This is a genomic window from Pseudomonas sp. SIMBA_041, from assembly GCF_046535095.1.
Lineage (GTDB): Bacteria > Pseudomonadota > Gammaproteobacteria > Pseudomonadales > Pseudomonadaceae > Aquipseudomonas > Aquipseudomonas mucoides.
In genome coordinates this window covers 171,353-286,695 of record NZ_JAWRXJ010000008.1, presented here as the reverse complement: position 1 = coordinate 286,695, position 115,343 = coordinate 171,353, and the positions used below count along the sequence as shown (strand labels likewise).

99 protein-coding genes and 2 pseudogenes (2 of these 101 running past the window's edge) are annotated in these 115,343 nt (G+C 56.9%); 42 read left to right on the top strand and 59 right to left on the bottom strand.

What is annotated here, in order from left to right; translation table 11 throughout:
- The 4 genes from lspA to murJ form a co-directional block, all read right to left on the bottom strand.
- On the bottom strand, positions 1–397 hold the 5' portion of the coding sequence (gene lspA, locus SB725_RS21045; protein ID WP_027924195.1) for a signal peptidase II. The gene continues 116 nt to the left of window position 1, outside the view; only the first 397 of its 513 coding nucleotides appear in the window; the start codon lies at positions 395–397; the stop codon falls past the left edge of the window.
- A complete protein-coding gene (gene ileS / locus SB725_RS21040; protein WP_410922554.1) occupies positions 390–3,221 on the bottom strand; it encodes an isoleucine--tRNA ligase in 2,832 nt (943 codons plus the stop codon). The genes lspA and ileS overlap by 8 nt, the downstream gene beginning before the upstream one ends.
- Positions 3,222–4,172 (bottom strand): bifunctional riboflavin kinase/FAD synthetase, encoded by a 951-nt coding sequence (ribF, locus tag SB725_RS21035; RefSeq protein WP_027924197.1) that lies wholly within the window; start codon positions 4,170–4,172, stop codon positions 3,222–3,224.
- Between the two features lie 128 nt (positions 4,173–4,300).
- Complete coding sequence (gene murJ, locus SB725_RS21030) at positions 4,301–5,839, bottom strand: murein biosynthesis integral membrane protein MurJ (RefSeq protein ID WP_027924198.1); 1,539 nt, start codon at positions 5,837–5,839, stop codon at positions 4,301–4,303.
- Between the two features lie 252 nt (positions 5,840–6,091).
- Between murJ and rpsT the strand changes: the two genes are divergently transcribed.
- Complete coding sequence (gene rpsT, locus SB725_RS21025) at positions 6,092–6,370, top strand: 30S ribosomal protein S20 (protein ID WP_007942340.1); 279 nt, start codon at positions 6,092–6,094, stop codon at positions 6,368–6,370.
- Between the two features lie 184 nt (positions 6,371–6,554).
- On the opposite strand, the gene SB725_RS21020 is transcribed toward rpsT, so the two are convergent.
- From SB725_RS21020 to rplU, 5 genes are all read right to left on the bottom strand, one after another.
- A complete protein-coding gene (locus tag SB725_RS21020) occupies positions 6,555–7,019 on the bottom strand; it encodes a CreA family protein (protein ID WP_008022496.1) in 465 nt (154 codons plus the stop codon).
- 12 nt (positions 7,020–7,031) lie between these two features.
- The gene (gene proB, locus SB725_RS21015; RefSeq protein ID WP_027924199.1) at positions 7,032–8,150 is read right to left on the bottom strand and encodes a glutamate 5-kinase; all 1,119 of its coding nucleotides are present in this window, start codon (positions 8,148–8,150) and stop codon (positions 7,032–7,034) included.
- Between the two features lie 137 nt (positions 8,151–8,287).
- On the bottom strand, positions 8,288–9,511 hold the full coding sequence (gene cgtA, locus SB725_RS21010) for an Obg family GTPase CgtA (RefSeq protein ID WP_027924200.1): 1,224 nt from the start codon (positions 9,509–9,511) through the stop codon (positions 8,288–8,290).
- 194 nt (positions 9,512–9,705) lie between these two features.
- On the bottom strand, positions 9,706–9,981 hold the full coding sequence (rpmA, locus tag SB725_RS21005; protein WP_007943982.1) for a 50S ribosomal protein L27: 276 nt from the start codon (positions 9,979–9,981) through the stop codon (positions 9,706–9,708).
- 34 nt (positions 9,982–10,015) lie between these two features.
- Positions 10,016–10,330, bottom strand: coding sequence for a 50S ribosomal protein L21 (gene rplU, locus SB725_RS21000; RefSeq protein ID WP_003176051.1), 315 nt, complete (start codon positions 10,328–10,330; stop codon positions 10,016–10,018).
- A 240-nt stretch (positions 10,331–10,570) separates the two neighbouring features.
- On the opposite strand from rplU, the gene SB725_RS20995 reads away from it, so the two are divergent.
- From SB725_RS20995 to SB725_RS20985, 3 genes are all read left to right on the top strand, one after another.
- Positions 10,571–11,539: a polyprenyl synthetase family protein gene (locus SB725_RS20995; protein ID WP_027924201.1), complete on the top strand. Its 969-nt coding sequence runs from the start codon at positions 10,571–10,573 to the stop codon at positions 11,537–11,539.
- Positions 11,540–11,661: 122 nt separating this feature from the next.
- Positions 11,662–12,003 (top strand): zinc ribbon domain-containing protein YjdM, encoded by a 342-nt coding sequence (locus SB725_RS20990; RefSeq protein ID WP_027924202.1) that lies wholly within the window; start codon positions 11,662–11,664, stop codon positions 12,001–12,003.
- Positions 12,004–12,209: 206 nt separating this feature from the next.
- Positions 12,210–12,467 carry a hypothetical protein gene (locus SB725_RS20985; RefSeq protein ID WP_027924203.1) on the top strand — a complete coding sequence of 86 codons (258 nt, stop codon included), beginning with the start codon at positions 12,210–12,212 and terminating at the stop codon, positions 12,465–12,467.
- 113 nt (positions 12,468–12,580) lie between these two features.
- Here SB725_RS20985 and SB725_RS20980 read toward each other — a convergent pair whose 3' ends face one another.
- From SB725_RS20980 to SB725_RS20970, 3 genes are all read right to left on the bottom strand, one after another.
- The gene (locus SB725_RS20980; RefSeq protein ID WP_027924204.1) at positions 12,581–13,198 is read right to left on the bottom strand and encodes an FKBP-type peptidyl-prolyl cis-trans isomerase; all 618 of its coding nucleotides are present in this window, start codon (positions 13,196–13,198) and stop codon (positions 12,581–12,583) included.
- Positions 13,199–13,319: 121 nt separating this feature from the next.
- Positions 13,320–13,631, bottom strand: coding sequence for a DUF6482 family protein (locus SB725_RS20975; protein ID WP_027924205.1), 312 nt, complete (start codon positions 13,629–13,631; stop codon positions 13,320–13,322).
- Between the two features lie 212 nt (positions 13,632–13,843).
- Entirely contained in the window at positions 13,844–14,332 is a 489-nt protein-coding gene (locus SB725_RS20970) for a TIGR00645 family protein (protein ID WP_027924206.1), read from the bottom strand.
- A 171-nt stretch (positions 14,333–14,503) separates the two neighbouring features.
- Here SB725_RS20970 and SB725_RS20965 point away from each other — a divergent pair, with 171 nt between their 5' ends.
- Positions 14,504–16,333 carry a hypothetical protein gene (locus tag SB725_RS20965; protein ID WP_027924207.1) on the top strand — a complete coding sequence of 610 codons (1,830 nt, stop codon included), beginning with the start codon at positions 14,504–14,506 and terminating at the stop codon, positions 16,331–16,333.
- Positions 16,334–16,337: 4 nt separating this feature from the next.
- On the opposite strand, the gene SB725_RS20960 is transcribed toward SB725_RS20965, so the two are convergent.
- Both SB725_RS20960 and SB725_RS20955 read right to left on the bottom strand, forming a co-directional pair.
- Positions 16,338–16,667, bottom strand: a complete 330-nt coding sequence (locus SB725_RS20960) for a hypothetical protein (protein WP_027924208.1) — start codon at positions 16,665–16,667, stop codon at positions 16,338–16,340.
- A gap of 324 nt (positions 16,668–16,991) precedes the next feature.
- The gene (locus tag SB725_RS20955) at positions 16,992–19,430 is read right to left on the bottom strand and encodes a Lon protease family protein (protein WP_027924209.1); all 2,439 of its coding nucleotides are present in this window, start codon (positions 19,428–19,430) and stop codon (positions 16,992–16,994) included.
- Positions 19,431–19,708: 278 nt separating this feature from the next.
- Here SB725_RS20955 and SB725_RS20950 point away from each other — a divergent pair, with 278 nt between their 5' ends.
- The 4 genes from SB725_RS20950 to SB725_RS20935 all read left to right on the top strand — a co-directional run bounded on the left by SB725_RS20950 (position 19,709) and on the right by SB725_RS20935 (position 23,282).
- Entirely contained in the window at positions 19,709–20,197 is a 489-nt protein-coding gene (locus SB725_RS20950) for a DUF3015 domain-containing protein (RefSeq protein WP_027924210.1), read from the top strand.
- A 92-nt stretch (positions 20,198–20,289) separates the two neighbouring features.
- Positions 20,290–22,143: a DUF4105 domain-containing protein gene (locus tag SB725_RS20945; RefSeq protein WP_410922553.1), complete on the top strand. Its 1,854-nt coding sequence runs from the start codon at positions 20,290–20,292 to the stop codon at positions 22,141–22,143.
- Between the two features lie 217 nt (positions 22,144–22,360).
- Positions 22,361–22,717, top strand: coding sequence for a hypothetical protein (locus SB725_RS20940; RefSeq protein WP_059182130.1), 357 nt, complete (start codon positions 22,361–22,363; stop codon positions 22,715–22,717).
- Positions 22,718–22,787: 70 nt separating this feature from the next.
- Complete coding sequence (locus SB725_RS20935; protein WP_027924213.1) at positions 22,788–23,282, top strand: GreA/GreB family elongation factor; 495 nt, start codon at positions 22,788–22,790, stop codon at positions 23,280–23,282.
- A gap of 91 nt (positions 23,283–23,373) precedes the next feature.
- On the opposite strand, the gene ettA is transcribed toward SB725_RS20935, so the two are convergent.
- On the bottom strand, positions 23,374–25,038 hold the full coding sequence (gene ettA, locus SB725_RS20930) for an energy-dependent translational throttle protein EttA (protein WP_027924214.1): 1,665 nt from the start codon (positions 25,036–25,038) through the stop codon (positions 23,374–23,376).
- A 285-nt stretch (positions 25,039–25,323) separates the two neighbouring features.
- Here ettA and SB725_RS20925 point away from each other — a divergent pair, with 285 nt between their 5' ends.
- From SB725_RS20925 to SB725_RS20905, 5 genes are all read left to right on the top strand, one after another.
- The gene (locus SB725_RS20925) at positions 25,324–29,172 is read left to right on the top strand and encodes an EAL domain-containing protein (protein WP_410922552.1); all 3,849 of its coding nucleotides are present in this window, start codon (positions 25,324–25,326) and stop codon (positions 29,170–29,172) included.
- A gap of 249 nt (positions 29,173–29,421) precedes the next feature.
- Entirely contained in the window at positions 29,422–30,675 is a 1,254-nt protein-coding gene (gene glyA / locus SB725_RS20920) for a serine hydroxymethyltransferase (protein ID WP_059182128.1), read from the top strand.
- Positions 30,676–30,950: 275 nt separating this feature from the next.
- Positions 30,951–32,264 carry a C4-dicarboxylate transporter DctA gene (locus SB725_RS20915; RefSeq protein WP_027924217.1) on the top strand — a complete coding sequence of 438 codons (1,314 nt, stop codon included), beginning with the start codon at positions 30,951–30,953 and terminating at the stop codon, positions 32,262–32,264.
- 57 nt (positions 32,265–32,321) lie between these two features.
- On the top strand, positions 32,322–33,026 hold the full coding sequence (locus SB725_RS20910) for a FadR/GntR family transcriptional regulator (protein WP_410922551.1): 705 nt from the start codon (positions 32,322–32,324) through the stop codon (positions 33,024–33,026).
- 24 nt (positions 33,027–33,050) lie between these two features.
- Positions 33,051–33,740, top strand: coding sequence for a GntR family transcriptional regulator (locus SB725_RS20905; protein ID WP_027924219.1), 690 nt, complete (start codon positions 33,051–33,053; stop codon positions 33,738–33,740).
- A gap of 96 nt (positions 33,741–33,836) precedes the next feature.
- On the opposite strand, the gene yjiA is transcribed toward SB725_RS20905, so the two are convergent.
- From yjiA to SB725_RS20890, 3 genes are all read right to left on the bottom strand, one after another.
- Positions 33,837–34,811 carry a GTPase gene (gene yjiA / locus SB725_RS20900; protein WP_410922550.1) on the bottom strand — a complete coding sequence of 325 codons (975 nt, stop codon included), beginning with the start codon at positions 34,809–34,811 and terminating at the stop codon, positions 33,837–33,839.
- Positions 34,812–34,974: 163 nt separating this feature from the next.
- Positions 34,975–35,172 carry a YbdD/YjiX family protein gene (locus SB725_RS20895; RefSeq protein ID WP_007895266.1) on the bottom strand — a complete coding sequence of 66 codons (198 nt, stop codon included), beginning with the start codon at positions 35,170–35,172 and terminating at the stop codon, positions 34,975–34,977.
- A 15-nt stretch (positions 35,173–35,187) separates the two neighbouring features.
- Positions 35,188–37,254, bottom strand: a complete 2,067-nt coding sequence (locus tag SB725_RS20890; protein WP_027924221.1) for a carbon starvation CstA family protein — start codon at positions 37,252–37,254, stop codon at positions 35,188–35,190.
- A gap of 160 nt (positions 37,255–37,414) precedes the next feature.
- On the opposite strand from SB725_RS20890, the gene SB725_RS20885 reads away from it, so the two are divergent.
- The gene (locus tag SB725_RS20885; RefSeq protein WP_194940756.1) at positions 37,415–37,783 is read left to right on the top strand and encodes a PilZ domain-containing protein; all 369 of its coding nucleotides are present in this window, start codon (positions 37,415–37,417) and stop codon (positions 37,781–37,783) included.
- Between the two features lie 119 nt (positions 37,784–37,902).
- On the opposite strand, the gene radA is transcribed toward SB725_RS20885, so the two are convergent.
- The 3 genes from radA to katB are packed head-to-tail and all read right to left on the bottom strand — an operon-like array spanning position 37,903 to position 41,458.
- Positions 37,903–39,270, bottom strand: a complete 1,368-nt coding sequence (gene radA, locus SB725_RS20880) for a DNA repair protein RadA (RefSeq protein WP_008040321.1) — start codon at positions 39,268–39,270, stop codon at positions 37,903–37,905.
- Positions 39,271–39,314: 44 nt separating this feature from the next.
- Positions 39,315–39,857: an ankyrin repeat domain-containing protein gene (locus SB725_RS20875; RefSeq protein WP_027924223.1), complete on the bottom strand. Its 543-nt coding sequence runs from the start codon at positions 39,855–39,857 to the stop codon at positions 39,315–39,317.
- A 59-nt stretch (positions 39,858–39,916) separates the two neighbouring features.
- Positions 39,917–41,458 carry a catalase KatB gene (katB, locus tag SB725_RS20870; protein WP_059182126.1) on the bottom strand — a complete coding sequence of 514 codons (1,542 nt, stop codon included), beginning with the start codon at positions 41,456–41,458 and terminating at the stop codon, positions 39,917–39,919.
- A 284-nt stretch (positions 41,459–41,742) separates the two neighbouring features.
- Between katB and mscL the strand changes: the two genes are divergently transcribed.
- Entirely contained in the window at positions 41,743–42,156 is a 414-nt protein-coding gene (gene mscL / locus SB725_RS20865; RefSeq protein WP_027924225.1) for a large-conductance mechanosensitive channel protein MscL, read from the top strand.
- A gap of 44 nt (positions 42,157–42,200) precedes the next feature.
- Here the strand turns inward: mscL and SB725_RS20860 are convergent, their stop codons facing one another.
- On the bottom strand, positions 42,201–42,977 hold the full coding sequence (locus SB725_RS20860) for a ferredoxin--NADP reductase (protein ID WP_027924226.1): 777 nt from the start codon (positions 42,975–42,977) through the stop codon (positions 42,201–42,203).
- Positions 42,978–43,320: 343 nt separating this feature from the next.
- Here SB725_RS20860 and SB725_RS20855 point away from each other — a divergent pair, with 343 nt between their 5' ends.
- Positions 43,321–44,031, top strand: coding sequence for an autoinducer binding domain-containing protein (locus SB725_RS20855; RefSeq protein ID WP_027924227.1), 711 nt, complete (start codon positions 43,321–43,323; stop codon positions 44,029–44,031).
- Positions 44,032–44,208: 177 nt separating this feature from the next.
- The gene (locus SB725_RS20850; RefSeq protein WP_027924228.1) at positions 44,209–45,333 is read left to right on the top strand and encodes a methyltransferase; all 1,125 of its coding nucleotides are present in this window, start codon (positions 44,209–44,211) and stop codon (positions 45,331–45,333) included.
- Positions 45,334–45,404: 71 nt separating this feature from the next.
- On the opposite strand, the gene SB725_RS20845 is transcribed toward SB725_RS20850, so the two are convergent.
- The 3 genes from SB725_RS20845 to SB725_RS20835 form a co-directional block, all read right to left on the bottom strand.
- On the bottom strand, positions 45,405–45,572 hold the full coding sequence (locus SB725_RS20845) for a DUF2474 domain-containing protein (RefSeq protein WP_081743969.1): 168 nt from the start codon (positions 45,570–45,572) through the stop codon (positions 45,405–45,407).
- Between the two features lie 70 nt (positions 45,573–45,642).
- Positions 45,643–46,650, bottom strand: a complete 1,008-nt coding sequence (cydB, locus tag SB725_RS20840) for a cytochrome d ubiquinol oxidase subunit II (RefSeq protein WP_059182124.1) — start codon at positions 46,648–46,650, stop codon at positions 45,643–45,645.
- 3 nt (positions 46,651–46,653) lie between these two features.
- Positions 46,654–48,090: a cytochrome ubiquinol oxidase subunit I gene (locus tag SB725_RS20835; protein WP_410922549.1), complete on the bottom strand. Its 1,437-nt coding sequence runs from the start codon at positions 48,088–48,090 to the stop codon at positions 46,654–46,656.
- A gap of 484 nt (positions 48,091–48,574) precedes the next feature.
- On the opposite strand from SB725_RS20835, the gene SB725_RS20830 reads away from it, so the two are divergent.
- The 3 genes and pseudogenes from SB725_RS20830 to SB725_RS20820 all read left to right on the top strand — a co-directional run bounded on the left by SB725_RS20830 (position 48,575) and on the right by SB725_RS20820 (position 50,478).
- Positions 48,575–49,813: an MFS transporter gene (locus SB725_RS20830; RefSeq protein WP_059182123.1), complete on the top strand. Its 1,239-nt coding sequence runs from the start codon at positions 48,575–48,577 to the stop codon at positions 49,811–49,813.
- 84 nt (positions 49,814–49,897) lie between these two features.
- Positions 49,898–50,177: pseudogene (locus tag SB725_RS20825) on the top strand (type II toxin-antitoxin system RelE/ParE family toxin).
- 13 nt (positions 50,178–50,190) lie between these two features.
- Entirely contained in the window at positions 50,191–50,478 is a 288-nt protein-coding gene (locus SB725_RS20820; protein ID WP_059182122.1) for a HigA family addiction module antitoxin, read from the top strand.
- Positions 50,479–50,485: 7 nt separating this feature from the next.
- On the opposite strand, the gene SB725_RS20815 is transcribed toward SB725_RS20820, so the two are convergent.
- Entirely contained in the window at positions 50,486–51,037 is a 552-nt protein-coding gene (locus SB725_RS20815; protein ID WP_027924233.1) for a DJ-1 family glyoxalase III, read from the bottom strand.
- 67 nt (positions 51,038–51,104) lie between these two features.
- Positions 51,105–51,563 (bottom strand): DUF4879 domain-containing protein, encoded by a 459-nt coding sequence (locus SB725_RS20810; protein WP_027924234.1) that lies wholly within the window; start codon positions 51,561–51,563, stop codon positions 51,105–51,107.
- Positions 51,564–51,777: 214 nt separating this feature from the next.
- Here SB725_RS20810 and SB725_RS20805 point away from each other — a divergent pair, with 214 nt between their 5' ends.
- Positions 51,778–53,073: an NCS2 family permease gene (locus tag SB725_RS20805; protein ID WP_027924235.1), complete on the top strand. Its 1,296-nt coding sequence runs from the start codon at positions 51,778–51,780 to the stop codon at positions 53,071–53,073.
- Positions 53,070–54,149, top strand: a complete 1,080-nt coding sequence (gene trmA, locus SB725_RS20800; RefSeq protein ID WP_059182121.1) for a tRNA (uridine(54)-C5)-methyltransferase TrmA — start codon at positions 53,070–53,072, stop codon at positions 54,147–54,149. Before SB725_RS20805 ends, trmA begins: the two co-directional genes overlap by 4 nt.
- 54 nt (positions 54,150–54,203) lie before the next feature.
- Here the strand turns inward: trmA and SB725_RS20795 are convergent, their stop codons facing one another.
- A complete protein-coding gene (locus tag SB725_RS20795; RefSeq protein ID WP_027924237.1) occupies positions 54,204–54,650 on the bottom strand; it encodes a DUF2442 domain-containing protein in 447 nt (148 codons plus the stop codon).
- A complete protein-coding gene (locus SB725_RS20790) occupies positions 54,647–55,075 on the bottom strand; it encodes a hypothetical protein (protein WP_059182120.1) in 429 nt (142 codons plus the stop codon). Before SB725_RS20790 ends, SB725_RS20795 begins: the two co-directional genes overlap by 4 nt.
- A 267-nt stretch (positions 55,076–55,342) precedes the next feature.
- Between SB725_RS20790 and SB725_RS20785 the strand changes: the two genes are divergently transcribed.
- The 3 genes from SB725_RS20785 (at position 55,343) to SB725_RS20775 (ending at position 57,696) form a co-directional block, all read left to right on the top strand.
- Complete coding sequence (locus SB725_RS20785) at positions 55,343–56,254, top strand: LysR family transcriptional regulator (RefSeq protein ID WP_027924239.1); 912 nt, start codon at positions 55,343–55,345, stop codon at positions 56,252–56,254.
- Between the two features lie 141 nt (positions 56,255–56,395).
- A complete protein-coding gene (gene aroQ, locus SB725_RS20780) occupies positions 56,396–56,836 on the top strand; it encodes a type II 3-dehydroquinate dehydratase (protein ID WP_140669465.1) in 441 nt (146 codons plus the stop codon).
- Between the two features lie 5 nt (positions 56,837–56,841).
- Positions 56,842–57,696 carry a shikimate dehydrogenase gene (locus tag SB725_RS20775; protein WP_059182118.1) on the top strand — a complete coding sequence of 285 codons (855 nt, stop codon included), beginning with the start codon at positions 56,842–56,844 and terminating at the stop codon, positions 57,694–57,696.
- Positions 57,697–57,745: 49 nt separating this feature from the next.
- Here SB725_RS20775 and SB725_RS20770 read toward each other — a convergent pair whose 3' ends face one another.
- Together SB725_RS20770 and quiC are read right to left on the bottom strand one after the other, a co-directional pair.
- On the bottom strand, positions 57,746–58,423 hold the full coding sequence (locus tag SB725_RS20770; RefSeq protein WP_027924242.1) for a TetR/AcrR family transcriptional regulator: 678 nt from the start codon (positions 58,421–58,423) through the stop codon (positions 57,746–57,748).
- 102 nt (positions 58,424–58,525) lie between these two features.
- Positions 58,526–60,427 (bottom strand): 3-dehydroshikimate dehydratase QuiC, encoded by a 1,902-nt coding sequence (quiC, locus tag SB725_RS20765; protein WP_410922548.1) that lies wholly within the window; start codon positions 60,425–60,427, stop codon positions 58,526–58,528.
- A 339-nt stretch (positions 60,428–60,766) separates the two neighbouring features.
- On the opposite strand from quiC, the gene SB725_RS20760 reads away from it, so the two are divergent.
- Positions 60,767–62,083, top strand: a complete 1,317-nt coding sequence (locus tag SB725_RS20760) for an MFS transporter (protein ID WP_228758936.1) — start codon at positions 60,767–60,769, stop codon at positions 62,081–62,083.
- 49 nt (positions 62,084–62,132) lie between these two features.
- Here SB725_RS20760 and SB725_RS20755 read toward each other — a convergent pair whose 3' ends face one another.
- Together SB725_RS20755 and SB725_RS20750 are read right to left on the bottom strand one after the other, a co-directional pair.
- Positions 62,133–63,011 (bottom strand): DMT family transporter, encoded by an 879-nt coding sequence (locus SB725_RS20755; RefSeq protein ID WP_027924245.1) that lies wholly within the window; start codon positions 63,009–63,011, stop codon positions 62,133–62,135.
- 119 nt (positions 63,012–63,130) lie between these two features.
- Positions 63,131–63,907 carry an IclR family transcriptional regulator gene (locus tag SB725_RS20750; RefSeq protein WP_027924246.1) on the bottom strand — a complete coding sequence of 259 codons (777 nt, stop codon included), beginning with the start codon at positions 63,905–63,907 and terminating at the stop codon, positions 63,131–63,133.
- Positions 63,908–64,158: 251 nt separating this feature from the next.
- On the opposite strand from SB725_RS20750, the gene SB725_RS20745 reads away from it, so the two are divergent.
- Positions 64,159–65,052, top strand: a complete 894-nt coding sequence (locus tag SB725_RS20745; protein WP_059182115.1) for a neutral zinc metallopeptidase — start codon at positions 64,159–64,161, stop codon at positions 65,050–65,052.
- Complete coding sequence (locus SB725_RS20740) at positions 65,053–66,012, top strand: alpha/beta hydrolase (RefSeq protein WP_410922547.1); 960 nt, start codon at positions 65,053–65,055, stop codon at positions 66,010–66,012. It abuts the gene before it with no gap.
- A 125-nt stretch (positions 66,013–66,137) separates the two neighbouring features.
- Here SB725_RS20740 and SB725_RS20735 read toward each other — a convergent pair whose 3' ends face one another.
- The 3 genes from SB725_RS20735 to SB725_RS20725 all read right to left on the bottom strand — a co-directional run bounded on the left by SB725_RS20735 (position 66,138) and on the right by SB725_RS20725 (position 68,276).
- On the bottom strand, positions 66,138–66,731 hold the full coding sequence (locus SB725_RS20735; RefSeq protein ID WP_027924249.1) for an HAD family hydrolase: 594 nt from the start codon (positions 66,729–66,731) through the stop codon (positions 66,138–66,140).
- Positions 66,728–67,597, bottom strand: a complete 870-nt coding sequence (gene tesB / locus SB725_RS20730; protein WP_027924250.1) for an acyl-CoA thioesterase II — start codon at positions 67,595–67,597, stop codon at positions 66,728–66,730. Before tesB ends, SB725_RS20735 begins: the two co-directional genes overlap by 4 nt.
- Before the next feature lie 109 nt (positions 67,598–67,706).
- Positions 67,707–68,276 (bottom strand): GNAT family N-acetyltransferase, encoded by a 570-nt coding sequence (locus SB725_RS20725; protein ID WP_027924251.1) that lies wholly within the window; start codon positions 68,274–68,276, stop codon positions 67,707–67,709.
- Between the two features lie 74 nt (positions 68,277–68,350).
- Between SB725_RS20725 and SB725_RS20720 the strand changes: the two genes are divergently transcribed.
- Together SB725_RS20720 and SB725_RS20715 are read left to right on the top strand one after the other, a co-directional pair.
- Positions 68,351–69,271 carry a histone deacetylase gene (locus SB725_RS20720; RefSeq protein ID WP_194940762.1) on the top strand — a complete coding sequence of 307 codons (921 nt, stop codon included), beginning with the start codon at positions 68,351–68,353 and terminating at the stop codon, positions 69,269–69,271.
- A 280-nt stretch (positions 69,272–69,551) separates the two neighbouring features.
- Positions 69,552–70,799 carry a TIGR03862 family flavoprotein gene (locus SB725_RS20715; RefSeq protein WP_177339171.1) on the top strand — a complete coding sequence of 416 codons (1,248 nt, stop codon included), beginning with the start codon at positions 69,552–69,554 and terminating at the stop codon, positions 70,797–70,799.
- A 62-nt stretch (positions 70,800–70,861) separates the two neighbouring features.
- Here the strand turns inward: SB725_RS20715 and SB725_RS20710 are convergent, their stop codons facing one another.
- Together SB725_RS20710 and yedA are read right to left on the bottom strand one after the other, a co-directional pair.
- Positions 70,862–72,196 (bottom strand): DEAD/DEAH box helicase, encoded by a 1,335-nt coding sequence (locus SB725_RS20710; RefSeq protein WP_027924254.1) that lies wholly within the window; start codon positions 72,194–72,196, stop codon positions 70,862–70,864.
- A 78-nt stretch (positions 72,197–72,274) separates the two neighbouring features.
- Positions 72,275–73,201: a drug/metabolite exporter YedA gene (gene yedA, locus SB725_RS20705; RefSeq protein WP_059182111.1), complete on the bottom strand. Its 927-nt coding sequence runs from the start codon at positions 73,199–73,201 to the stop codon at positions 72,275–72,277.
- A gap of 163 nt (positions 73,202–73,364) precedes the next feature.
- Between yedA and SB725_RS20700 the strand changes: the two genes are divergently transcribed.
- Positions 73,365–73,823 carry an Lrp/AsnC family transcriptional regulator gene (locus tag SB725_RS20700; protein WP_027924256.1) on the top strand — a complete coding sequence of 153 codons (459 nt, stop codon included), beginning with the start codon at positions 73,365–73,367 and terminating at the stop codon, positions 73,821–73,823.
- Between the two features lie 123 nt (positions 73,824–73,946).
- On the opposite strand, the gene SB725_RS20695 is transcribed toward SB725_RS20700, so the two are convergent.
- From SB725_RS20695 to SB725_RS20685, 3 genes are all read right to left on the bottom strand, one after another.
- Complete coding sequence (locus tag SB725_RS20695) at positions 73,947–74,558, bottom strand: PolC-type DNA polymerase III (RefSeq protein WP_027924257.1); 612 nt, start codon at positions 74,556–74,558, stop codon at positions 73,947–73,949.
- 22 nt (positions 74,559–74,580) lie between these two features.
- A complete protein-coding gene (locus tag SB725_RS20690) occupies positions 74,581–75,060 on the bottom strand; it encodes an NYN domain-containing protein (RefSeq protein ID WP_007990686.1) in 480 nt (159 codons plus the stop codon).
- Between the two features lie 138 nt (positions 75,061–75,198).
- On the bottom strand, positions 75,199–75,963 hold the full coding sequence (locus SB725_RS20685) for a DUF2076 domain-containing protein (RefSeq protein WP_027924258.1): 765 nt from the start codon (positions 75,961–75,963) through the stop codon (positions 75,199–75,201).
- Between the two features lie 179 nt (positions 75,964–76,142).
- Between SB725_RS20685 and SB725_RS20680 the strand changes: the two genes are divergently transcribed.
- Both SB725_RS20680 and SB725_RS20675 read left to right on the top strand, forming a co-directional pair.
- A complete protein-coding gene (locus SB725_RS20680; protein ID WP_027924259.1) occupies positions 76,143–76,817 on the top strand; it encodes a YciC family protein in 675 nt (224 codons plus the stop codon).
- A gap of 66 nt (positions 76,818–76,883) precedes the next feature.
- Entirely contained in the window at positions 76,884–77,960 is a 1,077-nt protein-coding gene (locus SB725_RS20675; protein ID WP_027924260.1) for an endonuclease/exonuclease/phosphatase family protein, read from the top strand.
- A 122-nt stretch (positions 77,961–78,082) separates the two neighbouring features.
- Here the strand turns inward: SB725_RS20675 and SB725_RS20670 are convergent, their stop codons facing one another.
- From SB725_RS20670 to SB725_RS20650, 5 genes are all read right to left on the bottom strand, one after another.
- A complete protein-coding gene (locus tag SB725_RS20670; RefSeq protein WP_027924261.1) occupies positions 78,083–78,919 on the bottom strand; it encodes an ABC transporter ATP-binding protein in 837 nt (278 codons plus the stop codon).
- On the bottom strand, positions 78,907–79,710 hold the full coding sequence (locus SB725_RS20665) for an ABC transporter permease (RefSeq protein ID WP_027924262.1): 804 nt from the start codon (positions 79,708–79,710) through the stop codon (positions 78,907–78,909). Before SB725_RS20665 ends, SB725_RS20670 begins: the two co-directional genes overlap by 13 nt.
- A gap of 9 nt (positions 79,711–79,719) precedes the next feature.
- Positions 79,720–80,706: an ABC transporter substrate-binding protein gene (locus tag SB725_RS20660; protein ID WP_027924263.1), complete on the bottom strand. Its 987-nt coding sequence runs from the start codon at positions 80,704–80,706 to the stop codon at positions 79,720–79,722.
- Positions 80,707–81,100: 394 nt separating this feature from the next.
- Positions 81,101–82,471, bottom strand: a complete 1,371-nt coding sequence (locus SB725_RS20655; protein ID WP_059182109.1) for an aspartate aminotransferase family protein — start codon at positions 82,469–82,471, stop codon at positions 81,101–81,103.
- A 31-nt stretch (positions 82,472–82,502) separates the two neighbouring features.
- Positions 82,503–83,996 carry an aldehyde dehydrogenase gene (locus SB725_RS20650; RefSeq protein ID WP_410922546.1) on the bottom strand — a complete coding sequence of 498 codons (1,494 nt, stop codon included), beginning with the start codon at positions 83,994–83,996 and terminating at the stop codon, positions 82,503–82,505.
- A 225-nt stretch (positions 83,997–84,221) separates the two neighbouring features.
- Between SB725_RS20650 and SB725_RS20645 the strand changes: the two genes are divergently transcribed.
- Positions 84,222–85,142 carry a LysR substrate-binding domain-containing protein gene (locus tag SB725_RS20645; protein ID WP_027924266.1) on the top strand — a complete coding sequence of 307 codons (921 nt, stop codon included), beginning with the start codon at positions 84,222–84,224 and terminating at the stop codon, positions 85,140–85,142.
- A 170-nt stretch (positions 85,143–85,312) separates the two neighbouring features.
- Here SB725_RS20645 and SB725_RS20640 read toward each other — a convergent pair.
- Positions 85,313–85,387 (bottom strand): annotated as a pseudogene (locus tag SB725_RS20640) (hypothetical protein); the annotation flags it as partial.
- 439 nt (positions 85,388–85,826) lie between these two features.
- Between SB725_RS20640 and SB725_RS20635 the strand changes: the two are divergent.
- Positions 85,827–86,630 carry a hypothetical protein gene (locus tag SB725_RS20635; RefSeq protein ID WP_410922545.1) on the top strand — a complete coding sequence of 268 codons (804 nt, stop codon included), beginning with the start codon at positions 85,827–85,829 and terminating at the stop codon, positions 86,628–86,630.
- A gap of 325 nt (positions 86,631–86,955) precedes the next feature.
- Here SB725_RS20635 and SB725_RS20630 read toward each other — a convergent pair whose 3' ends face one another.
- The 6 genes from SB725_RS20630 to SB725_RS20605 form a co-directional block, all read right to left on the bottom strand.
- Positions 86,956–88,038, bottom strand: coding sequence for a hypothetical protein (locus SB725_RS20630; RefSeq protein WP_410922544.1), 1,083 nt, complete (start codon positions 88,036–88,038; stop codon positions 86,956–86,958).
- A 152-nt stretch (positions 88,039–88,190) separates the two neighbouring features.
- Positions 88,191–89,306 (bottom strand): SMEK domain-containing protein, encoded by a 1,116-nt coding sequence (locus tag SB725_RS20625; RefSeq protein ID WP_410922543.1) that lies wholly within the window; start codon positions 89,304–89,306, stop codon positions 88,191–88,193.
- Between the two features lie 475 nt (positions 89,307–89,781).
- Entirely contained in the window at positions 89,782–90,846 is a 1,065-nt protein-coding gene (locus tag SB725_RS20620; protein WP_410922542.1) for a hypothetical protein, read from the bottom strand.
- A gap of 863 nt (positions 90,847–91,709) precedes the next feature.
- Positions 91,710–93,683 carry a hypothetical protein gene (locus tag SB725_RS20615; protein ID WP_410922541.1) on the bottom strand — a complete coding sequence of 658 codons (1,974 nt, stop codon included), beginning with the start codon at positions 93,681–93,683 and terminating at the stop codon, positions 91,710–91,712.
- Positions 93,684–93,687: 4 nt separating this feature from the next.
- Positions 93,688–96,027: a sensor histidine kinase gene (locus tag SB725_RS20610; protein WP_410922540.1), complete on the bottom strand. Its 2,340-nt coding sequence runs from the start codon at positions 96,025–96,027 to the stop codon at positions 93,688–93,690.
- A gap of 412 nt (positions 96,028–96,439) precedes the next feature.
- Entirely contained in the window at positions 96,440–96,904 is a 465-nt protein-coding gene (locus SB725_RS20605) for a hypothetical protein (RefSeq protein WP_410922539.1), read from the bottom strand.
- Between the two features lie 210 nt (positions 96,905–97,114).
- Between SB725_RS20605 and SB725_RS20600 the strand changes: the two genes are divergently transcribed.
- The 3 genes from SB725_RS20600 to SB725_RS20590 are packed head-to-tail and all read left to right on the top strand — an operon-like array spanning position 97,115 to position 105,929.
- Positions 97,115–98,992: a hypothetical protein gene (locus tag SB725_RS20600; RefSeq protein ID WP_410922538.1), complete on the top strand. Its 1,878-nt coding sequence runs from the start codon at positions 97,115–97,117 to the stop codon at positions 98,990–98,992.
- Positions 98,989–100,494 carry a hypothetical protein gene (locus SB725_RS20595; protein ID WP_410922537.1) on the top strand — a complete coding sequence of 502 codons (1,506 nt, stop codon included), beginning with the start codon at positions 98,989–98,991 and terminating at the stop codon, positions 100,492–100,494. The genes SB725_RS20600 and SB725_RS20595 overlap by 4 nt, the downstream gene beginning before the upstream one ends.
- The gene (locus SB725_RS20590; protein ID WP_410922536.1) at positions 100,491–105,929 is read left to right on the top strand and encodes an FtsK/SpoIIIE domain-containing protein; all 5,439 of its coding nucleotides are present in this window, start codon (positions 100,491–100,493) and stop codon (positions 105,927–105,929) included. The genes SB725_RS20595 and SB725_RS20590 overlap by 4 nt, the downstream gene beginning before the upstream one ends.
- Before the next feature lie 46 nt (positions 105,930–105,975).
- On the opposite strand, the gene SB725_RS20585 is transcribed toward SB725_RS20590, so the two are convergent.
- From SB725_RS20585 to SB725_RS20570, 4 genes are all read right to left on the bottom strand, one after another.
- Positions 105,976–106,815, bottom strand: a complete 840-nt coding sequence (locus SB725_RS20585; RefSeq protein WP_410922535.1) for a hypothetical protein — start codon at positions 106,813–106,815, stop codon at positions 105,976–105,978.
- The gene (locus SB725_RS20580; protein WP_410922534.1) at positions 106,808–110,116 is read right to left on the bottom strand and encodes an ATP-binding protein; all 3,309 of its coding nucleotides are present in this window, start codon (positions 110,114–110,116) and stop codon (positions 106,808–106,810) included. The genes SB725_RS20585 and SB725_RS20580 overlap by 8 nt, the downstream gene beginning before the upstream one ends.
- Entirely contained in the window at positions 110,106–111,032 is a 927-nt protein-coding gene (locus SB725_RS20575; protein WP_410922533.1) for a DUF4007 family protein, read from the bottom strand. Before SB725_RS20575 ends, SB725_RS20580 begins: the two co-directional genes overlap by 11 nt.
- A gap of 571 nt (positions 111,033–111,603) precedes the next feature.
- The gene (locus SB725_RS20570) at positions 111,604–112,107 is read right to left on the bottom strand and encodes a hypothetical protein (protein ID WP_410922532.1); all 504 of its coding nucleotides are present in this window, start codon (positions 112,105–112,107) and stop codon (positions 111,604–111,606) included.
- Between the two features lie 27 nt (positions 112,108–112,134).
- Here SB725_RS20570 and SB725_RS20565 point away from each other — a divergent pair, with 27 nt between their 5' ends.
- From SB725_RS20565 to SB725_RS20555, 3 genes are all read left to right on the top strand, one after another.
- A complete protein-coding gene (locus SB725_RS20565) occupies positions 112,135–112,431 on the top strand; it encodes a helix-turn-helix domain-containing protein (RefSeq protein WP_410922531.1) in 297 nt (98 codons plus the stop codon).
- Positions 112,432–113,059: 628 nt separating this feature from the next.
- On the top strand, positions 113,060–113,269 hold the full coding sequence (locus tag SB725_RS20560) for a hypothetical protein (RefSeq protein WP_410922530.1): 210 nt from the start codon (positions 113,060–113,062) through the stop codon (positions 113,267–113,269).
- A gap of 548 nt (positions 113,270–113,817) precedes the next feature.
- Positions 113,818–114,036: a BPSL0761 family protein gene (locus SB725_RS20555; RefSeq protein ID WP_410922529.1), complete on the top strand. Its 219-nt coding sequence runs from the start codon at positions 113,818–113,820 to the stop codon at positions 114,034–114,036.
- A gap of 141 nt (positions 114,037–114,177) precedes the next feature.
- Here SB725_RS20555 and SB725_RS20550 read toward each other — a convergent pair whose 3' ends face one another.
- Both SB725_RS20550 and SB725_RS20545 read right to left on the bottom strand, forming a co-directional pair.
- Complete coding sequence (locus SB725_RS20550) at positions 114,178–114,600, bottom strand: hypothetical protein (protein ID WP_410922528.1); 423 nt, start codon at positions 114,598–114,600, stop codon at positions 114,178–114,180.
- A 2-nt stretch (positions 114,601–114,602) separates the two neighbouring features.
- Positions 114,603–115,343 carry the 3' portion of an integrase gene (locus SB725_RS20545; RefSeq protein WP_410922527.1) on the bottom strand. Its footprint extends 1,311 nt past the window's final position, so the window shows 741 of its 2,052 coding nt (coding positions 1,312–2,052); the start codon falls outside the window, past its right edge — the gene reads right to left on this strand; it ends in the stop codon at positions 114,603–114,605.

The following is a 115,343-nucleotide window of genomic DNA, read 5'->3' as shown; positions in this document are numbered from 1 at the left end:
TCTGCCAATGCACCAGAATGAAATCGATCACATGGCCCAGGGCGATGCGGTCATACAAATTGCCCAGCGCGCCACCCAGCACCAGCGCCAGCGCGACGGCCAGCCAGGTTTCGTTGCGCCCAAGACGCTTGAGCCATACCACCAGCACCGCGCTGACCACCACGGCGATCAGGGCGAACAGCCAGCGCTGCCAGCCGGAGCTGTCAGCCAGGAAGCTGAACGCAGCGCCGGTGTTATAAGCCAGGGTCCAGCTGAAGTAATCGGGGATCACCACGATTTGCTGGTACATCTGGAGCTTGCCTTCGAAGTAGAACTTGCTGACCTGGTCGATGACCAGGACCAGCAAACTCAACCAGAGCCAGCTCAGCCGTCCGAAACGGCCAACGGCATTAGGCATAGTGACGAACCTCGCCAGCGCCGCTGATGTTGTCGACGCAACGACCGCAGATTTCCGGATGCTCCGGGTTCACGCCGACGTCTTCACGGCAGTGCCAGCAACGGGCGCACTTGGCGTGGCTGGACTTGACCACTTGCAGTTTCAGACCGGTGACTTCGGTGACCACGGCATCGGCCGGCGCCTGAACGAACGGTGCAACGGTGGCGGTCGAGGTGATCAATACGAAGCGCAGTTCGTTGCTCAGCTTGGCCAGGTCGGCGCTCAGCGCCTCTTCGGCGAACAGCGTCACTTCGGCTTGCAGGTTGCCACCGACGGCCTTGGCCGCGCGCTGGATTTCCATTTCCTTGTTGACGGCTACCTTGACGGCCATGATCCGCTCCCAGTAGGCGCGGTCCAGCTCGACGCCTTCCGGCAACTCGGTCAGGCCTTCATACCAGGTGTTGAGCATCACCGACTCGTTACGCTCGCCCGGCAGGTATTCCCACAGTTCGTCAGCGGTGAACGCGAGGATCGGCGCGATCCAGCGCACCAGCGCTTCGGAGATGTGGTACAGCGCGGTTTGCGCCGAACGACGGGCCTTGCTGTTGGCGCCAGTGGTGTACTGACGGTCCTTGATGATGTCGAGGTAGAAACCACCCAGCTCCTGCACGCAGAAGTTGTGGATCTTGGAGTAGACGTTCCAGAAGCGGTATTCGCCGTAGTGCTCTTGCAGCTCGCGTTGCAGCAACAGGGTGCGGTCCACGGCCCAACGGTCCAGCGCCAGCATGTCTTCGGCCGGCAGGATGTCGGTGGCCGGGTTGAAACCGGTCAGGTTCGAGAGCAGGAAGCGCGCGGTGTTACGGATACGCCGGTAGGCGTCCGCACTGCGCTGCAGGATCTGCTCGGACACCGCCATTTCACCCGAGTAATCGGTGGAAGCCACCCACAGACGCATGATGTCGGCGCCCAGGGTGTCGTTGACCTTTTGCGGAGCAATCACGTTGCCCAACGATTTGGACATCTTGCGACCGGACTCATCGACAGTGAAGCCGTGGGTCAGCAGTTCGCGGTACGGCGCGTGGTTGTCGATGGCGCAACCGGTCAGCAACGACGAGTGGAACCAGCCACGGTGTTGGTCCGAGCCTTCCAGGTACAGGTCGGCACGTGGACCGGTTTCGTGGCCCATCGGGTGCGAACCGCGCAGGACGTGCCAGTGCGTGGTGCCCGAATCGAACCAGACGTCCAGGGTGTCGCTGATTTTGTCGTAAAGCGGCGCTTCGTCACCGAGCAGTTCGGCGGCGTCCATCTTGAACCAGGCTTCGATGCCTTCGACTTCGACGCGCTTGGCAACTTCTTCCATCAGCTCGGCAGTGCGTGGGTGCAGTTCGCCGCTTTCCTTGTTCAGGAAGAACGGGATCGGCACGCCCCAGTTGCGCTGACGGGAGATGCACCAGTCGGGACGGTTGGCGATCATCGAGTGCAGGCGCGCCTGGCCCCAGGCCGGAACGAACTTGGTGTCTTCGATGGCTTTGATCGCCCGCTTGCGCAGGGTGTCGCCGGTCGCAGGCTCTTTGTCCATGCCGATGAACCACTGCGCGGTGGCGCGGTAGATCAACGGGGTCTTGTGACGCCAGCAGTGCATGTAGCTGTGTTCGATGATGGTGGTGTGCAGCAGCGCACCGACTTCAGTCAGTTTATCGACGATGGCCGGGTTGGCTTTCCAGATGAACTGGCCGCCAAAGAACTCCAGCGACGGCACGTAAACGCCGTTGCTTTGTACCGGATTGAGGATGTCGTCGTTGACCATGCCGTACTTCTTGCAGGTCACAAAGTCGTCCACGCCGTAGGCCGGTGCGGAGTGAACCACGCCGGTGCCAGCGCCCAGTTCAACGTACTCGGCCAGGTAAACCGGCGACAGGCGATCGTAGAATGGGTGACGGAAATTGATCAGTTCCAGTTCTTTACCGGTGGTGGTCGCGATGACCGAACCTTCCAGGCTGTAACGGGCCAGGCACGACTCGACCAGCTCTTCCGCCAGTACCAGCAGTTTGTCGCCGACGTCGACCAGGGCGTAGTTGAATTCCGGGTGAACGTTCAGCGCCTGGTTGGCCGGGATGGTCCACGGGGTGGTGGTCCAGATCACGATCGAAGCCGGCTTGTCCAGCGACGACAGACCGAATGCGGCAGCCAGTTTGGCTTCGTCGGCGATCGGGAACGCTACGTCGATGGTCGAGGACTTCTTGTTCTCGTACTCGACTTCCGCTTCAGCCAGGGCCGAACCGCAGTCGAAGCACCAGTTCACAGGCTTGAGGCCCTTGAACACGAAGCCGCCCTTGACGATTTCAGCCAGGGCACGGATTTCACCGGCTTCGTTCTTGAAGTCCATGGTCTTGTACGGGTTGGCGAAGTCGCCCAACACGCCCAGACGGATGAATTCGGATTTCTGCCCTTCGATCTGCTCGGTGGCGTAGGCACGGCACAGTTCGCGGGTCTTGTCCGCGCCCAGGTTCTTGCCGTGGGTCACTTCGACTTTGTGCTCGATCGGCAGGCCGTGGCAGTCCCAGCCCGGAACATAAGGCGCATCGAAACCCGACAGGGTCTTCGAGCGGATGATCATGTCCTTGAGAATCTTGTTCAACGCATGACCGATGTGAATCGTGCCGTTGGCGTACGGAGGACCGTCGTGAAGTACGAACTTCGGACGATCCTTGCCAATCTCGCGCAACTTACCGTACAGGCCAATGCTGTCCCAGCGCTGCAGAATCTGCGGTTCGCGCTGAGGCAGGCCGGCCTTCATTGGGAAGGCGGTGTCCGGAAGGTTTAGCGTGGCTTTATAGTCGGTCATTTAAGGCTCTTCATTAGCGATTGGCGCTAGGTGCGACAGGGCACGGGCGGCGGCGACATCCGCATTGATCGCCGTCTTAAGCGCCTCCAGAGAGGCGAAACGCTGCTCTTCACGCAGCTTGTGGTGGAAGACCACCGTCAAACGCCGGTCATACAGATCGCCGGCAAAATCTAAAAGATGCACTTCGAGGTGGGCTTTGCCATCCCCTTGGACCGTTGGCCGCACGCCGATATTGGCGACGCCTGGCCAGGTCTTGCCGTCGATGTCGACGTTGACCAGGTAAACCCCGGTCAGCGGCACGCGACGACGCTTGAGTTGTATGTTGGCCGTGGGCGTACCCAGCTGGCGCGCCAGCTTCTGGCCATGTAGCACCCGGCCAGTAATCTGGAACGGCCGCCCGAGCAGTCGCTCGGCCAGGACGAAATCGGCAGCGGCCAGGGCATTGCGGACCTGGGTGCTGCTGACGCGAATGCCGTCCAGTTCGACGGTTTGCGCAGCTTCCACGGTAAAGCCCTGAACGATGCCGGCCTGTTGCAGGAAATCGAAATCGCCAACGCGGTCACAGCCGAAGCGGAAGTCGTCACCGACCTCAAGGTGCTGCACACCAAGGCCGTCCACCAGAATGGTATCGACGAATTCGCTGGCGCTGAGCTTGCTCAGCCGCTGGTTGAAGGCCAGGCACAGGACGCGGTCGACACCTTCGTCGGCCAGCAGCTGCAGTTTGTCCCGCAGCCGGGCCAGACGGGCCGGGGCCGTGTCCGGGGCGAAGAATTCTCGCGGCTGCGGCTCAAAAATCACCACGCAGCTCGGCACGCCCAACTCGAGCGCACGTTCACGCAGCCTCGCCAGGATAGCCTGGTGGCCACGGTGAACACCGTCAAAGTTGCCAATAGTGGCGACACAGCCCCGATGCTGGGGGCGCAGATTTTGGAGGCCTCGAACCAGCTGCATAACGCGCTTCTTGCTCATAAAGTGGTCGATTATAACCACACCCGGCGGCCGACGACAGGCAACACCGTAACCAAAGTGATCGAGCCGACAAAACCACCGGCTCGCCCGTGTTTATCGAGACTGCAACCTCAGCTCAATGCCTTGCGATTGAAGTCGCGCAAACGGAAGCCCATCAGCAGCAACATTCCGAAGTAAGCGACGATGCCGGCGGCGATCAAGGCGCCCAGACGCAGGAATCTTTCAAGCATATGCCCTTGATCCCATGCCGGCATAAAGTGCATCCCGACCAGCAATACGGCGGACATCACCAACACGGCGATAACGAGCTTGGCGCCGAACTTCGCCCAGCCCGGCTGCGGTTGGTACATCTGCTGCTTGCGCAGTTGATAGAACAACAGCCCGGCGTTGATGCAGGCACCGGCACTGATGGCCAGGGCCAGGCCGGCGTGGGCCAGCGGACCGATCAGCATCAGGTTGAACAACTGCGTAACCACCAGGGTGAAAATGGCGATTTTTACCGGCGTGCGGATGTTTTGTTGCGCATAAAAGCCCGGTGCCAGCACTTTGATCACGATAATCCCGAGCAAACCGACGGAATAAGCGATCAGTGCACGCTGGGTCATCGACGCATCAAAGGCACTGAACTGGCCGTACTGGAACAGCGACACGGTCAGCGGCTCAGCCAGGATCCCCAGCGCCAGCGAACACGGCAACACTAGGACGAAGCACAGGCGCAGGCCCCAGTCGAGGATCCGCGAATATTCGTGACGGTCCTTGCTGGCGTAGGTTTTGGCCAGCGTCGGCAACAGAATCGTGCCCAGCGCCACACCCAATACGCCGGACGGCAACTCCATCAGGCGGTCGGCGTAATACATCCAGGACACGGAACCGGCCACCAGGAAGGACGCGAAAATGGTGTTGATGATCAGGGAAATCTGGCTGACCGATACGCCGAGAATCGCCGGCAGCATCTGCTTCATGACCCGCCACACGCCGCTGTCGCGCAGGTTCAGACGCGGCAACACCAGCATGCCGATCTTTTTCAGGTGCGGCAGCTGGTAAAGCAATTGCGCCAGGCCACCCACCAGAACCGCCCATCCGAGTGCCATGACCGGCGGATCGAAGTACGGCGTCAGGAACACCGAAAAGACGATCATGCTGACGTTGAGCAAGGTCGGCACAAAGGCCGGCACCGAAAAACGGTTGTAGGTATTGAGGATCGCACCGGCCAGGGACGACAGGGAAATCAGCAATATGTAGGGAAAGGTCACCCGTAACAGGCTGGAGGTCAGCTCAAATTTTTCCGGTGTATCGGTAAAACCCGGCGCCGTTGCCCAGATAACCCAGGGCGCTGCAATCATCCCCAGTGCCGTGACCAGCGCCAGCACGAGTGTCAGCAGGCCCGAGACGTAGGCAATGAATGTTCGCGTCGCCTCCTCGCCCTTCTGGCTTTTGTATTCGGCCAGAATCGGCACGAAGGCTTGGGAAAACGCCCCCTCGGCGAAGATTCGCCGCAACAGATTGGGCAATTTGAAGGCGATAAAGAAGGCGTCCGTCGCCATCCCGGCACCAAATGTACGTGCGATCAGCGTGTCACGAACAAATCCCAAAACCCGGGAAATCATCGTGATAGAGCTGACGGCGGCCAACGATTTGAGCAGATTCATTGAAAGAGTTTGTGCCTGTCGATAAACAGCAGGCGAACAAAGCGCCTACTTATGCGATACTCCGCGCCGCAGCAGCACAGAGCCAAAGCTCGCGAGTTTACAGGTCAAGCGCCGGAAATAAATATCCCGCCTCTTTATACCTACCACTTAGCGGAACGTCTCAACCGCCCTTGACAAGACATCAACTCATCGGCATGATTCGCGGCCTATTTTGTTTGCTATTTCCTAAAAAGTCTTTCGAGGAGCTCGACGGTGGCCAACACACCTTCCGCCAAAAAACGTGCAAAACAGGCTGAGAAGCGTCGCAGCCACAACGCCAGCCTGCGTTCCATGGTTCGTACCTACATCAAGAATGTAGTTAAAGCCATCGACGCAAAAGACGCTGCTAAAGCTCAAGCTGCTTACGTTCTGGCCGTGCCAGTTATCGACCGTATGGCCGATAAAGGCATCATCCACAAGAACAAGGCTGCTCGTCATAAGAGCCGCCTGAACGGTCACGTCAAGGCTCTGAACCTTGCTGTTGCCGCATAAGCGATAAGCTTGTTGAAAAACCGACCTCAGGGTCGGTTTTTTATTGCCTGCGATTTAACAGACACCATACAAAAAAATGTGGGAGCGAGCCTGCTCGCGATAGCGGTGCAACATTCAACACTGATGTCGACTGTTGCACCGCTATCGCGAGCAGGCTCACTCCCACATTTGGTTTTGCGTCAGATTATTGAGCGTGCGCCCACGGCAGGATCGGGATCGCCGTCACCGCATTCTGCGGACTACCCTCGATCAAGCGATCGCTGTAGACCAGATACACCAGCGTATTGCGCTTCTTGTCGAGGAAGCGCACCACCTGCATGGTCTTGAACACCAGCGACGTGCGCTCCTTGAACACCTCATCACCATCCTTCAGCTCACCCTTGAAACTGATGGGACCGACCTGGCGGCAAGCAATGGAGGCCTCGGCGCGATCTTCCGCCAGGCCCAAACCACCCTTCACGCCTCCAGTCTTGGCGCGCGACAGGTAGCACGTCACGCCGTCGACCTTAGGATCATCAAACGCCTCGACGACAATCCGGTCGTTCGGCCCGACGAATTTGAACACCGTCGACACCTGGCCAATTTCCTCAGCCGAAGCCAGCAGCGGCATCGCCAGCAGCAGACCCAATAATCCTTTTGCCACACGCATTCAAATATTCCTTCAGACCAGAATCAGGTTATCGCGGTGAACCAGTTCCGGCTCAGCCATGTAACCCAACAGACCGACAATCGCCTCAGACGACTGACCGATGATTTTTTGTGCTTCCAGCGCACTGTAGTTGGCCAGGCCACGGGCGATCTCGCGACCATCCGGCGCCACGCACACCACCATTTCGCCGCGACGGAAGCTGCCCTGTACCAGCTTGACCCCCACCGGCAGCAAACTTTTATGGTCCTGGGCCAGCGCTTTCACCGCACCACCGTCCAGCACCAGCGTGCCACGGGTTTGCAGGTGCCCGGCCAGCCACTGCTTGCGCGCCGCCAGCATGCCACGCTCAGGCGAGAGCAAGGTGCCGATGCGCTCACCCGCCTTCAGGCGATCCAGCACGCGCTCAATGCGCCCACCAACGATGATGGTGTGCGCCCCGGAACGAGCTGCCAGACGCGCCGCACGCAATTTGGTCTGCATACCGCCACGCCCCAGCGCACCGCCAGTACCGCCCGCCACCGCATCCAGCGCCGGATCATCAGCGCGCGCCTCGTAAATCAGGTTGGCGTCAGGGTTGTTGCGCGGATCGGCGTCGAACATGCCATCGCGATCCGTGAGGATCACCAGCAAATCAGCTTCAACCAGGTTGGCCACCAGCGCCGCCAGCGTGTCGTTGTCGCCAAATCGGATTTCATCGGTCACCACGGTGTCGTTTTCGTTGATCACCGGGATCACTTTCAGCTCAACCAGGGCGCGCAAGGTGCTGCGGGCGTTCAGGTAGCGCTTGCGATCGGACAAGTCATCGTGCGTCAGGAGAATCTGCGCGGTGTGCCGGCCATGCTCGGCAAAGCTCGACTCCCAGGCCTGCACCAACCCCATCTGACCGATGGCGGCGGCGGCCTGCAACTCGTGCATCGCGCTGGGTCGTACGGTCCAGCCCAAGCGGCTCATGCCCGCGGCCACAGCCCCGGAAGACACCAACACCAGCTCGACGCCAGCTTCATGCAAAGCCACCATCTGCTCGACCCAGACACCCATTGCCGCGCGATCCAGGCCCTTGCCGTCCGCTGTCAGCAAAGCGCTGCCGATCTTCACGACCCAACGCTGCGCACCTGTCACCTTGCTCCGCATCATCTTCAACCTTAGCTTGAGGACAGCGCGACCTGGCACTGCCCGTGACGTTAATCGTGGCTATTACTGACCAACGATCGATTTCCAGATACTAAAACGCCGCTCGATTGAGCGGCGCTTAAGTTTACTGCAACGAATCAGTCACGCACGTAAATGATTTCCGGACCATCTTCGTCATCCACATCTTCTTCGTCCCAATCATCGTCGCCGATGTCATGGACCGACTTCACGCCGCTACGGCGCAGGGCACGCTGGTCATCCAGGGCCTGCAGCTGAGCACGAGCTTCGTCTTCGATGCGCTGATCGAGCTCTGCCAGCTCTTCCTTGTAGGCAGGGTCCGCAGCCAGACGATCAGCACGATCTTCCATGTAACGCATGATGTCGTGGCACAGACGCTCAGTGCCAAGCTTGGAGATGGCCGAGATCACGTAGACCGGACCAGTCCACTCCAGACGATCAACGATCTCCTTGACGCGAGCATCGTGCTCTTCTTCAAGGATCTGGTCGCACTTGTTCAGCACCAACCAACGATCACGCTCAGCCAGGGACGGGCTGAACTTGGTCAGCTCGCTGACGATCACCTCAGCCGCATCCGGTGCGCTGGTGTCATCCAGTGGCGCCATGTCCACGAGGTGCAGCAGCAAACGGGTACGCGACAAGTGCTTGAGGAAGCGAATCCCCAGGCCAGCGCCATCGGAAGCGCCTTCGATCAGACCCGGAATGTCCGCGACCACGAAGCTCTTCCAGCGATCGACGCTGACCACACCCAGGTTCGGCACCAAGGTGGTGAACGGGTAGTCGGCGACTTTCGGCTTGGCGGCCGATACCGAGCGAATGAAGGTACTTTTGCCGGCGTTCGGCAAGCCCAGCAGACCGACGTCCGCCAGCACTTTCATTTCCAGCTTGAGGTCACGCGCCTCACCCGGCTTACCCGGAGTGGTCTGACGCGGAGCACGGTTGGTACTGGATTTGAAACGGGTATTACCCAGACCGTGCCAGCCGCCGTGAGCCACCAGCAACTTCTGGCCGGCCTTGGTCAGGTCGCCGATCACCTCTTGAGTGGCCGCATCGATGACGGTGGTGCCCACCGGCACGCGCAGTACCAGCTCTTCACCTTTCTTGCCGGTGCAGTCGGTGCTGCCGCCGTTGGAACCGCGCTCAGCGTCGAAGTGACGGGTGTAACGGTAGTCGACCAGTGTGTTGAGGTTTTCGTCGGCGATCATGTAGACCGAGCCGCCATCACCACCGTCACCGCCGTTCGGGCCGCCGTTTTCAATGAATTTCTCGCGACGGAAGCTCATGCAACCGTTGCCGCCGTCGCCGGCCTTTACTCGAATCGATACTTCATCAACAAACTTCATAACAAAACGCCTCTCGCCATACGGACGAGCCGAAAAAATCTAGACATAAGACTCTTGCAAAAATGAGCGCAGCGACCTCAATCAACGACCGCAAAAACCTGCGCTGGAGCCCATCACAAACAGCTTTGCAAGAGACTCACCCCACAAACGAAAAAGCCCCGTCGCAAGACAGGGCTTTTCCAGCAACCACGTAATTATGCCGCGACGACGTCAGTCTTCGGAACAATGCTTACGTAACGGCGATTGAAAGCGCCTTTTACTTCAAACTTGATCACGCCGTCGATTTTAGCGAACAGAGTGTGATCTTTACCCATGCCAACACCGTAACCGGCGTGGAATTGGGTGCCGCGCTGACGCACGATGATGTTGCCCGGAATGATAACCTGGCCGCCATACATCTTCACGCCAAGGCGTTTGGCTTCTGAGTCGCGACCGTTACGGGTACTACCACCAGCTTTTTTGTGTGCCATGAGTCAATTCTCCTAGTGAGGAATTAGGCTGAAATTAAGCCTGAATACCGGTGATTTTGATCTCGGTGTACCACTGGCGGTGGCCCATACGCTTCATGTGGTGCTTACGACGACGGAACTTGATGATGCGGACTTTATCGTGACGACCTTGGGAGATCACTTCAGCCACAACGGTAGCGCCAGCAACAACTGGAGCGCCGATGTTCACGTCATCGCCATTGGCGACCAACAGAACGCGATCAAAAGTAACGGATTCGCCGGTAGCGATTTCCAGTTTTTCGATCTTCAGGTATTCACCTGGGGCGACCTTGTATTGCTTGCCACCAGTAACAATTACTGCGTACGACATGGTATTTCTCCGATAATCCTGCTCACCCAGCTCTTTATAAGAAGAGGTATTGGCTGGCATGGCTGCATAGGGCTGGAAGGCCGGTTTGCAATTGCGTAAGGCAGGTGCTGCCCAGGAAGTTCAGGGTGCGCGATTGTACGCAAGCTGCCGGAGTGATGCAAGAGGCCGTCCATCGCGCCTTGACACTCGCCGACGTGGGTCCTAGCATGCCGCGCAACCCTTCTGGAGCAACTGTCGCTGATGCAACCCCAAGCTTTCTACCGCGCGGTGGCGGACGATTTTAGCGCCGTCGACGGCATCATCAAGAAGCAGCTGACTTCCCGAGTGCCGCTGGTATCGAAAATCGGCGATTACATTACCTCGGCTGGCGGCAAACGCCTGCGTCCTTTATTAGTGTTGCTGTGTGGCAAGGCGCTGGGCCGCGAAGGCGACGACCTGCGTCTGCTGGCCGCGACCATCGAGTTCCTGCACACCGCCACCCTGCTGCACGACGACGTGGTCGACATGTCCGGCATGCGCCGTGGCCGCTCGACCGCCAACGCCATGTGGGGCAACGCACCCAGCGTGCTGGTCGGCGACTTTCTGTATTCGCGCTCCTTCGAAATGATGGTCGAGCTGGGCTCCATGCCGGTGATGAAGATCCTTTCGCAAGCGACCCGCATCATTGCCGAAGGCGAAGTGTTGCAGCTGTCGAAGGTCCGTGACGCCAGCACCACCGAAGAAACCTACATGGAAGTCATCCGCGGCAAGACCGCGATGCTCTTCGAGGCGTCGACCCACAGTGCTGCCGCACTCTGCGAAGCCACAGCTGAGCAGGCCGAAGCCCTGCGCACCTTTGGCGACCACCTGGGCGTGGCCTTCCAACTGGTCGACGACCTCCTGGATTACAAAGGCGACGCGGAAACCCTGGGCAAGAACGTCGGCGACGACCTGGCCGAAGGCAAGCCGACCCTGCCGTTGATCTACACCATGCGCGAAGGCACGCCGGAACAGGCAGCCCTGGTGCGCAAGGCGATCCAGAAAGGCGGCATCGAGGATCTGGAAAGCATTCGCGAAGCGGTAGAAGCCTCCGGCTCGCTGGAATACACCGCGAAACTGGCCCGTGATTACGTGGCCCGTGCGATCAAATGCCTCGACGCACTGCCTGCCAGTGAATATCGCGACGCATTGGTTGAGTTGAGTGAGTTTGCGGTAGCCCGCACGCACTAACTGCACCGTAATACCCTGTGGGAGTGAGCCTGCTCGCTCCCACAGTTTTCGGCGTCGCCCCCTCCCAGCTAAAACCCTATATAATGTGCGCTTTTTAGCGATCCTGAATCCAAGGAGCTTTAGTGAGCACGTTGCCACCCTGCCCAAAATGCAATTCCGAATACACCTATGAAGACGGCGCACAGCTGATCTGCCCCGAGTGCGCGCACGAATGGTCCGCCAGCGGCGAAGCCGATGTGGCGTCCGATGACGCCGTGAAAAAGGATTCGGTCGGCAATGTCCTGCAGGACGGCGATACCATCACCGTGATCAAGGACCTCAAGGTCAAGGGCACGTCGCTGGTGGTCAAGGTCGGCACCAAGGTCAAGAACATCCGCCTGTGCGATGGCGACCACGACATCGACTGCAAGATCGACGGCATCGGCCCGATGAAGCTCAAATCCGAGTTCGTCAGAAAAGTCTGAATCCGCTGTATTCCATCCCGCGCCACGCGTGGGATGGTGCTTCGCCCTCCCCCGCTTCAACCCGCCTGCCCGCGCAATAGCTAAACGCCAGCCGATTTGACCTTACGCAACCTTTACCCGGAAAGAAGCACAAACTGCCAATAGGCCCTTGCTATTTGATGAATAAGAATTATTCTCATTGAAACCCAAATCAATGGAGATGAGACATGACTTATTTGATCGATGCCTGGCTGGATCGACCACACCCTTACCTCAGGATCCTGCATCGGGAAACCGGGGAAGTCTGTGCCGTGCTTGAAGAAGAAGCCTTGAGCGAGTTGCAGGATCAGGGGGATCTGGACGTCAACGGACTAAGCTCCAGCGAGCCAGTGGTGCTGAAGGAACTGGTGCGTAATCTGTTTCTGTTCTGTTATGCCCGGGCGTTGCGCCCATCGAATGAACTGCACCACAAGATCGAAATATGAAAATCACCGCAAAAAAATGTGGGAGCGAGCTTGCTCGCGATGACTGACTAACATCCAACATCTCTGTCGACTGTTACGCCGCTATCGCGAGCAAGCTCGCTCCCACAGAGGTCTTACAGAACGTCGAGCAGTTCGACGTCGAACACCAGTACGCTGTGCGGCGGAATGCTGCCAACGCCTTGAGCGCCGTAAGCCAGTTCGCTCGGCACGTACAGACGCCATTTGCTGCCGGCATTCATCAGTTGCAGGGCTTCGGTCCAGCCAGCGATCACGCCGCCAACCGGGAATTCTGCAGGCTGGCCGCGCTCGTAGGAGCTGTCGAACACCGTGCCGTCGATCAGGGTGCCGTGGTAGTGGGTACGCACCTGATCTTCACGGGTCGGCTTCGCGCCTTCACCAGCAGTCAGCACTTCGAATTGCAGGCCGGAAGCCAGGGTGGTGATGCCTTCACGCTTGGCGTTTTCAGCCAGGAAAGCCAGGCCTTCGCCAGCAGCCGCTTCAGCCTTGGCAGCCGCTTCGGCTTGCATGATTTCACGGATCACCTTGAAGCTGGCGGACATTTCTTCCTGGCCAACACGGCTTTCCTTACCGGCGAAGGCATCGGTCAGACCCGCCAGGATCGCGTCCAGGCTAACGCCCGGTGGCGGGTTGTCGCGCAGTTGGTCGCCCAGCTGACGGCCAATACCGTAGCTGACGCGGGTTTCGTCGGTGGACAGATTTACTTCGGACATGACACTGCTCCGCTGTGCGGACGGCCCGGGAACTTGCCGTGCGTGCACAGCGCGTCCCGGAGCGCCCGGAACCAAAAGGGCCAGCAGACTAGCACAGATGGCATCGTCCTGATGAGGGCTGTCAGTGATGCCAGGAAGAGCGGAAGGCAATCGGCACCTTCAGACTTTCCCCCACGCTGGCACCTAGCCCGCACATTTCATCATGAACCGAGGCGTGAACCAGATTGAAGGGTAAGGTCGGGAATTTATGCAGCACCTGACGAGCATGCTCGACCGAGCGCAGGTGGAACATATGGTCGTGGGCATCGCTCAAGGGATACGCGGCACCGTGCATGCGCGCTTCCAGCAGATAGATCCCGCCTTCCATGGAGATCAGGTTCAACTCATCGACTTTCCCTGCGAGGGCATATGCGCGTAGTTCAACAAGGTTCATGAAGGCACCTCATACAATGGCGAGCCAAGACTACTTACAGGGATAGGCCCCGGCGCATCAAAGTACAAGCCAGCAACGGCACCGCCCGTCCGGTTCGACCATCTCTCCTTGCGGGAGCGTGGCTTGCCCGCGATGGCATCAGCGCGGTTTAGCGCCAGACCGAGATGATGCCATCGCGGGCAAGCCACGCTCCCACAGGGATTTTGGGCGAATCAGTGCTTGGTCAGCTTGTCCAGATAACCCATGGCGAAGGCCGACACGACGAATGTCATGTGGATGATCACGTACCACTTCAAATGCTCGGGATCGACGTTCTTGGCGTCCATGAAGATCCGCAGAAGGTGGATAGAGGAAATCGCCACGATGGAAGCGGCCACTTTCATCTTCAGGGAAGAAGAATCCATGGTGCCCAGCCAGTTGAGCTTTTCCTTATGGTCATCGATGTCCAGTTCAGAGACGAAGTTCTCATAACCTGAAATCATCACCATCACCAGCAAACCGCCCACCAGCGCCATGTCGATCAGCGACAGCAGCACCAGGATCAAGTCCGATTCCGCCATCGAAAACACGTTGGGGATAACATGGAAAACTTCCTGGAAGAACTTCAGCGCCAGCGCCAGCAGCCCAAGCGACAACCCGAAGTAGATCGGCGCCAGCAGCCAGCGGGAGGCGTACATTGCATTTTCGATAAAGCGTTCCATTGAATCTCACACAGGGGTTGAAAATGGCCGCGAGTATACCAGCCACCCGTCGCTATCCAGAAGCTGCCAGGAACCATCGAGAAATCCGCCACCTGCGCCGTGTGTCACAAAGTTTTTCTGCTAGTGTCCAGACTATTGACCGCTCAGCGACATCGGACAGGAAGACTGGGAATGGATGTGCGATTGCCTTTAACGAGTGTCGGCATTTGCCTGACGTTGCTGATGAGCGGCTGCTCGCCCGGCGAGGACAAGCATCAGGTCAGCCTCGAGGAAAAAACCGCACAGTTCGAACAATCGCTGGATCAGATCCAGGACCCGAAACTCAAGGACGCCGTGTCCGAGCTCGGCGGCTCACTGCTGCTGCTCGAACGTGCGCAACTCAAGCTCGACAGCAAACCGGTGGAAACCGAATACGGCGAAGATGCCCTCGCCGTGCTCAAGCACTACCCAACGCCACAGGCCCTGGTAGACACCTACATCAATGGCCTGTTCGTGCTGCACAAGGATTCCAGCTCCGATTACCTGACCGACCTGCAACCGGTATTCCCGTTCAACTTCAATATTCCGGCGGCATTCCTGTTCCCCCATGGCCTGGAATGGCAATCGGTGACGCTGAGCAACAAACGGGTCATCCCCTTCCAACCCGAATGGTCGGAAACCGATCCCGGCATCCAGCTCAGCCCGTCGAGCTCCAACCTGACCAACCCCGACGACCTGACGGTGACCTACCCTTTCATCGACGGCCTGGATGTCGACAAGAAGAACCAACCGCAACCGGTGAGCCTGCAAGGCAAAGTCGAAGTGATCGCACCCCGCCGGCTCTACAGCGTTGTCCTGAGCAAAAAGGACGTCGGCCAGACCCGCACCAACGACAACCTCAGCGTCACCCTGTTGAAGCTCGGAAAGAACTACGCCGAAATCGAGTACAACAACAGCGTACCGGTGGCCCCCGAAGTCGGTGAAACACCGTTGAACCCACTGATCGTCCAGGCCAGGGACAGCACCGGGCAATTTCTCTCGCGCTCCGGATCGATCAACGAAACCCCCACGCAAATTGCCTTCTACCAAAAACAACTGGCGAAAATGCAGCAACAGAAAACCTGGAGCGAGGCGTTCGAAAAACAGCTCAATGACGAACAGCGTACGTTCGAGCAGCAGCAAGGCCAGCATTATTCCAAGGTGTACTTCAACGGGCCGATCGAGACCCTTGAAGTCAGCCTGTTGGATTTCTCGACCGCCACCGTCACACGCAAGGACTTGAACTTGCCGGTACGCCGCTTCGACCCACACACCACGGCAAAAACCGTGCAGCCGCTGAACTTGCCGGTGGTGGTGTATGACGATCAGGCGCCAAACTGGCTCAAGGGCGCGACACTGAGTGAGGAGCAGCTGAAAAAAAGCATCAACGTCAATCAGTCGGTGGACGACCCGAGTGCCGCGCGCATCGAATTCGATCACCCCAGAAGTTTCAACGACGAGTTGCTCGGCACGTCATTCAGCCCCGGCAATAGCCCGGTCAGTTTCTTTACCGCGGACAGCAGCGGTAAACGCGATGAGCCGATCGAACTGCCACCGGAGGCCTATCAGGTCGACCCTCTGCGCGGCACGATCACCTACGACCTGAACCTGTTTCCGCAAACGCCGGCGTTCGCCGTGGGCTCCATGCCCTTGTTCCTGGCCACGGTCGACAAGCAATCGCTCGACGCACAGAAATTGCCCAAGGGGCTTGAGCTCAAAGGCAATGCGCTGGTGGTGGATGCGAAACTGTTTCCTGCGCAGGACTGGCGATTTTTCGCCAGGGACGACAGCGGGAACTACCTGAAGGAGATTCTTGCGGTCACTCATGACGCTGGTGCCGATGGTCCGGCGTTATTTGACGTGCACTACTTCTATGGCCAGCCCACACGTCTGGAAACTTATCAGCGAACCGACCTCACCACTGTGCAATATGGTTTCGAGGTCAAACTGGCCAAGGCTGATCTGAGCCAGCTCGACCAATAACCCATCAGTGCTCGAAGCCACCCAGATTGCGGCAACGACCGCCGTTGATTTCCCGCAGCTGGGCTTGCAGGTGCAAACACCAGATTTGGGGATCATCGGCCAGTTCGTAGCCGTGCAGCGTCAGGCTTTCCACAATAGTGTCGAGGATGGATTCAGCCACGAAAGGGCCATGAAACGGGCCTTGTGCCTTGATGGCTGAAGGTTGCTCGCCAGCCATTCCGGCGGCGAAGAGCAAGGTCCACATGCCGGTATCTCCCGCCAAAGGGCGGATGGCACACTCGATACGGGTCACTAGGCCCAGGCATTGACGGGTAAGGCAGAGGTTGCGCGACATGGCGGCGACCCTCGGTAGATCCGGTATTCAGCCCCCGTGGGAAGGCTGTTTCGATCCTGTGATTGCTGTCGATATCCTTGAACCAGAGAATAGAAGAAAAGTCTGGCCAGCACGTCAGGCGAGACCAGAAGGCGCCGAATGGTCATAGTGTGAATATTGACGCCAGACTGATGGCACTTTTACTTGGATTCACGCAAAAAAATGTGGGAGCGAGCTTGCTCGCGATGAGGCACTAACATTCAACATCTCTGTTGTCTGAAAGTCCGCAATCGCGAGCAAGCTCGCTCCCACAGTGGATCGGGATGAGCCTCAGATTCGTTTGTCTCAGGCCGGCTTGGCCTCGACCAACGCTTCCTGCGCCGCTTCTTTCTCGGCTTCCTTGAGGTCTTCCTCGCTGATCATTTCCGCGATCACCCGCAGGCGCTCCACCACCCGCGCATTGACGCTGCCTTCAGGGAATTCGCCATTTTCATTCGGCGCCCCCGCCGGCTCGCCGACCAACAGGCTCAACGCTTCGTCCGCCTGACGCACCGCGTAAACATGGAACTGCCCCGCACGCACGGCAGCCAGCACCTTCTCGTCGAGCATCAAGGTGGCAACGTTCGCCTGCGGAATGATCGCACCTTGTTTGCCGGTCAGTCCGCGCGCTTCGCAGAGGCGGAAGAAGCCTTCGATCTTCTCGTTGACCCCGCCCACGGCCTGCACTTCACCGAACTGGTTGATCGAACCGGTGATCGCAAAGCACTGCTTGAGCGGTGTTTTCGACAAGGCCGAAATCAGCGTACAGGCTTCGCCCAGCGACGCACTGTCGCCATCGACATAACCGTAGGATTGCTCCAGGGCAATGCTCGCGGAAATCGCCAGCGGGAATTCCTGGGCGTAACGACTGCCCAGATACCCAGTGAGGATCATCACGCCTTTGGAGTGAATCGGCTGCCCGAGGTTGACCTCACGCTCGATGTCGACAATGCCGCTGCCGCCCGGATACACCGTGGCGGAAATCCGCGCTGGTACACCGAAGGCCGAGTCGCCGACTTCCAGCACTGTCAGGCCGTTGCACTTGCCGACGGCGGCGCCATCGGTGTCGATCAGGATGATCCCGGCCAGCATGTCATCAAGAATCCGCGCCGAGACGCGCCCGGTACGGGTGGCCTTGGCCTTGAGCGCACGCTCGATGTGCCCGGCGTCGGTCATTTCATCGCCCGCCAGGTGGCGAATGAAATCCGCCTCGCTGACCAGTTGGAACAGATCGCCGATGCGCGCCGACAAACGCCCCTGGTGTTCAGCCAGACGCGCGCTGTAAGTCGCCAGACGTGCGACGGCATCCGCCGTCAGCGGCGCCATGCCTTCTTCGGAGGTGCGGGTTTTGAGCAACTGGGCGAACTGCTCCAGGCTCTCGTCGACCATCGGGATGTCTTCATCGAAGTCCACCAGGACGCGGAACATCTCCTGGAAGTCCGGATCAAGGTCTTGCAGCGTGTAATACAGCTGACGGGCACCGATGATGATGACTTTGACCGCCAGCGGAATGTGTTGCGGCGTCAGGGTGACAGTGGCCAGTCGCCCCAGTTCACCCAACGGCGATTCCATTTTCAGCTTGCGCGATTGCAGGGCGCGCTTGAGCGCATCCCAGACGAACGGCTCGCTGAGCATTTTTTCCGCTTCAAGAATCAGGAAGCCGCCGTTCGCCCGGTGCAAGGCACCCGGTCGCAGTTGTCGGTAGGTCGTGTACAGCGCACCCTGATCGGTGCTGTATTCAATCCGGCCGAACAGGTTTTCGTAAGTCGGGTGCGGCTCGAACACCACCGGCGCACCGCCGCTGGCCGAATGCCCGACCACCAGGCTCGGCGCGTATTGCTCTTCCAGCAGCTTGCGGGCAATGGCGTCGGTCTTGCTGTCGTCCACCAGTTGCTCGACCACCGTCTTCAGCAGGTAAACCTGCATCGCTTGCAGGTAACCGCATACAGCCGCGTTCTCGGCGTACTTCTCCGACAACGGCGACAACAGCGGCTGCAAGGCCAGGGTAATGGTCTCTTCGTTGAGGTGGCGCAGTTGATTGCTCGACTCACGCTTCCATTGCGGCAGGCTGGCGAGCTCCTCATTCAGACGCTCTTCCAGGCCGGAAATATCATCGTGAAAACGCTCGCGATCAGCTTCCGGCAATTGGGCGAACTCCGCTTCGTCCAGCGCCTTGCCTTCACTCATCGGGGTAAACGCGATGTTGCTGGCGTCGCGATACAGCGCGACTTCTTTCTCCAGGGCCAGGCGCTCGATGACGTCCAGCGCCTTGTCGTAACGCTGGTTGAAGGCGCGGTCGATGGCGCTTTTCTTTTGCTGGTAGGACGGGTGTTCAAACACCGCAGGAAAGGTCGCCAGCAGGTTATCGATCAAGCCGTTGATGTCGCCGATGAAGGCACCGGCGGTGCCCGACGGCAATTCCAGGGCGCGGGGCTCGCGCGGCTCATCGAAATTGTTGACGTAGACCCAGTCCGCCGGGGCCTGCTGGCGTTTGGCTTCGGCCTTCAGGTAGCGTTTGACGAACGAAAACCGGCCGGTGCCGGGTTCCCCCATGACGAACACGTTGTAACCGGGGCGTGGCATGGCCACACCGAACTGCAAGGCTTCGACCGCACGTTCCTGGCCAAGCACACCGCGGAAGGGCTCCAGATCATTGGTGGTAGAGAAGCTGAACTGTTCAGCGGAAAACGGACGGGTCAGCGCTTCAGGCGCTAGACGCAAGCTGGCAGCAACAGGATCAGGCATCGGGCTTCCTTACATCAGGCGGGGCAGATAGCGGCATTCTGGCGCTGCCCATACCCCACTTGCAAGGCGCGCCTCCAGCCAAAGCATAGACAAACTGCCATCCTCAGGCAGGCCGGGGCTAAATCACTGATTTCGGCGAATGTTTTGCAAAAAATCACGGAACCCCGTGATCGTGCCTAAACTCCAAACTGCGCGGCTGGACTAATAACCGGCCCAACTGGCGCCGACACGGGCCAGAACCCCTTGTCCATTGGTATGCACACTAAGAGAACATAGCTATGAAACGGATTCTTCTCGGTACTCTCTTCACCGTTGTATCCCTCAACGCCATGGCGCAAGCCCCAGGCGGGCCGGATTGCGGTTGGGGCAACATGCTGTTCGAAGGTCAGCGTGGCACCCCGGCTCACTTCCTGGCCTCCACCACCAACGGCACCTCCGGCAACGCAACCTTCGGTATGACCTCCGGCACCAACGGCTGCGCAACGAATGCGTCGCTGACCTACGGCGGCAAATCCTGGTTTGCCATGAATGGCATGATGAACGAGCTGTCCGAAGACATGGCCAAAGGTCAGGGCGAAGCGCTGACCACTTACGCCGTGGTCCTGGGCGTGGCGCCGGAAGACCGTGCGCATTTCGCCGCCGTGACTCACGAGCACTTCCAGCAAATTTTCAGCAAGGCTGACGTGACCGCTGAAGACGTGCATACCAACACCCTGGCCGTTCTGAAGAGCGATCCGCGTCTGGCCAAGTACGCCACTCAAGCTTAAGCTCGAACCGCCCGCTCCTTTCGGGGAGCGGATTTATTTTTTTGACCCGCCCCTCCTTGGGTCTTTGTTTTTTTCGACTTAAGTTGCCCACTATGCTCAAACGCCTTGCCTGGCTGGCGCTCTGTGTCTGCGCCCCGCTGGCCGCCGCGCCGCACATCGAACCTCAACGTTTGCAGCAACTGGCCAATGACCCCTTCTGGATTTCCCTGGGCCACTATGAAACCGCCAAGCTCGGCGGCTGGCGCAGCTATGTCAGCGACAAGAAATTCTTCCTCGCGCCCGACGGCAACGAACACCCCGACCATGAACTGGCCGCCACCGTGCAAGCGTTGTACGCCCCGGCCAGCGCCGGCGAACACCACGCCCAATGCGTCTATCCGGCCCGTACCCGCTGGCTGAAAGCACAGCTCAACCTGACCGATCTGCCGACACTGGACTGCAGCGAATTCAAGCAATGGTTCAAGGACGTCTCGCCCCACAGTGCGGTGATGATTTTCCCGGCAGCGTATTTGAACAGTCCGTCATCAATGTTTGGCCACACGTTGCTGCGCATCGACCAGGCTGATGTACAGAGCGACCACACGGCCCTGCTCAGTTATGCGATCAACTTCGGCGCCTACATCGAAGGTTCGGACAACAGCATCCTCTATGCCTGGAAAGGCTTGATGGGCGGTTATCCGGGGCTGTTCGCGCTGGTGCCCTATCAGGAAAAACTCTCGGAATACCGCAGCCTCGAGAACCGTGACTTGTGGGAATACCGGCTGAACCTGACCCAGGAAGAAACCGCACGCATGGTCGAGCATGTCTGGGAGCTGAAACAGATCAAGTTCGACTATTTTTTCTTCGACGAAAACTGCTCCTACCGCCTGCTGGAATTGCTGCAAGTGGCACGGCCGAGCCTGCGCCTGACCGAGCAATTCCCGCTGACTGCGATTCCGACCGACACCGTCAAAGCCGTGAAAGAGGCCGGTCTGGTGGAATCCATTCAATACCGTCCGTCCCGCGAACGTGAGTTGTTAAGTCGTGCCGAACCGCTGAACCCTGAAGAACAGCAATGGGTGCTCAAAGTCAGCGCCGATCAGAAACAGTTGCAGGCGCCCGCGTTCAAGGCGCAACCCAAGGCTCGCCAGGCGCTGATCATCGATGCGGCCTATCGTCTTGAACGCTACCGCGCCAATGGTCAGGAGCGCGACCCGGCGCGGGCTCAGCGCAGTTTCGAACTGCTGCGGGCGATCAACCAGAACCCGGCGCCGGAACTGGATATCCCACAACCCGGCCTGCCCGAGGATGGCCATGAATCGCGCACCAGGCAGGCCGGCATCGGCACCCGCGGTGACAAGGCGTTTGGCGAATACGGCTTGCGCATGGCCTATCACGATCTCAACGACAACGCCGAAAGCTTCCCGCTCGGCGCCCAGATTGAAATCCTGCAAATGAAACTGCGCCAGTACGAAGGCAATCACTGGCAGTTTCAGCAGCTGGATCTGGCGACAATTCGCTCCCTGACCCCGCGCAACGAGCTGCTGCAGCCGCTGTCGTGGCAGGTAACGGGCGGCCTGGAGCGGGTGCCGGGCAAGCATGACGACGAAACCCTGGTCAGCCACGTCAATGGCGGTGGCGGCGGTACCTGGCAATTGGGCGAGGACATGCTCGGTTTTGCACTGGGCACGGTGCGCATCGAACACAACAATGACTTCGCCGAATTCATCGCCCCCGCGGCGGGCTTCAACACTGGCGTACTGTGGAAAAACCCACTGGGCAACTTCAGTCTGGAGACCAAGGGCGATTTCTTCACCAATGGCGAAGTGCGCCGCAACATCAGCCTGAATCAGCAGTGGGAACTGTCGCGCAACCTCGGCCTGCGCCTGAGCGCCCAGCGCGACTTCAGCCACCTCGCCACACCCGAGAACGAAGTGATGCTTGAAGTGAAGTGGTATCACTACTGACTAAAATCCACCGCCCCCCCCTGTAGGCGTGAGCCTGCTGGCGATAGCGGACTGTCATTCAGCATTGATGTCGACTGTCACACCGCTATCGCGAGCAGGCTCACTCCTACACGGGGATTGGCGTTATCCGACAGATTCATCACAGGCCTTTCACACACGCCTCACGAATCCACTTCTAGACTTCCCTTATAGCCGTTGCACGGCCCGGGAGTTTGAGATGTGGCGCTGCGTTGCAGTCATAGGTGTGTTGATGTTGATCGCAGGTTGCCAGACAACCCACGAAGAGTTGATCTCCAAAGGTTATCCACCGGCTTTCGCCGACGGCTTCGATGACGGTTGCAGCAGTGGACGGCAAGCCGCCGGGGCGATCAGTGGCGAATTTCGCAAAAACGTCCCGCGTTATCTCAAGGACAAGCAGTACGCCGAAGGCTGGAGCGATGGCTTTCGTCAGTGTCAGGCCATGCTCGAGAACCAGAACCGCGATGACTATCGCAGCCACCATTGGGACGACCGGGACAAAGCCTGGCAGCAACAGAAAGACCAGGACGCTGCACGTGCCTATCACTCGCCATGAGTCGCTTACAGACATCCGCCGAAACTAAAGGCCTGCAACCATGGCCCAAACCCTATAACGGGAGAAGACCATGAGCCGGGCATTCGTCAACGAAGATAACGCCGCCGAGCAAGCCGATCAGCCGGTCGAACGGCAGGTCAGCACACAACCCAATTACGTCACACCCACAGGACTTGCGCAGTTGCAGGCGAAAGTCGCCGAGGTGCAAAACCTGATCAATGAACAGAGCGCGAAAGGTGAACTGGCCGACAAACAGCGCCAGGCCGACCTTGAGCGTGACTGGCGGTATTTCAACCAGCGACTGCAAAGCGCTCAACTGGTCGTGACTGCTTCCTCGACCGACAAGGTACAGATTGGCGCCTGGGTGACCTTTGCCGATGAACAGGGCAGCGAACAACGTGTGCAGTTGGTGGGTGAGGATCAAGCGGATGCCGCCAGCGGATTAATCAATTGGGGCTCGCCGTTGGGGCGGGCGTTGTTGGGCGCGCGGGTGGGGGATGAGGTGGTTTGGAAACGGCCGGTGGGGGATTTGGTGATTGAGGTGTTGAGCATAGATATTGAGTGACCATCAGGCCGCTTTCGCGACTGGGTCTATCTGAACGCCCATAAAAAAACGGAGCCCCGAAGGCTCCGTTTTTTATGCAACCGACCCGATATCAGGCCAGTTTCTTGTGCCGTACACGATGCGGCTGGGTAGCCGCTTCGCCGAGACGCTTGCGGCGGTCGGCTTCGTATTCGGTGTAGTTACCTTCGAAGAACACCGCTTGCGAATCGTCTTCGTACGCCAGGATGTGGGTCGCGACGCGGTCAAGGAACCACCGATCGTGAGAGATCACAATGGCGGCGCCCGGGAAGTCCAGCAGGGCTTCTTCCAGGGAACGCAGGGTTTCAACGTCGAGGTCGTTGGACGGTTCGTCGAGCAGCAGGACGTTGCCGCCCTCTTTCAGGGTCAGGGCCAGGTGCAAGCGACCACGCTCACCACCGGACAGGTCCTTGACGAACTTCTGCTGATCGCCGCCCTTGAAGTTGAAGCGACCGACGTAGGTACGCGACGGGATCTCGTAGTTGCCGATGCGGATCTGGTCCGAACCGTCGGAGATCTGCTGGAACACGGTCTTGCTGCCGTCCAGGTCTTCTCGGCTCTGATCGACACACGCCAGTTGCACGGTTTCGCCGACTTCGATGCTGCCCGAATCCGGTTGTTCCTTGCCCATCAGCATGCGGAACAGGGTCGATTTACCGGCACCGTTACCGCCGATCACGCCCACGATGGCGCCTTTAGGCATGGAGAACGACAGGTTGTCGATCAACACGCGATCGCCGTAACCCTTGGAGACGTTCTTGAACTCGATGACCTTGTCGCCCAGGCGCGGACCGGCCGGGATGTAGATCTCGTTGGTTTCGCTGCGCTTCTGGAATTCCTGCGATTGCATTTCTTCGAAGCGTTGCAGACGAGCCTTGGATTTGGACTGGCGGGCCTTGGCGCCTTTGCGCACCCACTCCAGTTCTTCCTTCATGGCTTTTTCGTGAGCCGATTGCTGCTTGGATTCAGCGGCCAGACGATCGGACTTGGCTTCGAGCCAACCCGAATAGTTGCCCTCGTACGGAATACCGGCGCCGCGGTCGAGTTCCAGAATCCAGCCGGCAACGTTGTCCAGGAAGTAACGGTCGTGCGTGATCGCTACCACGGTGCCCGGGAAGTCGTGCAGGAAGTGCTCCAGCCAGGCGACGGAATCGGCGTCCAGGTGGTTGGTCGGTTCGTCGAGCAGCAGCATGTCGGGGGCGGACAGCAGCAGGCGGCACAGGGCCACACGACGCTTTTCACCACCGGACAGGAATTCGACCTTGGCATCCCACGCCGGCAGGCGCAGCGCATCGGCGGCGACTTCCAGTTGGCGATCCAGGTTGTGACCGTCGCTGGCTTGCAGGATAGCTTCGAGCTTGGCCTGTTCTGCCGCCAGTTTGTCGAAGTCGGCATCTTCTTCAGCGTAAGCCGCGTAGACCTCGTCCAGGCGCGCCTGGGCGTTCTTGATCACGCTGACCGCTTCCTCGACCACTTCACGCACGGTCTTGGTCGGGTCCAGGATCGGTTCCTGTGGCAAGTAGCCGATGTTCAGCTCCTGCATCGGACGGGCTTCGCCCTCGAACTCGGTGTCGACGCCGGCCATGATTTTCAGCAGCGTGGACTTACCCGAACCGTTGAGGCCGAGTACGCCGATCTTGGCGCCGGGGAAGAACGACAGAGAAATGTTTTTCAGGATTTCCCGCTTCGGCGGAACAACTTTGCCCAGCCGATGCATGGTGAAGACGTATTGAGCCATGGAGAACCTTGGGTCAGTGACAGATGAATGATTGCAGCGCAGGCGAAGCCCGGCCAGACCGTGCGCGTCGTTCGATTGATGGGGGTCAATGCGTGCGCGCTGAAAAAGTCTGAGTTTAGGAGCTGGAACGCTCCCGCGTAACCGGCAAAGCTACCTGAATGACGGAAGGCAGTCCAGCCGACAGGGGCTGGCACTTAGCCACAACTCAAGGCATGCTAGCCGCCCTTCGGGCGTCAGGCTTATAGTGCACGTCGCGCCAGTCCAGTCAAACCGCAGGATTCCAGTTTGCCTAATGCCACCCCGCCAGTTCCCGTGAGCGCCCCCAGTCCTGCGACCGGCTCGCCCCTGCGCGGAACCTTGAAAGGCGCACTGGCCACCCTCGTCCTGTTACTGCTCGCGCTGCTGTTCTGGCAGTTGCTGGATCAACTTCGCGAAACCCAGAAACACCAGCGCCAATACACCATCGATTACACCGCCGACCTGGCCGCGCAAATCAGCCTGAACATGGCGCTCAACGCCCAGATCGCCCTTAACCTGCTACCGATCGTCGAGCAACCGCAAAGTGCCGACGAACAACAGGCGTTGCTGCGCAAGCTGCAGCAGTCATTGCCCGAATTGCGCAGCCTGGCGTTGCTCAGTCCCTCCGGAAAGATTATCAGCGACAGTGCCACTGACAGTCAGGACGCCGACTACCTGAGTGAACTGGTGCGGCGCAGTCACGCCCAGGCGCACTATTTCAGTAATGCCGATGACGGCTCCATGGTGCATCTACTATTGCATCAGGCCAGCGGCAGCACGCGAGGCTATTGGGCCTTGCGCCTGACACCGACCTTTTTCTCGGCCCTGACCAAACAAAACGAAGCCGGCATCCGCCCGCTGTGGCTGGTGGAGAACCGCGTCAATCGCCAGATCATCAGCCGCGATGATGCATTGCCGTCAAGCACGCCAACCGTGCTGACGCCAGATGAACTGGCCAGCAGTGTGCTGACCGTTCCCCTGAGCAGCAGCGACTGGCAGCTGCGTGGGTTGTTCGATCGGCAGCGGGTGCTCGAAGACCTGCTGCCGGCCTTCATCGGCAAATGCCTGCTGGGCCTGGCGCTCTCGTTACTGCCCTTCATTGCGTTGCTGAACATGCGCCGGCGTCAACGCCAGGTGCATGAAGGCCGTCGACGTTATCAGGACATTTTCGAAGGGACGGGAGTTGCCCTCTGTGTTCTCGATGTTTCCGGGCTCAAGAGCGTTTTCGACAAGGCGCAGCTGAACAGCAGCGAACAATTGCAGGCCTGGCTTGATAATCCGGAACAACGACGGCAACTGCTGCAGGAGCTGCGCATCACCGAGGTCAACCTGGTTGCCCTGCAACTGCTCAACGTCAATTCCTGCGATCAAGCCTGGAACCTGCTGATTGATGGTAATCCGCTGGACGGCACCGCCATCGGCAATCAAGTGCTTGAAGCGGTGCTCAACCAGCAAAACCAGCTAGAGCTGGAAATCAAATTGCAGGGCGCCAATGAGCGTGATCAGCATTTGTGGCTGGTTCTGCGCCTGCCGGCCGATCAGGACGACTACAAAGCGGTGATCCTGAGCATCACCGACATCACCAGCCGCAAACTGATCGAGCTGTCGCTGCTGGAACGTGAAGGGTTCTGGTCCGATGTGGTGCGCACCGTGCCGGATCACCTGTACGTGCAGGATGTGATCAGCCAGCGGATGATTTTCAGTAACCACCACCTGGGCCAGACCCTGGGTTACGACCGCACCGAACTGCATCAAATGGGTGAGTATTTCTGGGAAATCCTGCTGCACCCCGAAGACGCCGATTTCTACCACCGCTCCCGCCAGACCCAGCGCCAGGCGGGTTACAGTCAATTGATGCAGTGCCAACTGCGCTTCCGTCATCGCGACGGCAAATGGCGGCGATTCGAGATTCGTGAACAGGCCCTGGCACGGGACAAGCACAATCAAGTCACGCGCATCATTGGCGTGGCCAAGGACATCACCGACCAGATCGAAGCCAGCGAATCGTTGCGCGACAGCGAGCAGCGTTACCGGATGCTCGCCGAAAGCATCAGCGACGTGATTTTCTCCACCGACAGCAAGCTGTCGCTCAACTACGTCAGCCCCTCGGTGCAAGCCGTGCTGGGTTATGACTCAGACTGGATCTTCCAGAACGGTTGGCAATCGATCGTCGCCAACCCGCAACAACTGACCGGCATCTTCACCCTGATGGACCGGGTCAGCAAAGCGCTGGATAAACCCGAGCAACTGGCGCTGTTGCGCAGCCAGGTGCAGACCCAACTGTTCCTGTTCGATTGCCTGCGGGCCGACGGTCGCAAGATTCCCATCGAGCTGCGGCTGGTGCTGGTCTGGGACGAACACGGTGCCTTCGAAGGCGTGCTCGGTGTCGGTCGCGACATCAGCCAGCAGCGCCGGGCCGAGAAAGACCTGCGCATGGCGGCCACGGTATTTGAGCACTCGACCTCGGCGATCCTGATCACCGACCCGGCCGGTTACATCGTTCAGGCCAACGAAGCGTTCAGTCGCGTCAGTGGTTACGCCGTGGAACAGGTGCTCGACCAGTTGCCGAACATCCTGACCGTCGACGAGCAGCAGGAAGCGCATCTGCGCTATGTGCTCAAGCAACTTCATCAAAACAGCACATGGGAAGGTGAAGTCTGGCTCAAGCGCCGTAGCGGCGAACACTACCCGGCCTGGGTCGGTATCACGGCGGTACTCGATGACGAAGGCGACCTGGCCAGTTACGTGTGCTTCTTCAGCGACATCAGCGAACGCAAGGCCAGTGAGCAGCGGATTCACCGCCTCGCCTACTACGACGCACTGACCCACCTGCCCAACCGCACGCTGTTCCAGGATCGCCTGCACACCGCGCTGCAATCGGCGGAACGACAGAAGTCGTGGGTGGTGCTGATGTTCCTCGACCTTGACCGTTTCAAACCGATCAACGACTCCCTCGGTCACGCCGCCGGCGACCGCATGCTCAAGGAAATGGCCACGCGCCTGCTCGGCTGCGTCGACGATGACGACACCGTGGCACGCATGGGCGGCGATGAATTCACCTTGCTGCTGCAGCCGAAGGTCAACCGTGAAGTCGCGCTGAACCGGGCGATCCACGTGGCAGAACAGATTCTCGCCAGCCTGGTAAAACCCTTTGTGCTCGAAGGGCGCGAGTTCTTCGTCACGGCCAGTATCGGCATCGCCCTGAGCCCGCAGGACGGCAACGAACTCAGTCAGTTGATGAAGAACGCCGACACGGCGATGTACCACGCCAAGGAACGCGGCAAGAATAATTTCCAGTTTTATCAGGCGGACATGAACGCCAGCGCCCTGGAACGCCTGGAGCTGGAAAGCGACTTGCGCCACGCCCTGGAACAGAACGAATTCGTGCTGTATTACCAACCGCAGTTCAGCGGCGATGGTAAACGCCTGACCGGTGCCGAAGCCTTGCTGCGCTGGCGTCATCCGCGACGCGGACTGGTGCCGCCGGGGGATTTCATTCCGGTGCTCGAAGAGCTCGGTCTGGTGGTGGATGTCGGCGACTGGGTGATCGCCGAAGCCTGCCGTCAGCTCAAGACCTGGCACCAGACCAAGGTCCGTGTGCCGAAGGTGTCGGTGAACATCTCGGCGCGGCAGTTCTCCGACGGCCAGTTGGGCACGCGGATCGCCACCATTCTCAGGGAAACCGGCCTGCCGCCAGCGTGCCTGGAGCTGGAACTGACCGAAAGTATCCTGATGCGCGAAGTCAGCGAAGCGATGCAGATACTCGCCGGGCTAAAGAACCTCGGCCTGAGCATTGCGGTCGACGACTTCGGCACCGGTTATTCATCGCTCAACTACCTCAAGCAATTCCCGATCGATGTGCTGAAAATCGACCGCACCTTCGTCGATGGGCTGCCGTCGGGCGAACAGGATGCACAGATTGCCCGAGCGATCATCGCCATGGCCCACAGCCTGAACCTGGCGGTGATCGCCGAAGGCGTAGAAACCCATGAGCAACTCGAATTCCTGCGTGAGCATGGGTGCGATGAGGTTCAGGGGTATCTGTTCGGACGACCAATGCCGGCCAATCGGTTTGAGGCGCAGTTCAGCAATGATGCGCTCTTCATGTTCGACTGAGATTTTGTGCGGCAGCGACCGGCCCTATCACGAGCAAGTTCGCTCCCACAGGGTTTTGGGGTGTACACCCCTTTGTGAACACCGCAGATCCACTGTCGGAGCGAGCTTGCTGGCGATGAGGCCAGCACGATCACCGCTGATCCCGTCATGAAGCCCACTTGTCTGCGACATGATGTCCTTTCATATGCCATCTAAAAGCGGTTGGGTTAGAATGCCCCCCTTTTCTGCCCCCGATCCTTGAGGACCGCCATGTTCAGCCGTGATTTGACTATTGCCAAGTACGACGCCGATCTTTTTGCCGCCATGGAGCAAGAAGCTCAGCGCCAGGAAGAACACATCGAGCTGATCGCTTCGGAAAACTACACCAGCCCAGCGGTGATGGAGGCTCAAGGCTCGGTACTGACCAACAAGTACGCCGAAGGCTACCCGGGCAAGCGCTACTACGGTGGTTGCGAGTTCGTCGACGTCGTCGAGCAGCTTGCAATTGATCGAGCCAAGGAACTGTTCGGCGCCGATTACGCCAACGTTCAACCGCACGCCGGTTCCCAAGCCAACAGCGCCGTTTACCTGGCCCTGCTGTCGGCTGGCGACACCATCCTGGGCATGAGCCTGGCCCACGGTGGTCACCTGACCCACGGTGCCAGCGTTTCATCCTCCGGCAAACTGTACAACGCCATCCAGTACGGCATCGACGCCAACGGCCTGATCGACTACGACGAAGTCGAGCGTCTGGCGGTTGAGCACAAGCCGAAAATGATCGTGGCCGGTTTCTCTGCCTACTCGCAGATTCTGGACTTCCCACGCTTCCGCGAAATCGCTGACAAAGTCGGTGCTTACCTGTTCGTCGACATGGCCCACGTGGCCGGTCTGGTCGCCGCTGGCGTCTACCCGAACCCGGTGCCATTCGCTGACGTCGTGACCACCACCACGCACAAGACCCTGCGCGGTCCACGTGGCGGCCTGATCCTGGCTCGCGCCAACGCTGACATCGAGAAAAAGCTGAACTCCGCGGTATTCCCGGGCGCCCAGGGTGGCCCGCTGGAGCACGTGATCGCCGCTAAAGCGATCTGCTTCAAGGAAGCGCTGCAGCCTGAGTTCAAGACCTACCAGCAACAAGTGGTGAAAAACGCCAAGGCCATGGCCGGCGTATTCATCGAGCGCGGGTTCGACGTGGTTTCCGGCGGTACCGAGAACCACCTGTTCCTGCTGTCGCTGATCAAGCAGGAAATCTCCGGTAAAGACGCTGACGCCGCTTTGGGCAAGGCGTTCATCACCGTGAACAAGAACTCCGTGCCAAACGACCCTCGCTCCCCGTTCGTCACCTCCGGCCTGCGCTTCGGCACTCCGGCGGTAACCACTCGCGGCTTCAAGGAAGCCGAGTGCAAGGAACTGGCTGGCTGGATCTGCGACATCCTGGCTGACCTGAACAACGAAGCGGTAATCGACGCCGTTCGTGAGAAGGTCAAGGCCATCTGCAAGAAACTGCCGGTGTACGGCGCTTAATTGCACCGCTAGACCAGCAACATGAAAAACCGGCCAGAGATGGCCGGTTTTTTTTCACCTGTGATTTTTTCGAGGGTCGAAAAGGCTCAAGATCGGGGCATTCCGCGCAACTGGTAAGACCGGTCATGCCGCTGATGCAATTTCTGCTTGCGACCACCTAAAACCTGCGTCTAGACTGCGCCTGCACTGGACATACCGGTAAGACCACAATAATTAAGTCCTGAATCTGATGCGCCTCGCGCACGGCAGCCAGGACACCGACCAGGATTCCTCCCATGCTCAGATGGTGCTCGCGTTCAATCTTCCTTCAAGTGGTTCTCGGACTGGTGCTCGGCATCGTCTGCGGGCTGACCCTTCCCGAATACTCCGCCCAGCTCAAACCCCTCGGCGACGGCTTCATCAAGCTGATCAAGATGCTCATTGGCCTGATCGTGTTTTGTGTGGTGGTCAGCGGCATCAGCGGTGCCGGCGATCTGAAGAAGGTCGGGCGCATTGGCCTCAAATCGGTGATTTACTTTGAAGTGTTGACCACCATCGCCTTGGTGATCGGCCTGGTCTTCGCCTTCAGCACCGGCATCGGCAGTGGCGCGAACATTCATCTGGATCAGCTCTCTGCTGCCGACATGGGTGACATCGCCCAGCGCGGCCAGCACATGCACACCACCACGCAATTCCTGATGGACCTGATCCCGACCTCGGTGATTGGCGCCTTCGCCGACAACAACATCCTGCAGGTGCTGCTGTTTTCGGTGCTGTTCGGCAGCGCGTTGAACCTGGTGGGCGAAGCGGCCTCGGGCATCTCCCGACTGATCAATGAACTGAGCCACGTCATTTTCCGCATCATGGGCATGATCGTGCGCCTGGCGCCGATCGGCGTGTTCGGCGCAATAGCCTTCACCACCAGCAAATATGGCCTGGATTCGCTGCAGCATCTGGGCAGCCTGGTCGGCCTGTTTTACCTGACGTGCGCCGCTTTTGTGTCGCTGATCCTCGGCCTGGTGATGCGCCTGTCCGGCCTGCGTATGTGGCCGCTGCTCAAGTACCTGCGCGAAGAACTGCTGATCGTCATGGGCACCGCTTCGTCAGACGCCGTGTTGCCGCAAATCATGCGCAAGCTTGAGCATCTGGGCATCGGCAGCTCGACGGTCGGGCTGGTGATTCCGACCGGTTACTCGTTCAACCTCGACGGTTTCTCGATTTACCTGACCCTCGCCATCGTGTTCATCGCCAACGCCACCGGTACGCCGCTGGCCATGACCGACTTGCTCACGATTCTGCTGGTGTCCTTGATCACGTCCAAAGGCGCCCACGGTATTCCCGGCTCGGCGCTGGTGATTCTCGCGGCCACCCTGACGGCGATCCCGGCGATTCCGGTGGTTGGCCTGGTGTTGGTGCTCGCGGTGGACTGGTTCATGGGCATCGGCCGGGCGCTGACCAACCTGATCGGCAACTGCGTTGCCACCGTGGCCATCGCCCGTTGGGAGAAAGACATAGACATCCAGCGCGCGAACAAGGTGCTTTCCGGTCAGGTGGGTTATACCTTCCAGCCGAGAAAACCGGTCGCGCCGGCGCACCAGCAGGAATTTTGAATCAAGTGGGAGCCTGCCAGACGGCGGGCTCCCCTGCCTTTATCCATGGAGCAAACCGTGATTACCACTTCAACGGTCGTCAATTCAGTCGTAGAAAAACTTCGGGCCGCACTGGCCCGTGGTCAGTGGCGCTCCGGCGAGATGTTGCCGGGCCAGCGTGAACTGGCCGAGCAACTGGGCATCAGTCGTCCGAGTCTGCGCGAAGCCGTGATCGTGCTGGAAACCCTCGGCCTGGTGCGCTCGATGCCGGGCAAAGGCGTGGTGGTGCTCGACGCCCACCTCGGCGACAGCCAAAGCCGCGACAGCGCAGTGGCCGGCGCGAGCCTGGAAGACGTGCTGCAGCTGCGCTACACCCTTGAGCCGTTCATCGTCGGTCTGGTGGCGCAGTCGATCAGCAGCAAGGAAGTCGGGCAACTGCGCCTGACCCTGATGGACATGCGCGAAGCGCTGGAAGCCAACGACGCCGAGGCCGGGGTCAACGCCTACATCGCCTTCCACGAAGAATTGTTCACGCTGACGTCCAATCCGATTTTCCAGAGCGTGGTGCAGCAGACCAGTAATGCACTCAAGCAAAGCGCGCAAGTGCTGCGCAACTCGCCGGAACACCTGGCCGAGCGCTTGGAAGAAAACGAAGCCGTGGTGCGCGCCATCCGTAGCAAGAACAGCGCCCAGGCCAGTGCCGAAATGCGTCGGCACATCCTTCGCGAAGGACGGCGAATGGGCATCGAATTGAACATACCGGAAGACAACCTCGGCAGTTAAAACCATTGGAACCGGAGACCGGCCATGAACAGCTTCGCTTCACCGCAGACGCTTGTTGCCCTGCCCTTTCCCAACCGGGAGGAGAATCTGTATTCACGGGTTTTCGATGCGATTCTCGAACAGCGCCTTGATGCGGGCAGTCGTTTTACCGAAGAAAGCCTGGCGCAAGTGTTCAACGCTCGACGCGGTGATATCCGGGGTGTACTGACGCGATTGGCTCATCAGCAGATCATCGTCCTTCGGGCAAATCATCGGCCCCGTGTCGCTGCGCTCAATGTCGAGCAGGTCCGGCAAACGCTGCATGCACGGCGGCTGGCCGAGATCACGCTGGTGCGGTTGGCCTGTCAGCACCCGTGCCCGCACGCGTTAAAACGCCTGGGAGCGTTGATCGACAGCGAGCGCGAAAGTACCCAGCGTGGTTCGGCGATTCGGTTGTCGGGGGAGTTTCATTTACAACTGGCGAAAATGGCGGGGAATGCTCCTTTGGCGCATTTTCTGGACAGTCTGGTGCCGCTGACTGCGTTGGCCGTTGCGCAGTTTGATGGCTGGCTGGAGGGTTATTGCGATTGGCAGGTGCATCAGCGGGTTTTGACGGCGGTGGAGCGTGGCGATGAGGAGATGGCGGTCGCCTTGCTGAATCAGCATCTGGATCATTTGGGAGCGGTGTTGCTGAGCTCTGGGCCGACTCTCAGCCAGAATCGTGTTGCCGGGTAAATCGCCATCGCGAGCAGGCTCACGCCTACAATTGGAATGCATTCCCCTGTAGAAGTGAGCCTGCTCGCGAAGAGGCTCTTTCAGCCACCGAAAATATCAGGGCTGCGCCGCCACCCGCGCAAATCCCTCACGAATCTTCTCTTCCGGCAAATCATCGGCAATAAACACGATCACACTTTCCCGCGCCTCGCCCTCTGCCCATTCCGTGTCCCAGTCGAATCCGTACAACTTCAGGACACCCTGGAACACCATGCGTCGCGGCTCGCCAGCAATGTTCAACACGCCTTTGTAGCGCAGCAACTGCTTGCCGTGATCCTCCAGCAGCTCATTCATGAACTCGCTGAGTTTGTCGATATCCAGTGGCTTGTCGGTGCGCAGCACCAGGCTGGAGATGCGGTCGATGGACGGCGCTTTGCTCACCGGACGCAAACTCACGCCACCGCCGAGGTCGGCATTCAGGTTAAAACCACGCACGTCGAGCAATTCGGCCAGGTCGATCTGGCCGTGATCGACCACGCGGATCGGTGCACGCCGGTTGATGCGGGTCAGACGCTCACTCAATGCGGTGAACGCCGGCTCGTCCACCAGATCGCGTTTGCTCACCAGCAAGCGGTCGGCGAAACCGATTTGCGCCTGGGCGATGGTTTGGGTCAGGTGAGTCTCGGCGTGCGCCGCGTCCACCAGGGTGATGATGCCGTCGAGGATGTAGCGCTCGCGCAGCTCTTCATCGATGAAGAAGGTTTGCGCCACCGGCGCCGGATCGGCCAGCCCGGTGCATTCGATCACCAGACGGTCGAAGGCGATGTCGCCGCTGTCCAGGCGTTCGAGCAACAGGTACAGCGCTTTGGTGAGGTCGGTGTGGATGGTGCAGCAGACACAGCCGTTGGACAGCGTCATGACTTGTACCGGCTCGTCGCCCAACAGTTGGGGGTCGATACCGGCATCACTGAATTCGTTTTCGATCACGGCGATTTTCAGCCCGTGCTCGGCTTTGAGCAGGTGGCGCAACAGCGTGGTCTTGCCAGCGCCGAGGAAGCCGCTGAGGATTGTTACCGGGATGGGAGAGGACAAACTGGATCTCCTGACTCACAAAATTAAAGTATCAACACAAAACAACTGTGGGAGCGAGCTTGCTCGCGATAGCGGCTTAACATTCAACATCACTGTTGATTGAAATTCCGCCATCGCGAGCAAGCTCGCTCCCACAGGTATTGCTGTTAAGCCGACAACCGGATCAACAGCACTTCGGCCCACCCTTGCCACCGTAACGAGCTTCCTGGCGTTCGCGGAAGAACATCTCGTAGCTCATCACCGGTTTGTCCGGGTGTTTGGTTTGCATATGCTCGACGTAGTTGTCGTAGTCGGGCATGCCGACCATCAGGCGCGCGGCCTGACCGAGGTATTTACCGAGGCGACTCAGGTCATTGAACATGCTTGCAATCCTCGATTACGCGTCCGGCAGGGCCTGGAATGGCGCTTCTTTATCCGTACGCTCTTTGGTACCCCAGGCGGCAATGCCGACCTTGAGTGCGTAGAACAGGATACTGAAGACCACGAACAGGAACAGCGCTGTCAGCGTTGCGTTGGTGTAGGCATTGAAGATCACGTGCTGCATCTGCGTGATGTCCTTGGCCGGGGCAAGGAGCTGACCATTGGCCAGCGCATCGCTGTATTTCTTCGCCAGCGACAGGAAGCCGATGGCCGGATTAGCGTCGAACAGCTTGATGAAACCCGCCGTCACGGTGCAGATCAGCAGCCAGACGGCCGGCAGCATGGTCACCCAGATATAGCGTTGGCGTTTCATTTTGATCAGCACAACGGTTGCCAGCATCAGCGCGATACCGGCCAGCATCTGGTTGGAGATACCGAACAGCGGCCACAAGGTGTTGATCCCGCCCAACGGGTCGATCACGCCTTGGTAGAGCAACCAGCCCCACATCGCCACACAACCGCCGGTGGCGATCAGGTTGGCGGTCCAGGACTCGGTACGGCGCAAGGCCGGCACGAAGGAGCCGAGCAAATCCTGGAGCATGAAGCGACCGGCACGGGTACCGGCATCGACCGCCGTCAGGATGAACAGCGCTTCGAACAGGATCGCGAAGTGGTACCAGAACGCCATGGTGTTTTCACCCGGCAGGACACTGTGCAGGATCTGCGCGATCCCCACCGCCAGGGTCGGTGCGCCACCGGCACGGGCCAGGATAGTGGTTTCACCAATGTCATGGGCCACCGCTTGCAGGGCTTCCGGGGTAATCGCAAAGCCCCAGCTGCTGACGGTTTGCGCGACCGCTACGATGTCACCACCAACTACGGCAGCCGGGCTGTTCATCGCGAAGTACACGCCCGGCTCGATCACCGAGGCGGCAACCATGGCCATGATGGCCACGAAAGATTCCATCAACATCGCGCCGTAACCGATGTAACGGGAATTGACTTCGTTATCCAGCAGCTTCGGCGTGGTGCCGGAAGAGATCAGCGCGTGGAAACCCGAGACCGCGCCACAGGCGATGGTGATGAACAGGAACGGGAACAGACCACCCTTCCACACCGGACCGGTGCCGTCGATGAACTGGGTCAGCGCGGGCATTTTCAGCTCGGGCATGGTTACCAGAATGCCGATCGCCAAGGCCACGATGGTGCCGATTTTCAGGAACGTCGACAGGTAGTCACGGGGTGCCAGGATCAGCCACACCGGCAGTACCGCCGCGACAAAACCGTAGCCGACCAGCATCCAGGTGATCTGGATCCCGGTGAAACTGAACGCCTTGGCCCAGACCGGATCAGCGGCAATCTGCCCACCGAGCCAGATCGAACCGAGCAGCAACGCCACGCCGACCACGGAGATTTCGCCAATGCGACCCGGACGGATGTAGCGCATGTAGATGCCCATGAACATCGCAATCGGGATGGTCGCCATCACCGTGAAAATGCCCCACGGGCTTTCGGCCAGGGCTTTCACCACGATCAGCGCCAGCACCGCGAGGATGATGATCATGATCAGAAAGCAGCCAAACAGCGCGATAGTGCCGGGGATACGGCCCATTTCTTCGCGGACCATGTCGCCCAGGGACCGGCCATTGCGGCGGGTCGACATGAACAACACCATGAAGTCCTGAACCGCACCGGCCAGCACCACGCCGGCAATCAGCCACAATGTGCCGGGCAGATACCCCATCTGCGCCGCCAACACCGGCCCGACCAGCGGCCCCGCGCCAGCAATGGCCGCGAAGTGGTGACCGAAGAGGATGTGCTTGTTGGTCGGAACGTAGTCCAGACCGTCATTATTGAGTACGGCGGGGGTGGCCCGTCGCGGGTCGAGTTGCATCACATTGGTGGCGATGAACAGACTGTAGTAGCGATACGCAACCAGATAAATGGCCACGGCAGCGACTACAATCCACAGGGCGTTGATCGCCTCACCTCGGCGCAATGCCACCACACCAAGGGCGCACGCACCGACGATTGCCAGCAGCAGCCAGGGTAAATGGCGTAGCAGGCTATTATTATTTTTCATTTTATGATTCCAGCCAGAGTGGACAAGAAAGACAGCCACCCCGAGTTTAGCTCCCCTGACGGCAAAGGCCATACCCCGACATTGGTCTAGACGCCTGCCCGCGCTGGCAGGCTTTAACAATGCAGGTCTATAGTCAGCGTACCTTTCCGAGGATTGCGCCATGAGCGAACACGCAGCCGACCGCCGTCGCTTCAAACGTATCGCGTTCGACGCCCAAACCGAACTGGGCCAGGACGAATACATCTGGCAGGTGAAGTTGATTGATCTGTCGCTCAAGGGGCTGTTGGTCGAGAAGCCCGAGCCATGGCTGGGCAATCGGGAGCATCACTTTTGCGTTGATGTTCATCTGACGCCTGAAGTCGCGATCAAGATGGATGTACTACTGACCCACGATGACCATGGCCAGCTCGGCTTCGTCTGCAAACACATCAGCCTGGAATCGATTGAACGCCTACGGCGGTTGATCGAATTGAATCTAGGGGATCCGCAAGAGCTGGAACGCGAGCTGGGCGCCCTGATCGAAGTTTGAACCCACGACAAATCCACTAATGTAGGAGCCGGGCTTGCCCGCGATAGCGACTTCACTTTCAACATCATCGTTGAATGACAAGTCGCTATCGCGGGCAAGCCCGGCTCCTACATCTATGGTTACTCGAACAGTGCGTCGAGGGCCTGCTCCAGACGGGTAACGGCAATAATCTGCAAACCCGGCGGCGCCTCTTTCGGCGCATTGCCCTTGGGCACGATGGCGCGCTTGAAGCCGTGCTTGGCGGCTTCTTTCAGGCGTTCCTGACCGCTTGGCACCGGGCGCACTTCGCCGGACAGGCCGACTTCGCCAAACACCAGCAGATCATGTGGCAATGGCCGGTTGCGCAAACTGGACATGACCGCCGCCATCAAGGCCAGATCAGACGCGGTCTCCAACACCTTCACACCACCGACCACGTTGAGAAACACGTCCTGATCGTGGGTCGGAATGCCGCCATGACGGTGCAGAACCGCCAGCAACATCGCCAGGCGATTCTGATCCAGCCCCAGCGTGACCCGGCGCGGGTTGGCCAAATGGCTGTCATCCACCAGGGCCTGGACTTCCACCAGCATGGGCCGCGTCCCTTCCCACGTCGCCATGACCACACTGCCAGGGACTTCCTCCTGAGCGCGTGTGAGAAAAATCGCCGACGGGTTAGAGACTTCTTTCAGACCCTTGTCCGTCATGCCGAACACACCCAATTCGTTGACCGCGCCGAAACGGTTTTTGACCGCTCGCAGCAAACGCAAACGCCCATCGGATTCGCCTTCGAAATACAGCACGGTATCAACCATGTGCTCCAGCACACGGGGACCGGCCAGGGCGCCTTCCTTGGTTACGTGACCAACGAGGAAAATCGCGGTGCCACTCTGCTTGGCATACCGCACCAGCAAGGCCGCACTCTCGCGAACCTGGGAGACGCCACCCGGGGCCGATTGCAGTTGTTCGGTGAAGATCGTCTGGATCGAGTCGATCACCATGACCTTGGGTTTTTCCACCCGGGCCGTGGCGATGATGGTTTCGATGCAGGTTTCGGTCATCACTCGCAGTTGGTCCTGCGGCAAGCCCAGCCGGCGGGCACGCATGGCCACTTGTTGCTGCGATTCTTCGCCGGTGACGTACAGCGCCGGCATGCTCTTGGCGAGGTTGCACAAGGTTTGCAACAGGATGGTCGATTTACCGATGCCCGGGTCACCGCCGATCAGCACCACCGAACCGTCGACCAAGCCCCCACCCAACACTCGATCGAGTTCACTGGAGGCTGTGGAAAAGCGCGGGATTTCCTCGACACTGACTTCGGCCAGGGTCTTGATCTGGGCCTGTTGGCCAGTCCAGCCGGTGCGACCGCTCGGGGCGGCGGCACCACCGCTTTCCACCATGGTTTCGGTCAGCGTGTTCCAGGCCCCGCACTCACCGCACTGGCCGGCCCACTTGGGGAAGGTTGAGCCACACTCGGTGCAGCCGTACATGCGCTTGGCCTTGGCCATCTGAACTCCCGGCAAAACCGCGATGATAGCTCAGCTGACGCCGATCAGCGCGGCGCGGCGATACGGATTTCGCCGCTGGCCAGACGCGTGGCACTGTTGCCCAATGGATCTTCGGCCTCCAGGTCCGCACCTTTGGCCTTGAGTGCGTCGAGCAGTTCGGCACGCTTGAACAATCCGGCGTACATCGCAGCCGTTTGCCCCGCGCCGTTGCGTTGGTCGGGGCTGCAATTGGCCAATAGTAAAGTCCGGGCAATCTGTACTTCCCCTTTGAAAATCGCCCCCATCAATGCCGTGTTGCCTCGCTGGTCCTGAGCACAGGCATCCGCGCCGGCGGCGAGCAAACGCTCTACTGCGGCGGTCTGGCCGTGATAGGCCGCCAGGATCAGCGCGGTGTAGCCCTTGCTGTCGCGGGTATCGAGTGAGTAGCCAGCCTCAATGAACGTGTCGAGCATGGGCACATCGCCACGGCGGGCGGCGTCGAAGTAGTAATCCTGCAGTTGAGCAGACAGCGCCGCAGAGTCGTCGGGTGTGGTGGAAAAGGCACTGGTCGAGAGCAACGCCAGCCACACAAACAGATAAATACGCATCGCAAACTCCTTGGCCCGACGGGACCTCATCGGAGGTCCCGCATTTCAGGCAATCGCCGTCAGTCGACCAGGTTGGCCGCCAGCGCCTTGACCCGGCTCAAGTCACCCTTGGCCACCTTGGTCACGCCGGTCCCGTATTCCGGGTCGGCTTTGTACAGGAACGACAGAATGATGTGCTTGCTCTCGTCATCGGTTGTCGCGAGCGAACCGCCAAAACTCTCGATAAGGTCGTTCCGCTCCTTTTTACTGAAGGAGCGATACAGATCACCGGCCTGCTTGAAGTTTTGCTCGCGCGGGATCTTCGCCTGCTGGGTGCTGCCCGTCAGCGCCGATGGGCTGTAACGCGCGGTTTGCGGCTCGTCGCGGGGCATCAAACGGCTTGGCTGATAGTTCACGCCTGTGGTGCTGTGACCGATGTTCATCGCACCGTCCTGATTGCCGTTATTCACGGCAACTTTTGGCGCATTGATCGGCAACTGAAGTGCATTGGCACCCAGGCGATAGAGTTGAGTATCGGCATAGGAGAACACTCGCCCTTGCAATAAGCGATCTTCCGAAGGTTCGATACCGGGAACCAGATTGGCCGGAGCCATCGCCACTTGTTCGGTTTCCTGGAAGACATTCGAAGGATTACGATCCAGGATCATTTGTCCAACTTTTCGTTCAGGAACTCCAGGCCAGATCTTCGTCGCATCCAATGGATCGAAATCAAACTTGTACAAATCTTGAGAGCTCACAACCTGAACGTACAAGTCCCATTTCGGAAAGTCACCCTTGTTAATATGAGCAACCAAATCATTGGTCATATGGCTGTAATCTTTTCCTTGAACTTTCGACACCAACTCAGGATCGAGATTATTAATCCCCTGCAAACTCTTCCAGTGAAACTTCACGTAATGCACATCGCCTTTGGCATTAACTAACTTGTACGCATGCACACCGTTTCCATCCATCTCCCGATAACTGGCCGGTGTACCCGAGTTGGAATACAACTCGGTCAGGGTGCGAGTGGCTTCAGGGACATGGGAGAAGAAATCAAATCGCCGCGAATCATCGTCGAGGTTGGTGCGTGGGTCGGGTTTGAACGCGTGGACCATGTCTGGAAACTTGATCGCATCACGGATGAAGAAAGTCGGGAAATTGTTTCCCACCAGGTCCCAGTTGCCGTCGGCGGTGTAGAACTTGGTAGCGAAACCACGAGGGTCGCGCAGGGTTTCCGGCGAATGGTTGCCATGAACGACGGCGGAGAATCGCACGAACACCGGTGTGCTCTGACCGCCAGCAAACACTTTCGCCTTGGTCAGGTCGCTCAGGTCATTGGTCACGGTGAAGGTGCCGTGGGCGCCAGTGCCACGAGCATGCACCACACGTTCAGGAATGCGTTCACGGTCAAAGCGCTGCAGCTTCTGGATCAGTTGCACGTCCTGCAACAACACCGGGCCTGTGGCACCTGCCGTTTGTGAGTTCTGGTTATCGCCCACGGCAGCGCCATTATCACGGGTCAAGTTGGCAGCATGGACGGAGAAGGACAGCAGGCTGGCGGTTAAAACGCCAAGCGTACGCCAATGGGGAAAAGCCCCAAGGCCAAGTGTAGAAGTCATATCAGGTTCCTCTGTTTTCAAGGCGCACTCCCAGTGCGCTGAACCGAGGCTAGAGGCCGAACCGGCAAAACTTAAATAGAAAAAACGCAACGTGATGATTCAGATATTTATGTCGCTAATCAGTCAGTTAGCGCGTATTTCGCGCGCGATTGCTGGCACTTTGCAAACTAATTGCCGGCAGACAGGTCGATAGTCACGAGCATTGTAATGAGGTGTTTCGAGCAAGAGCCGTTTTGCTGAATTACACTGCGTTCACCAACCTCATCTGTAACAAGGAATAACCTATGGGCGTGATAAGTGAGTTCAAGGCCTTCGCGGTCAAAGGTAATGTGATCGACATGGCCGTCGGTATCATCATCGGCGCCGCCTTCGGCAAGATCGTGACGTCGTTTGTCGGCGACGTGGTCATGCCGCCCATTGGCTTGCTGATCGGCGGTGTGGACTTCAGTGATCTGGCCATTACGCTCAAGGCTGCCGAAGGCAATGCCCCGGCCGTGGTGCTGGCCTACGGCAAATTCATCCAGAGCATGATTGACTTCATCATCGTCGCGTTCGCGATTTTCATGGGGATCAAAGCGATCAACCAACTGAAGCGCGAAGAGGCCGCGGCCCCGACGCTGCCGCCGGTTCCGACCAAGGAAGAAGAGTTGTTGAGCGAGATCCGCGATCTGCTCAAGGCCCAGAACGATCGGCCTTGAAGGCGGGTTGCAAACAGAAACGGCGCCCTTGAGGCGCCGTTTTTTTACCAGAAGTTTTCCACCGCCACCTGGCCTGGGCGTCGGCTGAGGCTCAGGTGCATGTCCCGCTGCTTGAGCAGCTTGCGCGTGTCATCGATCATCTGCGGATTACCGCAGAGCATGACCCGCGAATGCTCGGGCGTCAGCGCCACGCCTGCTGCCCGCTCCAGCTCGCCATTTTCAATCAGCGTGGTGATTCGTCCGTTCAGGGCGCCTGGGTGTTGTTCGCGAGTGACGGTGGCGATGAACTGCAATTTGTGAGCGTTTTCGGCCAGATAATCGCGCTGTCCCAACTCGGCGATCAACGCCTGATACGCCAATTCCCGGGCCTCACGCACGCTGTAGACGAGGATAATGCGTTCGTATTTCTCCCACACTTCGAAGTCCTGCAGGATCGACAGGAACGGGGCAATGCCGGTGCCTGTGGATAACAACCAGAGGTCACGTCCATCGACAAAGCGGTCCGGGGTCAAATAACCAAAGGCCTGGCGGTCCACCAGCAACGTATCACCCACCTTCAGTCGACTCAGCTCGCTGGTGAACTCACCGCCTGGCACCACGATGGAGAAGAACTCGAGAAATTCGTCATGGGGTGACGACACCATTGAATAGGCTCGCCAGACCGTAGTGCCATCGGCCTTGGTGACACCTAGCCGGGCGAACTGCCCGGCCCTGAAGCGAAAGCCCGGATCTCTCGTGGCTCGCAGCGTAAACAGGTTTGGGGTCAACGGCTGGACGTCGAGCAAGGTTTGGCGAGTGTATTTTTCGGCACTGGCGGTCATGGGACGCTCCATTGAACTGATATCACCAGTGTCGCGCAAAGCAGGCGATGTAAACACCGACGATTTGTAGTGTCTTTGGTATTAGATCCATCGTTAGTTGTACAGCTGCTTTTATATTGTCGATGACATGACTAAAACTTGTACAAAAAACAATGCATAGAATGATATACGCCCCGCGAAAAGAGTTTCATGAGCCTGAGCAGCTAAGAACCAGATATGCACTTTCGATAATGTTAAAGAGCAAAAAAATTGCAGCACATTTGTAGGATTACTCCTACACTCTGGGCGTGTTGGATCCTGGATCCAATTTGCACCCCCAAGATAGCCGCATGGAGTTGCTGCAATGAAGATGTGGAAGGAGTCACAGCTAAAACAGATACTTGAAGCCAAGGAAGTTAAGCCCGCCTATGAGACTTCGCTCATACTGGCTCAGGATCTTGGCTTCAATTTCTGTGCTTTTTCAATTACATCCCCCGCAGTTTTGCTTAATCATGACACGGTAAGTTTTAACAATTACCCCGTCGATTGGAACACGGCATATGAACATGACCAATTAGGTGACACAGACCCAATACTGGCTCATTGCAATCATTCAGAGTTGCCAATTCTTTGGGAGGATGAGCTCTTCTCAAAGGTCCCTCAGCTGAGGCAGGCGCAAAAACAACAAGGCTTGCAGTATGGTTGGTCACAATCGATTCATGACGACAGCGGTCTGCGCAGCATGTTTAGCCTGGCCAGAAGCAACAGCCCGATCACTGCCGATGAATGGTATGCACATCTGGCCTACGCCATTTTAATCAACCGCCATTTGCATGGGCTCGTGGCAAAAAAGCTGGATCACCGCCTGGCGATTGCATGCACACCCCGGTTGTCGACGCGTGAAATCGAAATCATGAAATTGTCGGCCGACGGCAAGACGGCCTATGAATGTTCCAAAATCCTGAGCATCAGTGAACGCACCATCAATTATCATGTGCAAAGCTGCATCCATAAATTTGGGGTGAACAACAAGATTGCAGCCGTGATAAAGGCTGTGAGGGTCGGCGCTATCTGAATCCATTCAGTACGAAGAAAACCCACGGGTAATCCAGCCGAAAAAAACGTACCATTTGCGGCCCCCTGAGTGATGTCGTATATAACTTCACGACGCCGTGCACTCGGCCGGTCCCGCCTGCTACAACGCCTCCGGCCGCGGGACACCACACCCGTTGACTACCCAGAGCCCCGCCTCATGCCCCTGCTCGAAACACCCTTCGCCCAACTCGACCTGATCCGTCAGCCAGAACAGCAGAACGAACCGCTGCAAGCGTTCGATGCCGCCGACGAATACCTGCTCAACCACCTGGCCGAACAACAGCCCTCGGCCGAAACTCGGGTACTGGTGTTGAACGACAGTTTTGGTGCATTGGCCGCCAGCCTCGCGGGCAAGGTCCGGGTGATCAGCAGTGGTGATTCGTTCCTCGCCTTTCAGGGACTGGAAAAAAATCTGATCCGTAACGGCCAGGCGTTTGACGCCGTACCGAGCGTGCCCGCCAGCGACGTGTTCAGCGGCCCGTTTGACCGGGTATTGATCCGGGTGCCGAAAACCCTGGCGTTGCTGGAAGAACAACTGATTCGCCTGCAAGGCCAACTGGCGCCAGGCGCGCAGGTGATTGCCGCGGCGATGATCAAGCACCTGCCACGTGCTGCCGGTGATCTGCTGGAACGCTACGTCGGCCCGGTACAGGCCTCCCTGGCAGTGAAAAAGGCCCGGCTATTGATCGCCACACCTGAAGCAAAAGACCCGGTCGTGTCCCCCTACCCTTCGCGCTATCAGCTTGATGAGCCGGCCATTGAACTGCTGAACCACGCCAATGTGTTCTGCCGCGAAGGGCTGGACATCGGCACCCGGGCCTTTCTGCCGCACCTGCCAAAAAACCTCGGCACCGCGCGAGTCGCCGATCTCGGTTGCGGTAACGGCGTGTTGGCCATTGCCAGTGCGCTGCAAAACCCCGAGGCGCAGTACACGCTGGTGGACGAGTCGTTCATGGCGGTTCAATCGGCTGCCGAAAACTGGCGCGCGGCGCTGGGCGACAGAGCGGTCATTGTGCGGGCCGGCGACGGGCTGGCCGGGCAGGAAGCTCAATCCCTGGACGTGGTGTTGTGCAATCCGCCGTTCCATCAACAACAGGTCGTCGGCGACTTTCTCGCTTGGCGCATGTTCCAGCAGGCCCGCGAGGCGCTAGTGGTGGGTGGCGCGCTGTATATCGTCGGCAATCGTCACCTGGGTTACCACAGCAAGCTCGCACGGCTGTTCCGCGGCGTCGAACAAGTGGCTGCCACGCCAAAATTCGTGATTCTCAAAGCCCGCAAATAAACCGGGGCAAAAAAAACCCTCCGCGCAGGAGGGTTGTGAATCCGTGCCTCCAAGGCGACGGGATGGGATCTTCAGTGTGTAGTCAGGCCTGCCGCATTCATGAACATGCGCATCAGACTGGCCACGATAAACAGGGCGCCGACGCTACCGACCCAGATCAGGACCAGCCATCCAAGCCGCTGCAACAGCGGTTTTTTTTCGGCTTCTTCAATGTCGTGCAGGGAATGTTTACCGGTCATTACAACAATCCTCAGGTAGATCGATGGCGCCAGTGAGGGCGCCATCGCGAGCACGCTCGCTCCTACAGTGTCAGTGATAACCGTCTTCGTGGGTGACCTTGCCGCGGAACACGTAGTAGCTCCAGAAGGTGTAGCCCAGGATGAACGGGATGATGAACAGCGTGCCCACCAGCATGAAGCCCTGACTTTGCGGCGGTGCGGCGGCGTCCCAGATCGAGATCGACGGTGGCACGATGTTCGGCCACAGGCTGATGCCCAGACCGCTATAGCCGAGGAAGATCAGCACCAGCGTCAGCAGGAACGGCGTGTAGTGCGCATTGCGGGCGACGGCGCGGATCAAGCCATACATGGTCACCAGCACCAGAATCGGCACCGGCATGAACCAGAACAGATTGGGCAGCGTGAACCAGCGGGCGGCGATTTCAGCGTGGGCCAAGGGTGTCCAGATGCTGACAATACCGATCACCGCCAACACCACGAAGGCCAGCGGCCGTGCCAGGTTGTGCATTTGCTCCTGCAGCTTGCCCTCGGTCTTCATGATCAACCACGTGCAACCAAGCAGCGCATACGCCACCACCAGTGCCACGCCGCAGAACAGAGTGAACGGTGTCAGCCAGTCCAGCGAACCACCGGCAAACTGGCGATTGACCACCGGCAATCCATCAATGAAGGCGCCCAACGCCACCCCCTGAAAGAAGGTCGCGGTGATGGAGCCGCCGATGAAAGCCTTGTCCCAGAGGTGGCGCTTGTGGTCCTTGGCCTTGAAGCGAAACTCAAAAGCCACGCCCCGGAAGATCAGCCCGATCAGCATCAGGATCAGCGGCAGGTACAACGCCGAAAGCACCACCGAATAGGCCAGCGGGAAGGCACCAAACAACGCGGCGCCGCCCAGTACCAGCCAGGTTTCGTTACCGTCCCAGACCGGGGCGACCGTGTTCATCATCACATCACGGTCGGTCTTGCCCGGGATGAACGGGAAGAGAATCCCGATCCCCAGGTCGAAGCCGTCCATGACCACGTACATCATGATGCCGAAGATGATAATCACGGCCCAGATCAGCGGAAGATCAATACCCATGACTCAAATCTCCTTGGTCAGGCTGTGGTCACTGTCGGCGTCATCATCGTCAGCGGCGGACAGCGGACGGGCCGGTGTGCGTTTCTTGCCAGGCCCACCATCGCTGGTTTCCTTGCCTTCGTCGATCTTCGGCCCTTTGCGCACCAGGCGCATCATGTAGCCCAGGCCGGCACCGAACAGCGCGAAATACACCACCACAAACAGAATCAACGTGATGCTCATCTGCATGAAACTATGGTTGGAAGAAGCATCCGCCGTGCGCATCAGTCCGTAGACCACCCACGGCTGACGGCCGATTTCAGTGGTAAACCAACCCGCGAGGATCGCGATCAGGCCCGACGGCCCCATCCACAACGCCAGGTAAAGGAACGGTCGCGAGGTATAGAGCTTGTCGCGCTTGCGCAGCCACAGGCTCCACAACCCGGTGAATATCATCAGGAAACCCAGGCCGACCATGATCCGGAACGACCAGAACACGATGGTCGAATTGGGCCGGTCTTCAGGCGGGAATTCCTTGAGCGCAGGGACTTGTTTGTCCAGCGAGTGGGTGAGGATCAGGCTGCCCAGATACGGAATCTCGACGGCAAATCGGGTTTTCTCGGCTTTCATGTCCGGCCAGCCGAACAGGATCAACGGGGTCGGTTCGTCGCCGATGTTTTCCCAATGACCTTCGATCGCGGCAATTTTCGCCGGCTGATGCTTGAGCGTGTTGAGGCCGTGGAAGTCACCGATGACCGCCTGAATCGGCGCAACGATCAAGGCCATCCACATGGCCATCGACAACATGGTGCGGATCGCCGGGTTGTCCTTGCCGCGCAGCAAGTGCCAGGCCGCCGAAGAGCCGACGAAGAAGGCGGTGGCAACGAACGCCGCCGTCGCCATGTGCATCAGGCGGTACGGGAACGAAGGGTTGAAGATCACCGCCAGCCAGTCGGTGGGGATCACCTGACCGTTAACGATTTCGAAACCCTGCGGCGTCTGCATCCAGCTGTTCGAGGCGAGGATCCAGAAGGTCGAGATCAGCGTGCCAATAGCCACCATGACCGTGGCAAAGAAGTGCAGCTTGCGCCCGACCTTGTTCCAGCCAAACAGCATGACCCCAAGGAAACCGGCTTCGAGGAAGAACGCCGTCAACACCTCGTAGGTCAGCAACGGCCCGGTAACCGATCCGGCAAAGTCCGAAAAACGGCTCCAGTTGGTGCCGAACTGATACGCCATCACCAGCCCGGAGACCACCCCCATGCCGAAATTGACGGCAAAGATCTTCGACCAGAAGTGATACAGGTCGCGGTAGGTGTCGTTATGGGTTTTCAGCCACAGACCTTCGAGTACCGCCAGGTAACTCGCCAGGCCAATGGTGATGGCCGGGAACAGGATGTGAAACGAGATGGTAAACGCGAACTGCATTCGGGCGAGATCAAGTGCCTCTAAACCGAACATAAGTCTTCCTCTGTCAGTTAATACGGCTGCTGGCTGGAAGCCTGCACCCAACGGCCCCCACGGGTATGGAGTGCGGCGAATTCGAATTCGTTCTTTTTATTGAAAGCCTCACAACGCAGGGAAGTCTGGCCTGATGGCCGCCGGATCAATTCCTGGTGGGGTTTTGATCTGGATCAATCAACGTTGAAAGAGTAGTCCCATTTCCGGGGATGAACCGCGTGGTCTTTTGCCGCGTGACAAGTTGCCTCATGGCTATCGTTACAGGCAGATACATTTCCCCTGCGGGAGCGAGCTTGCTCGCGAAGCGCGTGTGCCAGGCAGCTCGGTATCGAGGGATAGGCCGCCATCGCGAGCAGCCTGCTCCCACAGAGGAATCAGGTGTTTTTACGATCGATGTCTAGCTAAGTATATTTTCTGTGGCTGCAACTTCTGGTTACAGGTTGGTGATAACCTCGCCCTTCCCCTCTCCCAGATTTCCCCGCAGATGCCCAGCCAAGAGCCCTTGCTGTTACGTCATCACCGCCCCTTCATCGCGTTCTGGCTGGCTCGGGTGTTTACCGCCAGCGGTTTTCAGATGCTCACCGTGGCCATTGGCTGGAACCTGTACCAGTTAACCGGCAACGTGCTCGATCTGGGCCTGGTGGGGTTGGTGGAATTTGCCCCGCGCGTGCTGTTCATGCTGCACACGGGGCACGTCGCGGACCGCTATGACCGGCGCAAAGTCGCGGCGATCTGCCAGTCGCTGCAAGCGTTGATCGCCCTGTCGCTGGCCATCGGCAGCGCCACCGATCATGTCACCCGGGAAATGATCTTTATCCTCGCGTTCTTGCTCGGTGCTGCGCGCTCCTTCGAAATGCCCACCACTCAAGCCCTGTTGCCGAGCATCGTGCCCAGCGCGCTGTTTCCCCGTGCGGTGGCCGCCGCGCAATCCGCGCAGCAGTCAGCCACTATCGTCGCCCCGGCGCTCGGCGGTTTGCTCTACGCCTTCGGCAGCGTCTGGGTGTATGGCCCGACCGTAATCCTCTACATCATTGCCTGCGGGTTGATGCTCAACTTGCCGGCCCGGCAAACGCCGCTGAACAAGGGCAAGGCGACGCTGGATTCGCTGCTGGCGGGTATCCGCTTCATTCGCAGTCGCCCGGACATTCTCGGGGCAATTTCTCTGGACCTGTTTGCGGTCTTGCTCGGCGGCGCGACGGCGCTGCTGCCGGTGTTTGCCAAGGACATCCTGCTGACCGGCCCGTGGGGGCTTGGCCTGCTGCGGTCTGCGCCGGCCGTCGGCGCGCTGTTGATGTCGCTATTCCTGGCGCGGTTTGCGGTTGAGCGCAACGTCGGACGGGTGATGTTCACCGCCGTCGGTGTGTTCGGCGTCGCCACCATCGCCTTCGGCCTGTCGACCTCGTTCTGGTTCTCGCTTGCAGTGCTGGTGGTGCTGGGCGCGGCCGACATGATCAGCATGGTGATCCGCGCCTCGTTCGTGCAGCTGGAAACCCCGGACGAAATGCGCGGCCGGGTCAGCGCCGTGAACGGCCTGTTCATCGGTGCGTCGAATCAGTTGGGCGAATTCGAATCCGGGCTGACCGCCCACTGGTTCGGTACCGTGCCGGCGGTGGTCATGGGCGGGATCGGCACGCTGGTGGTAACCGGGGCCTGGGTGAAACTGTTCCCGACCTTGGCCAATCGCGACCGCATGCATGTGCCGCTGGAGGAAGTGAAGGTCTGAAGCAGGTGCCTGGCACAAATTTGCCGACCAGGTGCACTATATAGATACCGCAACAGGTGTAATGTATCGCCTTACACTTGCCCCATGATCAAATCCTTTCGGCACAAGGGCCTTCGTGGCCTCTATGAAACAGGTTCGACTCGAGGGATTCGTGTAGACCATGCAAAGCGTCTGTCTCGGATACTTCAGTTCATGGACCGCGCAACGCTACCCGGCGATCTAGACCTTCCGGGATGGCGACTGCATCCACTCAGAGGAGAGTTGGCCGAATTCTGGTCGCTGAGTTGTTTCAGGGAACTGGCGAGTTGTTTTTCGGTTTATCGGTTCAGACATCGAACTGGTCGACTATCTGGACTACCACTGACAGGAGGCAGGCAATGCCCATGCACAACCCGCCACACCCTGGCGAAACACTCTTGATGGATGTGTTACCCGAACTCGGCATCAGCGTCACGGAACTCGCCCGCCATCTGGGTTTTGCACGACCGCACCTTTCTCGGGTTCTGCATGGCCACGCCCCCATCAGCCCGGATCTGGCCGTGCGTCTGGAGCGGGCGGGGATTGGCAAGGCTCGCATGTGGCTAGGGGTTCAGACTGATTACGATCTCTGGCAAGCAGAACAGCGCGAACAGCCGGCGATCAAGCCCATCGCCATCCACGCCTGACATATCCTCACGCCAGCATCTCCCCCGCCACCGCCATGCGCGTGGCCTTGCCGCAGAGTTGTTCCACCAGCGTCAGGGCAAATGCCAAAGCGGCCCCGGAACCCTGGGCGGTCACGCAGTTGCCGTCGACCACCACCGGTTGGTCGATGAAGTTGCAACCTGACAACTGATGACTGGCGGAGGGCAGGCAGGTCATGCGTCGCTGACGCAATACGCCGAAGTGCTGCAGCGCGACCGCCGGGGCTTCAGCGATGCCGGCGAACAGGCGCCCGGCGGCGGCCTGATCCTTGATCAGTTGTTGCAGGGGTTGATGGGCCGCCAGGTGTTGCGCGCCCACGGCGCCGCCCGGAAGGGCGATCAGGTCGAACGGCTGGGCCAGCAAGTCCACCAGCATGGCATCGGCCGTCAGCCGGGTTCCACGGGCGCAGGTGAGCATGCGCCGCCCCTCGATGCTGGCCACCACCACTTCAACGTTGGCGCGGCGCAACACATCGATCAGGGTCACTGTTTGCAGGTCGTCGATGCCCTCGGCGAGGGTAATCAAAGCTCTAAAGGTCATGGGGACAGTCCACAGGGTGATCTTTAAAGCGTAGTCAGCTTTCCTGACGCTTGTTCGAGTGCAGCCGTTACTTGATGTAAAGCTGGGTCGACATCTTATCGCTCGGCGCATTAATCGAGGTGTTGCTGAACGTGAAGGTCCCGTCCTGCTTGCCCGCAAGATTGAAGATATACAGATAACCGACCGTTTTTGCCCCGGGTGTGCAATCAGTCAGGTTGCCGGTCTGAAAGGCACATACCGGCGACCGGGTGCCGTCCACTTCAAAACCATCCAGCGCGACATGTGGACTATTACTGCCGTAACCGATTTCCAGCACATAGACCTTGATGCTCGGACCACTATGATCGCAACGCGTCTCGGTCTGCCCTTCGGCAATGTTTTCAAAGCCACAGACCGGCGATTCAACCTTAACCACTTTCAACTGGCTCAATCGCGGCGCCATCGCAGCCGAGGCGTTTTGTGCCCCCAGCAACAAGGCCATCACGACGCCAATGACGGCAATCACACGCGTTTTCATGCAATACATAACGACCCCCAAAACCAGCGCGCAGTATGGCTCACTTCGCTTGACGGCAAAACATCGACGACGATCGCAGCCATCAGCAGCCATAACCCCACGCGGCTGGTATGATGCGCGGCTTTTTCCGGCCCACAGTAATTTCCCAGGCGCGTTCAGTGGTCTGTGCTTTGCTGTTGAGGTCGATACATTCACGGCGCCGGGCGCGCCACGGGGAGCAGACATGCTGGAAAGGCTGTTTCAACTCAAGGCACACAACACCAACGTGCGGACCGAGATTCTGGCGGGCGTCACGACTTTCTTGGCCATGGCCTACATTCTGTTCGTCAACCCGAGCATTCTCGGCGAAACCGGCATGGACAAGGGCGCGGTGTTCGTCGCCACCTGTCTGGCCGCGGCGATTGGTTCCACGATCATGGGCCTGATCGCCAACTACCCGATCGCGCTGGCGCCGGGCATGGGCTTGAACGCCTTCTTCACCTATACCGTGGTCCTGCACATGGGCCACACCTGGCAAGTGGCGCTGGGTGCGGTGTTTATCTCGGCGGTGTGCTTCTTCATGCTGTCGATCTTCCGTATCCGTGAATGGATCATCAACAGCATCCCGCTGCCGCTGCGCTCGGCGATTGCCGCCGGTATCGGCCTGTTCCTGGCGCTGATTGCCCTGCACAACGCCGGCATCGTGGTCAGCAACCCGGCGACCATGGTAGGCCTCGGTGATCTGAAACAACCAGCCCCGATCCTCGCGACCCTGGGTTTTGCCCTGATCGTTGCCCTCGAAGCCCTGGCCGTACGCGGCGCCGTGCTGATCGGCATTCTGGCGGTGACCATCATTTCGATCTTGATGGGCTTCACCCCTTTCGGCGGCGTGATGTCGATGCCACCGTCGCTGGCCCCAACCTTCATGCAACTGGACATCAAAGGCGCACTGGACATCGGTCTGGTCAGCGTGATTTTCGCTTTCCTGTTTGTCGATCTGTTCGACAACTCCGGCACTCTGATCGGCGTCGCCAAACGCGCCGGCCTGATGGACAAGAACGGCCACATGCCGAAAATGGGTCGCGCCCTGATCGCCGACAGCACCGCGGCCATGGCCGGTTCGCTGCTGGGCACCTCGACCACCACCAGCTACATCGAGTCCGCAGCCGGCGTGAGTGCGGGCGGCCGCACCGGCCTGACCGCCGTCGTGGTGGCGATCCTGTTCCTGCTGGCACTGTTTTTCTCGCCATTGGCGTCCAGCGTCCCGGCCTTCGCCACGGCACCGGCACTGCTGTTCGTCGCCGTACTGATGACCTCCGGCCTGGCCGAAATAGACTGGGACGACATCACCGTTGCCGCACCGGTGGTGATCACCGCGCTGGCCATGCCGTTCACTTATTCGATCGCTAATGGCATCGCCTTCGGTTTCATTTCCTGGACCGCCATCAAGCTGATGTCCGGTCGTGGCCGTGAGCTGAACCCGGCGCTGGTGATCCTGTCGATTCTGTTCGTGATCAAGTTGGGTTGGTTCAACGCATGACTTTTGATACCCAGGCCTACGCCGTTCAGCTCGAAGAAAAGGTCACGCGCCTGCGTGACCTCCTGGCCCCGTTCGATGCGCCAGAACCGGCGGTGTACGACTCTCCGCTGCAAAACTTCCGCCTGCGCGCTGAATTCCGCCTGTGGCGTGAAGGTGGTGAGCGGCACTACGCGATGTTTTCCCAGGAAGACAAACGTACGCCGATCCTGATCGAAGAGTTTCCGATCGCCAGCCTGCGCATCAACGAACTGATGCCGAAGCTCAAAGCCGCCTGGAAAGCCAGTGCGGCCCTGAGCCACAAGTTGTTCCAGGTGGAGTTCCTGACCACCCTGGCCGGCGATGCGATGATCACCCTGTGCTATCACCGCCCGCTGGACGAGCACTGGCATGCGGCGGCCACGAAACTGGCCACGGACCTGAACGTGAGCATCATCGGTCGCTCAAAAGGCAAACGCGAAGTGATCGGTCACGATTACGTGGTTGAGCAGCTCGAAGTCGGCGGCCGTACTTTCAGCTATCGCCAGCCGGAAGGCGCATTCACCCAGCCCAACGGCACCGTGAACCGGAAGATGCTCAACTGGGCTTACGACGCGTTGGGTGATCGCCCGGACGACTTGCTCGAACTGTACTGCGGCAACGGCAACTTCACCCTGCCGCTCGCGACCCGCGTACGCAAAGTGCTGGCCACCGAAATCAGCAAGACCTCGGTCAATGCAGCGCTGAGCAACCTCAGCGAAAACGCGGTGGATAACGTCACCCTGGTGCGACTCTCCGCCGAAGAGCTGACCGAAGCGCTGAACGAAGTCCGCCCGTTCCGCCGCCTGCATGGCATCGACCTCAAGAGCTACGAGTTCGGTAGCGTGTTCGTCGACCCGCCCCGCGCCGGCATGGACCCGGACACCTGCGAGCTGACCCGACGTTTCGACAACATCCTCTACATTTCCTGCAACCCGGAAACACTGGCGGCGAACATCGCCCAGTTGCACGACACGCATCGCATCACTCAGTGCGCGATGTTTGACCAGTTCCCGTGGACCCATCACATGGAATCCGGGGTGTTGTTGACCCGTCGTTGAGAGCTGTTGCCGATACAAATGAGCCGTCATGACGACGGCTTTTTTGTAGGCGAATCAAAGTGCCGCATCTACCTTGCGCGGTCGCCCCCCCTTTTTGCCATTGGCCCGCGCAGCCTCGGCCTTGGCGACGCTGCTCTGGCGCCCATTGCGTGAGGCGATGACCGAAGACGCCATGTCCATCAATGGCTTGCTCGCTGAAATCAGGCCGGCGATGGACACCTGCAAATCACTGCCTTCATGGCAGAGCGCGGTTCCCGCAAAGCCAACCCTCAAGTCGGCGAAATCCTCATCGTCAAAGCCATCAAACTCCGGGTAGTTCTTCGCCGGCAGGAGCACGCCACTACCGTCCTCAAAACTGATGACCAGGCAATGTCCGGTCCAGCTCACGGCTCTCGCATTCAAACCGCTGCGACGGCTCAACTCGCCTCGCTCAATGGCCTGTTCCAATGTTTCTTCGGTGACGGGGCGATCCGCCTGAATGCTCGCCTGTATGGTTTTCATAATTCGATTTCCACTCCCTCGGCAGCCCCCGTCAGGGATAACAGCGTCTTGTTAACTTCGGGCTCGTAACTGGCCGAGCCAATCAGGTAAGTCGTGCTGGCGAGTCGTTTCATCACGACCACTTCATTGCTCTCCCAATCCCACAACTGATTATCGAGGCAAGCGGTGCACAATTTTCGCCACCAGAGGCCACGCGCTCGCTGTAAATGCGCCGGTTGCCGCAGCGCCTGGCGCAATCCTTCCAGCACTGCTGAAGGGGGGCGCTGCGAATGAGGAACGACGTCCCAAAGCTCCACGCCGTTGTGCCAGAAACTGAATTTGAAGCGTGCGCTCCATGTCTGTGCATCGACATGGACATGCGGCGGGCAATGTTGATCGCGCAACATGATGACCAATGAAAAGTCCTTAAAGCGACATACGTTCATGCAACCCATCCGTTAGGTTATAGAGTGCAAAGATTCTCCATTCCTTGAAGAACCCGGCAATTGGCGATTGATCCGTTTGACGATCGACTCGGTTTTGAGCCTAGCCCTTGAACGTTTTTTGACTCGCCTATGACGGCGGCAAAATAGTAAGCAATCCTTTCACTGCACTCACAAAAAAAAGCCGCCTACGCCGGTCAAGCACTGCCACGGCGATTTCATCTACAGTGACGCCATTCAGTCCTCATTTGATCCCCGGTGTAATCAATCATGCAGCGTGTCTTCGATGATCTTCAGTTGGGCAGCATCGAGCTGTTTTGCCTCGCCGCCGAGGCCGGCAGCTTTACGGCCGCCGCACTGGTGGCGGGCGTGACACCAGCCGCGGTCAGCCGCTCGGTATCGCGCATGGAAGAGCGTCTGGGCGTGCGGCTGTTTGCGCGTACCACCCGCAGTGTGAAGTTGACCGACAGCGGTCGTCGTTACTACGAAGAATGTCGTCAGGCTCTGGCGCAGCTGGTCGAGGCTCAGCGCGAGGTCATGGGCCAGCAGCAGCAACCGTCTGGCACCTTGCGCATCAGCATTCCCACGACGTATGCGCACCACCGGATCTTGCCGTTGCTGCCAGCCTTTCGGGCGCGTTTTCCCGACGTGAAGGTCGAGTCGCACATCAGCAATCGCAATATTGATTTCGTCGGCGAAGGTTACGACATGGCGATTCGCGTACGGGCCATTCCGGACTCCGGCCTGATCGCCCGGCATCTGGAGGACGCCGCGCTGGTGATGATTGCCAGTCCCGATTACCTCAAGCGTGCAGGTGTCCCCCAAACACTCGAAGACTTGGCGCAGCACGAATGCATCCAATACGAACTGCCCAGCAGCGGTCGGCGGATCGCCTGGCTGTTCAATGACAACGGCACACCTCGGGAGATTCTGGCCGAGGGCAGTCTCAGTTGCTCTGACGATGTGCTGGGTGGCGTGACCCTGGCCAAACACGGGGCGGGGTTGTTTCAGACGTACCGGTTTATCGTCGAAAACGAACTGGCCGATGGCTCGCTGGTGGAAGTATTGAAGCCTTACAGCGGCCGCTCGCGACCGTTCACGTTGCTGTATCCGCAAAGCCGTCATGTGCCCCTGAGGTTGCGCGCCTTTATCGATTTCCTGGTGGAGCATCTGCCGCGATAAACAGCGAAATCGTCCGATCACCGCACACAAATCCCCTTCGAGACGTCTCTTCAATTGACCTAATTAACCAGCTAGTACAATTTGTCTCCACAGGCTGAAACCTAGAGCCGATTCCAAAAATAATAAGTGGAGAGACCCTTGATGCCCCCTATCGTTCTGGTGCTCAACGGCCCGAACCTGAACCTGCTCGGCACCCGTGAACCGGCGACTTATGGCCACGAAACCCTGGCAGACATTTCGGCGCTGTGCGCACGCGCTGCTGAAGAATTCGGCCTGGCCGTGGAGTTCCGCCAGACCAACCACGAAGGTGAATTGCTCGACTGGATTCACGCCGCTCGCGGTCGTTGCGCCGGGATTGTCATCAATCCAGCCGCGTGGACCCACACCTCGGTGGCGATTCGCGACGCCCTCGTCGCCAGCGAACTGCCCGTGATCGAAGTCCACCTGTCGAACGTCCATGCTCGCGAGCCTTTCCGGCATCACTCGTTTGTCTCGGCCATCGCCACCGCGGTGATGGCCGGTTTCGGCAGCCACGGCTATCGCCTGGCGCTGGAACATTTCAGTCTGAAATTGAAGGGGTGAACACGATGGCTCAGCACAACACTGTATTGGCCGGGCTGATCGGCGCCGGGATTCAAGCCTCGCGCACACCGGCGCTGCACGAGCACGAAGGCGAAGCGCAGGGCATGCGCTACCTCTATCGCCTGATCGACCTGGATCAATTGAAGCTCGACAGCAGTGCCCTGCCCGACCTGTTGATGGCGGCCGAACGAATGAACTTCACCGGGCTGAACATCACCTTCCCGTGCAAGCAGGCGATCATCCCGTTGCTTGACGAACTGTCGCCGGAAGCCCGCGGCATCGGCGCGGTGAACACGGTGGTGTTGAAGGACGGTAAACGCATCGGCCATAACACCGATTGCCTGGGTTTTGCCGAAGGATTTCGCCGTGGCTTGAAGGACGCTGCCCGTGAGCGCGTCGTACAAATGGGCGCTGGTGGCGCCGGCGCGGCAGTGGCCCACGCGTTGTTGAGCGAAGGCGTACAACTGCTGAGTATTTTTGACGTGGAGCCAAGCCGCGCGCAGGCGCTGGCAGACAATCTCAATCAACACTTCGGGGCTGGCCGGGCGGTGGCCGGGCACGATCTGCCGAGCACGTTGAGCCTGGCTGATGGTTTGGTAAACACCACGCCCATGGGCATGAAAAAACTGCCGGGCATGCCAGTGCCGGTCGAGTTGCTTCGCTCAGCCTTGTGGGTGGCGGAGATCGTTTACTTCCCGCTGGAAACCGAACTGCTGCGCAACGCCCGCGCGCTCGGTTGCCGCACGCTGGACGGCGGCAACATGGCGGTGTTTCAGGCGGTGAAGGCGTTTGAATTGTTCAGCAACGTGGTGCCGGATGCGCAGCGAATGCTCGCGCACTTTCAGAGCATGAACGACTGAGGGGATGCGGTGAGGGGCTGCAGTGAAGGGAAAGCCCCCTCACCTGATATCAGGCTTGCAAGTAACGCAACACCGACTCGCAAATCATCGCACGATGCCTCTGCTTGATGGCTTCGTCCGGCAAATCGATCTGGAAGATCTCCCCGAAGGTATGACGGTTCGACACGCGATAGAAGCAGAACGAACTGATCAGCAGATGCACATCCAGCGCCACTAGCCCTGCACGGAACAAACCCTCCTCGGCACCGCGACGCAGAATTTCGCCCAGTGCGTCGAGAATCGTATTGTTCATGGCCTTGATCGCATCGGAGCGCTTCACGTATTCGGCATTGTGAATGTTCTCGATGCTGACGATACGCACGAAATCGACGTTGTGATCGTGGTGGTCGAAGGTGAACTCCACCAGGCGACGAATCGCCTCCACCGGCCCCAGTTCGGTCAGGTGCAAGCGGTTTTCAGTGTTGCGAATATCACCGTAGAGCTTTTCCAGCACCTCGACGTAGAGCTGTTCCTTACTGCCGAAGTAGTAATAGATCATGCGTTTGGAGGTGTGGATACGCTCGGCGATTGCATCGACTCGAGCACCGGAAAGCCCCTGTTGGACGAACTCGACAATCGCCTCTTGAAGGATATTCTCGCGGGTCTTTTCCGGGTTGTTTTTGCGGCTCTTGCGGGGCTCGGCGATCAGTTCGGCGGGCACTGCGGAGCGTTCTGAAGTCATTGTCATTGCGGGCTCACGGCCATCACTGCACAAGCTGGCGATTATGGGCCGCTGCGCACAGTGAAGGAAGCCGCGCGGCAGCGGTTTGTCCCGGCGTTTACGATTTTGCTACAACTTGGCCTGACGAATGGCACCGCTGCGGGATTTGGCCATCGCTGCCAGTCGAACCGCGACGTTGGCCGCGCCATAACCGGCATAGCCGTTTTTGCGCTGAATGATTTCAAAGAAAAACCGCCCTTCGAACGGCTCGGTGTACACATGAAACAGTTCGCCACCCAGGGCATCGCGGTCGTACAGCACGTTGAAATACGCCAGCTCGCTGAGGAACTCGTCATCGAAGTCGAACCGCGCGGCGAGGTCATCGTAGTAATTGAGCGGGATGTCCAGCAACGGCACGCCCGCCTCTTTCGCACGGCTGACTTGCGCAAAGATGTCATCGCAATCAAACGCGATGTGATGCACACCGGAGCCGCGATAACTCGACAGCGCGTGTGAGATCGCGGTGTTGCGGTTCTCGGAAATGTTCAACGGCAAGCGAATAGAGCTGTCGCGGCTGCGCAGTGCGCGGCTTTTTACCAGGCCATACGGGTCGGGCAGAACCACTTCGTCATCGGCTTCGAAATCCAGCAGGCTCTTATAGAACAGCACCCAACTGTCGAGGCTGTCGGCCGGCAATGCCATGGCCATGTGGTCGATACGCTTGAGGCCACCGCTGGCCACCGCCGCTGGGTTCAGATTGAAGTCGGTGCCGTAGACGTCGGCCTGCTGATCCACCAAATAGATCAGGCTACCGTCCGGTGCGCGCACCGCCGCCAATTCCAGTTCATTGGGCCCGACCAGCCCACGATACGGCTGGCCTTTATAAGCCACAGCTCGGGCTAGCGCGCTGCTGCTGTCCTTGACCCGCACGGCGGTGGCGCACAGCGAGGGGCCATGCGCTTCGAAAAAACTGTGGGCAAACGAATACGGTTCGGAGTTGAGGATCAGGTTGATATCGCCCTGACGCAGCAGGCTTACGCTCTTGGAGCGATGCTGCCCGGCCTTGACGAAACCCAGCCGCTCAAGCCAATGGGAGAGCTTGGCGCCGAGGCTTTCATCCACGGCAAATTCGAGAAATTCGACGCCGTTGTATTCGCTGGCCGTGGGTGTCTCGAACAGGATGTCGAGGTTGGGTGCCGGTTGAGCTTCCTGCGCCAGGCGTTGGCGGGTTTTCTCTTCCAGGTACAGCAACGAACGCAAACCGTCGGCGGCGTTGGCCCGGGGTGGCGCGGCACGGAAACCGTCGTTGAAGATTTCCAGCGACAGCGGGCCGGTGTAGCCACTCTTTATAATCGGCGCGAGGAACCCCGGCAGATCAAATTCGCCCTGGCCCGGGAAGCAGCGGAAATGCCGGCTCCACTCCAGCACGTCCATGGCGAGGATCGGTGCGTCGGCCATTTGCACGAAGAAGATCTTGTCGCCCGGAATCTCGGCGATGGCGCTCGGATCGCCCTTGAGCGACAGGGTGTGAAAGCTATCGAGCAAGACACCGAGGCTCGGATGATCGGCTTGGCGGACGATGTTCCACACCTGTTGATAAGTGTTCACATGCCGGCCCCAGGCCAGCGCTTCATAACCGATTCGCAGACCGCGCGCACCGGCGTTTTCGGCCAGCAGGCGCAGGTCATCGACGAGGATTTGTTCATCACCGATGGAATCGGCAGATGCATTGCTGCAGACCAGCACCAGGTCAGTGCCCAGTTCCTGCATCAAGTCAAATTTGCGCTCGGCGCGTTCCAGATTGCGCGAAAGCCGATCACGGCGGCATCCCTCAAAATCCCGGAAGGGTTGGAACAGCGTGATCGCGATCCCGAGATCGGCGCACATCTGTTTGATTTCCCGTGGGCTACCGTCGTAGTAGAGAAGGTCGTTCTCGAAAATCTCCACCCCGTCAAAACCGGCGGCGGCAATGGCTTCGAGTTTTTCCGGCAGGGTACCGCTCAAGGACACGGTGGCAATGGAACGCTGCATGTTTCGACTCCCGGTGGTGGAGACAGTCTTGTTATCGAGATCGCACGCTTCGCTTTATGTCGCCGCAGGCTTCGCCAGCTGCTACAGGGTCTGCGTTTAGCTTGTGGGGAATTATTGGCTGGACGAACTCGCACAGCAATTTAAAGTGTACTACCCGGTTAGTTTTGTGTTCGATTATCGAACACAATGGCCATTGGTGAATTGACGATTTTTTGTCCACTGCGCAACATCGACTCCACATTGAGACCGGTCATGCATCGTCGGGCTCGGTTACCAAAGACACAGAACACCACATAAAAATAATCGGTGGACTACATGACTCCTTCTCAAAGTTCTCCCATGGAGCACGCCTCCATGACTCCTGCCAGCGGCGGCATCGGCGACAAGATCCGCGGCGCCATGGCGGTCGGCAAAACCCGTTGGGGCATGCTGGCGCTGGTGTTTTTCGCGACAACCCTGAACTACATCGATCGCGCCGCCCTCGGCGTCATGCAGCCCATCCTCGCCAAGGAAATGAGCTGGACGGCGATGGACTACGCCAACATCAACTTCTGGTTTCAGGTCGGCTACGCGATCGGTTTCGTGCTGCAAGGCCGGTTGATCGACCGGGTCGGCGTCAAGCGCGTGTTCTTCTGCGCCGTGCTGCTCTGGAGCATCGCTACCGGTGCCCACGGCCTCGCGACGTCGGCGGTAGGCTTCATGGTCTGCCGATTCATCCTTGGCTTGACCGAAGCCGCCAACTACCCGGCCTGCGTGAAGACCACGCGGCTGTGGTTCCCGGCCGGCGAACGCGCCGTGGCCACCGGCATCTTCAACGCCGGGACCAACGTCGGCGCGATGTTCACCCCGATGTTGCTGCCACTGATCCTGCACGTATGGGGCTGGCAGGCCGCGTTCCTGTGCATGTCGGCACTGGGCGGGATCTGGTTGCTGTTCTGGGGTTTGAAATACTTCAACCCGGAAGATCATCCGAGCGTCAAACAATCGGAACTGGACTACATCCAGAACGAAGTCGAACCGGAACAAGCCCGCGTGCCGTTCTCGAAAATCCTGCGCATGCGCGGCACCTGGGCCTTCGCCCTCGCCTACTCAATGACCGCGCCGGTGTTCTGGTTCTACTTGTACTGGTTGCCGCCATTCCTCAATCAGCAATACAACCTGGGGATCAACGTGACCCAGATGGGGATTCCGCTGATCATCATCTACCTGACCGCCGACTTCGGCAGCGTCGGTGGCGGGATCCTCTCCTCGTTCCTGATCGGTCGCGGGGTCAATCCGATCAAGGCGCGGCTGATGTCGATGTTCCTGTTTGCCTGCTGCATCGTCGGCGTGATCATGGCGGCGGGTTCGAGCAGTCTGTGGGTCGCGGTGTTCGCCATCTCCCTGGCCATCGGCGCGCACCAGGCCTGGACCGCGAACATCTGGAGCCTGGTCATGGACTACACGCCTAAACACATGATGAGCACAGTGTTCGGTTTTGGCGGCATGTGCGCAGCCATCGGCGGGATGTTCATGACGCAGTTGGTCGGCCACATCCTGACCGTCACCCACAACAACTACACCGTGCTGTTCACCCTGATTCCGGCGATGTACTTCATTGCCCTCACCTGGATGTACTTCATGGCACCGCGCAAGATTCCTGCCGTCACCGAGTAATTGCCCTTCCCCCGGCAGGCCTGATTCCAGGCCTGCCTTTTTGTTTGTCCTACCGACGACTCTGTTGCCACGCCGCCGCCAACCCGCTGCAGCAAATCACCGCGATCCCGACCACCGTGGTCAGGGTCGGCGTGTGGGCAAACAGCAGCCAGCCCAGCAGACCGGCAAACACAATCTGGCAATAACCGAACGGCGCCAGCAACGCCGGCGCGGCGTAGCGAAACGCCTGAGTCAGAAACAAGTGAGCCGTCATCCCGCACGCGCCCAGCGCCACCATCATCAGTCCATGCCCAAGGCTCGGCACTTGCCAGAAGAACGGCACCAGCGCGCTCATCACCAGGGTGTTGCACAGGCCGGCGAAAAAGTTGCTGGTGGTCGGGCTGTCGATGTTGCTGAGCTTGCGGGTGAGCAATTGATAGAAGCAGAAAAACAACGCTGAGCAGAGCGGCAGCAGCACCGCGGGTGTGAACAGATCACCGCCGGGGTGGACGATGATCAACACGCCGGCGAATCCGCAAATCACCGCGATCCATTGGCCACGGGTGACGTGTTCCTTCAGCAACGGCACCGACAGCGCCGTGACCAGCACCGGCGCAAGAAAGTTGACCGCCGTGGCTTCAGCCAAGGGGATGTATTGCAAACCGGTGGTGAAAAACAGACTGGTGCCCAACAGGCACAACGCCCGCATCACTTGCAGCCATGGCCGTTTGGTTCGCAGCACGCGCAATCCGGATTGCGGCAGGAAAATTCCCGCCATCAACAAGGTGTGAACCACATAGCGAGCCCAGACCACCATGACGATCGGATAGAAACCGGAGAGGTATTTGGACAGGGCATCGTGACTGGAGAAAAGAAAGGTGGCGACGACGATCAGCAAAATCCCTTTGAAGGGCTGGTTTACGCCGGAGAGCGGAGTGCTGACGGTCATGGGGTTCCCTTGTGCCTGGCGAATTCCAATAATTTAGAACCTGGTTCCAGATTCCTATACAAGCATAGGCCGAAAGTGTTCGAACATCGCACGGTTTCCGGACGAACAGACATCCCAAATCAGCTGAACAACTCTGAAGCAAGGCTCGCCGCCGACAACTCTTCGGCATACCTCAACAACAGCGGCGCCAATTCATGCAACCGGGCCCCCGGCATACGCGCACTGGGCCCGGCGATACTCAGCACCCCCATCACCCGCCCCTCGCTCGGGTGCCGCACCACGGCAGCGATCGCCGAGGTGCCCACCGCCGAACTCTCTTCAACCCAGGCATAACCCTGCTCGCGCGCCAGACGCAGACGCTCCAGCAGTTCAATGTTGGATCGCGGCGCATTCGGCCCCAGGTCTTTGGGCCGCTCACCGCCCTGGCGTTCGACCAGCGACAACGCCTCGGCATCGCTCATGCACGCCAGCCACGCGTGGCCCGACGCGGTGTAGAACAAGGGCGCATCGCGGCCCATGTCCGGGTCGTAACGCAGGCCGGACCGGGCACCTTGCGACTTGGCGATCCAGACCTGCCGCTCGCCTTCAATGACGCCAAGGCGCACCAGTTCGCCGGTCTCCTGCGCGAGGCGATCCAGCACTGGCTGCACGATATCGGCGCCGCTGCCCGAGAGATAACGAAACCCCATCGCCACCAGTTTGGTGGTCAGGTGATAGCGCAGGTTCTCTGGATTCTGTCGCACATAGCCCAGCCGTATCAGCTCGGCAAGCAAGCGGTGGGTCGCGCTTTTCGGGATGTCCAGTTGTTCCGCCAGCGCCTGCATCGGCACACCGCGAGGGTCACTGGTAAGGCTTTCCAGCACACTGAAAACACGTTCGATCTGACTGCCGGCCATGGGAGGTTCCACATACAATTTGCCTGATTCTAGAAGACGAACCCGGTAATGCGAAATCTGGAACTCGACGATCGACAGGTTGATTCGATAAAAACCCGGCGCCTGACGGAATTCGATAGGGAGTCCACGTTCATACAAGTCTGGAATACGGCTGGCGATTGCCGGCAATAGCCGAAACCCGGACGATCGGACTGGCGCCGCTCCGCCACACCAGCAACACTCATCCCCACGGACAATCAGAGGATTCCCACATGCTATGGAAAAAAGGCCGACGCAGCGACAACGTGGTGGACGCCCGTGGTGATGATGTCGGCGGCGGTGGCGGCGGGATGCGTTTTGGTGGCGGCAAGGGCCTGAGCCTGACCGCGATCATCCTGATTGTCGGGATTGGCTGGATCACCGGCCAGGATCCGTTGCAGATCCTCGGACAACTCACCGGCCAAATGAGCGAGCAGTCGGCGCCCGCCACTAATCAAACGCGCAAGGCGCCACCGGCCAATGATGAAGGTGCCGAATTCGTGCGCTCGATCCTCGGCGATACCGAAGACACCTGGGGCCAGATTTTCCAGCAGGCCGGTAAGCAATATAAGAACCCGACCCTGGTGCTGTTCAGCAATCGCGTCAATTCCGCCTGCGGTCTGGCAACGTCGGCGACCGGTCCGTTCTATTGCCCAGCCGACCAGAAAGTCTACCTGGACATGGCATTCTTCCAGGAAATGTCACAACGTTTCTCCGCCGCCGGTGACTTCGCCCAGGCCTACGTGATCGCTCACGAAGTCGGACACCACGTTCAGACTTTACTCGGCGTATCGGCGAAAATTCAGACCGCTCGCGCCCAAGGCCGCCAAATGGAAGGCGACGGGGGGTTACTCGTGCGTCAGGAACTTCAGGCCGATTGCCTGGCCGGAGTCTGGGCCAACAATGCACAAAAGCGTCTGAACTGGCTGGAACCAGGCGACATCGAAGAAGCCCTGAACGCCGCCAATGCCATCGGCGACGACCGCTTGCAACAGCAAGGTCAGGGGCGCGTGGTACCGGACTCGTTTACCCATGGAACGTCAGCGCAAAGGGTGCGCTGGTTTAAAACCGGATTTGCACAAGGCCAGGTGGGCCAGTGCGATACCTTTGCGGCGAAAAACCTGTAAATGAATAAGTGGCTGTTAGCTGTACTGTTTACCTGCGCAAGTACCCAAGCCGCCGAACATGCGGTCAAAGAACTCAGCCCCGGCCGGCTGTTGCTCAAAGAAGGCGAGATGGCGGTGAGCCTCGGCGCCGCGCCGGCCAAAATCGAACGCGTGCTGATCATCATCCACGGCCGTCTGCGCAACGCTGGAACCTACCGCCAGAGCGCCGAGCAGGCGGCTGAACTGGCAGGACAAAGCCAGACCACGCTGGTCATCGCCCCACAGTTTCTCAATGAAACCGATGTCGCCCTGCACCCCGTGGCGGACAGCGTCTTGCGCTGGCAGGGCGACGACTGGATGGCCGGCGGTTTATCCACAGCCCCGTTTGCACTGAGTTCCTTTGGGGCGCTGGATCAGATCATTGCGAGAGTCAGCGACCGCCAACAGTTTCCGGACGTGAAACAAATCGTCATCGCCGGTCACTCCGGGGGGGCCCAGGTGGTTCAACGCTATGCCTTGCTGGCTCACGATCAACCCGCGCTTAGCGCTGCCGGCGTGAAAGTCCTTTATGTGGTCGCCAACCCCTCCTCGTACGCGTATTTCGATGAGCGACGGCCCGTGGCGTTCGATCACGCGAAATGCTCTGGTTTCAACCGCTGGAAATATGGCCTGACGGATTTGCCCCTTTATGCCAGTGGGCAAACGGCACCACAGATTGAAGGCAACTACGTCAAACGTGACGTGACGTATCTGCTCGGGCAGCAAGACACCGACCCGCAGCAACCGGCGCTGGACAAGGGGTGCGAGGCTGAAGCCCAGGGCACTAACCGGCTGGCTCGCGGGCATTTTTACTTTGATTATTTGCTGCGTCGTAATCCGCGAGGGGTGAACCAGCGGCTGGTGGAAGTGCCGGGGGTTGGGCATAACGGGCAGGGGATGTTGACGTCGCCGGAGGGGCAGAAGGCTTTGTTTGGGCAGTGAGTTTTTTGATGCCTGAACGGACGCTTTCGCGAGCAGGCTAACTCCTACAGTAGATCTCTAGCGGACGCAGTTTTTGTATTCCATAGCGATCCCCTGTGGGAGTGAGCCTGCTCGCGAAGGGGCCCTCAAGCCAACAACATTTCCCGCAATGCCACACAGTCCGCCGCATGCCAATCCGTCAGTTCCGGCCACGGGTTATCCGGCAAATTCACCAACACCGTTCGCGCCCCCGCCGCGCGACCACAATCCAGATCAAAGCGGTAATCACCGACCATCACCATCTCGCTCGCCGGCACGTTCCAGGCCTCTGCCAATTTCAGCAAGCCACCGGGATGCGGCTTGGGCGGTGCTTCATCACGCCCCAGCACATCCTCCACGGCGAAACAGTCGGCCAGGCCGATGGCCTCCAGCGTCACATGCGCCAGCTCCCGGGCATTGCGCGTGAGAATGCCCAGGCGATAACCGCGCCCGGCCAACTCACGCACCAGCTCTACCGCACCGGGTGCCGGTTTCGACCCCAGTGCCAGATCACGTTCGTGCTCCAGCAGCCACGCATGTTTAGCCGCCGCTTCATCGGCCGGCAATGCGGCGAGGTGGGTCAGGATGTCGTCTTCGGCCGGGATCGCCAATGCCACGCGAATCGCCGCAAAGTCGTGCACAGCCACCGTCAGGGTGCCGTCCATGTCGAACACCCAATGACGCACCTCGGCCAGGCTCATGCCCAATCCTTGCGATGACGAATCAGGCCTTCCTGAGTGACCGAGGCCACCAGTTGTCCAGCACGGTTGAACACGCTGCCACGGTTAAAACCACGGGAATTACCGGCCCAAGGGCTGTCCATCGCATAGAGCAACCAGTCATCGGCGCGCAGATCCTGATGGAACCACAGCGCGTGATCGAGGCTGGCGACCTGCATGTCCTTGTTCCAGACCGTTTTGCCATGGGGCTGCATCGAAGTCACCAGCAGACCGAAGTCGGACGCATAGGCCAGCAAGTATTTGTGCAGCGCCGGCGAGTCGGCCAGGGCACCGTCGGCACGAAACCAGACGTACTTGACCGGGTCAGAGGGCAGCGGGTTGTAGGGATCTTTTTCGGTCACCGGGCGGAATTCGATCGGTTTCGGGCACAGCAGTTTTTCGCGCATGTGCTCAGGGATCAGGTGTGCATGCTGCTGGGTGAGTTCCAGTTCCGAAGGCAGGTTTTCCGGTCCGACCACAACCGGCATTTGGGCCTGGTGCTCAAAGCCTTTTTCGTCGTACTGGAACGAGGCGCTGCAGGTAAAAATCGGATTGCCCTTCTGGATCGCCGTCACCCGTCGCGTGCTGAAACTGCCGCCGTCGCGCACCCGATCCACCTGATAAACCACAGGCAATGCTGAATCGCCCGGACGCAGGAAATACCCGTGCATGGAATGCACATGCCGCGCTTCTTCTACCGTCTGACTGGCTGCCGACAGCGACTGACCGATCACCTGACCGCCGAACAACTGGCGAAAACCCAGGTCCTGGCTGCGGCCACGGAACAGGTTTTCTTCGATCGGTTCCAGGGTCAACAGGTCGACCAGATCATCCAACACTTGGCTCATTCAGGCTCTCCTCACGCAAAACATTGCCGCGCAGTCTTGGCTGCGACGGTCGATTCAGTTTCTGGCCAGGGCCAATAAGATGGGGGCCATTGTAAACGTCCGCGGCGGCTTATCCATGCAAGGTTTGCAGCCATTGTTCACGGGTGATGCGGTACAGCACATGGTGACGCAGGGGATGGCCGGCGGCGAGCTTCGGATGCTCGAAGTCATCGGCTGAATCATGGTGCATGCCGATCGCCTGCATGACTTTCTCGGAAGGCGTGTTGGATTGCGTGGTGAAGGACACGACTTCGGTCAGCCCCAACCGGTCAAACCCGCAACGCAGAGCGGTCCACGCGGCTTCACTGGCATACCCCAGGCCCCAATGCTCGCGGGCCAGGCGCCAGCCGATTTCGGTCGCCGGGGTGAATGGCGCATCGAAGCCCACCACACCCAGCCCGGTAAACCCGATGAACTGGCCGGTGTCCTTGCGTTGCAGCGCCCAGAGGCCGAAACCATGCTCGGCAAAATGCCCGCGAATGCGCCCGATCAGCGAGGCACTTTCCAGACGACTCAACGGCGCCGGAAAATAACGCATCACCTGTGGATCGGCACACATCGCCGCAAATTCCGGCAAATCCTCGTCGCGCCACTGCCGCAACAGCAGTCGCGCACTTTCGAGTTGCAGTATTGGCTCCATTGCGTTCCCCCGTTTCCATGCCGCAAGTCTACATCGCTGGTAGGATCCTTCTCTCATTCCTACATGAAATCATCATGCCGCTGCCGCTGATTTATCACGAAGACTACAGCCCCGAGTTTCCGGCGGACCACCGCTTCCCCATGGACAAGTTTCGCCTGTTGCGCGATCACCTGGTGGACAGCGGCCTGACCCGGGACGCCGATCTGCTGCGCCCGGAGCTCTGCCCCCCGGAGATTCTCGCCCTCGCCCATGACGCTGCCTATATCGAACGTTATATGAGTGGCGAGTTGTCCCGTGAAGACCAGCGGCGTCTCGGCCTGCCCTGGAGCGAAGCCCTGGCCCGGCGCACGGTGCGCGCGGTCGGCGGGTCGTTGCTGGCGGCGGAGCAGGCGCTGCAACACGGTTTGGCCTGTCACCTGGCCGGCGGCACCCATCACGCGCATTACGACTACCCGGCGGGCTTCTGCATCTTCAATGACCTGGCCGTGATCAGCCATTACCTGCTGGAAAGTGGCCGGGTGAATCGGGTGTTGATCTTCGATTGCGACGTGCATCAGGGCGACGGGACTGCGCGGATCCTGCACAACACCCCGGACGCGGTGACCGTTTCCCTGCACTGTGAAAAGAATTTTCCTGCACGCAAAGCCGAAAGTGACTGGGACATCCCGTTGCCCAAGGGCATGGGCGACACCGACTACCTGAAAGTGGTCGACGATGCGCTCAACTATTTGCTGCCGCTCTATCAACCGGACCTGGTGTTGTATGACGCCGGGGTCGATGTGCACAAGGACGACGCCCTGGGTTACTTGAAACTGACGGACGAAGGCGTGGCGGCGCGTGATGAAAGCGTGATGCGCCATTGCCTGGGCCGGGATATTCCAGTGGTCGGGGTGATTGGCGGCGGTTACAGCACGGACCGCAAGGCGTTGGCGCGGCGGCACGGGATTCTGCATCACAGCGCGCAACGGGTGTGGCAGTCATCAGGTTGTCATTGAACCGTGAGTGTTTACCCACAATGCCTGTGGAACTGCCTGTGGATAACCTGAGTGAAACGGCCTACAGCCCTTACGGCGCATAGCCTACACTGCGGTGGTTGTTTTTTAACCAGGTCCTGAACACATAACAAATCCCCTCTGGGAGCGAGCTTGCTCGCGATAGCGGATTATCAGTAAACACTACGCTGACTGACCCACCGCTATCGCGAGCAAGCTCGCTCCCACAGGGATCTGTGCTGGTAGAATGCGCCGCTTATCCCGCCAAACCGCAGCGCACTCCATGACCCGATCCTCCACCGCCCTCCCCCCTCACGTCGCCATCATCGGTGGTGGCCCCGCCGGCCTGATGGCGGCTGAAGTGTTGAGCCAGGCCGGGATCAAGGTCGACCTGTACGACGGCATGCCCTCGGTGGGCCGCAAATTCCTGCTGGCCGGGGTTGGCGGCATGAACATCACCCACTCCGAAGCCTACCCGGCGTTTCTCTCGCGTTACGCCGAGCGCGCGCCACAGATTGCACCGCTACTGCGCGCCTTTGGCGCCGACGCGCTGTGCCAGTGGATTCATGACCTGGGCGTCGAAACTTTTGTCGGCAGTTCCGGCCGGGTGTTCCCGACCGACATGAAAGCCGCGCCCTTGCTGCGTGCCTGGCTCAAACGCCTGCGCGACGCTGGCGTAGTTATCCACACCCGCCACCGCTGGCTCGGCTGGAATGCCGACGGCAGCCTGAAACTGTCGAGCCCCGACGGTGAAAAAAGCCTGACACCGGACGCCACCCTGCTGGCCCTCGGCGGCGGCAGTTGGTCGCGGCTCGGTTCGGATGGCGCGTGGAGGCTGCCGCTGGAACAACGCGGTGTAGGACTTGCGCCGTTGCAACCGAGTAATTGCGGCTTCGAGGTGCAGGCCTGGAGCGAATTGATGGTCAGTAAATTCGCCGGCGCGCCGCTGAAAAACATCGCTATCGGCCTCAATGACGACGTGCCGCGGCTCGGGGAATGCGTGATCACCGCGACCGGGATTGAAGGCAGTCTGATTTACGCCTTGTCGGCTCCGATCCGTGAGGCGATCAACCTCAACGGTTCCGCGACCATTCATCTGGACCTGCTGCCGGGCAAGCCTGTGGATAAAGTGCAGGCCGCGCTGAGCAAACCTCGCGGTTCACGCTCGATGTCCAAACACCTGCACAGTCAGCTGGGCATTGATGGCGTGAAAGCCGCGTTGCTGCGCGAGCTGACACCGGCCGATTGCTTCAGCGACCCGGCGTTGCTGGCCAAAGCGATCAAGGCACTGCCGCTGACGCTGGTGAAAACCCGCCCACTGGACGAAGCCATCAGCAGCGCCGGTGGTGTGACGTTCGAGTCGATGGATGAACGCTTGATGCTCAAGCAATTGCCTGGCGTGTTTTGCGCGGGGGAGATGCTGGATTGGGAAGCGCCGACGGGCGGCTATCTGCTGACCGCGTGTTTCGCCAGTGGGCGTGCGGCGGGGATGGGGATGGTGGAATGGCTCAGAAGCAGCGCCAAGTTTTAGCTACAAGCTGCAAGTTAATGGCTTTTAACTTGCAGCTTGTAGCTTGCAACTTATAGCTGCTGTTAAGGCTTACGCTTGCGCGGCCCAGTGTTGAACACCGGCACTTTACGCACAGGCTTGATCGAAGGCTCCGGCGCCGAAGCATCCCCGCTCTCGACCCACTTGCCCAAATTGCGTTTACCGCCACTGGAAGTCTTCGGTTTCTTCGGCTTTTTCGGTTTTTTCACCACCTGACCGCTGGCATCGGTGTCCGGCACGCGGTGCTCAGGTTCGAAGTCATGCTCCATCTGCCGAGGCAAAGTCTGACGGGTCAACGTCTCGATGGCCGACAGCAGATTCACTTCATCGGCGCACACCAGCGAAATCGCCTGCCCGGTGTTACCCGCACGGCCGGTACGCCCGATGCGGTGGATGTAATCCTCGGCCACGATCGGCAGGTCGAAGTTGACCACCAGCGGCAAATCTTCGATGTCCAGACCACGGGCCGCGACGTCAGTGGCGACCAGGATCTGCACTTCACTGGCCTTGAAACGGTCCAGTGCGCGCTGACGCGTCGCCTGCGGTTTGTCGCCGTGGATGCCGTCGGCATTGATGCCCAGGCCCTGGAGTTTTTCCACCAGCGCGTCGACACCGTTGCGGGTCTTGGCGAACACCAGCACCTGCTTCCATTTGCTTTTACGCAGCAAGTGAACGAACAGTTCCGGCTTGCGCTTCTTGTCGACCGTCACTACCCACTGCTTAACCGTGTTGGCCGCCACGTTACGCGGGCTGACTTCGATGCTCAGCGGATCGTTGAGCATCTGCCCGGCCAGGGTGCGGATCGCATCGGAGAACGTCGCCGAGAACAACAGCGTCTGGCGCTTCTTCGGCAGCGCCTTGTAAATGTTGCCCAGTTCCTCGGAAAAGCCCAGGTCGAGCATACGATCGGCTTCGTCGAGCACCAGGGTTTGCAGCTGATTGAACTTGAGCGCGTTCTGGCGAAACAGGTCGAGCAAACGGCCCGGCGTGGCCACCAGCAGGTCGACGCCTTTGCGCAGCTTCATCATTTGCGGGTTGATGCTGACGCCGCCGTACACCGCATAAGTGCTCAGTGGCAGGTTCTCGGCGTACTGACGCACGGCTTCGTGGACTTGCTCCGCCAGTTCGCGGGTCGGCACCAGAATCAGTGCGCGCACCGAGTTGGCGGTGACTTTCGGCCCTTCCATGGCCAGCAATTGCAGGAGCGGCAACGCGAAACCGGCGGTCTTGCCAGTGCCGGTCTGGGCCGCAGCCATCAGGTCGCGACCGGCCAGCACCGCCGGAATGGCTTGCGCCTGAACCGGCGTCGGGGTCTGGTAGCCGAGCGTCTCGAGAGAGCGCAGCAAGGGTTCGATCAGGCCAAGGGTGGCGAAAGTCATGGGATTACCGTAGGAAAATTCAGCGCGGGTTTTTCAAAACAAGTGTGCAAAACAAGATGCAATGGCGCGCAGTTTACCCTAATTCACACGGGATTCTGTCGGCGCGACTACAGCCGTCTGCACAGGCGCCCGACGCCACTGTGGCAATCCGATCAACACCACAGCGCTGATGATCACCAGCATCGCCAGCCCTTCTTCGATTCCTATGGTCTCGCCCACAAACACAATCCCCAGCAATACCGCGACGGCCGGGTTGACGTAGGCATAACTGGTCGCCGCCGCGGGACGCACGTTTTTCAACAGGTACATGTAAGCGTTGAACGCGATGATCGAGCCGAAGAACGTCAGATACGCCAGGGCAGCCCAGCCTTCAATCGGCGGCATGGCTTGCAGATGCTCGCCGCTCACGACACTGCCGATCAGCAGCGCCACGCCGCCGACCAGCATTTCCACTGCGCTGGCCATCGCCCCCGCTGGCAACGGCACGTGTTTGCTCCAGACCGAACCGAACGCCCAGGAGGCCGCCGCGAACACCAGCAACAGCGCGCCCAACGGGCTCGACTGCAGGTTCGAACCGAGATTCAACATGGCAATGCCGATCAGCCCGAGCGCAATCCCGGCCCATTCGAGACGGGTATTTCGCGCCCCCCAGAAATAGCCGAACAACAAAGTAAACAAGGGCACCGTCGCCACCGCCAATGCCGCCACACCGGAGGCCACCCCCATGTGTTCGGCGACACTGACGCCGCCGTTACCGCAGGCGAGCAACAAGATCCCGATCATGCCGGCCGCTTTCCACTGCGCCCACGTCGGTGCCGGCGCCCCACGCCAGCGCAGGAAGGCGTACATCAACGTCCCGGCGAGCACAAAACGGATTCCGGCGAGCAGCAACGGCGGCCAGTACTCAACGCCGATGCGGATCACCAGATAGGTCGAGCCCCAAATCACGTACAACGCGAAAAAGGCAGCGATCAAGGGTAAGGGAAAACGACGTAAGCCAGGCATGGGCAGCTCGATGACAGAACAATGTGAACAGCTATTCTAGAAAGGCCAAACGCTAAAAATAAGTTACAAAACCTGTTTATAGCGCCAGTACACTTTTCAAAACACGGAGATCAGCGCTATAAACCATGCTTTCGAAAGTCAGTCATTTTCAAGGTGTACGCCGATGGATAAATACGACCGCATGCTCCTCAGCGCCCTGCTGGAAAACGGTCGTGCGTCCTACGCCGACCTCGCGCGCAAGGTCAACCTGTCCGCCCCGGCCGTGGCCGAACGCGTGGCCAAGCTGGAAGCCAGCGGCGTGATTACCGGTTACCAGGCGAAAGTCGACATGGCCAAGCTCGGTTTGCCAATCCAGTGCGTGATCGAACTGCGCCTGAACCAGCACGGCAATCAAAAGGCCTACGACGACTTGATCAAAATCCCGCAATTGACCGAATGCCACCGGGTGACCGGCGATCCGTGCGTGATCATGCAAGCGGCAGTGGGCTCGATGCCGGAGCTGGAGGAGTTGATCAACCGGATTGCCAAGTTCGGGTTCAGCAAGACGTCGATTGTGCTGTCGAGTGCGATAGAGAAGCGCGTGCCGTTGGGGCACATCGAAGGCAATGGCAAAACAATCTAAAGCTGCAGGAGATCCCTTCCAGGAGCGAGCCTGCTCGCGATGGCGTCGTGTCAGCCGACATCAATGTAGCTGGAACACCGCAATCGGGAGCAGGCTCATTCCTACAGAGGGTTTGCGGTGGTATTAGAACCCGCGATGGCGCTTGAGGTGTTCGTTGATCTTCGCCGCCGGCACTTTCTGCAAGCCGCACAGCAAATCATGGGACAACTCGCGCAAGCCATGCTTGCGCCGCAACTCTTCCATCAAATGCGTCGTCAGATTCGCCGCCATCTCCGCGTCAGCCATCGCCCGGTGAGCCTTGCCGGTATCGGGCAAGTTGGCGAACGTGGTGAGGGTGCCGAGTTTGTGGTTCGGCGCGGCGGGCATCAGGCGGCGGGCCAGTAGCAGCGAGCAGGCGAAGTTCTGCAAACGCGTGCGCTTGATCCGCCCCAGCTCAAAGTCCCAGAACTTCTGGTCGAACGCCGCGTTGTGCGCCAGCAACGGCGTGATGCCGACGAACTCATTAACCTCGTTCATCACCTGCTCGGCCGACGGCGCGGTGCGCAGCATGGCATTGCTGATGCCGGTGAGTTGCTCGATGAAAGCCGGCACGCGCACGCCGGCGTTCATCAGGCTTTGGTAACGCTCGACGATGCGCCCCTGTTCAAGAATCACCACGGCAATTTCCGTGGCCCGGCAGCTGCTGCTCGGGGAGATCCCGGTGGTTTCAAAGTCGATGACTGCTATGCGTTCCAAACCTGTTTCAACTCCGTAAAAATCAATTCTTGAGCAGCAACGCGCCTTCGATCGGCACGTAGCGGCTGGCGGCGCGGATCAGCGAGTTGGCCGTGAGGCCCGGCACGCCGTAAGCCACCGCTTGCACCCCGTGCTTGCTGATGATGCGTTCCAGCAACATGTCGAAATCACCGTCACCGGAGGCCAGCACGATTTCGTCGACGTGATCGGCGGCGTCCATGATGTCGAGGGTGATGCCCACGTCCCAGTCGCCCTTGGCCGAACCGTCGCTGCGCTGGATGTAGGGCTTGAGCTTCACGGTGAAGCCGAGGTTGCGCAGGATCTGCTGAAACTGCTGCTGTTTGCTGTCGCCACGATCAATCGCGTAGGCGTAGGCCTCGACGATCTCGCCCTGTTTGCTGATGTCAGCCCACAGCGCGGCGTAGTTGAAGTGGCAACCATAGGCCTGACGCACGGTGTAATAGAGGTTTTGGACATCGGCGAACACTGCGATTTTTTTCACCGCGGGTTTCCTCTTGGCGCACAGGCGCGCAGGCGAGATCAGGCACCTGGCCCGAAAAGTCGCCCAGTATGCCAGCCCGAAGGATTGTTCCGCGAATAATCGCCCCGGGGCACGGTCGCGCCCCGGACGAATGGCGTCTTAGACGAAGGAATCGTCGTCATCGCCGCCGAAAAATGACGAGCTGTCATCGCTGTAATCTGTGTCGGCAAAACCGCCCTGATCATTGGTGCTGTTGTCAGCCATACGCTGGTCATCGCCCCAACCGCCGTTGCTCTGGTCATTGACCTGCGCCGGCTCTTCCTTGATCACTTCAACCACTTCCGGCTGCTGATTGTGATGGAACAGGCTGCTGATGCCTTGTGCCAGCATCACGCCACCCGCGACACCGGCCGCGGTCTTCAGCGCGCCACCGAGAAAACTGCTGCCCGCCGCCGGAGCTTGTTGCTGCGGGGCGTAGTTTTGTTGGGGCGGCGCGGCACCAAAATTCTGCTGCGGTGGCTGTGAATTGAACGATGGCCGTGCCGGTTCACGCCAGCCGCCCGTGGACGATGGGGCGCTCTGGGTCGGTGCGGGCTGTGGATCGCGGGCACTGCCACCGAAGATGCTCGACAAAAAGCCACCACCGCTTGGCGCCGGGGCCGCTGTCTGTGCCTTGGCCGCTTGCAGTTCGGCCTGCAATTGCTGCACTTGCTGGGTCAGTTGCTTGTTCTGTTCGTCAAGGCTCTTGATGGCAGCTTCCTGAACCAGGATCGCCTGGGTCATGAAATAGCCGGCCGCAGGCTGGCGAGTCAGGTGTTCCTTGATCCGCGCCTCAGCCAGGGCATCGCGCGGGGCTGAGTCCGTTTCGGCCTGTTGCAGCCGGGAAAACAGTCCATCGATCAGGGTTTGTTCTTCGCTGTTCATGGCGACCTCGTAGATTGCCGGGGAAAATCGTTGTCCTTTTCCAAAGAGGATAAGGTGCTCGACCTTAATGGAGGCTGAAACAAGTTGTTTCAATGAGCTTTACCTAACGTTTACGTTTGCGCCCCCAAGGGTTTGATCGGTTAAAGTGGACCACTGCTTCCAACCTGCGATACCGACTGATGAATCCGTTCGATGTACTGCGTGACTCCTTGTATTTCTTCAAACGCAATCTGGGGCAGATCGTGCAACTGTGCCTGCCGCTGGTGATCTTCGAGGCGCTGCTGCAACAAATTGTCGACCACTCCACCGAGCCGGACAGTTTCCCCGGCGTCAGTGTCATCGTCGGCTTGCTGGTTTATCCGCTGTACACCGCGGCCCTGATCCTGTTTCTCGACGCCCGCAGCCGCGGTGAATCGCCGCGCAACCGTGACCTGCTGACACGTTCGGCGTACCTGTGGCCGCGCTTCGCCCTGCTCACGGCACTTAACACCCTGTTGATCCTGCTCGGTCTGTCGCTGTACTTCCTGCCCGGTATCTATCTGATGGTGACCCTGGCCTTCGGCGAGTACCTGCTGGTGTTGCGTGGCATGGCCCCATTGGCGGCCATGAAAGAAAGCCTGCGCCTGACCCGCGGCCATTTCATGCGCATTCTGGTGTGCATCCTGTGTGTGATGGGTCCGCTGTGGGTGCTCAAGGGCGCCACCCTCGCGGTGTACCCGGACCCGCAAAACCCGGTGATTTCCCTGCTGATCGACAGCGCCCACAGCTTCCTGCAACTGTTCACCAGCGTGGTGTTGTTCCGCTTGTTCATGCTGATCGGCGATACGCCCGAGAAGATTGAGGGGCCGCTCTGACCGTGGGCTTCGGCTCCGGTCTCGGTTATGCTCGGGGCCACCTTTTGTAACGCTATAAGCCGAGCCATGACCCGTCTACTGCGCTACACCCTGCTGAGCCTGTTGATCGTGACCGGCGTGATCGCATTGCTGATTTACAACCTGACCTGGCGCCCCGCCCCCAAGGAAGTGCTGCCGGTCAGTTGCACGACTCAAGCGCCCACCCTGGTACCCGGTCAGGCATTAAAAGTGATGACCTGGAACGTTCAGTACCTGGCGGGTAAACGCTATGTGTTCTGGAACGACCTCGCGCAGGGCGCCGATGAAAACCCCACCCCCGAAGACATGGCCTTCAGCCTCGACGAAGTGGCGCGGGTGATACGCGACGAAAACCCTGACATCGTGTTGTTGCAGGAGCTCGATGACAACGCCAAGACCAGCGATTACCAACACCAGTTCAAACTGCTGCAAGAGCGGGTCGCCGACCTGTATCCGTGCAGCGCTTACGCCTTCGACTGGAAGGCAGACTTCGTGCCGGATCCGCATATCTTCGGTAGCGTCGGCCGGCAACTGGCGACGCTCAGCCGCTACCAGATCGAACATGCCGAACGCCTGCAATTGCCGGTCGCGCCGGCCAACCTGATCAGCCGCCAGTTCAAACCGAAAAACGCCTTGTTGGTGTCTTACCTGCCGTTCAACGACGGCGGTCAGATGGCGGTACTCAACACCCACCTGGACCGCCTCATCCAGCCCGACGAAACCCTGCAAGCCCAAGTAACGGCTGTTGCCAAGGTCCTCGACAAATTCGAAGGCCGTGGCACGCCGTGGTTGATCGGTGGCGATTTCAATCTGTTGCCGCTCGGGCAGTTTCGCCGACTGCCCGAGGAACAACGCACGCCCTACTCGGCCGACAGCGCGCTGCATGTGCTGTGGGACAAGTACCCGATGATCCCGACCAACAACGAAGCCAGCGGCGCTGATCGGGCCCAGTGGTTGACGCATTACCCGAATGACCCCGGCTTGAGCGGCCCGGACCGCACGGTTGATTACCTGTTCTACAGCCCGCGCCTCAAGCGGGTCGAGGCGATGGTGAGGCAGGACGATACGTTGCGCATCTCTGATCACTTGCCGGTGATTGCGCGGTTCCTGCTACCTGCCAACTGACAATACGAAACCTGTGGGAGCGAGCTTGCTCGCGATGACGTCGTGTCAGTCGAGATCAATGTAGCTGGAACACCGCAATCGCGAGCAGGCTCACTCCTACAGGGATGGGTGCAGGGCCGGCGTTAATGCACCTCTTCCAGGTCGTCATGCAATAGCCCGAAGATCTTGCGCTTCATGTCGATGAACGAGCGCTCCATGACCATGTCCAGGGTCCGTGGGCGTTCGATCGGCACATCCAGAATCTGCTTGATCCGCCCAGGCCTGGCGCCCATCACGTAGACCCGATCGCCGAGCAAAACCGCCTCGTCGATATCGTGGGTCACGAACAACACGGTCTTCTTGCTGTTGCCCCAGACCCGCAACAACAGCTGTTGCATTTGCAGGCGCGTCTGGCTGTCGAGCGCACCGAAAGGTTCGTCCATCAGCAGGATCTGCGGATCATTGGCCAGCGCGCGGGCAATCGCCACACGCTGCATCATGCCGCCGGACAGCTGCTTGGCGTAGTTATCGGCAAACCCGCTCAGGCCCACTTCATTGACGTAGTAGTCAACGATCTCCTTGCGCTGGGCAGCCGCCATGCCGCGACGCTTGAGGCCGAATTCGACGTTCTGGCGCACGGTCAGCCAAGGGAACAGCGTATAGCTCTGGAACACCATGCCGCGGTCAGCACCCGGCCCCTGCACTTGCTGGCCACCGACGTAGATCTCGCCCTCGGTGGGTTCGTTGAGGCCGGCGGTGAGGTACAGCAAACTCGACTTGCCGCACCCCGAAGGTCCGACCAGCACGGCGAATTGTTGGTCCGGCACCTCGAACGATACCTGCTCCAGCGCAGTGAACATGCCGCCGTCAGGTTTCTGATAGCGCAGGCTGACCTTGTCCACTTGCAGCCTTGGAGCGGCCTGCACCGGGGCGGCCGAGGGTGTGACGAAGCGAGGGTTGACGGCGCTTACTGAGCCCATGCGGCGATCCTCAGACGTAGGAAACGGAACAGCTGATCGGTGACCAGGCCCAACAGGCCGATGATCGCGATTGCCAGGAAAATCACATCCACTTGAAAGCCACGCATGGCTTTAAGGCTCAAGTAACCCAGGCCACTGGAAGCGGCGACCAGTTCGGCAACCACCAGGTAGGTCCAGGCCCAGCCCATGGTTACGCGCAAGGTGTCGAGCACACCCGGTAAAGAGGCCGGGGCGATCACATGCAGCACCGCGTCGCGACGGGTCGAGCCCAAGGTGTAGGACGCGTTGATCAAATCCTTGGAGATGCCTTTGGACACGTCCGCGATCATCACCAGTTGCTGGAAGAACACACCGAAGATGATCACCGAGACCCGCTGCTCCAGGCCGATCCCGATCCACAGAATGAACAGCGGCACGAACGAGGTGACCGGCAGGTAGCGGATGAAATTGACCATCGGCTCAAGGAACGCCTGGACGATACGGAAGCTGCCCATCAGCAACCCCAGCGGCACCGCCACCAGCGACGAGACAATGAAACCGACCATCACCACTTCGAGACTGGCCCACACATGCAGGCCAAGGGTGCCGTCGCGGCCCAGGCGTACGGCGGCTTCGGCCACCGCACCCGGTGTCGGCAGGAACATGCCCGGTACCACACCGCCATAGGACAATCCCGCCCACAGGCCGATCAACAATACCCAGGCCAAGCCGCTTGCGCTCCAGATCACCTGCACCGGCAGGCCGGTCTTGGGCGTGATGCAGCGGCTCAGCCATGAATTGCGCTTGAACATGCAAACCTCCTACAGCGGGGTGACGAAACGGTTGTCGATCAAATCGTCATTGCTGACGTTGTAGGGTTTGCCCTGCAATTCACTGGCGGTTTCATTGGCCAGTTTGATCAGCGGTTCGCTGTCGCCCGGCTTGCCTGGCGAGCCGAGGAGTTTTTCGCTCATGGCCTGATCGTAGAAGCGCACGCCTTGCGCGGCGGCGGCCAGTTCCTTCGGATCGGCGAGGTAACCACCAACGCCTTTGGCCATGATTTTGTAGGCTTCCTGCGGATGGTCCTTGGTGTACTGGACCGCTTTGTACAGACCGGCGACCAAGGCCTTGACGTCTTCCGGCTGCTTTTCGATGACGGCGCAGTTGAGTGCGACCACATCGACAATCACACCCGGCGTGCTGCTACTGTCGATCAGCACCTTGCCCTGTTTCTTGTCACGCACCATCGACAGATGCGGCTCCCATGTCACGGCGGCCGGCACCCGACCGGCGATGAACGCGGTAGCCGCATCGTCGGCTGTCATGTTCTGCACGGTGATGTCGCTCATGGTCATGCCGTGTTTCTTCAGCAAATACGACAACCAGAACTGCGAGGTCGACCCTTCGTTCACCGCCACCGCTTTGCCTTTGAGCTCCTGCAGACTCTTGACGTCCTTGCCCACCAGCACGCCGTCGCCACCATGGCTGTCATCCAGCGCGGCCACAGCCTTGAAGCAGAATTGCGGACGGTATTTCAGCACTTCGTCGATGGTCGACGCCGAGCCCGACAACTCGCCCGAGGCCTGCGCGGCCATGTACATCGAAGCCTCTTCGACGACGGGCAATTCGACGGTCAAGCCGTTTTCCTTGAAGTAGCCCAGGTCCTGAGCCAGGTAGAGGGTGCCGTAGCCGACCCAGGTGGTGTGACCGATAGAGAGGGTGCCGGCCTGGGCGCTGGTGGCGACCGTGGCGGCGATGGCGGTGATCGCCAATGGATGAGCGATGCGGGTTAGCAAGGACTTGATCATGGAGCACTCCCAAAGCTGTTGATTTAGTTTTGATGGGCAGTACGGCCAGCGGCCCTGGACATCAGCTGTCACCTCAGGTCTCTGATGGACCTTGTGGCGGGCAGCATCGGGCTGACTGGCGAAGTCGATGTTGGCCCAGTGCGGGGAGAAGGAAAATTAGGAAATATGTCGAGGCGAATGATGAAAAAGCTGTGTAGCGCGCACCGCGAAAGAGCGCTGTGGGCGGGGACGCCCGAGGTGGGTGCACGATTGGAAAACGGTAGTGAATGGACGATAGCTATCGCGGGCAAGCCCGCGCCCACAGGTCCCGTGTCATGCCCGGATTACGAGGCCGACACAATTCCTGTGGGAGCGGGCTTGCCCGCGATAAGGTCCGAACGACCTTCCGACACTCTTAGAGTCGGCCGTATTCCTGAGCAGTACGATCCACTGCTTTCAGGGTCTTGCCCACCAGCTCATCAATCTCCTCACGACTGGCAATCAACGCCGGCGCCATGATCATCCGCCCCAGCGTCGAACGAATAATCACCCCCTCTTCAAAGCCAATCGTGCGGCAACGCCACGCAATGTCGTTCTCGTTGGCAAAGCGCTTGCGGCTGGTTTTGTCCTCGGCCAATTGCAGCGCCGCGACCATGCCGACACCCTGAATATCCCCCACCAACGGGTGATTGCCGAACACCTCGCGCAAGCACTGTTGCAGGTACGGGCCGATATCATCCTTGACCCGAGTCACCACGCCCTCATCACGCAACGCCTTGAGATTGGCAATCGCCACCGCCGCCGCTACCGGGTGCCCGGAATACGTCAGGCCGTGGGCAAACACCCCGCCTTGTTCCACCAGCACGGTGGCCATTTTCTTCGACAGAATCAGCCCGCCCATCGGGATGTAACCGGAGGTCAAACCCTTGGCAATCGACAGCGTGTCCGGCTCGAAACCGAAGTATTCGTGGGCGAACCATTCGCCAGTGCGACCGAAGCCGCCGATCACTTCATCAGCGCACAGCAGCACGTCGTACTTGCGGCAGATTCGCTGGATTTGCGGCCAGTAACTCTCTGGCGGAAAGATCATCCCGCCCGCCCCCTGGAACGGTTCGGCAATGAAGCCGGCGACCTTGTCCGCGCCCAGTTCGAGAATCTTTGCTTCCAGTTGCTGCGCTGCCCGCAGGCCAAATTCGGCCGGGGTCAGGTCGCCTTCGTGGGCGAAAAAGTACGGCTCGTCGATGTGCTCGATATCGGGAATCATGCCACCCATTTCGTGCATGAACTTCATGCCACCGAGCGCCGTCGCGGCCAGGGTCGAGCCGTGGTAACCGTTCCAGCGACCGATCATGATTTTCTTCTCGGGCTTGCCGAGAATCGTCCAGTAACGCCGCACGGTGCGGATCAGCACCTCATTGGCCTCAGACCCGGAGTTGGTGTAGATCGCGTGGCTGTAGTGCCCCGGCAGCAGGCTGAACAACAGCTCCGACAGCTCAATCACCTGCGGGTGAGTGGTGTGGAAAAACATGTTGTAGTACGGCAGTTGCTCAAGTTGCCGAGTCGCTGCCGCCGCCAGGTCTTTGCGACCGTAACCGAGGTTGGTGCACCACAACCCGGACATGCCGTCGAGGTAGCGCCGACCGTCGTTGTCCCACAGATGCAGGCGTTCGCCACGAACCATCACCCGGGGTCCTTCGTCATTGAGTGCCTTCTGATCGACGAATGCATGGATGTGGTGCGCAGCGTCGGCGGCCTGGTAGTCGCGGGTTTCACGTGGTGTGGTCATCGCCAGTTCTCCGTTTTGTTGTTAGCGGCTGTTATGAGCGCAGCTGAAACCAGGTGGTCTTCAACTGGGTGTATTTATCGAATGAATGCAGCGACAAGTCACGGCCGAAACCGGACTGTTTGCCGCCGCCGAAAGGCACGGTCACGTCGAGTGCATCAACGCTGTTGACCGATACGGTCCCCGCTCGCAATTGCCGCGCCACACGGTGGGCGCGATTGAGGTCATCGGTCCACAGCGACGCAGCCAAACCGTAGACGCTGTCGTTGGCCAGTTGCAAAGCGTTGGCCTCGTCATCGAATGCGGTAACCGCCAGCACCGGGCCGAATACTTCGTCGCGAAACAGCGGCATGTCCGGGGTCACGCCGGTGAAAATCGTCGGCTGAATGAAGTTGTCAGAGCCGTTGAAAATCGACTGCCGGCCACCGCACACTTTTGTCGCGCCCTGGCGTTCCGCTTGCTGGATGAACTTCATGATGCGCGCGGTCTGGCGGCTGTCGACAATCGCCCCGGCGCCGCTCGACGGGTCCAGTGGATCGCCCGGCAGCCAGCGTTCCGCGTGCGCCATGAGGCGTTCGACGAACTCACCATGAATCGAGCGTTGCACCAGCAATCGCGAATTCGCCGAGCAGACTTCGCCCTGATTGAAGAAGATCCCGAACGCGGCTTTTTCAGCGGCCAGATCGAGGTCCTGACAATCGGCGAACACCAGGTTCGCGCTCTTGCCGCCGCACTCCAGCCATACCTGCTTGAGGTTCGACTGCGCAGAATATTGCATGAAGTATTTGCCGACTTCGGTAGAGCCGGTGAACACCAGACAATCCACATCCGGGTGCAAACCGAGGGCTTTGCCGGTCTGCTCGCCGAGGCCCGGCAGCACGTTCAATACACCTGCCGGTAAACCCGCTTCCAGCGCCAGTTCAGCCAGACGCAGGGCGGAAAACGGTGATTGTTCGGCGGGTTTCAGAATCACCGAGTTGCCGGCGGCCAGGGCCGGTGCGAGTTTCCACGCGGCCATGTCCAGCGGGAAATTCCACGGCACCACGGCCGCGACCACACCGAGGGCTTCACGGGTGATGGTCGCCAGTACGTTCTGCGCGCTGGGGGCGATCTGGTCGTAGAGTTTGTCGAGGCTTTCGGCGTACCAGCGAAACACCCCGGCCGCGCCCGGCACGTCGATGTTGTAGGCGTCCATCACCGGTTTGCCCATGTTCAGCGAATCAAGCAGAGCCAGTTCTTCGCAATTGGCCATGATCAGGTCAGCCAGGCGCAGCAGCACCTGTTTGCGCTCACCGGGCGAACGCGCCGACCAGGTGCCGGCTTCAAATACCTGCCGCGCATTGCTGACGGCAGCGTTGACCTCTTCATCGCCACACGCGGTCACGTTGGCCAGGCATTGCCCGGTGGCCGGGTTGATCGCGGCGAATGTCTGGCCGGACTGCGCCGAACGGCGTTTACCGTCGATCACGGCCTGGTCGGGTAACTGCAGCGCTGCGGCTTTGTTTTGCCAATATGCAAGCTCGAACACGTTCAGATGCTCCAAGGGCTTTTCTTGTGATTGGATGGTGGCCCAGCCCCGTGTCCACGAAAAATAGTAAAAATGTTTTCGCAGACCATGAAAAAACTGGGCAGCCAACCTCCCCCGTGGCGCGGTATGTGGTTATTGTTCAAGCACAACAACACCGTCGTCAGAACGGACGCAGTCGGCGCGAATATTGCCTGGATGTCTGGATCATCCACCCCGAGGTTTGCCGTGGCTGCCTACAACTTGCGTCAACTGAAATACTTCATCACCACCGTCGAATGCGGCAGCGTCGCCGAGGCTTCGCGCAAGCTGTACATCGCCCAGCCGGCGATTTCCACGGCGATCAAAGGCCTGGAAGACAGCTTCGGCGTGCAACTGCTGATCCGTCATCACGCCCAAGGCGTGTCCTTGACGCCGAGCGGCGCGCGCTTCTACCGCAAGGCCCAGGAGCTGTTGCGCATGGCCAAGGAGTTCGAACAGAACGCCTTGGCCGACAATGACGTGGTATCGGGACAGATCGACATCGGCTGCTTCGAAACGGTCGCGCCGCTGTACTTGCCGCAATTGATTGCCGGATTCTCGGCGCTGTATCCGGGGGTGAAAATCCGCATTCGCGACGGCGAGCAACAAGAGCTGGTGCAAGGCCTGACGTCGGGCACCTTCGACCTGGCGATCCTGTACGAACACGACCTCGACGCCACCATCCAGACCGAACCGTTGATGCCGGCGCAGCGACCCTATGCGTTGCTGCCGGCAGACCATCGCTTTGCCCAACTCAAGCAGGTATCGCTGCGCGACCTGTGCCTGGAGCCGATGATTCTGCTGGACGTGCAACCGAGCCGGACGTACTTCGTCAGCCTGTTCGAGGAATTGAACCTGTCGCCGAACATTGCCTTCAGCTCACCCTCGATCGAGATGGTCCGGGGGATGGTCGGGCAAGGGTTCGGCTTCTCGATCCTGGTGACGCGGCCGCATTCGGAATGCACTTACGACGGGCAGAAAGTGGTGTGCGTGGATATCGTCGAAGAGGTCACTGGTTCGGGATTGGTGGCGGCATGGTTGAAGCGCGGACAACTGACCAAACCCGCGCAGTTGTTTGCCGACTATTGCCGGGAGCAACTCACTGCCAAGGCCGGCGCAAGCACATGAGCCAAGTGAAATCCTGTGGCGAGGGAGCTTGCTCCCGTTCGACTGCGCAGCAGTCGCATCTCCATTGCATGCGGTGTATCTGACACATTCAGGCGGCCGATTATGGGGCCGCTTCGTGGCCCAACGGGAGCAAGCTCCCTCGCCACAGTTTTTGTGTTCTACCCCAAGAGTTACTTGCGGGGTTTGATCCGCGCAGTCGCTTCGGCCACCAATGGATCATCCGGCCAGTAATGCTTCGTATCACGTAACACTCCAACCGTTGACAGCCCCCAATACCAGTAATAACACGGGTTGGCACGTACTTCGGGAAATGAGCCATTGACTGTCAATCTGAGTCTATCGGTTGACTAATTCGTGGGCATTTCAGCACAAGATTGACACTAGCTCTCGAGCGAAACGCAACAATACCTTGCCTGGGATTGACACAACACTAGGAACAGGGACAATTCTGACACCCCAAATCCAGTGCTACTAGATGGCTAGACGTACCTCTAATTAGCAGGCGCAAGGACAATTCAAATCGCGAACCTCTATCTGGGTCAGGAATACAGGAACGCTTTTCAGCTTTAGTGAGCGATGAGCGAGTGCCTTCTTCGCCCAGGAAACAGTCAGTTTAAATACTACTGAACCTTCACACTCTCTTTCATTAGTTTAAAATACCATTCAAATACTGGAGCGCTTCAAATGTTAGGCATTAAGTATCAGGATTGGTGCAACCAAGCAAGCGCCAATGTAAATCAAGCTATTAAAAGTTGCATATACAGAGACGCGCAGGGCTACTGGAACGAAAACATGATCACAGGCGAGATACTTTCTTCGCTAATAAAGATCGGCACAGACATCAACTGGAAAGACAAGCCACTAAAAACTGTATGGCAGGGACTAAAGCTTTCAGGGACACCTGAAACCAAATATGGTGATATAGCCGTAATAGTCAGGATCTGGGTTAATAAAGAAAAATACATTGACGGGGTTGTCTTTTACGAGGCGAAGAAACAATACTTCCAGAATGGCGCAGCAGCTGGCTTCAAATCCATATTAAAAGGGCAACTTAACAAATTCATCTTGAACACCAGCGCCTGCCATGCAGTCCTCTACGATTTCATAGAAACAGAGAACGGCGAGCAGGCTATTGCAGCAACAATGCAAACGCCAATCCTAAATCTATTGGAAAGCATCGCCAAAACTGCAAAAACTTCCCGACAAGTCTATGATCACTCGCGCCTGTGGATAGCAGCATTAGGAGAGAATCTCATTGGAAGGGGGTTAGATTTCAACAACGTGACCGTCCAGACGATGATTGATTTTTTTGCTTCAAAGGCATCACCTAATTTTGTAATCAGCGCAGCTATTAGCTTTGTCGAGGATTTCGAACCCGAGCTAATACCAAACAGTATTTTTGGTGAAAAATACAAGGATTTTAAACATCCGGACCAACCCTCACCCAGACGGCTTTACACCAAAAGTGATGACCTTGACCTCAGTTAAAAAGCCAACTAATACGCGGATCGCTTCGTGAAGGCTGAGTGATGTACTTGTCGCGAATAAGGAGGATATTCCCCGCAGTGTGAGTGTGTGTGTGGGGAGGAGCGATGATAGGCAGGGAGTTCAAGGCCTACGCTATCGTAGGCCCTCATAATTCAGTAACCAATTTCGAATAATGAGACGAACTAATAATATGAGTTTGAGACCTCTATCTTTGTTTAATCGAACATTCCCGCTGGCTCGGTGAGTGAACCTAAAGCAACGAACGAGGCTCTGAGAAGCTTATAATCTTTTACTATCGCCTAGTCTTGGCGAGAATAATTACCCATCATAGGCCACTATTTGCAGCCTCGTTATCGACCGAACTCAAATTTGAGCCAAACCGATTTTGAAGACTTTCCTCAACTGGAATCTGCATTTCTACATCGACGCCAAAAGGGTTTTCGGACGCGCAAAAAACATTTGCATTGGCAAGCCAGACACAATGCTGATTAAAATTCTTTAGCGCCTCTAAGTTATTTTCAGCGTAATCTACATGAATAAGATTTCCTTGTCTAAAATCCAGACTAGCGTCCTCTGGCGTCAAACTAACAAAGTCTTGATTCTTTACATCGACAAGTATCACCACCATAAAAGCAGTCGCATCCAAATTAAACATTTGCATCTGAGTTCCAACGAGAGGTCTTTGATCAATCATTCGATCGCAAAGTAAAACACCCCGCCCTTCAAGACCTTCATCATATCTGTAAATCAAGAAATTTTTTATGACATTTGTATTTTCGATTAGATTTTTTATCAAGCTTTCTATAAGATTTAATCCCTCCCCCAAAGGCTGCATTATCAATAGAAAGATAACCTTAAGCCAAGATACGTACTCGTCCTCTGAAACTCCGAATTCAGAGCATATTTTCGCAACCTGTGGTCGGCTAGCGCAGTCAAAGGAGATAAAGTCAGCCTGCAGGGTTTCGCTTCCAGGTAATACACCGCGCAGCTCTCTAAACATTTCAAGAGTCCGCTTTATGGTGTAAGGGTTTCTGATGGTGTTTACAAGCTTGAGCACATATAATCGAAGCAGCTCACTTTTTAGGCTTTCCGGCTTGCTAGCTTTCAGATTCTTGAGCAAAGTTCTCGTAATTCTCGAGCAGTCATTCTCATATTTTTGAAATGCGACCTCGAGATTATACTGCTCGGCACCCTCAAGTACTTTTAAAGCGTATAAATCCATTCTGGCCAGATTACTTTCTATCTTTACTCCAGCCGATTTAATTTTTCGTATTCGAGGGGATTCACGCTGCAAAATTTCAAAATTATAAATACGTTGATTCCTCGGCTTCACAGTTGCATCAATAGCATTCAGCCGTTGCTCTGCTTGCGATATAAAGTGATGATTCCTAGCTATACTCGTTTTCATAAGCCCTCCATAGATATCACTTCAACGCAACGACAGTTCGAGCTGAAGCGCCCTCAAAGCGAATCGAACTATACAGCTGCCTTTTTCGCAAGTGTTTTTTGCTTAAGCAAGGCGGAAACTCATAAATTATAGCAATGAGAAATATCATTTATTTATTCCAAGCTTGAAAAATCCAGCTCCACCAACATATTTCTAAGCTGCTCCAGACTTCCTTCCGAAGCTTTTCTCAGCTCTAAAAAAATATTTGGCTCTGACTCACATTTATTCACTATAAGTAAAGCCGTTATCTCATTCTCCACATGGCTCTTTGAAAAACCATCATCCCACTCTATAAGATTTTTGCTTACAAGAGATGATATCACCAGCCGTTCTCTCTCGCTAAACTCCACGACAACTTCGCTTTCTTCCAAGTAAAGGCAAGTGCAGGATCCAACTTGGATATGCGCCTTCCAAATCAGGTCGCAAAGTAGTTCTCTTTGCTCTACGTTCATCTTAGATACCTCATCAACCAATGCCTTCACATCATCAATATATTGCTCAACCTGATCGGAATCTATTTCTGCTTCGAGCTGGGCCTGCTTTAAAAGTTTCCTAATCGAACCAAGCCGAACAATCTGCCCCCCTTTATCTTTAATTACTTCGACCAGCGGCTTGAATATTTCCTCACCAATGAATAAGCTGTTTACTTTAGAAATTTTCCCTTCATCATCCAGAGAGTGTATCAAAGCATTAAATGCTTTTATTGTTAGCACCGTACACTTTGTACCAAGTTCGCCAAAAGCTTTATTTATTTTAGGTGCATTCTTATCCGAAAGAATAAAAAACTTAAGCTCATCAAACTCCTTTGACATCTCAAGTTGATCAAACTTTCTAATTGTGTCTTTTAGCTTTTTAACATTATTAGTTGATGTTACTTGACAGGCCACTCTGGCACGCCTATCGATCAAATCAATTGCAGGATACGTCGAGGAGATACTACTAGTCAGCTCAAAGTTTAACCCGTAGTACAGATTCAAAAGTCGCTTAACAAACCGTTCAAGCTCTACATTAACATCAGTTTTCCCAGTCGAGTTACTCATACTTACATTAGCAACAATATAAGCCAAGCATCTTTCTATATTTTTAAGTTCTTTTCCAGTTTTAGTAATCATATTATCAGCGTTAATGTTGGTTATATTTTCCAGAGCCCGGGTTTCTTTTACGATCTTTGGGTATGAACAGATAGGAAATCTCTCAACGAAAACCCGAGCATGGCGCACGGCCAGCATACACGGCGACTAGCTCCCAGCTATAGTGGCAATCTCCTATTTGAGCTCTAGAAGCTAAAAGTAAAAGGTCGTCTTATCACTGGGCTGTCGATTACCCCGCATCACGACTTGGGTAGTCACTAATCTTGACCGATACACCCAACCAGTGCAGCGTTATGTCTCACGCTACAACATCACCAGGCCCCACAGTTACAACGATTACCGGTCGCCGGTCGTCAGGGAGAAACCGGCGGCGTGAACCTTAAGTGGTGTCCAGGATTACTTTACCAATTCAGTGCAGCGCCTAAACGGCACCTACATAGCCGATCGGCTCAGGAAGCTGGCCACACTCAGGTAGAGGTCAGCAGGAAGCTGGGATTGCTCACCAGCACGATCGGGCGCTTATGGCATGCCGCTAAGTGACAGTGGAGTGCTCCTCGGGGAGCACCCTTCTGCGCCTGGCATTCATTGAGATCCCAAGGCGCGGTGGCTGAGGTTATGGAACAGCCTTTTCTTTGAAATCTTCGTCATTGCCCTTGAGCAATGTAATCGCTGTCCGGGATTGTAGGCAGTTTTCAGCCTGCTCCTGGAGCAGCGAGTGATTCTGATGATCTCCCCAAAACTGTACTACCCCCTCCCTTCGGAATGCCTCTAGCGGCAAAGGATTCGTGGCGTAAGGATTGTGGTAGATTCGGAGGCCATCAGTGATCATCTCAGTGCACTCGCTGGCTCGAGTCACAATGGGCTTCATGCCCTCAGGTGTAAGCCAAATCGACCTTATGAATGCATCAGGGTTTCCGCACATAGCGTCTACCTTCCCCCAAGTAGCCAGATGGCTAAAGACCACCGCGCTGATGTGGCGGAATCGCGGGCTTTGGAAAAAACCCAGCTCGATTTCAGCACCGTTGTCCTTCTCCACACAGCCCAAGGATTTGACCAGGAGCCCGTCAGGAAAGCGATCCGGATCAGCCAGGTATTCGGCCTCGTCTACGTAGTGGTCGAACAGTAATGCTTCGATGGCCCGATAAGACTGGAGATTGAATCCAGGCTGCTCGAACGGCGCAACTGCCAGAACAAATGGACGTCCTTTCACATGACCATGGTTCGCGTACTTCTCCAGGTACTTCCTGGACTTGCCCATGAATGCGTTGGCCAGGCGGATGATCGCGATTCTGTTGAGCTCGTTGAAGTCGACATTATCGAAGAACTCTGCCGTCAGAGGCTCGCCCCATTCTGGCGTTCCATCGGCTGCGTGATTCGCGGTGGTGGCCTCCACAGTGAACGTAGTGTCTGCCGCCGACACCAAGAAGTCGGGCGCCGCGTAAGTCCAGTCAAACGAGAAGCCATACTCACGGAAAACCGCGTGAAGGTAGATCTCCCAGAAACTGGAATTGAAGGTGGTCTGAAATTCTTTCACGAACTTGTTATCCCTATCTGGAAAACCTTCAAGCCACCGCAGAATCTCATCGCGCTGGTAATACCTACCAATTCGTCCATCGGAAATCGTCTTGAAGTGCTGATGAAGCTTTTCATCTTCAAAGAGAGGCGTTAGTAAATCCATTTCAAGGCCACCGGTCATTACAGAATGATGGGGTAAGGTATTACCAGCCATCTTAACTGTGAAGGACGAAGTTTTCTAAGCTCGCCAGTGCAGTTCCAAATCGCGCAGACCGGGCCCGTGGCAGAGGTCTGCATCCCATGCGCTCATGGCATCAGCGGCGCTCTCATATCATCGCAGATCATTGACCTGAATCGCTGCAGCGACTTGCCGATGTACGTTTCCATCTACCCAAGCTGGCAAGCTCTCACCGCCTTCTGAGTAAAGCCATGCAGCTGCGACAACGGACTGACCTGAGGCCATGGACTGTACACAAGTAAGCACTGCCGCTCCGCTTGCCAAACAACGCCAGGTAACTATCTCGATGCAATCGCCTTGCTGGATTTCAGCCACCTTAGAATCCCCTACCCCCTGACTCAACCTCAAAGTTGATGCACTCGCGGAAAGACTGGCCGGCTTCTCACCCCTGTGGACAAAGTGCTTCAGCCGCTCTCGCGACTCAATCACCTGCTAACGGATCTCTTCAGGATCGATGGACATGCCACCATGGCCGGTAACCGAAAACGTCTTGAGGCTGTTCACTGCTCGTATGAACTCGCGCTCACGCTATTTTGCCCACTGCGGGCGGCGGTCGGGAAACCCAATCAGCAAGTCGATTTAGGTGGATCATCGTTAACTCCGGGGGCACGGTTGAGTCTGGTGTCTCTACAGGCTATCACTGGCATTACTACTAGTTTCCCGCATGACGTTACCACCTGCTCTACCGCTTCGATGCAACCTGGAGCATTAAGATGATCACAGCCGCATACCTCTATCACCTACATGTAGCAATGAACCCACGAAAGCGGGTCCATTCCAAAACCACATCAAACACATAAAGCAAGTAACTGAACTCGATTTCCAAGCTTTTCATTTTTAGCAGGAAATTGCTCACCACGTTGACGCGCGTCAAAAATCTGTTCTTTGAAGACCAGACTCACAATTCCAGAAACACAAGTATTATTAGCCACACCAACACTAAGCGAATCACAAGTCTTTTGCAGCTCAATATCTTTACCGTAATGCTGATCGACCTGACTCTTGATCCACAATGCGATACGCATACTTGATTCATCAGAGAAATAATAAGAAGCATTTTTCTTAGTAACATACAACTTCAACGCAACGCCATCATCATCAATGAACGGAACAAGATCACCGAACGTTGTTCCATAAAGATACAAATTCACTGCATGAACTTGGGCCCTGGTAGTTTTTATTCCTGCTGGCCGAGTCATGTAGTTAGCTGTAGCAACCAAAAATTGAGTTGCAATCTCATGACGTAATCGGCCGACAATATTGAAATTTTTCTCTTTGATATAGGTAGTCAGCATCTGAGCAGGAAGCGCCAAAATATTACCGTTTACAATTTTAAGGTCATATTCCTTATCACCGAGCTTCAGACCTTTGGCGACGACCTCATCATTATCATGAACAGGCACACGATTATCGCTAACCTCAATGGCACGTGCTACGGCAAATTTGGCTGTAAAACCTTCTTTTTTTGCTCGCGCAACACTCAAGATATCGCACTGCTGGGTTATATGGACAAGAAAGTCTGAATCGTCTGCCACCTCTGCTTCCGCTAGGACCGCCCCAAAAGGTAGAGCATGGCTAAAATCAGCCAGTATCTCGTCGTGAGTTTTAGTTAGGATATTCTTGTCTAGCGAGAAACCGGACCAAGTAAAATGCGAAACTAAATCACGATTGATCGACGGATTAACGAATGGAGCCATAAAGCGTGTAGCAATTGCGGGAACATTGCCATTCAGCCTCAACTGTTGCGTGAAGCACTCATCTAATTTATCAATTGCGTTAGCGACATCAACAGCACCTTCAACGTGCCAAAGGTACTCTTTCGCCAAAAACTCACTCAAATGCCCGTCATATGGATCACTATCCAAACTTGCGCTCAAATGGATCTCCTGCATTGCTGCAGCATCCAAATTCCAGAGAGTAAATCTAGCCTTCTCCTGAGCCTCAGTTTGAGCCCGGGTCCACGCAGATATAAAAACTCGCATGTGCTGTGCGATCTCACGCTGCCTTTTCAATTGTTGATAACTTAGCTTAATGCCGTGAGCGCCAAAATTTGCTTTGAAAACCTCACTCTTAGGCAACAGCATTAAGCCAGCCGCGCTAATGTTAGACTCCGTACTAAACTTTTTACGTTCTTGTATCAATTCATCACGACTAGACATCACGATGATGCTTGGAAGATGTGAAGGCTGTTCTTCGCCTAGGGACTTCAAATACCTAACCAACTCATCCACAGGAGCAGTACTATTCTGTAGAACCAGGTCAAATATAATCAAATCATACTTCAGAAGATCTTGCGGCTTAGTTGGACGATTTGGTGTGAACTCCGAGCTTGAGCCTTGCCCATCGAACGCTTCTTTTATTGCATCACGAAGCCCTTCAACCTTCTTCGCTCGGTCCAAAAATGGAATTAGCAATCCTTTAACAGGATCGCTAATCTTATTCTCAAATTGAGGATTAAGTACCACACTAGAAACAAAATTATCTGAAAGCAGGTATTTCCGCTGAGCCTCTTCATCATAATCCTGAGCGCCGGGAAGCCCTCCTAGCTCCTCAGTCAGCGACCACAACTCTTCAAATTCAGGAGAGGTGCAATCTCCCAAGATCCCCTCAAAATTATGTACCATTTGCTGGAGATGAAATGAAGTCAAACCCGCCAACTCATCATCAATTACTATAACCTTGATCTCCTCCTGCGGTGGTTGAATCACTCCCTCCACAGTAGCCTCTTGCGCTAACAAAACCTCAGCAACGGAATCACTCATAAACTCAAACCTCATCCTTCGGCAACTCAATAGTAAATGTACGAAGGCGCCCATCCTCATCAACGCTCTCCTCTAAATAAATTTTTCCGCCGTGATATTCAACAAGCTCCGAGGCAATATAGAGCCCCAAGCCTTTTCCTTTTCTTCGCAATGTAAAGTAAGGCTTGAATATTTCATGAGCGTATCGCGGATCTACTCCGGGACCATTATCAGTAATACTTACAGTGAGAGCTCGAGAGTCAATATCGAATACTATTTGGCGCTTATCCTCTCCAGCTTTCAGCCCCTGCTGAACCCAGTAAACCGAGTTACTGACAAGGTTCTCTAACGTTTGCGCGATGAGTCCCTTCACCATATGGACATTTAGAGGTTCGTTCGACTCTACGCCATCAAGGTGTACTAACCACTCGATACCATGACGCTTGAATCGATTGCTGAAACCTGATGCAATTCCGGAAACCTGCGCAGCTAGATTGTAAAATTCTTTGCGGTTTCGTCCCGATGGACTCATAGAGTCCACCGTACGGATTCTTTTGTTTGTAGAAATAATTTGCGACCGCAGATTATCTACAACTTGCACCACTTCCTTTTCGCTTCCACTTTTAAGCTCACTAAGAAGCTCACTAGTTCGCTCCGTCAAGCGTGACAGTTCGTGTATAACTATCTCCACCACTAATCCGATATTAGCTAGCTCAAGCAGCTCAACGCGAGTTTCTCGCGACATATTTAGTGAGTTTTTAATCGTCTTAACATATTCCACCTGCCCATGCAGAGCGTCCTGAATTTCATTAATCTTCGCTCTGTGCTCTTTAGGAAGATACTTGCCGATCTCTTGAACCGCTTTTATAGTTCGCTTCAACTTATCTTCCGACTGACTCAGCGAGTCATTCGTCGAGTCTTCGGCGATTGTGATCTTCGCCTCAGCCTCTCGTATTGTATTGATATGTCCTCGCAGATCCTTAACTAGTACCTCACCTAAAATCTGTTTAAGAACGTTCTGTTCAGGACAGCCAATTAAACGTTCTCTGTTTGCAGAATCGACGAGGCAAGGGTTAACGCTGGAGGAAATACTTATACTTCCGACCGTCTGATATCTATTTAGCGCAAAACCTTTCGATTTAAGAGCACCACTGTCCCATTCGAGCCAGTCGTCATCCATCCCTCCAGTTTTCCCGATGCGAAAATTATCCCTATATATCGCAAATCCACCGCACCAATTATTAAGTTCTTCCGCGATTTGCGTACGAGAGTAGTCAACAGTATTCGTAACAAGCATTTGCCGGTTAAACCAAAGGCACCTAGCCGTCCATGCCCCTAACTGCTTAAAGACCTCTCCAGATACATTTAAATAATTCGAAAGCTCTTTACCAGTCCATGTACGCAACTCTTCTGATTCAGAGGAGCGCCATATTAATTTTCGTCGCAGAATAGTAGATGTGCCATCAATTCCAGCAGGGTCGAATTCGATAACTGCAGTAAACTGAGCGCAATCCTTAAGCCAACCGTGTAGCGAAGCAATTGGCTGACGCTTTCCATTGAAAAAAATATCAATAGGGTACGGCTTTTTGGTCCGGAGGAATGGATCTTGCAGCCTACGCATATATCTTTGAATAAAGAGGTCGATCTTTTCCTGAGTCCAGTTAGCGGTTAAGTCTGTAATGAGCACTCTCGTACCTTGCTCATCCGGAGTCGACTCGCCAGATATTTCGACTTCGACAGAGACCTCATCCAAATAGAGGTCGGGATCATCGAACTCCGACCAATTGAATTCAATTTTGTGCCAATTCGAGTCACTGGCTCTAGTTGACTCAACCACAGCCTTACTACCCAGTCGCATCATTGATAAACGGCCAATACCTTTTTCTCCGAGCAAAGTCGGATCATTAGCTGATGCCTTGGCCTTTTCTTTAAGTTTTCCGGGGGTTCCTATCACTAAAAACCTGTCAGAAAGGTCCTGCGCCCCCATCCCACAGCCTGTATCCTCAACAAGAATATACTGCTGTTCCTTGAGGCCTTTCAAAAATACCGAAAACTCCCTTCTACTAAGGCAACTTTTAGCCTCAGCAACGATCTGAGCCCGTTCTTCAGAGGGGAGCTCGGCTGATATAGCTTTACGAACTCGCTCAGTGGCTTCTTCTTTGGAAAGGTCACCAGTGCGAACCTGCTCATCTATAAGCTCCAACGCCGACAAGTCTACAGCAGCGTTGATTTTAACTCGCACTCGCGGTGACCGAGCATCAAAAGCGTTCTTTATCAGTTCGTTAAGAGCAACATCGTCCGATGTAATCAGCTCTCCTCCGAGATGCCGAAGCGTTCGAGCCGCTATTCTGAAACCCACAGCCATTATTCACCTCTATTAAAAGTACAAATATTTTTCCGGGGCCAAAATTAATTATTTTTAGCGATAGATATAAAATCCCCCGCCTGGTTGCGGACGAGCATAGCCAAATCACTGCGCTTCAGCAGCACAACTTTATGACTTTTGAAATTGCCCCATATAACATGGATATTCATGCAATATTGTGAATGGGATCGGGAGGACTGTCTCATCGCCTCTACTTCATCCTTGAGCAAAGCCTTCAGCATAATACTAAACTGCCATTGTGCGTACCCCTTCCGCATTATGACGGCTGGCTATTGGCTGGTTGGCTGGTTGGCTGGGATTGGCACACTGCCTGGCCGGCAGTGAGCTCAAGAAGCTACGCATGACAGGTAACGTCCTCGTTGCGATCAGCATTCCCACATTCGGCTAGTGATCAATCAGGAGCAGAGTTTAAGTGGAGCGCATCTATCAACGCCTTCCGATACCGTAATGGCGTTCCGCTGAGCTCTATAAAGCGTAACCTGCTTGCAGCGCTGACCAACACCGGCATTTGATTGCTCGGGATAAATACATAGCCAGTGAAAAGATTGTCAGTAACTTGGACCGAGCCGACAGCTTTTGGCTGCTCAATCAAGCCTACATACGAAGAATCTGCCACTATCCGCAGGAGCGCTTGTGGATACTTAAACCCCTCCGGCTCAACAACATGCCCCTCCAACGTCAGGGTAGCAATCTCCTTGAAGGGACTCTTCCCTTGTCTCCGCTCCGAAGGCCGAACCGGGTAGTAAGACCAGCTAAAATCCCAGTCCGTGATCTGTATTTCATATCGCACGTACAATGTTTCCAACCGAGGGCGACCACTTTTTTTCGCAGGCTTACTTTTAAGAGTTTTGGCCATGATCATTCTCATCGGCGAGGGGCGAGATTGGCTAGGGGCTCTCCACTTCAGCTGAAGACAAGAGGCGATGGAGAGCAATCGAAGGTATCCTCCAGGGAACGGCCAAGGCAATCTGCCACTGCTATTCAGGTGGTTGGGTCATGGCACCCTGACTGAACGAACACAGCTCCATAAATAGAGGGGCGGTTCTGAGATCTTCCGAGAAGAACTATGTCAAATAATGGACTAAAAGCTACCTCACCGCCGGCCGCCGCCTGGGTCAAATTCTTACGCAACTATGGCCCTATTCCTACAAACGAGAATTTGTTCGACGAACACCTAACGAAGGCTATAGCGCGTGCAGGTATTCGGCCTGTTGTTGTTCCAACCCCTCGATTAGCAGAGATGAAAGCCGTCGTCTCCATCGCAGGGTGCTCGCTGTTGGTGGCCGGAACTGCCGGCGACGGTAAAACCTATCATTGCCGCAAGCTATGGACGGAGCTCGGTGGGAGTGACGTCAATTGGGCAAGCCACGGCAGCATCAAGAGTCTTGACGTTGACGGCCGTAAGATCGTGTTCGTTAAAGACCTCAGCGAGCTTGGGGAAGCCGAAGGTGAGGAAATTCTGGTAGGGCTTGAGACGTCCTTCTCAGGGAACGATACGGTGAGCTACGTGATTGCGACAAATCACGGTCAGATACTGGATCGTTTACGCCGCAGCGTACAGAAAACAAGCTCCCACTCACAAATCCACCAAATCGTCCAGCAAGCCTTCATCAACCCTGGACACCAACACGACCGACTTGCAGTTGTTGATCTTAGCAGGGCTGCCAACAGAGGTGCCCTCGAAGATGTCTTAAAGGCGGTTGCTGAGCATCCCGATTGGGAACGGTGCGAGGTGTGCAGCTGGAACAGCGGTGACCGGATTTGCCCTATCGCCGAAAACCGTTCTCGCGTCATCGGAAGTTCCGATGAGAATTTGTTCGTCAGGCGTCTGGGTGATCTTGTTGAATTATCCCGCTTCAATGGAGCGCATCTGCCAGTCAGAGACCTGCTAGCTCTAGCAACGAATATTCTTCTCGGTCATCCCGACGTTAAGGAAGACCTGATGAAGTGCCAGGATGTCCAGCGGATTCAAGATGATAGGACGGTTGACAAAGCCAGTCTTTATCGAAATGTCTTTGGGGCAAATCTCACAAAGAAAAGAGCGATGGAACGACCCGTATTCAGGATGCTTTCTGTATTCGGCGCAGGTCAAGAAACCGCTAATGGAATCGATGGATTGTTAGTGTATGGATTCGATGATACTCGTCTACGGGATACCTTTGATCGCCTTGTCGCCGATGACAGGCTTTACGGAGCATCCCCAGCTTACCTTGCTGCCCAGCGCCGTTACCTGGAAGGCGAAGAAGGGGTTCGGGAGGACGAGGATGACGACGCATTTCTTGCCAGACTTGCGGATCAACGGCGCAGGTTGTTTTTTACGCTGCCTGACGACTCCGGTCCCTCCTACCCGAACTGGGGACTTACCTCTTTCAGGCATGCCGGTGATTACCTTGCCACCGTCCAAGCTTTAGAAGGCCGGCGCTCTGTCGCGGCAGACAAAGCGAGCTCCATGCTCGTCAAAGGATTGAATAGGGTTTTCACGGGGCTGCTTGTAGAAAACACGGATCGCCTTTTCGTCGCGGACGGCGGTGGAGCGGCAAGGTCTCGAACAAGCGTGCTTTGTCAGACTGAAGTTCCCGTTAGGCGGAGTGCAGGGATGAGTGTTGCGGTTTGCAAGGATGAAGGGACAGGTATCCCTTGTATGGATGTCATCGTTGCTTCCGGTCAGCCCGCTGTGCGTTTTCATATGACTCCAGTGCGATTTGAGTTCCTATGCCGTGTAGCGGAGGGAGCTCTACCAGGAAGTTTCTCCAACGAATGCCTTGAGGACTTGCTCGCTTTTAAAGCCCGGTTGCTTGGTGCCGCGGAGACTGCCCGCAAAACTGAAGCCGATGATAGCAGTGCGTGGGACGACTCACAGACACTCGACCTTTCATTCATCGAGGTAAATGATCGCAACGGTCAGGGAGCGCTGCATAGGGTTACTCTGAGGGTTCCAGAATGAGACCGCATATCGACGACGTTGCATTTGCTGTCGAGGAGCATATTTGGGGGCACCGACTTTATGATGAACAGCTCCCGCACCTCACATTTCTCGAGTTTCTAGGGATTTTGCTATTCAAGCGGGACAAGCCACTTGAAGCCGATTCTGACGGTTTCGTTCGTTATGTTCCAAGAAGACAGTTTCTATTGAGAAATGTGTTGTTCAACAACCCCCATATAGACACCATCTCAACAAGTCGGGTACCGGACGAGGACAAATGGAATGAGTGGCATCGTTCATTTCTTGCTGGCACCTCCGGCATCGGCGACCAAGATCTGACCCATCTACGAGATGTGTTTCAAAATTTTGAGGATTTTGCTCGCTCTGTCGAACTTCTGAGAGCTTCCGCTTTTGAAGTTAATAGCAACAAACGGTGGAGCTCAAAATTTGTCTTTCCGTTCGGTCCAGATTCGCTTTATGAAGATTTGCGCGTGGACGCGAAAACGGGGAGCGCGTCGAATGATCGTCGCTTTTTTGCAAGATCGGGCGAGCTGCTCTACCTCATGCTGTGCAGGGCCGAAAGGGCTCCAGAACTGGGCCAATTGTTAGTTACACGCTTATTCGACCAATCCTCAATGCTTAATCGTCTAGCGAGGGCGATTCAAGGCTCCGCCGATGACGCCAAGTCATCGCGCACATCCGGCTACCTGCCGGTCGTGCCTACAGAGCGCTTTGACCGGATGTGTGATGACTGGATCGCAATCCTTTCACGAGACATGCCAGTTGGTAACGCAATCGAGCATCTCGTTACATCAGCGGGTCTCAACCTGCTTTTGTATTTTCTTGAGCGTGGAAAGGTCACTGTTGGCGATTCTTATCCGGTTGAGTTCATCTGTGAGATTGTTTCGCGGGATCGCTCTAAGGTCCGCGCATTATCGGCCGATTCTTGGCAGGCTAACCAAGGGCTTTCGCTGAGGGCCACCCGCGCTTCAGTGGAGAGTGTACGGCGTATGCCCGAATGGGAAACTGCTCTCACCTCCGGTTCACCCCGCCACGATTGTGCAGCGTTGATGCGCGGCCAATTCCAGTGGCCTGCAGAAGATGTATCTCTGGAACCGGACGAGCTTATTGCTGAGTTAGTTGACGAGGCCGAGTCCCGCCACTCCCAACATTTTGGCAAGATTCATTCATCATGGGCACGCTCACTTGGTCTTAGTTCTCGGCGTCTTAGTCGTCGCACGCGGTACGCTCCAAATGATCGACTTCTCAAAACTTTAGTCGTGACGATGGTCCACACCCGCATCGAGTTCAGTGAATTCTTGCGCGAGGCGAAAAGGCGTTACGGTATTGTGATAGGTGAGGCAGAGGGTGCCCGGCTCGTCCAGGAGGGATCAGTCGATCAGGACGCATTGAGCGATAACGCTGCACGACTTGAAGAGAGACTCCTCGCTTTAGGCTTGCTGAGGCGTCTTTCCGATTCGTGTTCGTTTGTTGAAAATCCGTTTAGCGAGGAAGGTCGATGATAGCCGACCGTATTGTAGGGCGCGTGGGCGCCGTCGTACTGAAAAAACGTGTGGCGGAGATTGACTCTACGAGCATTGAGGGAAGCGCGAGATTTCGTTTGGATCGGTTGTCGTCAGCACAGCTCTGCGCGGTAGTGCGAGAGATCACTGCGGACCCGGAACTTGCCCCACTTGTAGATGTAAAAATCCCCAATACCTTGGTTCTCGGTGAGGCGATGCCTGAGGGAACTGTAATAGTCGGGAATGCCGGTCTCGGCCGGAATTTGGAAACGAATAGGCTCGTTTTGCTGACCGCTAACGGTGACGAGCCGGGAGTCGCAGATACCTTAGCCTGGCTTACCGCTCTTGGGGCTAAAGAATTCAAATCGCATGGCGATGCCTGGGCCCAGGCCGCAATAAAGGTGGTGGGAATATCCCCAACACCAGATGACATGCGAATTTTCATCGCTGCGCTTACCGCTCTTCTATCAGTTAGGGATCTCGATCTCCCACTTAGGCAGGCCGGTAACTATTCGGCCGCTGTGGCGAAGGCGATACAAATCGACGGATTGCCTATCCGGCAGGCTTTAGGGAATGCTCTGCCTGCTCTTGGAATGCCTCGTGATACGTCACTTTTCGCCAGTGACCGCACTTTTGGCCACCTAATCACTCCCTGGCGTAAGGCATTTGAGAAGCTCGTATCAGATAGAGCTCCCCTAATCAAAAAGTTGCGCAAGAACGGGCAATTGATTGACCGAGTTGATATGGAGGAACGGTATGAGGGGAGTGAGTCTGATATTCCAGAAGTAGTACGGCCAATTATCAGGTCTTTTATTCAAGCAGATCCCGGCGACGTGGCCGCGATTCGGGCTTTAACGGAGCTAGAGTGGGAGCGCGACGGAGTTCATCTAATTTTTGAAAGACCAAAAGACCGACAACAAGGACTTGCGGTTGCGACGATTGATTTTTTCGACTACGACAAACCAGGCATTCTTGAGAGTCGCTGGAAGGATCATTTAGAGGACCTAAAAACACGAGAGAAACGGTCTGACTGGCAGCCCGAGGATGAGGAGTTTTTCGAACTCCACCGTTCCTACATCGAGGATGAGCCAAATCTTCGAGCACGATGGGAAAAGGCTGTTTTCGGAAAGCCGGTTGATTGTTTTGATTTTCTAGATGAATTTCTGACGATTGTTCAACGTTTGGTCATTCCTGCAGGTCCGTCAGCAGGTGAGCGATTCCTGCGAGTCCGGGTTCGAAAGGGAAAAAAAGAGTGGCGTACTAATTTTAATCATGATGCCGGAGCCTTCTTTTCGATGATGTATCGTGGCCTTGAGCAGGCTCTAGGCGAGCGTATCGACTGGAAGATAGACGGGCAAGGCAGCAATAGTCACAGCCCGCTTTTCGATTATCCAGGTTTTTTTGCTGAGGAAAACAGAACAGGGCGCTTGAAAGAATGCACCTCTGCTAGTCGTCAGTCACTACAGATTAAATTTGAGATACACCTACTCGAGCGCTTAGGCGAGGTCGTCAACGATCTCGGGAAAACCCAATTAGTATGGTCAATGCGGCCGAACGCAATAGGCTTTGCGCTCCGGGACGATGTCATACGTCTCCTTGAGAGGGGCGGGTGCGCCTGCACCGATGTACCGCGTAAGCTCGTTAGCCAGAAGGGAGCGTCGCAGAACGTTTCATTGCTCGACGTGGGTACGCTGGAGGCAATCTTTGGTCGTGATGCTGGAGCGCTCATTCCTACCGCGAGCAAGCTAGGGAGCATGCGCAAAGAACTCAAAGATCTAATCGACGAGTTGGAGCGCGATAAGCGTTACACCCGTGACCAGCGCAACGAAATTCGACTCGCTTGGGACGCGTTTGAGGCAATCTATATTCGCGCTTTAAACGATTTTGTAGGAGTCGGTCTGCATGCTGATATTTTTGTTGACCAAGCTGATGCCTTCGGAGCCCTATTACGGACTTTGCTAACACACGCCCGTGGAGACATATGCCGGGGTAGGCTTGTCGCTCGAGTGCTTGCTGTTGGCACTGTACGGCTCATAGGGGGCAGCCAAGCACTGATAATTCCTCCATGGCATCCGGAGCGCATGAAGGCGCTATCAGTGAAAACCCGTCGCTGTGCTGGATTGATTGGACACATGCTGATGGGCAACAACGTATCATTCGGTAACCGAAATATCTTTTTTCGGGAATTCTCAGCGGAACTGGAGCATCCCTTTTATCCCGAGATTGCGCTAGCTACCAACGGCGCTGGATTGGTGCTTGTAGCGGAAACCGCAACGGTTAATGGATACAGCCTCCTGGAACCGCCTGAGCGGGACGAGAGCGGCTCGATGACCGATGTTCTTCCTGGACCGGCCGCCAAAGAAATACGCGACTTGCTCGAGCGCTACGTTAACTTTCAGCCGCATGAGGCGGACAACTTAAGTGTTCTCCTTTTTGACGCGGATGCAGCTGCACTGCCGCTAGCCACTATAAGAGAACTAGAAGCGTTACAGACTACTGGCGGTGACTTCCAGTGTAATGTTGCGGTTCGACACAGACAGCCTGACAGATTGCGCAGCATTTACTCTGAACTGGTTTCCATGAGCGAGCAGGACCCTGATGTACCTGTAGTTAGCGAGACTTCCGACAATTTTATGTCGAAGCTTCGGGTCTCGGTATCTCCACCTGGTTCAACTCCTCCGAGAACTGCAAGCGGTTTTAAACCTTTCGACATAGCCTTTCTGCACGATGTAGTTGCCCGAACCGCCTCGGTCGAGTGGCTGGACATGGAGTCGCCTGCTGACTGTGCCGATCTTGAGCATGCGCCCTCTCGCTGGTCGTACAGAGGAGTGTCCGGCGAAGACGAGTTAAAAGCTGCGACATTTCTCACCTGCCCTCGACAAACACGTTCTGGTCGGACCTGGGTGAATGCCGTCGGGGCAGTTTCCAATCAAAAGGATCATGTAATGGGGTCCGCATCTGTTCCTGCACGACGTATATCGCTGCAAGATGAAGTGCTGCGCTCCATGCTAGATGAGGCTCATAGTCTCTCCGAATGGGTTGCGACCTATGACGAGTTACTCGACAAGCGACAATTGCAAGCAAACGGCATCACCGTGGTTCGATATCGCCGGCAGCAGACCAATGGCCGAAATATTATCGTCAGTTCAACTTCAGACTTGCGACTTCTCACTGTACTAGTGAAGCGACGAATTCAGGAGCTCGGCCTAACACAGAATGACGAGGCTCTGGAACAACTAGCGAAGCGTTTCGTGGACGATGCCTTAACGATCTCCGGCGACATAGTCCTGAGAGCTGCGAAGCGTGGCGTTTCAGCAGGAGAATTACTCGGGCTTGTCCTCAGTCAATGGATTATGAAGAACGAGTTCGTCAATATCTGCGGTGACCGCCAGACTCTGACAGCTTTCTTCCTGCTAGATGACTATGCCACGTGGCTAGCTTATCAAGAGAACCGGATTGCTGATCTACTTGGAATATGCGTTGAGGAGGATGGGGACGGGATACGTCTGCATCTCTCTGTTATGGAATCGAAATATGTCTCGGCGAGCAAGGCCGCTGAGGCACGAAAATCGTCCGCGACGCAACTTGTCGCGACACTAAGTACGCTGGACGAAGCCATATTTGGTGACCCGGGTCGCCTCGATCGCGACCTTTGGCTCGCCCGACTATCCGACTTCTTGCTTGATGCAACGGTACAGCCGGGGCAGACCGGCCTCTTGGAGCGAGCCCGGTCGGCAATTAGAGACGGGAAGGTCAGAATCTCGCTTAGAGGCTACTCTGAAGTCTTCGTCCATTCCCATGATTCCGGCGGAACGGGTCCTGGCTCCGAACGCGTAACAGTGGAGTGCCGCGGAACATCGGTCGCCATGCAGGAAGTATTTGATCGTCCAGAGCTTCGTCGGCTCGTGGAGTCCTATGCGGATGTGGCGAACCCAATTCCGGTGCGCACGGGTCTTGGCCATGACACACCTTGGGAATCGGCTAACGTTCGTCCGCCAGCTCCACGCGTCACCTGGACCGAAATGGTAGGTTCCTTGATCCCTGCTCCCCGCGTACCAACGGACTTACTGTCGGAAACTGTTGATGAGCATGTGATCGGATCAGTCACACCAAAGACTACTGTTAAAGACGCCCTTCCCGTTCCCGCAACAGAATCAAAAATCCAAGAAGGATTGCCTGAAGACAATTCGCAGCTTTCGGTGCCATTAGCGTCATTACGAGTTGAGCCTGCGCAGGGAGCGTACGGCCCCAATTTGAGCGCATTAATTACGTCAAAGGCTGCTGGTGCAGGAGATACGGAAGCAGAACGAGGAGCATGGGCTGAAGACAGTACGAAAAAATTGAAGGCTGCCCTTAATGGATATGGCTTACAAGCGCAGGTCCTTGGGACCCGTCTGACACCCAATGGTTGTCTTGTCCGACTCGCTGGTTCCGACCGCCTACGCATGGAGGATATAGAAGCTCGGCGTATGCAATTGCTCACTACACATGGCATACGGCTAGTTACTGTACAGCCTAAACCGGGTGAGATTGTTGTCACGCTAGCAGGCGAAAAACGACAGGCAGTATCTCTCTGGGATGTCTGGGCTGCACGTAAGGTGAACCGCAACGCAGCAGGCATCAACGTCTCGCTGATTCTTGGGCTGCAAGAGCTGAATGGGTTTGTTCTGTACCTAAATTTGGGTGGAGATTTCGGTGGTTTATCCCAGCATGAACCGCACTCATTGGTAGCTGGTGCGACGGGCAGTGGTAAGTCGGTTCTTGTTCAAGCGATGTTGCTCGACATCGCAGCAACAAACTCTTCTAGATTAGCCAAGATTATTCTGATTGACCCGAAAATGGGGGTCGACTATGTCGCTCTCGATACGCTGCCTCACTTGCGCGAACCTGTAGTCACTGAGAAGGCTCGTGCGTCCGAGCTTTTGTCGGAGATCGTCGATGAGATGGAGTCTCGCTATAGATTGTTCGCAGGAATGCGAGTTCGTGATTTAGCGACCTATAACGCTGCTGCCTCCTCTTCCGACAGGCTGCCGATGTTGTTCCTGGTTCACGACGAGTTCGCAGATTGGATGCTCGATCCTGAATACAAGACGGCAGTCGGGGCTGCTGTCCAGCGCCTTGGTGTAAAAGCTCGTGCCGCCGGCATCCACTTGTTCTTTGCTGCGCAGCGTCCTGATAAAGACGTCATGCCCATGCAGTTACGCGATAACCTTGGCAACCGACTGATTCTTAAAGTTGCAAGCGAGGCAACTTCGAAGATCGTCTTGGATAAGGGGGGCGCTGAACAATTGCTTGGTCGAGGGCACCTCGCCGCGCGCCTGGCTGGAGAGCAGGGGCTAGTCTATGCCCAGGCCCCTTTTCTCTCCGATCCAGACATGGCGTTAGCTGTAGAGGCGATCATTATTGACGATAAAAGGGAATTCCCGGCCAACTGACTGCTAAAAAATAGGGAGACATTCAGGGGCTAAACGCCCCTGAATTTCATTTATGGCAAATGTTACAGCCCCCATCAGCTTCATCCACGCCATACGCATCATCAATATCCAGGTTTTCCTCCCATGGCCGGAGGGGGTTGCGGGGTTTGCGTGCTCTGGTCCTCAGAAGACGAGCTTCATATTCCTTCCGAATGGCATCTACGCGTTCTGGCTTCTCCAAGTCGGACAGTGGTTCGCCCTTACTCCATGTGAATGGAGATCCCTGTGCAAGGGCCGTTTTCTCTAAATCCTTGGCTTCCTGGAACGAATTAGGATGCCGTTCGCGCAAGCGCACCCATTCGATCTTCTGTTGAAAAAAGCAGAACGTGCAACCGCTCCGGCTACGCCACTCATAGTAACGAGGGAGACCTACGCCTGTTGACTCCAGAATCTCAATGACTCCGGCCTTATCGATTCCGTCTGTGCGAAAAGGTAGGACAACTTTGAGATTCTCGTTTTTTGAGGAGTAGCCCTCGCGGTAATCTTCATCCGAGCGGATTGCGACATACGAGAAGACTTTTTCTCCACTGGCAAGCATAGGTCTGGTCCACTCCTCAAACGGCGCCAGCTTCAACTGACGCGTGCACCACCGTGTTTGAGGAGAGGGCAGGAAATTGTTGTACTCCTTAAGCCAGAACTCGAAGTCTCGTCTTGGGTTAAGCCGGAGAATAGGCTTCCCCAAGAAACCTTCAAGGCGGCCAAGAAACTCCTGAACTTCAGGGAGTTCCTCGCCAGTGTCTGTGAAGAAATACTCAATATCTAACTCGGGGCGTGTTTGCCGGACATAGACGGCCAAAGCTGCGCTGTCGCGTCCACCAGAAAGGCCTAGCAAATGCCGTTCACGCATGCTCAGTCTCCTCTTCCTTAGCAATGGTGGTTCCAGCGCGGGCCAATGCCGCAAGTAGCAGATCGCCTTGTAAACCTGATGCCCTCAAAATTTCGAGAACTTTGTCCGCCGTGCCACGGACAGCCTCACGATCCCGCCCTGCGACTTCGAAGTTTTTTGTGACCACGGTTGAAGAGCCACCTGCGCCTATAACCACAGCGAAAGACTCACGTCCAGGTTGCCGTCCTTCAACTGAAACAAATGCTTCGGCCTTCCGGAACGCAAGAGAAAGGTCGGCTACGGCCACAAGGGCGGCATCTACGTCGAGGTCTGTCCAATCCCTAGGTGGCTTGTTTACCGCAAGACTCAAAATACCCTCAATAGAATTGGTAGAGCCGTCGCGCTTGCGTAGTCTCGCAGCAAATCCCTCTAGGCGGAGGTCGCCAGTAACCTTGGAAATATACTCGGCACGCTCCCTTAGCTCTGGATCATCCCCCGCTCTGCCATCAATAGCCTCTGCGAGCCTACTGTCGACCTTCCGGAGCATTTCTGGATAGGCTGCTAACATCTCCATCAATGGAGCTTCTAGCCGCTCACCTATATCAGCTGCTGCTGAGTTGAGGGTCTCAGGAAGGTCCATGAAAAGTAAACGATGGGGATCCGACGCCTTGAGCAGGATGTCACGGACGGCTCGAGCCTCCAGAGAGATGTGTTGAGTGCGTCTTGCCCACATCGGCAGTGAAAACGCCAACGCGACAAGTGCCCTGGCTACCTCAAGTGGAGCATCGCTCGCTGAAGGGAATCCGCAGCGCTTAACCGTAGCCGAAAGCGTCATCAGAGCGCGCTTCCTCTCGCTGTTTTCGTCTACCCAGCGAACCGAAAAGCGACCCGCATCCTGAAGCATTTCGTCGACATCGACGTCAGTCAGCCTCGGTTCAAAAACACCATCTCGGTAAACTGCAATCTTGTCCGAATGGGCAAGCATTAACGCCAATGCTAGGACCGGCATGAGTCCGCTTTTTACACCGTAGGGAGGGCTACCCCAAAGAGCGTACAGCTCCTTAACGGCTACGGTACCCGCGATTCGCGTAGATACCATCTCCAGGCCTGATTCCCATAGCGGATGCAAGTTTCTCTGGTTGAAGGGTTGTGGTGGACAGAACCGCCATGTGCCATCCGGTGTACGTTCATGCAAACCGGTAGAAGACAGCAGTGTGTCATACAACCCTCGCTCAGCCGGGAACCCCTCGATTCCAAGATTTTCGTCAAACGTATTGTCCACCATCCGGTGAAGTAAATCGCGACGCGCTTTAACGCTGTTGGCTGATAGTGCATCCCGATTGACCAGCTCACTCCATACTTTTGGCGCGGCCGAGAAAATCTCGCTGGCCATTTCCGACGCTAGTGATGACAGGGTCTGGGCGCGTTTTGGCTTACCTTCAACTCGCCAATCGGCATGAGTAACAGCTTCTCTAAGGGCCTCCTCAAGTGCGCCTTTGACCGAAGACAAGCGTGCAGCCACCTCTCGGCGGGCTACTGAGTCGCCCTCCAATTCCGGGCGGCCTTCAAAAACGAGCCTAAGGGATAGCAGTTCTGATCCAAGATCTGCAATCAGCTCATGGTTAGGTGGAACCCCGAAGAAAAGCGGGTTTTTCGGCTCAATTGGTAGACTGGAGAGTACTTTGGCAGTCTCTTCGCTGTTGGAGTGGCGTTCTGGCAAAACCAAGGCTAGACGACCAAACTCGCCGCCTTCGGGGTGATACGTTTTTGCTAAACGCTCTGCCTCTTGGACCGAGTGCATAGAAACACCGAGCCATCGGAATGTTCCCGTATCGTTGTAATGCCGCTTGGCAATGACTGGATGGAGATTTGCCATCGCGGTTAGCGTTTTCATGTCGGCAGACGCAAAGGTGCTCCTTGCCTTAGAAACCGCCTCGTCGATATCAAAATCACTACCTTCGAAGATCGTCCAAGCCCCGATGTGCTTTCGATACAACGCAACGCGCCATACAGAAAGTCGCTCCAGCAGAGCCGAGACTTCGCCGGGTGTATTCTCAGGCAAAACGGTCCTGAGCACATTGTCATCTGCGACTAACCCCGAAACCCCTCTGAACATATCAACCAATGCTAGGGATTTCGCTAGTGCCGTCTCGGCCTCGGCGCCACCTTTTGCTGACGTTCTCTCTACAGCCTCCACCGCCTGAGCCCATCTGTGCCCATCGGGAGACGCCAAGATAGCCTGTTCGAGGTTCGCCCGAAGATAATCCCAGAACTGCTCGGGTCCATAGGTTGACTTTCCATCCCATTGTTCAAGAAAGTCCTGAAAACCATGTGGCTCTAGGGAAGTCAAAAACCCAAATACGCTACGCTCGTTCTGCCCGAATTGGCGCCTAGAGGCTGGTCCGAGAAGAGCCGCCGTCACCGGATGAAGTGGCCAGCAACGATCTAAGAGTACTCCCATACCGGCGCCCACAGCGGGGCGGCGCCCTGAGATAGCAGCACCAACGGTGTTGCTTGCTTCAGCTGTTTGTGGATGGGAGATAGTGGTCTCGATTGCTCTGCCGATAAGCTCGACAACCTCGTCCCCCGTTGCCACGAAGGAAACGTCAGAAAAACGTCCTTGAACTTTTGCCCATTCCTCTCGAGCCTCGATGCCTAGACGAGATGCGTATTGGCGGAACGCTTGGTGGAGGATGCCTATAACTACTACTTTCCCCCTACAACGAGCTGCTGTTTCGGCCAAGTCCTGAAAGAAGTGAACGTCGTCGCCACCGGCGGCGGAGGCTTCGAGAAACTTGCCCATTTCGTCAACAATAAGAAGGACGCCTCCGCGCCCTTCGCGCTCAGCTTCGTTAGTTAGGTCCGCGACTAACGTCTCAGGCGTCGAGAAGTTCTCTTTCCCAATGGCTTTATCCAAGGCCCTAGAGATTTCTAACGTAACGCTACCACGCGTTCCTACAACGGGGACGACAAGCCACTCGGCATCATCTGCCGCAAATGCTTTCTGAAAGTGAGGGATATTATCGACAATTGCAGATGCCTCTTGTCGAAGCACTTTGTCATTCGAAACGGAGGCCGCTAGGACTAGAGCAAGCGAAGACTTTCCGCCCCCGTAAGGCCCGGTCCACGTAAAAGCACGCTGATTGGTCCCTGCGATTTGCCGTGTCATCACGGAAAGCGCTTCCTTTGCCGTCTCGGTAAGGACATACCCATCCAACGCATCGGATCTGCCGATGTCTGCGTCAATCCGGACGGAGCGTCGATAATGCCTGACGATCTTTACTGGAGCGTCATCAGCCGCAGTCCCGGAATTAGTAGTCATAAGATTTTCTCAGAAGTTGTGTCATCAGCGTTGCAGGATCGAAATCACCGCGATGGACTTGACGGAGTCCTGAAGTATCCGACCAGCGAAGTTTTCCGTCTGTAAGATCGGAAAGGCAGAATAGGCGCTCTGCGACTGACTCCTCGTCAAGTTTGAACACGCGTCCGGGAGATCCCTGAGCATATGCGACAGTTTCGAACGTTAGTGAGGACTCAGCTCTTCGGTACCGTATCCAATAGTCGAGAAGCGCCCATGCAAAAAACGCGTCTGACAGGGTCGACTTAGGTCCTCTACGAAATGAAAAGACCCCTTTTCGTTCTTCCTGGAGTAATCCTAGTTCGGCCAGCATCGGCTCGGCCGCCTCTTCAACGGATGAGGATGCCGAGCGCGGAGCGTATCCGCGAAGGCATGTGTCTAAGTCGCGGCTGAGCGTAGCTTGCGAAAGCTTTTTCCCACCTGCTACCGAAAGCGCATACTTAGTCAACGTTGGCAGCGCTTCGTCACGGCTGAAGGATTGGGCAGATAAAACGTTGAAGAGCCAGAACCACGTAGTAGATCTTGTTCCACGGCCTGCAAGGCACCAATGCGCAAACCAAGCGGTCACCGGATTTTCGGAGTAGGGGTCAAAGCCTGACGCCCCGAAGATATTCTTGCCTTCGTAAGTCAGCATAAAGTTGCGACGAGACTCGTCTTCAGCGATCACATCACATGCAAGTGCCCAATGCCTGATAGACGCGACCATATTTCTACCGACTCCAAAGTCGGCAATCGCCTTCTCGCTCGAAAAAATGTCCTTTGACAGAAGGCCATCGGCATCTGCCTTGTCCACCGCCTTTTTCAGCCACATCTGGCGTAGAGGAAACGTTTCGTGCCCGGAAAAATGGGCATCTCTCTTTTCGATCTGCGTCGTCTTCATGCGTCCCCGTTCCAAAACTGGCGACCCTCTCCAGTCAGCATTGCGCAGACTGGTGGACTTATCCAGTCGTCCCGGGCCATATCGCCGCATTGTATCCCCGACTAGTCGAGATGTCTTCTCGAGACGTCATGGCTTGAGGGGTATTCAGAGACAATGCTGAATTCACGCAGAGTTTAAAAAACAGATCAACCCTTTTTTTTTTAAAGATTAATTCAGTTAACCTTCACTGCGTAATTTCACCTATATTCACTTCTTTGACTGTGAGAATTGTGCTTTTGATCCGAGCCCTGTGGACGTCGACGCCGAATTGGCCCACGTGCCGACACAAGAGTGCCCCTCCCCAAGTGCGCAGAAATCCAGCACAAGCAATGGTTCGCAAGGAATCAAAATGGGGAAGTGACATCTCGGCAACTGGTTCAATTCTGCGTAGGCGCTAACACCCGTAAGGTTCTGTAGCATCGAACAGATGTGACTTTGACCGACATAGCGCCGGAGCACCTTTGATTTGGCGGCCCTCAGCGAGAACATCTATGACCGATTCGCTCACCCCGTCGCGTCGATAAATTTCGATTCATCCACACGTACGTAGATGGCGCTCCGCCGAAAAAATTGTCTTTGTGATTTTAAGATTGCCGCACCTCTTCTCGTGCTGAATGCTGTAACACGCTCCACCCTCGACTCTGAAGATGTAATCCTCCAGATTGTAAGCATCATCCTCAGCAATACTCACCTCAATAAGTGGTTCCATCACCCAGCTTTTTTCTCCTCTCAAGTAGCCTGGTGAGATCAGATAAGCTTGAGCAAACCATGAGCGGTCATCCAGCTCGAGAAGCATCTGCTGAAGTATCGGAACCGTTGGAATCATGAGCATGCTACCCACAATATCATCGCCGTGATCTCGCACTAGTTCCATGTAGAACCATGGGTAACGCATTTCATGCTCGACAAATTGCCAGTGCTGAACTCCCGCATCCGCAAAAACGCTCATAGGAAGCAGCTCGGCATGGCTATATGTTTTAAACATGGAAAAAACCCTCGAAATATTAACAATAGTTAATGGAGGTCTGGCGTTCAAGGCGGCTTCATCATTCCTTTTGCGGGGATGAAAAAAATGGAGCTGAAACAGGCGTTTGGCATGGCCTTGAGAGAGATGAGGAAGTCTCGCCATCTGAGTCAAGAGGACTTCGGAGGCTGTAGCAGCCAAACCTACCTTAGCCAACTGGAGGGTGGCGGAAAGGGGCCTACCCTTGAAAAGGTGGACGCTCTTGCCGCTGTCATGGACGTTCATCCTTTGACAGTCCTGATGCGCTGCTACCTCCTGCTCGATGACACCGTCACAATAGACTCCTTAATCACCCGCATTCGTAAAGAGGTCACCGAGACGCCCTCCACTGAGTAGCTGGACGCGAGCATTTTTACTGCTCCTGCAACCAATTTTTTGGATCAACTCCCAACGGCACCGATAAGCTATCTGTTGAGGTGAAAGCTTTACGTACTTACAGGTACTACCTTTGCCAGAAAACCCAACGGCTTCATGGCATGCTGGAGCCCATAATGTCTGTCGCAAAATCAATCGCCAAACGAATCCAATACGTGCCTTAGGCGCGGCCTTTTCTCGGTAGCCTTTTCGCGCAGGTTGACAGTCGCGCATCAGTCAACAAAGAGCTCTCTAGACTTTTTCAGGCCGGTGCCCTTGAGCATGTAGTTCGCGGAATCTATAAGCGGCCCAAGGCAAGCAAGTATGGGCAAGGTGCGCGTTAGCCCTCTGGCAGCGATGAGATTAACGACCAAGGCAAACGGGGAGACGGTTCAGATGCGCGGCGCAGAAGCCCGTTCGCACGCTGGGGCTAAGTACACAGGTGCTGGTGTTAGCCACCGTCTAAATCATAGGGACTACACGCAAAATCCACGTTGGAAATGCCACCATCCGTTCGGTCATTGAGGTTATACCGCCCTTGGTCGTCAGCAGAATGTGCATTAGGATCAGTTGATAAGTTCGGCCAACAACCTCTGAACGAGTTAGCTTTATGAGCGACGACAACAAGCTTTCGGAAAACTCCAGCGTCGAGGACATACTCGAGGTCAAACGAGGAGCCAGGGATAGGCAGGTAGAGGCGGTATACGCGGCCGATCTAGAAAGCCTTGAACGGGCGGCCGAGTCGATCAAAGCGGTCTTACGCGGCAATGCTCCCATTCCAAGGCCACAACGATTTAGCAGTCTCGACGAAGAGGAATGAACGCTGGAGTGACCTCGGTGAAAAAAGGAACCACTCAAATCGTCAGCCGCGCCTCATGGCGTTCGAGACAGCACAGCTTTGCCCCCATGACCAGCCCGTGATGCCCTGCCGATCCTGTCTCAATTGCAACCTCTCGCCACAAATCGCACGAGCGGTACCAAATGCCAGAATTGGTGAGGACGCCCTTAACGCGTGCGATTTCGTGACCAGCAGGCGCAGGCTATATTTGTACTAAGTCAAATCACTGTTCGCCTGCCAACCAACCATTTCTTTGGGCGGAGATGTCCAGTGCTGTTTTCGTATTCAGTAGATATGGCCAGCTACTCACATACGTAAAGAGGAGGATCAACTATGGTGTTCAAATCACGCGACCATGGTCACGTAACCTGTCGCATACCGAACTTTTCCCATAGCGCAAAGGACGTCATTGCGGCGATTTAGGACAAAACGAGCCAACCCCCGGATTTCTAAAGGGGTTATCTACAACCTGACCCTGTTTACAAGTGTGATGGGCAAAATTGATAGCAACTTAAGGGAAGGAGAGAGTTATGACGATGCCGAATGAGCGCACGCGCTCGATCATTCAAACCCGAGATTTTTTGATAAGTCTGTCTCGTGATCAAGCACTACCTGAGCCCGTGCGTAACGAAGCCCACCGCCTGTTGCGCCACTATCCTTCGGCGAAAGAGGTACTGCTTGCAGGTAAGGTGGAAGAGCAAAGAGGAGACGCGCATCCATGGGTTTTTCTAAGCTCCAGTATCGACTAATACATCCGATAAATTCGGACAAATAAATCGACTGACATTTCTGCTTAGATGTAGAAGCTAAGGCTTAATCTTACAGTTACTTGATTGCTGGTCGTGACTGTCCGCTAAAGTCTTAACTTCTACACCAATGATGAGCCGGAGTTATAGATGCAACCGGACTTGAGATTTATTTTTTCTTGCGATCAATTCCAGGCACCTTACTTGCTCCCACAACTGGAGATTCTGGGAAAGTACCCTATCACGCTGCGCTCGAACCATCGCAAGTTCACCTTCCAAGAGCAATAATTTAGCTGCCAAACGAACCATTCTCTTTTCATTGTGAGAGCCAGAGTTATTTTTAGTGTCGGCCCGTGAAGCCTCAATCTTTGCCAATATTGGCAAATGTGCTTTACGTGCCCTTTTTAGATAGCCACGATCAAAGCCTGCTTCTAGGCTGACAATGCTTGCCGTAAGCCTTGATGAATTCAAACCCACATGCTCTGGAACAATAGGCTTTCCGTCCAAAAGACGCTGCAATGCTTCCTCGCAAGCAGCTAGCCCCTTACTAAAATATTTAGGAGTCATAATTAAATTTCTACCGCAGCTATTAGACTAGCCTTGAAGGCCAACAGTCGTGAAATTTCACTCTTTACAATTTGGTACTCACCTGAGTTTTCTGCATAATGAGAAGCTTCTTCAGTAGCATCCTCAATAGCAAAATTCAACATCTCTGGTTTGATGATGGCGCCCTCACAGGATAAACACTCAGAGTAATCACCAAGCAGGAATGAATTACAGCGACCAACTTTAGTACAACCTCCTAGTAGCGTTGGCCGGTAACTAATAGCACCATTCTTTACTCGACGCTCGGTATCAGAACGAACATCTTCAATATTTATCTCACCGACAAAAAAACTCTTTTTTTGCTTTTCCATGTATGAGCCAGTACCGCCAAATAGAGGCTCTTCACGAAACAAAAGATCAGAGATTAATTCGTTTGCCACAGACATTGGCATAGCCATCTGAAACTCGAAGGCAATATGATTTTTTGGCAGCATAAAATCTTTTTTCTTTTCATCGTAATAGCCAAAAATGGTACGAAGCTTATCAAAACCGTTAGCGTAGTATCGCGCCATCTGAATCGTCATATGTTTGTATTGCGCGCGAAGTGTTGGCAATGATACAAAACCACTGCTGCTACCATAAAAGGCTAAAGAACGCCTAAATTGATGACTAGATAGAGGCCAAGGTTGCCCAACTGCAAAGGCCAATTCACTATGAAAATCTCGACCTGAGTCACTTTGCGCCAACTCTGCCAAGTCCGCCTC

Coding starts and splice junctions, on each gene's coding strand:
- SB725_RS20725 (WP_027924251.1), bottom strand. CDS start 68,276: ATGGAGCCAATACTGCAACTCGAAAGTGCGCGACTGCTGTTGCGGCAG.
- SB725_RS20665 (WP_027924262.1), bottom strand. CDS start 79,710: ATGTTCAAGCGCAATTCATGGCTGAGCCGCTGCATCACGCCCAAGACC.
- SB725_RS20580 (WP_410922534.1), bottom strand. CDS start 110,116: ATGACTACTAATTCCGGGACTGCGGCTGATGACGCTCCAGTAAAGATC.
- SB725_RS20845 (WP_081743969.1), bottom strand. CDS start 45,572: ATGACCGGTAAACATTCCCTGCACGACATTGAAGAAGCCGAAAAAAAA.
- SB725_RS20675 (WP_027924260.1), top strand. CDS start 76,884: ATGACCCGTCTACTGCGCTACACCCTGCTGAGCCTGTTGATCGTGACC.
- SB725_RS20955 (WP_027924209.1), bottom strand. CDS start 19,430: ATGCCTGATCCTGTTGCTGCCAGCTTGCGTCTAGCGCCTGAAGCGCTG.
- SB725_RS20770 (WP_027924242.1), bottom strand. CDS start 58,423: ATGACAATGACTTCAGAACGCTCCGCAGTGCCCGCCGAACTGATCGCC.
- SB725_RS20985 (WP_027924203.1), top strand. CDS start 12,210: ATGACTTATTTGATCGATGCCTGGCTGGATCGACCACACCCTTACCTC.
- SB725_RS20890 (WP_027924221.1), bottom strand. CDS start 37,254: ATGAAAAATAATAATAGCCTGCTACGCCATTTACCCTGGCTGCTGCTG.
- tesB (WP_027924250.1), bottom strand. CDS start 67,597: ATGAGCCAAGTGTTGGATGATCTGGTCGACCTGTTGACCCTGGAACCG.
- SB725_RS20600 (WP_410922538.1), top strand. CDS start 97,115: ATGTCAAATAATGGACTAAAAGCTACCTCACCGCCGGCCGCCGCCTGG.
- ribF (WP_027924197.1), bottom strand. CDS start 4,172: ATGCAGCTGGTTCGAGGCCTCCAAAATCTGCGCCCCCAGCATCGGGGC.
- SB725_RS20740 (WP_410922547.1), top strand. CDS start 65,053: ATGAATAAGTGGCTGTTAGCTGTACTGTTTACCTGCGCAAGTACCCAA.
- radA (WP_008040321.1), bottom strand. CDS start 39,270: ATGGCCAAGGCCAAGCGCATGTACGGCTGCACCGAGTGTGGCTCAACC.
- aroQ (WP_140669465.1), top strand. CDS start 56,396: ATGCCCCCTATCGTTCTGGTGCTCAACGGCCCGAACCTGAACCTGCTC.
- SB725_RS20905 (WP_027924219.1), top strand. CDS start 33,051: ATGAACAGCTTCGCTTCACCGCAGACGCTTGTTGCCCTGCCCTTTCCC.
- SB725_RS20710 (WP_027924254.1), bottom strand. CDS start 72,196: ATGACTTTCGCCACCCTTGGCCTGATCGAACCCTTGCTGCGCTCTCTC.
- SB725_RS20805 (WP_027924235.1), top strand. CDS start 51,778: ATGCTGGAAAGGCTGTTTCAACTCAAGGCACACAACACCAACGTGCGG.
- SB725_RS20610 (WP_410922540.1), bottom strand. CDS start 96,027: ATGGCTGTGGGTTTCAGAATAGCGGCTCGAACGCTTCGGCATCTCGGA.
- cgtA (WP_027924200.1), bottom strand. CDS start 9,511: ATGAAGTTTGTTGATGAAGTATCGATTCGAGTAAAGGCCGGCGACGGC.
- SB725_RS20975 (WP_027924205.1), bottom strand. CDS start 13,631: ATGAACCTTGTTGAACTACGCGCATATGCCCTCGCAGGGAAAGTCGAT.
- SB725_RS20855 (WP_027924227.1), top strand. CDS start 43,321: ATGAAGATGTGGAAGGAGTCACAGCTAAAACAGATACTTGAAGCCAAG.
- SB725_RS20815 (WP_027924233.1), bottom strand. CDS start 51,037: ATGACCTTTAGAGCTTTGATTACCCTCGCCGAGGGCATCGACGACCTG.
- SB725_RS20685 (WP_027924258.1), bottom strand. CDS start 75,963: ATGAACAGCGAAGAACAAACCCTGATCGATGGACTGTTTTCCCGGCTG.
- SB725_RS20965 (WP_027924207.1), top strand. CDS start 14,504: ATGGATGTGCGATTGCCTTTAACGAGTGTCGGCATTTGCCTGACGTTG.
- SB725_RS20590 (WP_410922536.1), top strand. CDS start 100,491: ATGATAGCCGACCGTATTGTAGGGCGCGTGGGCGCCGTCGTACTGAAA.
- proB (WP_027924199.1), bottom strand. CDS start 8,150: ATGCGGAGCAAGGTGACAGGTGCGCAGCGTTGGGTCGTGAAGATCGGC.
- SB725_RS20885 (WP_194940756.1), top strand. CDS start 37,415: ATGAGCGAACACGCAGCCGACCGCCGTCGCTTCAAACGTATCGCGTTC.
- SB725_RS20605 (WP_410922539.1), bottom strand. CDS start 96,904: ATGGCCAAAACTCTTAAAAGTAAGCCTGCGAAAAAAAGTGGTCGCCCT.
- SB725_RS20980 (WP_027924204.1), bottom strand. CDS start 13,198: ATGTCCGAAGTAAATCTGTCCACCGACGAAACCCGCGTCAGCTACGGT.
- SB725_RS20995 (WP_027924201.1), top strand. CDS start 10,571: ATGCAACCCCAAGCTTTCTACCGCGCGGTGGCGGACGATTTTAGCGCC.
- SB725_RS20795 (WP_027924237.1), bottom strand. CDS start 54,650: ATGAAAACCATACAGGCGAGCATTCAGGCGGATCGCCCCGTCACCGAA.
- SB725_RS20915 (WP_027924217.1), top strand. CDS start 30,951: ATGCTCAGATGGTGCTCGCGTTCAATCTTCCTTCAAGTGGTTCTCGGA.
- SB725_RS20655 (WP_059182109.1), bottom strand. CDS start 82,471: ATGACCACACCACGTGAAACCCGCGACTACCAGGCCGCCGACGCTGCG.
- SB725_RS20950 (WP_027924210.1), top strand. CDS start 19,709: ATGAAACGGATTCTTCTCGGTACTCTCTTCACCGTTGTATCCCTCAAC.
- SB725_RS20895 (WP_007895266.1), bottom strand. CDS start 35,172: ATGTTCAATGACCTGAGTCGCCTCGGTAAATACCTCGGTCAGGCCGCG.
- SB725_RS20575 (WP_410922533.1), bottom strand. CDS start 111,032: ATGAAGACGACGCAGATCGAAAAGAGAGATGCCCATTTTTCCGGGCAC.
- SB725_RS20565 (WP_410922531.1), top strand. CDS start 112,135: ATGAAAAAAATGGAGCTGAAACAGGCGTTTGGCATGGCCTTGAGAGAG.
- SB725_RS20945 (WP_410922553.1), top strand. CDS start 20,290: ATGCTCAAACGCCTTGCCTGGCTGGCGCTCTGTGTCTGCGCCCCGCTG.
- SB725_RS20935 (WP_027924213.1), top strand. CDS start 22,788: ATGAGCCGGGCATTCGTCAACGAAGATAACGCCGCCGAGCAAGCCGAT.
- SB725_RS20670 (WP_027924261.1), bottom strand. CDS start 78,919: ATGGGCTCAGTAAGCGCCGTCAACCCTCGCTTCGTCACACCCTCGGCC.
- SB725_RS20680 (WP_027924259.1), top strand. CDS start 76,143: ATGAATCCGTTCGATGTACTGCGTGACTCCTTGTATTTCTTCAAACGC.
- ileS (WP_410922554.1), bottom strand. CDS start 3,221: ATGACCGACTATAAAGCCACGCTAAACCTTCCGGACACCGCCTTCCCA.
- SB725_RS20625 (WP_410922543.1), bottom strand. CDS start 89,306: ATGCTGGCCGTGCGCCATGCTCGGGTTTTCGTTGAGAGATTTCCTATC.
- SB725_RS20615 (WP_410922541.1), bottom strand. CDS start 93,683: ATGAGTGATTCCGTTGCTGAGGTTTTGTTAGCGCAAGAGGCTACTGTG.
- SB725_RS20620 (WP_410922542.1), bottom strand. CDS start 90,846: ATGGATTTACTAACGCCTCTCTTTGAAGATGAAAAGCTTCATCAGCAC.
- SB725_RS20755 (WP_027924245.1), bottom strand. CDS start 63,011: ATGACCGTCAGCACTCCGCTCTCCGGCGTAAACCAGCCCTTCAAAGGG.
- rplU (WP_003176051.1), bottom strand. CDS start 10,330: ATGTCGTACGCAGTAATTGTTACTGGTGGCAAGCAATACAAGGTCGCC.
- SB725_RS20790 (WP_059182120.1), bottom strand. CDS start 55,075: ATGAACGTATGTCGCTTTAAGGACTTTTCATTGGTCATCATGTTGCGC.
- SB725_RS20860 (WP_027924226.1), bottom strand. CDS start 42,977: ATGACCGCCAGTGCCGAAAAATACACTCGCCAAACCTTGCTCGACGTC.
- SB725_RS20785 (WP_027924239.1), top strand. CDS start 55,343: ATGCAGCGTGTCTTCGATGATCTTCAGTTGGGCAGCATCGAGCTGTTT.
- SB725_RS20715 (WP_177339171.1), top strand. CDS start 69,552: ATGACCCGATCCTCCACCGCCCTCCCCCCTCACGTCGCCATCATCGGT.
- SB725_RS20660 (WP_027924263.1), bottom strand. CDS start 80,706: ATGATCAAGTCCTTGCTAACCCGCATCGCTCATCCATTGGCGATCACC.
- rpmA (WP_007943982.1), bottom strand. CDS start 9,981: ATGGCACACAAAAAAGCTGGTGGTAGTACCCGTAACGGTCGCGACTCA.
- SB725_RS20830 (WP_059182123.1), top strand. CDS start 48,575: ATGCCCAGCCAAGAGCCCTTGCTGTTACGTCATCACCGCCCCTTCATC.
- SB725_RS20810 (WP_027924234.1), bottom strand. CDS start 51,563: ATGTATTGCATGAAAACGCGTGTGATTGCCGTCATTGGCGTCGTGATG.
- SB725_RS20835 (WP_410922549.1), bottom strand. CDS start 48,090: ATGTTCGGTTTAGAGGCACTTGATCTCGCCCGAATGCAGTTCGCGTTT.
- SB725_RS20585 (WP_410922535.1), bottom strand. CDS start 106,815: ATGCGTGAACGGCATTTGCTAGGCCTTTCTGGTGGACGCGACAGCGCA.
- SB725_RS20720 (WP_194940762.1), top strand. CDS start 68,351: ATGCCGCTGCCGCTGATTTATCACGAAGACTACAGCCCCGAGTTTCCG.
- SB725_RS20775 (WP_059182118.1), top strand. CDS start 56,842: ATGGCTCAGCACAACACTGTATTGGCCGGGCTGATCGGCGCCGGGATT.
- SB725_RS20760 (WP_228758936.1), top strand. CDS start 60,767: ATGGAGCACGCCTCCATGACTCCTGCCAGCGGCGGCATCGGCGACAAG.
- mscL (WP_027924225.1), top strand. CDS start 41,743: ATGGGCGTGATAAGTGAGTTCAAGGCCTTCGCGGTCAAAGGTAATGTG.
- SB725_RS20560 (WP_410922530.1), top strand. CDS start 113,060: ATGAGCGACGACAACAAGCTTTCGGAAAACTCCAGCGTCGAGGACATA.
- SB725_RS20970 (WP_027924206.1), bottom strand. CDS start 14,332: ATGGAACGCTTTATCGAAAATGCAATGTACGCCTCCCGCTGGCTGCTG.
- quiC (WP_410922548.1), bottom strand. CDS start 60,427: ATGCAGCGTTCCATTGCCACCGTGTCCTTGAGCGGTACCCTGCCGGAA.
- SB725_RS20875 (WP_027924223.1), bottom strand. CDS start 39,857: ATGCGTATTTATCTGTTTGTGTGGCTGGCGTTGCTCTCGACCAGTGCC.
- SB725_RS20735 (WP_027924249.1), bottom strand. CDS start 66,731: ATGAGCCTGGCCGAGGTGCGTCATTGGGTGTTCGACATGGACGGCACC.
- SB725_RS20595 (WP_410922537.1), top strand. CDS start 98,989: ATGAGACCGCATATCGACGACGTTGCATTTGCTGTCGAGGAGCATATT.
- SB725_RS20555 (WP_410922529.1), top strand. CDS start 113,818: ATGACGATGCCGAATGAGCGCACGCGCTCGATCATTCAAACCCGAGAT.
- ettA (WP_027924214.1), bottom strand. CDS start 25,038: ATGGCTCAATACGTCTTCACCATGCATCGGCTGGGCAAAGTTGTTCCG.
- SB725_RS20550 (WP_410922528.1), bottom strand. CDS start 114,600: ATGACTCCTAAATATTTTAGTAAGGGGCTAGCTGCTTGCGAGGAAGCA.
- SB725_RS20700 (WP_027924256.1), top strand. CDS start 73,365: ATGGATAAATACGACCGCATGCTCCTCAGCGCCCTGCTGGAAAACGGT.
- SB725_RS20745 (WP_059182115.1), top strand. CDS start 64,159: ATGCTATGGAAAAAAGGCCGACGCAGCGACAACGTGGTGGACGCCCGT.
- murJ (WP_027924198.1), bottom strand. CDS start 5,839: ATGAATCTGCTCAAATCGTTGGCCGCCGTCAGCTCTATCACGATGATT.
- SB725_RS20820 (WP_059182122.1), top strand. CDS start 50,191: ATGCCCATGCACAACCCGCCACACCCTGGCGAAACACTCTTGATGGAT.
- SB725_RS21020 (WP_008022496.1), bottom strand. CDS start 7,019: ATGCGTGTGGCAAAAGGATTATTGGGTCTGCTGCTGGCGATGCCGCTG.
- SB725_RS20750 (WP_027924246.1), bottom strand. CDS start 63,907: ATGGCCGGCAGTCAGATCGAACGTGTTTTCAGTGTGCTGGAAAGCCTT.
- trmA (WP_059182121.1), top strand. CDS start 53,070: ATGACTTTTGATACCCAGGCCTACGCCGTTCAGCTCGAAGAAAAGGTC.
- glyA (WP_059182128.1), top strand. CDS start 29,422: ATGTTCAGCCGTGATTTGACTATTGCCAAGTACGACGCCGATCTTTTT.
- yedA (WP_059182111.1), bottom strand. CDS start 73,201: ATGCCTGGCTTACGTCGTTTTCCCTTACCCTTGATCGCTGCCTTTTTC.
- SB725_RS20960 (WP_027924208.1), bottom strand. CDS start 16,667: ATGTCGCGCAACCTCTGCCTTACCCGTCAATGCCTGGGCCTAGTGACC.
- SB725_RS20940 (WP_059182130.1), top strand. CDS start 22,361: ATGTGGCGCTGCGTTGCAGTCATAGGTGTGTTGATGTTGATCGCAGGT.
- SB725_RS20635 (WP_410922545.1), top strand. CDS start 85,827: ATGTTAGGCATTAAGTATCAGGATTGGTGCAACCAAGCAAGCGCCAAT.
- cydB (WP_059182124.1), bottom strand. CDS start 46,650: ATGGGTATTGATCTTCCGCTGATCTGGGCCGTGATTATCATCTTCGGC.
- SB725_RS20850 (WP_027924228.1), top strand. CDS start 44,209: ATGCCCCTGCTCGAAACACCCTTCGCCCAACTCGACCTGATCCGTCAG.
- SB725_RS20630 (WP_410922544.1), bottom strand. CDS start 88,038: ATGAAAACGAGTATAGCTAGGAATCATCACTTTATATCGCAAGCAGAG.
- katB (WP_059182126.1), bottom strand. CDS start 41,458: ATGACTTCTACACTTGGCCTTGGGGCTTTTCCCCATTGGCGTACGCTT.